Origin of the sequence: Secundilactobacillus pentosiphilus (genome assembly GCF_002217985.1) — a bacterium.
Classification (GTDB): Bacteria; Bacillota; Bacilli; order Lactobacillales; family Lactobacillaceae; genus Secundilactobacillus; species Secundilactobacillus pentosiphilus.
Genome location: NZ_BCMI01000003.1, coordinates 74,504 through 166,639, shown reverse-complemented (window position 1 = coordinate 166,639; position 92,136 = coordinate 74,504). Strand labels below are relative to the sequence as shown.

The 92,136-nt window shown below is 47.5% G+C and carries 82 protein-coding genes and 1 tRNA gene; 19 read left to right on the top strand and 64 right to left on the bottom strand.

The window, feature by feature from the left end; all coding sequences use genetic code 11:
- Window positions 1-62 precede the first annotated feature (62 nt).
- Both CES81_RS02725 and CES81_RS02720 read right to left on the bottom strand, forming a co-directional pair.
- Window positions 63-539, bottom strand: coding sequence for a YtxH domain-containing protein (locus CES81_RS02725; RefSeq protein ID WP_089120568.1), 477 nt, complete (start codon window positions 537-539; stop codon window positions 63-65).
- Between the two features lie 23 nt (window positions 540-562).
- A complete protein-coding gene (locus tag CES81_RS02720; RefSeq protein ID WP_089088710.1) occupies window positions 563-967 on the bottom strand; it encodes a DUF948 domain-containing protein in 405 nt (134 codons plus the stop codon).
- Window positions 968-1,110: 143 nt separating this feature from the next.
- Here CES81_RS02720 and CES81_RS02715 point away from each other — a divergent pair, with 143 nt between their 5' ends.
- Window positions 1,111-1,965 carry a mechanosensitive ion channel family protein gene (locus CES81_RS02715; RefSeq protein WP_089120567.1) on the top strand — a complete coding sequence of 285 codons (855 nt, stop codon included), beginning with the start codon at window positions 1,111-1,113 and terminating at the stop codon, window positions 1,963-1,965.
- A 270-nt stretch (window positions 1,966-2,235) separates the two neighbouring features.
- Here the strand turns inward: CES81_RS02715 and cbpB are convergent, their stop codons facing one another.
- From cbpB to racE, 4 genes are read right to left on the bottom strand one after another with little or no spacing between them, the layout of a single operon-like run.
- Complete coding sequence (gene cbpB / locus CES81_RS02710; protein ID WP_089120566.1) at window positions 2,236-2,730, bottom strand: cyclic-di-AMP-binding protein CbpB; 495 nt, start codon at window positions 2,728-2,730, stop codon at window positions 2,236-2,238.
- Between the two features lie 20 nt (window positions 2,731-2,750).
- Window positions 2,751-3,269 carry a metallophosphoesterase gene (locus CES81_RS02705; RefSeq protein ID WP_089088713.1) on the bottom strand — a complete coding sequence of 173 codons (519 nt, stop codon included), beginning with the start codon at window positions 3,267-3,269 and terminating at the stop codon, window positions 2,751-2,753.
- Between the two features lies 1 nt (window position 3,270).
- Complete coding sequence (locus CES81_RS02700) at window positions 3,271-3,873, bottom strand: XTP/dITP diphosphatase (RefSeq protein WP_089120565.1); 603 nt, start codon at window positions 3,871-3,873, stop codon at window positions 3,271-3,273.
- Entirely contained in the window at window positions 3,863-4,717 is an 855-nt protein-coding gene (gene racE, locus CES81_RS02695) for a glutamate racemase (RefSeq protein WP_439951268.1), read from the bottom strand. The genes CES81_RS02700 and racE overlap by 11 nt, the downstream gene beginning before the upstream one ends.
- 169 nt (window positions 4,718-4,886) lie before the next feature.
- On the opposite strand from racE, the gene CES81_RS02690 reads away from it, so the two are divergent.
- Complete coding sequence (locus CES81_RS02690) at window positions 4,887-5,372, top strand: DUF2507 domain-containing protein (RefSeq protein ID WP_089120563.1); 486 nt, start codon at window positions 4,887-4,889, stop codon at window positions 5,370-5,372.
- A gap of 110 nt (window positions 5,373-5,482) precedes the next feature.
- Here CES81_RS02690 and trxA read toward each other — a convergent pair whose 3' ends face one another.
- From trxA to ykzS, 20 genes are all read right to left on the bottom strand, one after another.
- Window positions 5,483-5,800 (bottom strand): thioredoxin, encoded by a 318-nt coding sequence (trxA, locus tag CES81_RS02685; protein ID WP_089088717.1) that lies wholly within the window; start codon window positions 5,798-5,800, stop codon window positions 5,483-5,485.
- A gap of 75 nt (window positions 5,801-5,875) precedes the next feature.
- The gene (locus tag CES81_RS02680) at window positions 5,876-8,233 is read right to left on the bottom strand and encodes an endonuclease MutS2 (protein WP_089120562.1); all 2,358 of its coding nucleotides are present in this window, start codon (window positions 8,231-8,233) and stop codon (window positions 5,876-5,878) included.
- 70 nt (window positions 8,234-8,303) lie between these two features.
- Window positions 8,304-8,591 carry a cell division protein ZapA gene (zapA, locus tag CES81_RS02675; RefSeq protein WP_225356327.1) on the bottom strand — a complete coding sequence of 96 codons (288 nt, stop codon included), beginning with the start codon at window positions 8,589-8,591 and terminating at the stop codon, window positions 8,304-8,306.
- 121 nt (window positions 8,592-8,712) lie between these two features.
- Window positions 8,713-9,045, bottom strand: a complete 333-nt coding sequence (locus CES81_RS02670) for a DUF1292 domain-containing protein (protein ID WP_089088720.1) — start codon at window positions 9,043-9,045, stop codon at window positions 8,713-8,715.
- An 11-nt stretch (window positions 9,046-9,056) separates the two neighbouring features.
- Entirely contained in the window at window positions 9,057-9,494 is a 438-nt protein-coding gene (gene ruvX / locus CES81_RS02665) for a Holliday junction resolvase RuvX (RefSeq protein WP_089088792.1), read from the bottom strand.
- Window positions 9,494-9,763: an IreB family regulatory phosphoprotein gene (locus CES81_RS02660; protein ID WP_089088721.1), complete on the bottom strand. Its 270-nt coding sequence runs from the start codon at window positions 9,761-9,763 to the stop codon at window positions 9,494-9,496. Before CES81_RS02660 ends, ruvX begins: the two co-directional genes overlap by 1 nt.
- Window positions 9,764-9,906: 143 nt before the next feature.
- Window positions 9,907-12,552 (bottom strand): alanine--tRNA ligase, encoded by a 2,646-nt coding sequence (alaS, locus tag CES81_RS02655; protein ID WP_089120561.1) that lies wholly within the window; start codon window positions 12,550-12,552, stop codon window positions 9,907-9,909.
- A gap of 305 nt (window positions 12,553-12,857) precedes the next feature.
- A complete protein-coding gene (locus CES81_RS02650; RefSeq protein ID WP_089088723.1) occupies window positions 12,858-14,219 on the bottom strand; it encodes a DEAD/DEAH box helicase in 1,362 nt (453 codons plus the stop codon).
- Window position 14,220: 1 nt separating this feature from the next.
- Window positions 14,221-15,183: a DHH family phosphoesterase gene (locus tag CES81_RS02645; protein WP_089120560.1), complete on the bottom strand. Its 963-nt coding sequence runs from the start codon at window positions 15,181-15,183 to the stop codon at window positions 14,221-14,223.
- Between the two features lie 133 nt (window positions 15,184-15,316).
- Window positions 15,317-16,453, bottom strand: coding sequence for a DNA polymerase IV (dinB, locus tag CES81_RS02640; protein ID WP_263849964.1), 1,137 nt, complete (start codon window positions 16,451-16,453; stop codon window positions 15,317-15,319).
- Window positions 16,454-16,501: 48 nt separating this feature from the next.
- A complete protein-coding gene (yajC, locus tag CES81_RS02635) occupies window positions 16,502-16,882 on the bottom strand; it encodes a preprotein translocase subunit YajC (protein WP_089120574.1) in 381 nt (126 codons plus the stop codon).
- Window positions 16,883-16,989: 107 nt separating this feature from the next.
- A complete protein-coding gene (gene tgt, locus CES81_RS02630; protein WP_089120558.1) occupies window positions 16,990-18,132 on the bottom strand; it encodes a tRNA guanosine(34) transglycosylase Tgt in 1,143 nt (380 codons plus the stop codon).
- A 68-nt stretch (window positions 18,133-18,200) separates the two neighbouring features.
- On the bottom strand, window positions 18,201-19,235 hold the full coding sequence (gene queA / locus CES81_RS02625; protein WP_089120557.1) for a tRNA preQ1(34) S-adenosylmethionine ribosyltransferase-isomerase QueA: 1,035 nt from the start codon (window positions 19,233-19,235) through the stop codon (window positions 18,201-18,203).
- Window positions 19,236-19,249: 14 nt separating this feature from the next.
- Complete coding sequence (gene ruvB / locus CES81_RS02620; RefSeq protein ID WP_089120556.1) at window positions 19,250-20,263, bottom strand: Holliday junction branch migration DNA helicase RuvB; 1,014 nt, start codon at window positions 20,261-20,263, stop codon at window positions 19,250-19,252.
- Between the two features lie 26 nt (window positions 20,264-20,289).
- Entirely contained in the window at window positions 20,290-20,889 is a 600-nt protein-coding gene (gene ruvA / locus CES81_RS02615; protein WP_089120555.1) for a Holliday junction branch migration protein RuvA, read from the bottom strand.
- A 178-nt stretch (window positions 20,890-21,067) separates the two neighbouring features.
- Window positions 21,068-22,093 (bottom strand): lysylphosphatidylglycerol synthase transmembrane domain-containing protein, encoded by a 1,026-nt coding sequence (locus CES81_RS02610; RefSeq protein WP_089088731.1) that lies wholly within the window; start codon window positions 22,091-22,093, stop codon window positions 21,068-21,070.
- A gap of 5 nt (window positions 22,094-22,098) precedes the next feature.
- A complete protein-coding gene (locus tag CES81_RS02605; protein ID WP_089120554.1) occupies window positions 22,099-23,118 on the bottom strand; it encodes a glycosyltransferase family 4 protein in 1,020 nt (339 codons plus the stop codon).
- Window positions 23,119-23,136: 18 nt separating this feature from the next.
- Complete coding sequence (locus CES81_RS02600; RefSeq protein ID WP_089120553.1) at window positions 23,137-24,318, bottom strand: glycosyltransferase family 4 protein; 1,182 nt, start codon at window positions 24,316-24,318, stop codon at window positions 23,137-23,139.
- A 344-nt stretch (window positions 24,319-24,662) separates the two neighbouring features.
- Window positions 24,663-24,929, bottom strand: coding sequence for a phosphocarrier protein HPr (locus tag CES81_RS02595; RefSeq protein WP_089120552.1), 267 nt, complete (start codon window positions 24,927-24,929; stop codon window positions 24,663-24,665).
- Between the two features lie 172 nt (window positions 24,930-25,101).
- On the bottom strand, window positions 25,102-25,293 hold the full coding sequence (ykzS, locus tag CES81_RS02590) for a protein YkzS (RefSeq protein ID WP_103143224.1): 192 nt from the start codon (window positions 25,291-25,293) through the stop codon (window positions 25,102-25,104).
- 330 nt (window positions 25,294-25,623) lie between these two features.
- Here ykzS and CES81_RS02585 point away from each other — a divergent pair, with 330 nt between their 5' ends.
- Both CES81_RS02585 and CES81_RS02580 read left to right on the top strand, forming a co-directional pair.
- Window positions 25,624-27,879, top strand: coding sequence for an ATP-dependent Clp protease ATP-binding subunit (locus CES81_RS02585; protein ID WP_089088735.1), 2,256 nt, complete (start codon window positions 25,624-25,626; stop codon window positions 27,877-27,879).
- A 141-nt stretch (window positions 27,880-28,020) separates the two neighbouring features.
- On the top strand, window positions 28,021-29,118 hold the full coding sequence (locus CES81_RS02580; RefSeq protein ID WP_180949698.1) for a MucBP domain-containing protein: 1,098 nt from the start codon (window positions 28,021-28,023) through the stop codon (window positions 29,116-29,118).
- Between the two features lie 72 nt (window positions 29,119-29,190).
- On the opposite strand, the gene CES81_RS02575 is transcribed toward CES81_RS02580, so the two are convergent.
- The 9 genes from CES81_RS02575 to recX form a co-directional block, all read right to left on the bottom strand.
- A complete protein-coding gene (locus CES81_RS02575; RefSeq protein WP_225356329.1) occupies window positions 29,191-31,830 on the bottom strand; it encodes a cation-translocating P-type ATPase in 2,640 nt (879 codons plus the stop codon).
- Window positions 31,831-32,008: 178 nt separating this feature from the next.
- Window positions 32,009-33,430, bottom strand: a complete 1,422-nt coding sequence (locus CES81_RS02570; protein WP_089120549.1) for a C69 family dipeptidase — start codon at window positions 33,428-33,430, stop codon at window positions 32,009-32,011.
- Window positions 33,431-33,609: 179 nt separating this feature from the next.
- Window positions 33,610-35,178 (bottom strand): peptide chain release factor 3, encoded by a 1,569-nt coding sequence (locus tag CES81_RS02565; protein WP_089120548.1) that lies wholly within the window; start codon window positions 35,176-35,178, stop codon window positions 33,610-33,612.
- A 26-nt stretch (window positions 35,179-35,204) separates the two neighbouring features.
- Complete coding sequence (locus CES81_RS02560; RefSeq protein WP_089120547.1) at window positions 35,205-37,229, bottom strand: CDP-glycerol glycerophosphotransferase family protein; 2,025 nt, start codon at window positions 37,227-37,229, stop codon at window positions 35,205-35,207.
- 15 nt (window positions 37,230-37,244) lie between these two features.
- Entirely contained in the window at window positions 37,245-38,081 is an 837-nt protein-coding gene (locus CES81_RS02555) for a hypothetical protein (protein WP_089120546.1), read from the bottom strand.
- Window positions 38,082-38,160: 79 nt separating this feature from the next.
- Window positions 38,161-38,571: a glycerol-3-phosphate cytidylyltransferase gene (gene tagD / locus CES81_RS02550; RefSeq protein WP_089088742.1), complete on the bottom strand. Its 411-nt coding sequence runs from the start codon at window positions 38,569-38,571 to the stop codon at window positions 38,161-38,163.
- 124 nt (window positions 38,572-38,695) lie between these two features.
- Entirely contained in the window at window positions 38,696-39,841 is a 1,146-nt protein-coding gene (locus CES81_RS02545) for an AI-2E family transporter (RefSeq protein ID WP_089088743.1), read from the bottom strand.
- Between the two features lie 115 nt (window positions 39,842-39,956).
- Window positions 39,957-40,505, bottom strand: coding sequence for a nucleoside tri-diphosphate phosphatase (gene ntdP / locus CES81_RS02540; RefSeq protein ID WP_089088744.1), 549 nt, complete (start codon window positions 40,503-40,505; stop codon window positions 39,957-39,959).
- 94 nt (window positions 40,506-40,599) lie between these two features.
- Window positions 40,600-41,424 carry a recombination regulator RecX gene (recX, locus tag CES81_RS02535; protein ID WP_089120545.1) on the bottom strand — a complete coding sequence of 275 codons (825 nt, stop codon included), beginning with the start codon at window positions 41,422-41,424 and terminating at the stop codon, window positions 40,600-40,602.
- Between the two features lie 70 nt (window positions 41,425-41,494).
- On the opposite strand from recX, the gene CES81_RS02530 reads away from it, so the two are divergent.
- Window positions 41,495-41,941: a flavodoxin gene (locus CES81_RS02530; protein ID WP_089120544.1), complete on the top strand. Its 447-nt coding sequence runs from the start codon at window positions 41,495-41,497 to the stop codon at window positions 41,939-41,941.
- On the opposite strand, the gene CES81_RS02525 is transcribed toward CES81_RS02530, so the two are convergent.
- Window positions 41,942-42,886, bottom strand: a complete 945-nt coding sequence (locus tag CES81_RS02525; protein ID WP_089120543.1) for a YihY/virulence factor BrkB family protein — start codon at window positions 42,884-42,886, stop codon at window positions 41,942-41,944.
- A gap of 9 nt (window positions 42,887-42,895) precedes the next feature.
- The gene (gene wecB / locus CES81_RS02520) at window positions 42,896-44,017 is read right to left on the bottom strand and encodes a non-hydrolyzing UDP-N-acetylglucosamine 2-epimerase (RefSeq protein ID WP_089120542.1); all 1,122 of its coding nucleotides are present in this window, start codon (window positions 44,015-44,017) and stop codon (window positions 42,896-42,898) included.
- 218 nt (window positions 44,018-44,235) lie between these two features.
- On the opposite strand from wecB, the gene CES81_RS02515 reads away from it, so the two are divergent.
- Window positions 44,236-45,177 carry a glycosyltransferase family 2 protein gene (locus tag CES81_RS02515; RefSeq protein ID WP_089120541.1) on the top strand — a complete coding sequence of 314 codons (942 nt, stop codon included), beginning with the start codon at window positions 44,236-44,238 and terminating at the stop codon, window positions 45,175-45,177.
- 15 nt (window positions 45,178-45,192) lie between these two features.
- On the top strand, window positions 45,193-45,597 hold the full coding sequence (locus tag CES81_RS02510; protein ID WP_089088750.1) for a GtrA family protein: 405 nt from the start codon (window positions 45,193-45,195) through the stop codon (window positions 45,595-45,597).
- A gap of 230 nt (window positions 45,598-45,827) precedes the next feature.
- Here CES81_RS02510 and CES81_RS02505 read toward each other — a convergent pair whose 3' ends face one another.
- Window positions 45,828-46,301: a hypothetical protein gene (locus tag CES81_RS02505; RefSeq protein ID WP_089088751.1), complete on the bottom strand. Its 474-nt coding sequence runs from the start codon at window positions 46,299-46,301 to the stop codon at window positions 45,828-45,830.
- 214 nt (window positions 46,302-46,515) lie between these two features.
- On the opposite strand from CES81_RS02505, the gene CES81_RS02500 reads away from it, so the two are divergent.
- On the top strand, window positions 46,516-46,968 hold the full coding sequence (locus tag CES81_RS02500) for a universal stress protein (protein WP_089088752.1): 453 nt from the start codon (window positions 46,516-46,518) through the stop codon (window positions 46,966-46,968).
- A gap of 64 nt (window positions 46,969-47,032) precedes the next feature.
- Window positions 47,033-47,105, top strand: a tRNA-Arg gene (locus tag CES81_RS02495).
- Window positions 47,106-47,298: 193 nt separating this feature from the next.
- On the opposite strand, the gene CES81_RS02490 is transcribed toward CES81_RS02495, so the two are convergent.
- From CES81_RS02490 to CES81_RS02480, 3 genes are all read right to left on the bottom strand, one after another.
- Window positions 47,299-48,141: a GRP family sugar transporter gene (locus CES81_RS02490; protein ID WP_089120540.1), complete on the bottom strand. Its 843-nt coding sequence runs from the start codon at window positions 48,139-48,141 to the stop codon at window positions 47,299-47,301.
- 331 nt (window positions 48,142-48,472) lie between these two features.
- A complete protein-coding gene (locus tag CES81_RS02485) occupies window positions 48,473-49,801 on the bottom strand; it encodes a DEAD/DEAH box helicase (RefSeq protein ID WP_089120539.1) in 1,329 nt (442 codons plus the stop codon).
- 22 nt (window positions 49,802-49,823) lie between these two features.
- On the bottom strand, window positions 49,824-50,828 hold the full coding sequence (locus CES81_RS02480) for a Gfo/Idh/MocA family protein (protein ID WP_089120538.1): 1,005 nt from the start codon (window positions 50,826-50,828) through the stop codon (window positions 49,824-49,826).
- A gap of 159 nt (window positions 50,829-50,987) precedes the next feature.
- Between CES81_RS02480 and CES81_RS02475 the strand changes: the two genes are divergently transcribed.
- Window positions 50,988-51,356, top strand: coding sequence for a DUF4828 domain-containing protein (locus CES81_RS02475; protein WP_089088756.1), 369 nt, complete (start codon window positions 50,988-50,990; stop codon window positions 51,354-51,356).
- Window positions 51,357-51,434: 78 nt separating this feature from the next.
- On the opposite strand, the gene CES81_RS02470 is transcribed toward CES81_RS02475, so the two are convergent.
- Both CES81_RS02470 and CES81_RS02465 read right to left on the bottom strand, forming a co-directional pair.
- Complete coding sequence (locus CES81_RS02470; RefSeq protein WP_089120537.1) at window positions 51,435-52,202, bottom strand: GH25 family lysozyme; 768 nt, start codon at window positions 52,200-52,202, stop codon at window positions 51,435-51,437.
- A 77-nt stretch (window positions 52,203-52,279) separates the two neighbouring features.
- Entirely contained in the window at window positions 52,280-53,128 is an 849-nt protein-coding gene (locus CES81_RS02465) for a MurR/RpiR family transcriptional regulator (RefSeq protein WP_225356326.1), read from the bottom strand.
- Window positions 53,129-53,497: 369 nt separating this feature from the next.
- Between CES81_RS02465 and gntK the strand changes: the two genes are divergently transcribed.
- The 3 genes from gntK to CES81_RS02450 all read left to right on the top strand — a co-directional run bounded on the left by gntK (window position 53,498) and on the right by CES81_RS02450 (window position 57,301).
- Entirely contained in the window at window positions 53,498-55,060 is a 1,563-nt protein-coding gene (gene gntK, locus CES81_RS02460) for a gluconokinase (protein WP_089120536.1), read from the top strand.
- Between the two features lie 111 nt (window positions 55,061-55,171).
- Entirely contained in the window at window positions 55,172-56,530 is a 1,359-nt protein-coding gene (locus CES81_RS02455; protein WP_089088759.1) for a gluconate:H+ symporter, read from the top strand.
- Window positions 56,531-56,707: 177 nt separating this feature from the next.
- Window positions 56,708-57,301 (top strand): sugar O-acetyltransferase, encoded by a 594-nt coding sequence (locus CES81_RS02450; protein WP_089120535.1) that lies wholly within the window; start codon window positions 56,708-56,710, stop codon window positions 57,299-57,301.
- A gap of 280 nt (window positions 57,302-57,581) precedes the next feature.
- Here the strand turns inward: CES81_RS02450 and CES81_RS02445 are convergent, their stop codons facing one another.
- From CES81_RS02445 to CES81_RS02385, 13 genes are all read right to left on the bottom strand, one after another.
- Window positions 57,582-59,120 carry a gamma-glutamylcysteine synthetase gene (locus tag CES81_RS02445; RefSeq protein ID WP_089120534.1) on the bottom strand — a complete coding sequence of 513 codons (1,539 nt, stop codon included), beginning with the start codon at window positions 59,118-59,120 and terminating at the stop codon, window positions 57,582-57,584.
- Window positions 59,121-59,257: 137 nt separating this feature from the next.
- On the bottom strand, window positions 59,258-60,631 hold the full coding sequence (gene rlmD, locus CES81_RS02440; protein WP_089120533.1) for a 23S rRNA (uracil(1939)-C(5))-methyltransferase RlmD: 1,374 nt from the start codon (window positions 60,629-60,631) through the stop codon (window positions 59,258-59,260).
- 92 nt (window positions 60,632-60,723) lie between these two features.
- Window positions 60,724-61,737 (bottom strand): diacylglycerol kinase, encoded by a 1,014-nt coding sequence (locus CES81_RS02435; protein ID WP_089120532.1) that lies wholly within the window; start codon window positions 61,735-61,737, stop codon window positions 60,724-60,726.
- A gap of 30 nt (window positions 61,738-61,767) precedes the next feature.
- A complete protein-coding gene (gene gatB, locus CES81_RS02430) occupies window positions 61,768-63,189 on the bottom strand; it encodes an Asp-tRNA(Asn)/Glu-tRNA(Gln) amidotransferase subunit GatB (RefSeq protein WP_089120531.1) in 1,422 nt (473 codons plus the stop codon).
- Window positions 63,189-64,658, bottom strand: coding sequence for an Asp-tRNA(Asn)/Glu-tRNA(Gln) amidotransferase subunit GatA (gatA, locus tag CES81_RS02425; protein ID WP_089120530.1), 1,470 nt, complete (start codon window positions 64,656-64,658; stop codon window positions 63,189-63,191). The genes gatB and gatA overlap by 1 nt, the downstream gene beginning before the upstream one ends.
- 5 nt (window positions 64,659-64,663) lie before the next feature.
- A complete protein-coding gene (gatC, locus tag CES81_RS02420; RefSeq protein ID WP_089088766.1) occupies window positions 64,664-64,972 on the bottom strand; it encodes an Asp-tRNA(Asn)/Glu-tRNA(Gln) amidotransferase subunit GatC in 309 nt (102 codons plus the stop codon).
- A gap of 132 nt (window positions 64,973-65,104) precedes the next feature.
- On the bottom strand, window positions 65,105-66,250 hold the full coding sequence (locus tag CES81_RS02415; RefSeq protein ID WP_089120529.1) for a CamS family sex pheromone protein: 1,146 nt from the start codon (window positions 66,248-66,250) through the stop codon (window positions 65,105-65,107).
- The gene (ligA, locus tag CES81_RS02410) at window positions 66,250-68,292 is read right to left on the bottom strand and encodes an NAD-dependent DNA ligase LigA (RefSeq protein ID WP_089120528.1); all 2,043 of its coding nucleotides are present in this window, start codon (window positions 68,290-68,292) and stop codon (window positions 66,250-66,252) included. Before ligA ends, CES81_RS02415 begins: the two co-directional genes overlap by 1 nt.
- Window positions 68,293-68,305: 13 nt before the next feature.
- A complete protein-coding gene (gene pcrA, locus CES81_RS02405) occupies window positions 68,306-70,558 on the bottom strand; it encodes a DNA helicase PcrA (RefSeq protein ID WP_089120527.1) in 2,253 nt (750 codons plus the stop codon).
- Window positions 70,559-70,740: 182 nt separating this feature from the next.
- Window positions 70,741-71,898: an ATP-grasp domain-containing protein gene (locus CES81_RS02400; protein WP_089120526.1), complete on the bottom strand. Its 1,158-nt coding sequence runs from the start codon at window positions 71,896-71,898 to the stop codon at window positions 70,741-70,743.
- Window positions 71,899-72,012: 114 nt separating this feature from the next.
- Window positions 72,013-72,540: a DUF2179 domain-containing protein gene (locus CES81_RS02395; RefSeq protein ID WP_089120525.1), complete on the bottom strand. Its 528-nt coding sequence runs from the start codon at window positions 72,538-72,540 to the stop codon at window positions 72,013-72,015.
- A 51-nt stretch (window positions 72,541-72,591) separates the two neighbouring features.
- Window positions 72,592-73,176 (bottom strand): xanthine phosphoribosyltransferase, encoded by a 585-nt coding sequence (locus CES81_RS02390; RefSeq protein WP_089088772.1) that lies wholly within the window; start codon window positions 73,174-73,176, stop codon window positions 72,592-72,594.
- 93 nt (window positions 73,177-73,269) lie between these two features.
- On the bottom strand, window positions 73,270-74,181 hold the full coding sequence (locus CES81_RS02385) for a 1,4-dihydroxy-2-naphthoate polyprenyltransferase (RefSeq protein WP_089120524.1): 912 nt from the start codon (window positions 74,179-74,181) through the stop codon (window positions 73,270-73,272).
- Between the two features lie 90 nt (window positions 74,182-74,271).
- Here CES81_RS02385 and CES81_RS02380 point away from each other — a divergent pair, with 90 nt between their 5' ends.
- Window positions 74,272-75,204 carry a polyprenyl synthetase family protein gene (locus CES81_RS02380; protein WP_089120523.1) on the top strand — a complete coding sequence of 311 codons (933 nt, stop codon included), beginning with the start codon at window positions 74,272-74,274 and terminating at the stop codon, window positions 75,202-75,204.
- A gap of 200 nt (window positions 75,205-75,404) precedes the next feature.
- On the opposite strand, the gene cydC is transcribed toward CES81_RS02380, so the two are convergent.
- The 4 genes from cydC to CES81_RS02360 form a co-directional block, all read right to left on the bottom strand.
- Window positions 75,405-77,156, bottom strand: a complete 1,752-nt coding sequence (cydC, locus tag CES81_RS02375) for a thiol reductant ABC exporter subunit CydC (protein ID WP_089120522.1) — start codon at window positions 77,154-77,156, stop codon at window positions 75,405-75,407.
- Window positions 77,143-78,879: a thiol reductant ABC exporter subunit CydD gene (cydD, locus tag CES81_RS02370; RefSeq protein ID WP_089120521.1), complete on the bottom strand. Its 1,737-nt coding sequence runs from the start codon at window positions 78,877-78,879 to the stop codon at window positions 77,143-77,145. The genes cydC and cydD overlap by 14 nt, the downstream gene beginning before the upstream one ends.
- A gap of 159 nt (window positions 78,880-79,038) precedes the next feature.
- Entirely contained in the window at window positions 79,039-80,046 is a 1,008-nt protein-coding gene (gene cydB / locus CES81_RS02365; protein WP_089120520.1) for a cytochrome d ubiquinol oxidase subunit II, read from the bottom strand.
- Window positions 80,039-81,499, bottom strand: a complete 1,461-nt coding sequence (locus CES81_RS02360; protein WP_089088778.1) for a cytochrome ubiquinol oxidase subunit I — start codon at window positions 81,497-81,499, stop codon at window positions 80,039-80,041. Before CES81_RS02360 ends, cydB begins: the two co-directional genes overlap by 8 nt.
- Before the next feature lie 277 nt (window positions 81,500-81,776).
- Here CES81_RS02360 and CES81_RS02355 point away from each other — a divergent pair, with 277 nt between their 5' ends.
- Together CES81_RS02355 and CES81_RS02350 are read left to right on the top strand one after the other, a co-directional pair.
- Window positions 81,777-81,995: a DUF2187 family protein gene (locus tag CES81_RS02355; RefSeq protein ID WP_089088779.1), complete on the top strand. Its 219-nt coding sequence runs from the start codon at window positions 81,777-81,779 to the stop codon at window positions 81,993-81,995.
- A 175-nt stretch (window positions 81,996-82,170) separates the two neighbouring features.
- Window positions 82,171-83,346 carry a GGDEF domain-containing protein gene (locus CES81_RS02350; RefSeq protein ID WP_180949697.1) on the top strand — a complete coding sequence of 392 codons (1,176 nt, stop codon included), beginning with the start codon at window positions 82,171-82,173 and terminating at the stop codon, window positions 83,344-83,346.
- A 36-nt stretch (window positions 83,347-83,382) separates the two neighbouring features.
- Here CES81_RS02350 and CES81_RS02345 read toward each other — a convergent pair whose 3' ends face one another.
- Both CES81_RS02345 and CES81_RS02340 read right to left on the bottom strand, forming a co-directional pair.
- Window positions 83,383-84,435: a D-alanine--D-alanine ligase family protein gene (locus CES81_RS02345; protein ID WP_089120518.1), complete on the bottom strand. Its 1,053-nt coding sequence runs from the start codon at window positions 84,433-84,435 to the stop codon at window positions 83,383-83,385.
- A 90-nt stretch (window positions 84,436-84,525) separates the two neighbouring features.
- On the bottom strand, window positions 84,526-85,059 hold the full coding sequence (locus tag CES81_RS02340) for an ECF transporter S component (protein ID WP_439951270.1): 534 nt from the start codon (window positions 85,057-85,059) through the stop codon (window positions 84,526-84,528).
- Window positions 85,060-85,365: 306 nt separating this feature from the next.
- Here CES81_RS02340 and CES81_RS02335 point away from each other — a divergent pair, with 306 nt between their 5' ends.
- From CES81_RS02335 to nadC, 3 genes are all read left to right on the top strand, one after another.
- Window positions 85,366-86,118 carry an NUDIX domain-containing protein gene (locus CES81_RS02335; protein ID WP_089120517.1) on the top strand — a complete coding sequence of 251 codons (753 nt, stop codon included), beginning with the start codon at window positions 85,366-85,368 and terminating at the stop codon, window positions 86,116-86,118.
- Between the two features lie 189 nt (window positions 86,119-86,307).
- Window positions 86,308-87,486, top strand: coding sequence for an MFS transporter (locus tag CES81_RS02330; protein WP_089120516.1), 1,179 nt, complete (start codon window positions 86,308-86,310; stop codon window positions 87,484-87,486).
- A 1-nt stretch (window position 87,487) separates the two neighbouring features.
- Window positions 87,488-88,321, top strand: coding sequence for a carboxylating nicotinate-nucleotide diphosphorylase (gene nadC, locus CES81_RS02325; RefSeq protein ID WP_225356324.1), 834 nt, complete (start codon window positions 87,488-87,490; stop codon window positions 88,319-88,321).
- 136 nt (window positions 88,322-88,457) lie between these two features.
- On the opposite strand, the gene CES81_RS02320 is transcribed toward nadC, so the two are convergent.
- Window positions 88,458-91,424, bottom strand: a complete 2,967-nt coding sequence (locus CES81_RS02320; RefSeq protein WP_089120515.1) for a KxYKxGKxW signal peptide domain-containing protein — start codon at window positions 91,422-91,424, stop codon at window positions 88,458-88,460.
- 311 nt (window positions 91,425-91,735) lie between these two features.
- The coding region (locus tag CES81_RS13445; protein ID WP_180949696.1) for an LPXTG cell wall anchor domain-containing protein at window positions 91,736-92,136 on the bottom strand (401 nt) is incomplete at its 5' end.

The following is a 92,136-nucleotide window of genomic DNA, read 5'->3' as shown; positions in this document are numbered from 1 at the left end:
TGATATTAGTCGATTTTCATCGATTAATATCAGAACTAATCTTAGATTGTTTTGTTTGTGCTTTAATCTTTTTTAGTATCGTCAGTCGGTTCGTTATCAGTGTGATCTGCATCCTGCTGATCGTCCTCAGAGGAGGCGGCTTCATCCGCTACGTCAGCCCCACCAAAGGTATCTTCACTGTTTAACACGATATCATCTGAGTCATCGTCAGCAGAAGTGGAAACATCGGCTAACTCCGAACGCAGTGAGTCGTCATCATCAGTCGCTGGTTTTAACCGCGCATCGCCAAACTGACTGGCAGCGTCCTTGACCTTCTTGCTGACGGTTTGAGATTGATCAGAGAGATTTTCCTTAAAGTCGTCCCAAGCGTCACTCGCATAGAAGGCATAGTCAACAGCCCGGTCCTTAGCAACGTCCATTTTCTCTTGCAGGTCTGCCTTAAGTTCCGCCTTGTCCTCGTCGCTTAAACGCCGATAGGCAACGTGAGCTGCAGCGGCCCCAGCAGCTAATCCGACCAAAAAGCCTAACTTCTTTCCCATAAGTCAAAAACTCCTTTCAATCATCAATCCTTATTCTTACGACCACGATAAGCGTTAAAAGCCGTCTCGCCTAGCTTAGCAAACAAACTCGTTGTGGCCGTTTTCTTCGCCGTTGATTTAACCTTACCCGTTAAATCGTGAGTAGCTGCATTCAGTTCGGAAACACTGGTTCCCAAATCAGCAGCTGCTTTAAAAACGGGATCGATCGTTGCTACTTTATGGTTGACGTCATCTAATAACGTGTTGGCATTAGCCAAAATATCTTCAGCGTGCTTACTGATCACGTCCATGTCTTCCGTCATCGTTTTCACGCTCTTGTTAACCTCGCTAAGGGTTCGCACCATCTTCATTAAGAAGGCGCCGATGAAGAATACTAAAATTAAAAATGCGATGGCCGCAATTAAACCTGCCACTTGTCCTGCTGTCACTGTACCCCTCCTTACTTTTTACTGTTAGGTTAAGAATAGCATTGCGACTACTCAGACGCAATATAAAACCATTCGCAACACCTGCTTTTTTAGTGCTTAATCTGTTACACTAATTGGTGAATCTATTTCAAGGAGCGAGGCATATGATATTGAGCAGCAACCTTACCCGGTTCATTCAGCACTTTGACTGGCAGCACATTGGCGAACAGATTGCCACAACGGTTTTCCAGCTCTTACTGGTCACCGTTGGCTTGCTCCTCATTGACTGGATCGGCAAAAAAATCATTCGGCATTTCTTTAAGCGTTATAAAAAAAATAAGTTCATCGAGGGTTCAGCGAATCGGCTTGATACGATTTTTACCTTAGTAATGAACCTCTTTCAGTATACGATCATTTTTTTCTGGATCTACGCTTTTCTTTCGTTCATGGGCGTACCGGTTGGCACGTTAATTGCCGGTGCCGGAATCTTCAGTCTAGCACTTGGCCTTGGCGCGCAGGGCTTTGTTTCGGATATCGTGACGGGTGCTTTTCTGTTAATGGAAGATCAAATCAACGTTGGCGATGCCGTGATGATCGACAAAGTCGAGGGAACGGTCTCCGCTGTCGGCATCCGAACCACTCAAGTGATCAGCGCTGACGGCACCCTAAACTTTATTCCTAATCGCAACATTACCATTGTCAGCAATAAATCCCGCCACGAAATGCGGGCAATGGTGCAAATCCCGATTTTTCCCGATTCACCCATTGATCAAATTAACGCCATTATTGAATCCGTCAATCAAACCGTACCCGCACAATTTCCTACGATCACCCAGGCGCCTACCAATCTGGGCACCGTGCCGCTGGAAAACGGCCAAGTGGTCATTCAAGTGGTCACCTTCACCCAGCCGGGCGAGCAATTTACCGTCCAGCACAAGTTACTGTCTGCCTACTTAAAAGCCATTAATGATGCTAATATCGAGTTACCAACGATTTATCATAATAACTCCCAAAATTAGGGAAGGTGTGACAAAACTCGGTAGATTCCAGAATATAATGCCAAAAGGCACCATCCCAATGGTTTTTATTGGGATGGTGCCTTTTGGTATTATATGGCCGGAATCTGAGTTGTGGAGCAGGCTAAGGCTATCTTCCAGTATTGAACCAGCGTACATTTTAAGCTGTGCTTTAGTCAAGAAATCAACTGGAATCCTTATCGATATAGGCTTAAGTCACAGGCCCTCTTATTTTAATTTAAGTTCATAACGGCCGCGTTATCATACGCCTAGTCAGCAATTACCGTTGCTTTTCACCGAGTTCAAGCGAGGTGAAACATCGTATTGCGCCGAAAAATTATGGGCTAAATAATTGACCCGTTTTAAAAGCTCGCGGCGTGTGATAATCCCCATAAACGTCTTCTCATCCGACACGACTGGTACAAAGTTATCGTTAATCAGTAAGTGCATGATCTCCTCCAGATCAGTTGGATCTTCAATTGAACGAAAATCAGTCTGCATCACGTCGGCTACCGTTAGCCGCCGCAAGTTTTCTGACGCCACGTGATCCGTATCCAGCATGTATTCAGTGATCATGGACAGTGAAACCAAGCCGCAAAGATGCTGATCATTATCCAGTACTGGCACCTTAGAATAGCCGACCTTTGTCAGCACCAAAAAAGCGTGGTAGCAATCGTTTTTCACCATGACGTTAGCGACGAGGTTCGCTGGGATAATCAGGTCATCGTGATCGGCCATAATCATTTTTTTAATGGGTTCATCAATCATCCGTCAAATTCAGTCCCTTTCTAACGTTGAAACTGCTGGTGAAGCTGGTCAACTTTTTGTAACTGACGATCATAAAAATCAACCGTCATTTGCGCGGGCTGCACGTCAATGATGGCAAAGGTCCCGCCAATTGACGCGAACTCTCCTCTTGGCAGCGAAATACTGCCTGGGTTAACGTACAACCGCCCTTGAGAGGTTTCGGCTGCTAACTGGTGCGTATGCCCAAATAAAACGACCAACGCCCCAATCTCACGGGCTTTGAGGTCCAACCTGGTTAGGCTCATGCCGACATCGTACAGGTGACCATGCGTCATAAAAATTTTAGTGCCGCCAATGACCCGTTGCAGTTCATTAGGAAAGTCAGTGCCAAAGTCGTTGTTGCCTTTGACTACCTGGACACCCTTGAAAAGCGGATCGTCACGCGTCATTTCCGAATCACCGCAATGGAAAATTGCGTCAACCTGATCACCATACGCTGCAAAAATGGTTTGCAGGATTTGACGATCACCGTGGTTATCGCTGACAGCTAAAATTTTCATGCTAGGCCTCCCACCAATCGTCAAACTGCGTCATCATTTTCCGGGTTGCCCGGCCGCGATGACTGATCGAATTCTTCTCAGCATCGCTCATTTCTGCCATGGTCTTCCCTTTTGAAGGGATATAAAATAGCGGATCATAGCCAAAGCCGTTTGCACCCCGGGGCGCAGTTAAGATTTGACCATGGACTTCACCATCAACCACTAACTTTAAGCCGCTAGGCTTAAGTAAAACTAAAGTGGTGTGAAAAACGGCCTGCCGCTGCTCTGCCGGCACGTTCTTTAACTTACCAAGCAGTTTGGCGTTGTTAGCAGCATCATCATGATCCCCGGCGTAACGGGCAGAATAAATCCCCGGTTCGCCATTTAAAGCCGCAACTTCTAGCCCTGAATCATCCGCTAAAACGGGTAACTGCGTATGATCTGCAATAGCTTGAGCCTTTAACGTAGCGTTTTCCTCAAACGTCGTACCCGTTTCGGAAATCGCACCAACTTCGGGGTAGTCCGCTAACGTTTTGATGGTGATGCCCTTGGGTGCAAGCATTTCCGAAAATTCCCTAGCCTTACCCTGGTTACGGGTGGCAATTACTAATGTACTAGGCTTCATAACTGGACTCCTTCGGCTTTAAATCACCGTATTCCGTCAACTGTTCAACCGGTACGTGTTGAACGTTCAACTCAGTCATCTGCAGCCAGTCCTGTGCAATGGTGGTGAAACTGTCAACGTCACCCGTCGTATAGAACTGGGGCTGTTTCACCGCGCCGTCAGTGTTCAACAGCTGCTCATCGGCTAAAAGCTGCTTAATCACACTCACCGTCTCAACGCCAGAATCAACTAACGTGACGCTAGGTCCCATCGCTTTGCGAATTGAGTCCACTAACAGTGGAAAATGGGTACACCCTAAGATAAGGGTATCTACGGGGTGCGTTTTGAAGTAACGCAACTGGTCATCAACCAGCTGATCCGTCTGAGGGGCATGATACTTTCCCGCCTCCACGACGGTCACAAACTCGGGACAAGCGAGACCCTCAATCGAAGCGTTTGGAGATAAGTTACTAATCGCCCGCTGGTAGGCGTGGCTCTTGATCGTTCCTTCAGTAGCAATCACACCGATTCGCTGGCCAGTTGAGACTTTTACTGCAGTCTGACTGCCAGAATCAATGACGCCCACTACGGGAATCGGTAGCTTTGCTTGTAAAATGGGTAGGGCTGCTGCCGTTGCCGTATTACAGGCGAGCACCAGAGCTTTGATGTGCTGGTCCAATAAAAAGCCCGCAATTTGCTGTACAAAGTGGGCTACTTCTTCGGTTGGACGCGGTCCATAAGGTAGACGCGCCTGGTCGCCTAAGAAGACAATTGATTCGTTTGGAAGTTGTTTGAGCGCTTCTTTAACAACGGTTAGACCGCCAACACCGGAATCTAAAAAACCAATCGGTTGAGATGTCATCACAATCTCCCTTTCAAATATATCTTGAAACTATATTATTATCCTTTTTAACACTGGAAGCAAGAAATCATGGTTTTTTTAAGTTCCTTTTTAAGTTCCGTTAATTATCTTGCAATTCGAGCACGATCCATTGTAATCTTAGTGTAATAGAAAAGTGAATGGAGAACCCCTCATGAATAATCAGATTTACGCACATTATCTTTCAGATTCCGAAAGTGCCCCACTATTTGGCAAAGCACTCTTCCGAGACGTTGTTTTAAACGATTTGCTGGGTACCGATGCAGGCAGCATTGCTTATTGGGAAGGCAAACAGCTAGCAAGACGATTCACTTTGGGCAGTATCCAAGACCTCGTCAGTTTTTTCCAGCAAGCTGAGTTGGGTGACCTTATGCTGCAAAAACAGTCCGCTAAACAATGGCAATTTACGCTCAGCGGCAAACCGGTAACCAGCCGACTATCATTGCAGCCTGACGCAACCTTTTCCTTGGAAGCCGGCTTTCTAGCTCAAAGTGCACAACAAATGGTCGGGGTCGTAGCGGAAACGGAAATGGGCGAAAAGCCTAAGCATGCAGACGGTATTAGTCTCGTTGTTCATCTCGACCCTCGAGATGCCGTCTCAGATCCGCAGGAGTTAAACCCAATGCCCATCATCAAGTAATTGCGATCCTGCACTTATAAATTTAAGTTAAATAAAAGGTCTAACCATCAGTCGGCATGCGATTGATGATTAGACCTTTTGTCGTTCTTAAACCACGCTGTAACAATCAGTTAGCCCTCAACGTATTGGGACAATAACTGCTTTAATTGATCCTTTGTGTGATAACCCACGATCGTATCCACTACCTGACCGTCCTTTTTGACAAGGAGGGTTGGGATACTCATGATACCGAATTTTTGCGGTGTATCTGGATTGGCATCAACATCCATTTTATTGAATGTCACCTCATCCATTTCGCTGGATAATTGTTCAACTACTGGTGATTGCATGCGGCAAGGGCCACACCAAGTTGCCCAAAAATCAGTCAGTGTAACACCCTTCGATGTATCGTTTTCAAAAGTTTTATCTGTCGTTTCTGCAACAGTCATAAAACGATCCCTCCTTTATTTGTTTACCTTTAGTAAGTGTATCAGATTTTCCGAAAAGAACAAGTAATTAGCAATTTACAGTTTAACAATGGTTGAACCGTCGCCACCCGCATTCGCTGGTGAAAAGCCAAACGACTTGATCCGGGGATTAGACTGCAGGTATTCAGTCACACCCTTTCGCAGCGCACCAGTCCCCTTGCCGTGAATAATGGTGACGGATGGATAGCCCGCTAAGAGCGCCGAATCAATAAACCGGTCAACCTCGGCCATGGCTTCCTCGTAACGGTGACCACGCAAGTCCAAAGTCGGCGAAACCCCGTTGGAACGGGTCCGCTGAACCGTTGCCCGTGGCTTGGGCGCTTCTTTTTCCGGTTTAGCCCGTTCCAAATCAGTGTCTTCGATCTTCATCTTCAAAATCCCCATTTGAACTTCGAAATGACGGTCGTCGATCTTATCCATGATCACACCGCGCTGACCGTAAGACCGCACAACGACCTCGTCGCCGATCTTAAAGTGATGGCGCTTCTTCTCACGGTTCAATACCCGATTTTTCTTCAAGCGCTGATCCTGCTGCAAGGCATTGATCTGCCCCTTGGCGTCAATCAGCTGATCCTCCTTGATCACTGTCTTGCCCGCTTTAAGCTGTTTCTTACGGATATCCTTAATAATCTCATCCGCCCGTAACCGGGTTTTTTCAACCAGCTTGTTGGCGTCGTCTTTGGCCTGCTCCATGAGCTGGTCTCTTTGTTTCAGGTAACCGTCATACTTGTCTTTCAGGTCCTTTTCCAACTGCTCAGCTTCAGCCAGTGTTTTGGCAGCCGCTTGGGCATCCAGATCGGCCTGCCGCTTTTGAGCGGTCAGGTCGGCAATCATATTATTCAGGTCCTGACTATCATCGTCGGTTAAACTGCGGGCTTCATCAATAATGGAAGATTTAAGTCCCAGCCGAGTGGCAATCTCCAGCGCGTTACTGCGCCCTGGAATTCCCATCAACAGCCGGTACGTCGGCTTCAGTGTCTCATTGTCAAACTCCATGCTGGCATTAATGGTTTCCGGTCGGTTATACCCGTAAGCTTTCAGTTCCGGGTAGTGGGTCGTTGCAATGACTTCACTGCCCATCGCGCCGATTTCATCTAAGATCGCCATCGCCAGTGCCGCACCTTCTTGCGGATCAGTTCCAGCTCCCAATTCGTCCACGAGGATCAGGCTGTGATCACTAGCGGCACCTAAAATCGAGACAATGTTTTCAATGTGTGAGGAGAAGGTACTTAAGTTTTGCTCGATCGATTGTTCATCACCGATATCGGCAAACACCTCATCAAACAAACCGACTTGAGAATGCTCATCCGCAGCAATGAAAAGTCCCGACTGTGCCATCAACTGGGTCAGACCGACCGTTTTCAGGGTAATGGTTTTCCCACCGGTGTTAGGCCCAGTAACGATAATTGCTTTGTAATCTTTACCTAACGCAATATCATTGGCGACCACCTTTTTCGGGTCGATCAGCGGGTGTCGTGCTTGGCGCAAGACAATCTGGTCTTCTTTGGACAAGACGGGTTCCGTTGCCTTGATATCATGGGCATAACGGGCCTTGGCATTAACAAAGTCCAAGTGTCCTAAAATCGTGGCGTTATCATGAATGTCTTCTTGATAGGGCCGTAATAGATTGGACAAATCAAGCAGAATACGCCGTTCTTCTTGGCGTTCAGCAATTTGGGCTTCACGCAGCTGATTATTTTTACCCACGACGGATTCCGGCTCAATATACAGTGTTTGACCACTGGCACTTTGGTCGTGGACAATACCGCCAAAGTGCTGCTTATACTCAGCCTTTACTGGCAAAACGTACCGCTCGTCACGAATTGTCACCAAGGTATCGCTGAGGTACTTGGCGTTCTTACCACGGGTATACCCCGTCATCTGCTGGCGAATAGTGCCCTCAAAATTGTTGATTTGGCGGCGAATCCGACGTAGCTCCGGTGACGCTTCATCCGTTAAACGGCCATCGTCTTCCAGTGAAACACTGAGACGTTTACTGACGTCTGGTAAATGAACCAGTCGACCAACTACGTCGTATAAACGACGCAGTTCAACGGGACGTTGCTCTAAGTCGTCAAAAAAACTGATCACGGACTGGACCGTTTTTAACACCTGGCTAATTTGGGCCAGTTCGGTACCGCTTAACGTACCGTCAATTGAAAGCCGTTTTAAATGCGGGCTCACGTCCGCTAATTTAGGGATCGGAATACCGCTTTCCAGCCGGTAAATGTCTGCCCCGTCTTTGGTTTCGTCGATTTGTTCTTGAACCCAGTCAAAATCACTGCTGGGTGCTAATTTTTTTAACTCGGCATCACCCGCAGCAGAAACCAGGTACTGTCTTAACTGCTGCTTGATCTGGTCATAGGCCATGGTTTTATAAATTTTGTTATTCATCTCTAACTCCCATAACTCAAATGCTGTTGTGAATCTTGACGCTTACCGCAGGCTTTACTGCAGTTTAAAACTAAGACTCAGTAGAACTCGTTTCGTTGTCGTCCTGCTTTTTTAACTGATCATAGGCTTCAGTCTTCTCTAGTTGATCAGATATGGCGTTAAAAGCTAATAGGATCGAAGCTTCTTCCTTACTCATATCGGGCGCCAATTTTTTAAGCTGAGCAAGCTGCTTATTCATCAGCTCTGTAACAGCCTGCATATGTGCTTGTGAGTGGTTGCCGACGATCGTGTAGCTCTGACCGTCAATAACCGCTTTAAAGCGTCTGCGAGCTGGTTGCGGTTCCTTAGCGTTATCCAAATGGTTCACCTCCAGAGTGCCGATTAAACTCATTTAGCCGCTGACCCAAACGGACCAGCGGCTAAATGAAAGAGCCTGACAGCAGTACTTACGGACTGCTGTCCATCTCAATAATCATCATTTATTTAGGATCTGGTACGCCCCAGTCTTGATCGGAAGCATCAGTGCCGCCGCCGTTTAAAAAGGTGTTCAGCATTGATTCGACCATATCCCATTCATCGTCATTTTCAATTGGCAACAGATCGCCGCCTTGTGGATCAGCAGGATCATCGCTATCTGCCAGTTGGTAGGCTTGAATATCAACTTCTTCATCATCTGCTTTACCTGCTGGGTAAAGTAAGATATAAGATTTGTTGTAGTCTGGTGACTTAAAAGTAAACAGAACGTTATACAGTTCTTCGTTACCGTCTTCGTCCACCATCGTAATTTGTTGCTGTTCGTTATTTTCACTCATGTTAGTCCGCCTCACTTTTCTTTTGTTAAAGGGCCTTTGCGATCCAAATAGTTCTGAAGAATCAAGCTGGCTGCCAGTTTGTCAATGACTTTTTTGCGCTTTTTACGCGAAGTATCGGCTTCTTCAACTAGCATCCGTTCAGCCTCAACGGTGGTTAGCCGTTCATCCTCAAAATCAACTGGTAAATCAAATGTCTGTTTCAGTAATTCTCCGTAATCTTGAGAAGCCTGGGCACGAGGTCCCAGCGTATTATTCATATTCTTCGGTAGTCCTAAGACGAAACCGGTAGCATCGTACTGCTTAACCAGCTCCTTCACCCGGTCAATGCCGAACTGCTTTTCATCTTCATTGATTCGAATGATCTCAACGCCCTGCGCAGTCCACCCGAGCATATCACTCACCGCAACTCCGACAGTTCTAGAGCCTACATCTAATCCCATTAATCTTATCACTTAGTAGCCGTCCCATTCTCATTTAGGTAGAAGCGAACCAATTCTTCAATGATTTCGTCGCGTTCATGTTTACGAATTAAATTCCGAGCATCATTGATCCGAGGAATGTAAGCTGGATCACCGGATAACAGGTACCCCACGATTTGGTTAATTGGGTTATACCCCTTTTCCTCTAACGCTTGATACACTGTCACCAATGTCTCATGAACATCTTTCGGCTTTTTATCACCGAAATCAAAATACATGGTTTTATCTAACGTACTCATGATCACACCTCCACCAATGCTATTTGTTCTTATTCTACCTAATATAGTTAAGAACGACAATGGTTGTGGAGCGTTGTAATTGGAATGAAATATATTGACAGCAATTGAGCGCTTTTTCAACCTAGTAGTTAAAGTCTAACACGTTAGTTTAAATTTGACAGCCATTTTGATGCTTCGGTCATGGCATCCTGCAAGCCAGCGGGATTCTTACCACCAGCCTGTGCCAGGTTAGGCCGGCCGCCACCGCCACCATTGATCTTTGGTGAAATGGCTTTGATCAGATCGCCAGCCTTAACGCCGGCTTTAATCGTATCGTCGCTAACAGCTACGATCAGATTAGCCTTTTCGCCCACTTCAGCACCCAACACCAGCACATCGGACAGGTTCTTTTGACGCCAAGTATCAGCCAGCTGACGCAGCTGGTCCATTGAAGATACCTGAACCACACCGGTGATCAGCTTTTTACCGTTCACGTCCTGCACATTATCAAAGATGGCACCGGCCTGTTGACTGGCCAGTTTAGCTTCTAAGCTCGCAGCTTTGTTAGTCAAGGCCTTAACAGTTTCTTGCAGCTGATCGATCTTATCGGGAACTTCCGTCACCTGCTGTGATTTTAGCTTAAGCGCGGCATTGGTCAAAATTTGGCTGTGCTTTTCGAGGTATTCATAAGCGTCACCAGCTGTCACGGCTTCGATCCGGCGAGTACCGGCACCGATCCCAGTTTCAGAAGTGATCTTAAACAAGCCCAATTCATTAGTGTTCTTCACGTGAGTCCCACCGCAAAATTCGATGGCGTAATCGCCGACTGAAACGACCCGGACCTTATCGCCGTACTTATCGGAGAACAGTGCGATCGCACCCATCTTCTTACCAGTTGCTTGATCGGTGATCGTAGTGGTGACGGGAATTTCTTCAAAGATTTTTTGGTTAACGATGGCTTCGACCTTTGCCAAGTCCGCTTCAGTGACTTGACCAAAGTGGGTAAAGTCAAACCGCAAGTAATTCGGTTCAACCAGTGAACCGGCTTGCTGCGTATGCTCGCCAAACACGTCTCTGAGTGCTTGATCCAGCAAGTGGGTCGCCGTATGGTTTTTCTTGACCTTGCTGTGGAAGTGAGCGTCCACTTTAAGGGTCATCTGGTCGCCGACTTTAATCCCGCGATGCAGCTTTAAGGTGTGCAGGTTCTGCCCGTTTGGTGCGTGCTGAACATCTTCAACGGTAGCAATCAAATTACCGTTTTCATCCAGTACGTCCCCCTTATCAGCCACTTGACCACCCATTTCAGCGTAGAACGGTGTCTTGTCGAAAATCACCTGGGCCACTTCGCCCTCCGTAGCATCGGTCAATTTACCGTCAGCTACGATATCAGTGACCTTGGCGTTCTTAACTGCCAGTTGGGTGTAGCCAACGTATTCGCTTGGTGTTTTAACACCAACTAGCACGTCAGACTGAACACCCATTGAATTATCGGCGTTACGGGCCTTACGTGCACGGTCACGCTGCTTTTTCATCTCGGCTTTAAAACCGTCCTCGTCCACCGTAATATGGTCGTCAAAGGCGTATTCGCGGGTCAGCTCAACGGGGAAGCCGTACGTGTCATACAGTTTAAAGGCTTCAGCCCCATCAATTTTAGACTTGCCGCTCTTCTTCGTTTCTTCAATTAAGCTGTTTAACAGATTGAGACCGTCTGCCAAGGTCGCGTTGAAGCGGTCCTCTTCAGACTTCACCACTTGGGCAATGTAGTCGGCGTTTTGCAAAACTTCTGGATAGTAAGCCTTCATGACCTCACCAACCACTGGCACCAGCTTGTAAAGAAAGGCACCCTTGATCCCCAGCTTCTGGCCGTTAACCACAGCCCGGCGGATCAGGCGGCGAATAACGTAGCCGCGGCCTTCGTTGGATGGCAATGCGCCGTCACCGATGGCAAACGTTACTGCTCGTGAATGATCAGCAATCACTTTAAAGGAAATGTCTTGTTTGGGATCTTGACCGTATTGCTTACCGTCACTGTATGATTCCGTGGCGTGGATCATTGGCAAGAAGAGGTCGGTCTCAAAGTTAGTCTTAGCGTTTTGGAAGACGGAAACCACCCGTTCCAGCCCCATCCCGGTATCAATGTTTTTCCGTGGCAAAGGCTTGTATGAGCCGTCTGGTTCATGGTTGAACTGTGAGAACACAATGTTCCAGATCTCAAGGTAGCGTTCGTTTTCACCGCCAGGATAGTTTTCTGGATCGTCCTCAGCCAGATTGTTGAACGACTGGCCGCGATCATAGAAAATTTCACTGTCGGGACCCGAAGGACCCTCACCAATATCCCAAAAGTTATCTTCCTGTTCGACGATGTGGTCAGGTGAAACGCCGACTTCTTCCCAGCGCTTCTTAGCAGCATCATCTTTAGGATAAACGGTAACGTACAGCTTAGCTGGATCCCAGCCGAACCATTTATCAGACGTTAGTAATTCCCAGGCCCAAGCAATGGCATCATCTTTGAAGTAGTCACCAACGGAGAAGTTCCCCAGCATTTCAAATAAGGTATGGTGCCGTGCGGTTCGGCCAACGTTTTCAATATCATTGGTTCGGATACTCTTTTGTGAACTGGTCATCCGCGGATTTTTAGGCACAATGGTCCCGTTAAAGTAGTTCTTCATCGTGGCAACACCTGAGTTGATCCAAAGTAACGTTGGGTCGTCAACGGGCACTAATGAAGCACTGGGCATAATTGCGTGCCCCTTACTTTTAAAGAAATCCAGGTACATCTGCCGAATTTCACTGCTGCTTAAGTTTTTCATTCTCTTTCTCCTTTTTAAAATAATAAAACACCGCTGCTAGTAAAGACGCCATAGACGCGGTACCACTTTACTTGCAACGATGTTTAATCGTTTACCTCTTAAAGCTCAATACGCTGAGCAACGATTATTCAATTCTTCATACATAAGGGAGCACTCAGCATGGGAATCGTTTTTTTCATCAGCCAAAACGTTTCTTAAAAACCGGCCGCTGAGCATATCCTTACGATTTAATACGCATATTAGTATACATTTTTTACAAAATTCATGCAACTTGCCCGTCCGTAAGTATCCGGCAAGTAGGCAGCCTACTTGTAACGCTGCGAGGAAGCCTTCTTGTTCTTTTTGGCCTTACGGTGATTTTGCCGCTGTTGAATCCGGTTTTCAAACCACTGTTCCTTAGAAATGGCCTTCTTGATTTTCTTCTTGTAACCCGGTTTAACGGTTCGCTTCTGCTTTTGAATCTTGCCGGCCATCGTTCCAGAAATTTTCGGTGCCCGTGGGCCCCGCTTCTTCCGGCGATTACGGTCAAAGGAATCGATTACTTCACCATTCTTGATCTGTTTCGGCTTAAACACGATCCCCATGTTTTCAAGTTCTTGGATCTTGTCTTCTTCGTCAGGTGTGTAGAACGTAATTGCCGTTCCTGGCAATCCCTTACGGCCAGTCCGGCCAACCCGGTGAATGAAGTAGTCCAAGTCATCCGGAATACCATCGTTGATCACGTGGGAAACACCGTCAATATCAATCCCACGGGCAGCTAAATCGGTGGCTACCACAAATTGGAAATCCAGGTTTTGAATTTCACGCATCACCCGTTTACGCTGCCGGGCAGGCACGTCGCCGTGAATCACGGCGACTTTAAGCCCTTGCGCTTTAAGGTAGTCGGCAATTTCAACTACCCGTTGCTTGGTATTGGCAAAAACCAGTGCCAAATAAGGCTCACCCATCGTTAACAATTGATAGATCAACTCGTTTTTAGAATGCCCCTTAGTGGGTAACAGCCAGTTATCAATCGTTGGACTGATAACTGATTTTACCGGGATCTCTTCAACCACCGGATTTTCCATGTACTTCTTCAAAAATGGCCGCAACTTGGCCGGAATCGTTGCTGAAAAGACCATCATTTGTAAGTGTTCCGGCATTCGCGCAGCAATTTGATCCACGTCAGCTAAGAAACCTAAATCAAGGGTCATATCCGCTTCATCCACGACGAATTGACCGGCGGTATGCACGTCTAAAGCCCCGTTTTTGATCAAATCACGAATTCGGCCAGGGGTCCCGATGACTAATTCAGGTTGTTCACGTTCCAACTTTTCAATCTGACGTTTTTTATCCGTTCCACCTACGTAGTTACCGATCCGAATCGGTTTTGGACTATGCTTAGCCAGTTGCTTAGCATCCCCATAAATTTGGTAGGCCAACTCACGGCTAGGTGTCGTAATGACTGCCTGAACCTCATGGGTCTCTGGGTCCAGTGCATCAAAAATCGGCAGTAAAAAGGCGTGGGTCTTCCCACTCCCAGTTTCTGACTGTCCAACCACACTCTTGCCTGCACGGATCACGGGAATTAATTTTTCTTGAATGCCCGTTGGTTCTGTAAAACCGAGTTCCTTTACGGCCTCATTTAGATAAGACTTTAAACCGAACTCTTCAAAGGTTTGACTCATATTATTCTCCTTGTTGTTTTGAACATAGGGTGTCTAGTTCTTTGATGACTTGCTTGATCTCGTCATCGTCATGAGCAACGGCACCACTGGCTAAGGCGTGTCCGCCACCGCCGTGTTGCTTAGCTAATTCATTGATTGCGGGGCCCTTTGACCGTAACCGTATCCGGAAGGTATGGTCCTTGGACTCCACAAAAATGGCCCAGGCACTGACTTCCTTTAGACGCCCCGGTAACGGCACCACCGAACTGGTAGATTCATCGCCGAGTTTAAAGGGCTCTAAGACTTCATCGCTGAGTTTGATGTAGGCAGCACCACTAGGCAAGATCGTCAGGTGCTCGTAAACGTAGGCTGACAGCCGCGCTAACGGAATCGAAATCTCGTCTTCTTTCTGGTTGACGTCACTGGCAGAAAAATCAAACTGCATCATCTCGCCTGCCACTTTCATGGTGTGCGTTGAAGTAGCCGGATACATAAAGCGGCCAGTATCCCCAACGATACCTGCGTAAAGCACTCTGGCTGCCTCAGCCGTGCAGGCCAGCGCCGGCTTCATTGCCGTATAAAAATCAAAAATCAGCTCCGAGGTACTTGAAGCCTCTGGTGACACCCACATCGGGTCGCCAAATTGGTCGTCATTTGGATGGTGATCGATTTTGATCAACTGGTCGCCTTTACTGTAACGGTCGTCATCAATTCGCGGCTGATTGGCCGTGTCTAAGACCATGACTAACGCGTCCTTATAGGCATCGTCTTCAATTGCATCAGTTTTGCCTAACCAGTCGAAACCAGGGTACTGTTTGCCAACTGCATAGATCTTTTTATCCGGAAAACTGGCTTTTAAAATCTCTTTCAATCCCATTTGAGAACCAATGGCGTCCGGATCAGGCCGTTGATGTCTATGTATAATAATGGTTTTGTGTTGTTTAATTGCATTTAAAATTTTAGTTTGTGTTTCCTTTAATGTCATACTGAGTATCACCTTTCAACTCGCATAGTCGTCTTTACAGTATAAGTTGTCTTGTCCTTGAAAGCAAGAAGACCTACAAAAGCCTTAAAAATTATTTATCCGTCAAGCATAACGCTAATTGGTTTCTATCATGTTAATCACCATGAAACTGACGTCGCTGTTCGCCTTCAAACAGATCCAACGCAATGTTTTCAAACGTGATTGGCGCAAGTCCCGTCAGCGTGATGCCCAGCAACCGAATGCCCTCGGAATTAGCCGGCAAAGTATTCATGATCTCCTTGGCTGTTTGTGCATAAAGCTGCGGCTCATTCTCCAAAAAGTCGGGCTGAGTCACTCGCTTAGTTTTGGTTTTAAAGTCACCGTAACGCACTTTCAAGACCAGTGTACGCCCGTGCATCTGCTGTTTTTTAACTGCCTGAGCTAGTATTGAAGCCAGCTTATCTAACTGGGTGTCAACCGCACTGCGAGTCGTTAAGAACGGCCAGTACGTGGTTTCGTTTCCAATCGACTTACGTTCCCGCTGGTATTCAACCGGCCGGTCATCCGCACCGCGAACACGCTGGTACAAGATCTCGCCAAACCGGCCAAACTTATTGATCAGGTCCAACTCATCCCAAGCAAGCAGATCCTGTCCCGTTTGAATATTTAAGTCGTGCATTTTGGGAACGGTTTTCTTACCCACCCCCCGAAAGCGTTCAATTGGCAGCTGCATCAAAAAGTCGTGAGCATCCTCAGCGTGAATGATCGTGATGCCAACTGGTTTACGGTAATCGGAAGCTTCCTTGGCAAGAAACTTACTGTAGGAGATCCCAATGGAACTGGTTAAATGCGTCTGATCCCATATCTCAGCTTGGAGACGAACCGCCAATTCAACCGGATCTTGAAGGTCAAGTTTATTTTTAGTGACGTCTAAGTAGGCCTCGTCAAATGCAACGGTTTCAATGATGTCTGTATATTCGTGAAAGATTTGGTGAATCCGATCCGAAACAGCCCGGTAGTGATGAAAATTAGGCGTCACAAATACGGCCTTGGGGCACAGCTTTAACGCTTGTTGAGCCGGCATCGCCGAATGGACACCAAACTTTCTGGCGACGTAATTGGCTGTGGTAACCACTCCCCGTCCCCCCGTTTTTCGCGGATCACGAGAGATCACGAGGGGCATTTTTTGATAGGCAGGTGTATCTCGTTGTTCAATGGAAGCATAAAAAGCGTCCATATCAACGTGTAAAATCCGCCGGCTATCATCAATATGCACTGGATTATCCAAAATAACACCCCCAAAAATAAAAAAATCTCCCCTTCACAAGGGAGATTAAAACTACTTGTCAGCTTTTGTATCATCTGTCGATTCATCAGCTGCTGCGTCTGAAGGTGTTGCTTCAGTCGTATCAGGCTTTTCATCTTCAGCTGGTTTTTGTTCAGTTGCCGCAGCACTAGTGACTTCACTAGCGGCTGAACGTTGGGTCACTTTTGCAATGGCATTCAGGTCAAAGACCAAATAGATCCCATCGCAATCAAGTGTCACTGTCTTAGCTTCCATGTTGATCTCATCGATCACACCGTGAAGTCGACCGATCGTAACAACGTGATCGCCCTTTTTCAGTTGGTTCAACGTATCTTGGTGCTTCTTTTGCTGCTTACGTTGTGGCCGGATCATTAAAAAGTACATGGCAACGATCATCACCACAATCAGCAACATGCTGGAGTAACCCCCAGCGTTTGAGCTTGCTAAAACGTTCAAATTCTTTCACCCACCTTTATCTATTGTATAATTTAACAAAAATTTGGCAATCAGTCTATCAAATATCAGAAATTCTTCGGATTTGGTTGATTATAACCATATTCTTCGAAGAAATTAGCCCGGAAATCCAGTAAATTATCGGCCATGATGGCTTCCCGAACTTTTTTCATGAGGTGCAGCAAAAAGTATAAATTATGGTAACTGGTCAAGCGCAAGCCAAAACTTTCATCAGCCTTAAACAGGTGACGAATGTATGCCCGCGTGTAGTTGCGGCAGGTATAGCAATCACATTGATCATCGATAGGTGAAAAGTCACGGGCGTACTTAGCGTTTTTAACCGTCAGCCGGCCATGGCTGGTCATGCAGGTCCCGCGACGAGCGATCCGGGTCGGCAGCACGCAGTCAAACATGTCGATGCCGCGCATCACGCCATCGATCAAAGAGTCAGGCGACCCCACGCCCATTAAATAACGGGGTTTGTTGGTGGGCAGCATCGGTGCGGTAAAGCCCAGCACGCGATTCATTTCAGCCTTGGATTCACCTACAGATAGGCCACCAATGGAATAGCCGGGAAAATCCATGCTGACAAGATCATGGGCGGACTGACGGCGCAAGTCTTCATACCCTGCACCTTGAACGATACCGAACAGACCTTGCCAATCAGGATTAGCGTGGGCTTTTAAGCCCCGCTCAGCCCACCGGGAAGTCCGTTCAACGGAGTGCTTAATGTACTCATAACTCTCAAAGAATGGCGGGCATTCGTCTAAGCTCATCATGATGTCTGGACCAAGATCATTTTCAATTTGCATCGCTTTTTCCGGCGATAAAAATAATTGGTCGCCGTTAGAAGGGTTGCGGAAATGGACCCCTTCTTCGGTAATGTTACGATTCTCCGCTAAAGAAAAGACTTGGAAACCGCCAGAATCAGTCAGGATTGGTTTGTGCCAGTTCATGAACTGATGCAAACCGCCAGCTTCCTTAACCAAGTCTTCACCCGGCTGAAGCCAAAGGTGATACGTGTTGGCTAATATGACGCCCGCACCCATTTCATCCAGTTCCTCAGGGGCCAGCGACTTAACGGTCGCCTGCGTCCCTACCGGCATAAACATGGGGGTCGGAAAAGTGCCGTGCGGCGTGATCAGCTCACCCAATCGGGCACCCGTGTGCTTTTCAGTTTTAATAAGGCGATATTTAATCGCTGGTTCCATAATTTTCCTCCGTATTTAACTAACAACGGCCCCTTGCTGCAATCAGCAAAAGGTCGTTGATCGATCATTTATTTAATAAACATGGCGTCACCGAAACTAAAGAATCGGTAGCGTTCGTCAATGGCATGCTGGTACGCGTTGAGAATGTTGTCACGGCCGGTAAAAGCGGCCACTAACATGACCAAGGTTGACTTCGGCAAATGGAAGTTAGTGATAAAGGCATCAACTACCTGCCATTGGTAACCCGGTTTAATGAAAATATCGGTCCAGCCAGAATCGGCTTTGATCTCGCCATTAAACTTTGTCCCAATGGTTTCCAACGTCCGAATCGAAGTAGTCCCCGTTGCGATGATTCGGCCGCCATTGGCCCGGACCTCGTTTAGTGTTTGGGCTGAGGCTTCAGACAGCTGGTAAAATTCTGAGTGCATTTTATGGTCTTCGATATTCTTTTCGTCAACCGGTCGGAAAGTTCCCAGACCCACGTGCAAGGTCAGGTAAACTAACTTAACCCCTTTATCCTGAACTTTTTGCAGCAGTTCCTTCGTCCAGTGGAGACCGGCCGTTGGGGCTGCTGCTGAACCGGGTGTCTTTGCATAAACGGTCTGATACCGTTCAGGGTCATCCAGCTTTTCTTTAATGTATGGCGGTAACGGCATCTCGCCGAGTTTATCGAGAATTTCCATAAAAATACCATCGTAGTGAAATTCAATCATCCGGCCACCGTGATCTAATTCCTCAGTCACGGTTGCTGTTAACAGACCATCCCCGAAACTAAGGGTGGCGCCAACCTTCATTTTCTTAGCTGGCTTCATGAGTGTTTCCCATTCATCACCCTTGGTATTGTGCAAGAGTAAGGTTTCAACGTGACCGCCAGTCTCCGGCTTAATGCCGTAGATTCTGGCTGGCATCACCCGAGAATTATTCATCACTACGGCATCTCCAGGATTCAAGTAATCCAGGATATCATAAAAGTGCTTATCAGCCAGTGCCCCGGTTTTATGGTCTAAAACAAGTAACCGTGAGGCATCACGCTTTTCAATGGGTGTCTGAGCAATGAGTTCGTGCGGTAAATCATAATCGAAGTCTTCAGTCGTTAGTGTCATTATGAAGGGTCCTTTCACTTTTTGTCAGAAGTTATACCAAGGTGTTTGTAAGCCAATGGCGTTACCATTCGACCACGAGCCGTTCGCTTAATAAAGCCCTTTTGCAATAAGAATGGTTCATACATTTCCGCTACAGTATCGGTTTCTTCACCAATATTAGCTGCTAATGTGTTTAATCCCACTGGACCGCCATTGTAAAAACGAATCATGGTTTTCAGTAATTTGATGTCGGTCTGATCTAAACCTTCATTATCAACCTGCAGCATTTCCAGCGCTTGCTGAACGATGGTGCGGTCAATCGAATCGTGGTGGGTTGAAACCTCCGCAAAATCACGAATCCGTTTGAGCAGCCGGTTAGCGATCCGCGGCGTTCCCCGTGAACGACGGGCAATCTCGTGGGCACCCTCTTCTTGAATGGGTGAATTCAGAATTTTAGCTGACCGTTTAACGATCTGTTCCAATTCAGCCGGACTATAATACGCCATATGGCCAACGATTCCAAACCGATCCCGCAATGGTGCCGACAAGAGTCCGGCACGTGTTGTGGCGCCGATCAGAGTAAACGGCGGCAACGGGAAATGAATTGGGTGAGCGGTCGGTCCCTGCCCCACCACAATATCAATGAAGAAGTCCTCCATTGCGGAATACAGCATTTCTTCCACCACTTTTGGCAGTCGGTGAATTTCGTCGATAAATAACACATCCCCCGGTTGCAGTTCATTGAGTAATGCAACGAGGTCACCGGTCTTTTCGATTGCAGGTCCGCTGGTAGTCTTGATCCCCACCTGCATTTCTTTTGCGATAATCATCGCTAACGTGGTTTTTCCTAATCCGGGAGGGCCATACAAAAGAACGTGATCCAGTGCTTCTTCACGTTTTTTGGCAGCGCGAATATAGACACTAAGCTCACGTTTCAGTGCCGTTTGACCGATGTAAGTCGATAAACTGCTTGGCCGCAAAGACTGCTCGATCGACGTCTCCGCGTCATCTTGTTTATCACCGGTAACTATTCGGTTATCCTCGGTCATCTGCTCGCCCCCTTATTAATGATGATTTACTTGGTTAATAGTTTTAATGCTGCACTTAAATAGGCATCCGTGGTCTGCTCCGGTTCACCCTGAAAAGCTTTTTCCGCTTTTTTAAGGTCGCGCTCTTTGTACCCCAGTGCTGTTAAGGCTGCCAGTGCGTCTGCTAAGGCCGCATTGTCAGTTGAAGCGATCGCCGTACTGGTTGGTTCAAACAAACTGTTGGTTGTGAAATCATCCAGTTTGTCTTTAAGATCTAACACAATCTGCTGTGCCGTTTTCTTGCCAACACCAGGAAACTTAGTTAAGTAAGTCACGTCGTCTTGACTAATGGCTTTTACAATTGCCCGCTGATCGCCATTAGCTAAAATGGCTAAGGCACTTTTGGCACCAATGCCAGAGACCGCCAGCAGCTTTTCGAAGAGCTGCTTTTCTTTTAGTGAACTGAATCCATACAACGTTTGAGCCGTGTCGCTGATAGTTTGATGAATATAAATTTTGGTAAGGTCGTTACCGACTTCAAACCGAAAGGGGTTAGCTACCCGGATCAGATAGCCTACCCCATTGACGTCTAACACAATGTAAGCGGGCTGAATATCGACAACTTGACCGTTTAAATACTCATACATCTCGATGATTGCTCCAGTTCTTTAATTTAAGTAAACGTATGTTTGCTTATGAGATTGTAACATGAACAACAGCTCACAGGCAAGGTCTCAAAACTGACGGCTCAGCAACCAAAAATAGCCTCACCGGCCGTCTTCTTACTAACTGTCGATCAGGTTATTTGCGTTTCTTTTACTGAGTTTACACGCCGGATTTTAAGGTAATTTTATCCGGTTTGACTGCCAGCGCAACCATGCCGACCAGTATGCCCAAGTAGTAGGTGAGCAGCCGCCAAAGCAGCATGGCTAGTACCAGCTTACTTGAATTAGTAATGTAGCTGCTGAACAATACCGTAAACGCGTACTCGGCACCGCCAGACCCGCCGGGAATCGGAAAGATTGAAATGACCATCACGATCAAAACGTGCAGGCAGGTGATCATCACGATATTAGCGTGGGTGTAGCCCAGTGACAGCATAATGAAATAAGGCACCAGGTAGTAGCACATCAACTGGAAGAAAGTGATCACGATCACCTTTAACAACAGTCGCCACTGACCGATCAGCTGGACACTTTCCTGGTAAAATAAATCGATCTTAGTATCCAGCTTAGTGATCCAGTCTTTGACCTTTTCAGTTTTTGTAAACCAGCGCACCGGGATCATCACGATCCGCATGGCCCGTTTGGTAAATTGGGGCCAAAACATCACTAAAAATAACCCGATAATGACCGCAAAGTGAACCATAAACCCAAACACCACAAATAGGGATAAGTAGCTCATTTTACTGACCATGTAATGAAAGCCAATGATCAAAGCAACCAAAAAGTTAATGACGATCATGCCCTGATAAACGATAAACTTCATCAACAGAATTGAACTCGCCCGACCGCCATCGATCCCGCTTTGCAGCATGGCGATCAACTGGGCCGGCTGCCCCCCTGATGAAAAGGGGGTTATCCCGTTAAATAACTGTTCGATCAACGGGATCCGCAGCGCGCTTTTAAACGAATAGCGGCCAAGCCGTTCATCCACGAAAGTTTTAACGACTAGCCCCTCTAACGCAAAGTAAATTAGCATACATAAAATAGCAACGGTTAGCCATTGTAAGTTGATTGTCGTAAAGTCACGAATTAAAATGTTGAGCTTAACGTCCCGTAACGAATAACCGAAAATTGAAACACCCAGTAAGATGATCAGGAACAATGCAATTTTATTACGTCTCGACATACTTTTTAACCTCTTCTTGCCTGTTCAGTATAGAATTGCAGCCAGATCTTGGCCAATCGTTCCTCTGAGTAGTAGTCGGCAGCTTGTTTTGCCTTCTCCTGAAGCGAAAGTAGTGCCTTAGGATCTGAGCTCAAATCCGATATGATCCGGTCCATTTCGTCCACGTCCTTCGCAGCAGCATAATCACCCTTGATAATAGCATGGTATAAATCCAGGTCACGCAGCAAAACCGGTGTATGCGTACTAAACGCTTCTAAAACCGACATGGGAAAAAGCTCATTGTACGACGGCAGCAAAAACAAATCCGCCATGTTGTAGTAAGCCACCAATTTATCCCGGTCAATGATCCCCGGAAAACTTAGGTTAGCAGGCGGATTATCAACTACCTGTTTTAACTTTTCATAACCATCCGTGATACGGCCGAACGAAAAGCCGCCGGTCCAAATAAACTGCATTTCCGGGTGTCGTTTTGCCAGTTCAATAAAGTCAAAAACGCCCTTACGAACCTGCACCTGACCAGAACCGAGAATCGTAAACTTATCGGGATACTGATACTGCTTCCGCAAGGCGCGTTTGCTTTCTTCGTCAGCCGGATGAAACATTTCCGCACTGACAAAGTTAGGAATATAAGTGACTTTATCCCGACTAATGCCATAAGCTTCCAGTTTAGGAATAAAGGACGGATTGACCACCACTAACTGGTCCATCCGTTTGTAAAAAGCAATCACGTAACGATAGAAAACGGCTTTGGCAATCTTGGGTAACTTTAAACTGCCTTCCAGCGTTTCCGGCAAAAAATGAACGAAACCAACCTTACGGCCGCGTCCTGGCATGAAAGTAGACAGGTAAAACGGAAAGTTAACCGTATGATAATGACTGATGTCACTGCGGCCGTACTTATTGATCTTAAGCGCAATCTGATCTGATTCACGGGTTTTTAATAGCCGAACCAGCTCTAAGTAGACACTGCCGACCCCTTGACCCTTAACTGAATCTGCCGCTGAAAACATCGTGATTTTTATCATACTTGGCTCCGTTTCTAATTATTGATTACCTGCATCTGCTGAATTTTCATGAACTTCTTCGTAGTTTTCCTGTGCATCGTGATAGAAATCCACGATGCGTTCACCGAAAGTTTCACTTGAAACCTGCTTTAACGTCTGGTTTAAAACGGTGTGATCCGTTATCTTATCATGCTTCAAATAATAAATCATCTTTTCAATCATTTCATCGTGGGTTTTAAACGTTGCCCCTAACTGCGGATCTTGAAGCAACTCATCCGTATAGGGACTGCTTTTAACGACGATCTTTCGGTCTGAAGCTAACGATTCAATGTACGTCAATCCCTGTGACTCTGAATCTGAAGCAGAAACAAACAGGTTAGTCGCGTGATAGAAGGCTGAGACTTCGTTATTATTGATTTCACCAGTAAAAATAACGTGTTCATCGATGCCCAGATCACGCGCTTGCTGCTCTAGATCTTCTTTGGCAGGACCATCACCGACGATCATTAAGTAAGCCGTCGGAAGCTGTTTTAAAATCGTTTTAAAGCCATCAATAACTTCCTTGATATTCTTCTCGTAAGCTACCCGGCTTAAAGACAACATCATGGGCGCATCTGCTGGAATATGATATTTTTCACGAACGTTGAGTTCATCTTCGTGCGGCTCATACTGTTCCAGATCAATCCCGGTAGGAATAACCCGAATCGGTGCTTTAACGCCGTACCCGGATAATTTATCGATAACCCGTTCACTAGGGGCAACAACACCGTCTAAATGACTGCAAAAAGCCAGCGTCATCTGCTTAACGTGGACCGGTTTTAAAATCTTCCCGTTAGCGACATAGTGCAGATAATCCTCATACATCGTGTGGTAAGTATGAATACAGGGAATCTTCATTGCGCGGGCGACAAACTTACCGATTAATCCCATGGAAAACTCAGTCTGGGTATGCACAATGTCCAAGTTGAGTTCCTTTGCTAGCTGGTAAGCGTGCAACAGGCCCCGAAAGGCAATCCGTCGATCGGTAAATGAAACGAACGGGACACTCGGAAAGCGAAAGATGTTCCGCTCATAAACGTCCTTTTCAATGTGCGGGTCAGTCGTGGTAAAGATGTACACTTGGTGACCCTGTTTTTCCAACTCATGGCGCAGTGTTTTAATCGAAGTTGCGACACCGCTCACTTGAGGGAAATATGTGTCAGTAAATAAACCAATGTTCACGACGATCCCCCCGTATTCTTAATTCCGTCTTCTTATTGATAATAATTATATTGGTTAGAAGTGCTTAATGCAAGAATAGAAAGCGACTTCTGACTCATGGTGATCCACCGCTCTTACCTGGCGATTTAACCCACTAACAATAACTTATGACTTTCAACGGTTCAAGCCCCTTTGCGCTTTCTTAAATTTAAAATAAAAAACGGTTTACCAGAAATCTAGTGATTTCTGGTAAACCGTTAACTTTGTGAATAGTTTAGCCAACTATGCCAACTATTATTTACTGTAAATTTATCAAAAGCTGATTTAACCCAGTTTTTTAACAGCTAGTATCATTGCAGACCTGCTTAACGAATAAGGCCTTCAGCCTTCATTGTCTTAGCGACTTCTTCCATGGCTTCAGTCTCGTCATCGCCATCAGCAGAGATGGTAACGTCGGTGTTTTGACCAACACCTAAAGACATGACACCCATGATCGACTTCAAGTTAATGGACTTGCCATCGTACTCCAAGTTAATGTCTGAGTTAAACTTGCTGGCTGCTTGTACTAACAACGTTGCTGGACGAGCATGAATACCTGCTTCTGCAGTAATCCGAAAGTTGCGTTTTTCCATAATATATCAATCTCCTTTATCAACTAAAAACAAATTGGGCTACTTTCTCATTAGTTTCATAAGTACAGCTTTTATGAAATAAATAGAAAAACACCTTTAGTCTTAGAATATCAATTTATTCAGTAAAATACAAGCAGTAGAGGGAAAATAATCAACCGCTTTCATTGTATATTTACTGTGTCTGATCATGATCATAGTGATAAATAATTTTACCATTCTTCTCAGCCTTGCCCACGATGCGCTTGCGGGATTCAAACTGCATGTACGCCGTCTGAAAAGCCATAAAGTCCGCTGGTTCGACGGTAAACTCATCTAAATCTCCTGATTTTAACTGTGCCATCAGCTTGGCATAATCTTCTGCCAATCGCGTCACCTCCGCAGCAGTGAAATTTTCCATCAGTTCATTTTACCATAATATATACGGTCATGTCAGTCACCCGTCCTCTCGGCAGCATTTGCAACTAAACCTGTGAAAACGCCGATTATTTAATCAAACTGCTTGCAACATTTTCCAAAATGAAGTACAACATAACTTGAGTTAGCACTCGAATGGTTGTCGTGCTAATTTGAGCTTAAAAGTGCGAGCAAATCACTTGCGAAAACACTGGAATATTGTATAATATGTTTAAAGGTCAATATTGGTCAAACATTTGATCAGTGATTGGCTTGACTACTTAAAGAGAGGAGTCAAGATATGCTGTGTCAGAATTGTCATCAACGTGAAGCGACGATTCATTTGTACCTGAACGTGAATGGTCAGCGACAGCAAGTTGATCTTTGTCAAAATTGTTATCAACTTCTAAAAAATCAGCAGAACAACTCTAATCCTGGAAATGGAGGTGCACAAATGGCACAAGATCCATTTGGCTTTGGTAACCTGGATGATATTTTCCGTGCTATGCAAGGCGGTAACCCTAATGGCAATCCTCAAGGCTATCAACAGCAAGTACCACCTACCCAGCCGAGCGGCCCCCGTAATGGAGGAGGCGGCCAGAACGGCAACGGTAATGGTGGTCTATTAGGTCAATATGGTATCGATCTTACCGCGCTTGCTAGTCAAGGTAAGATCGACCCAGTGATTGGCCGTGACCGTGAAATTTCTAGAGTCATCGAAATTTTGAACCGGCGGACCAAGAACAACCCCGTTTTAATCGGTGAAGCCGGTGTTGGTAAGACGGCGGTCGTTGAAGGTTTGGCTCAAAAGATCGTCTCTGGCGATGTTCCGCAAAAATTAATGAATAAAAAGATTATTCGCTTAGACGTGGTTTCCCTTGTTCAAGGGACTGGTATCCGTGGTCAATTTGAACAGCGGATGCAGCAGTTAATGAAGGAAGTCACGGATAATCCGAACATCATCTTGTTCATTGACGAAATCCACGAAATTGTGGGTGCTGGTAACGCTGAAGGCGGCATGGATGCCGGCAACGTGTTAAAACCAGCGCTTGCCCGTGGCGAGTTCCAACTGGTCGGTGCAACGACTTTAAATGAATACCGTGATATTGAAAAGGATCAAGCACTGGCACGTCGTTTGCAGCCCGTTACCGTAAACGAACCGTCTCCTGAGGAAGCCGTTAAGATTTTAAAGGGTATCCAAAAGAAGTATGAAGATTACCACCACGTCCACTATACGGACGCTGCCTTAGAAGCAGCGGTCAAACTATCGGACCGTTACATCCAAGACCGGTTCTTACCTGACAAGGCCATCGATTTACTTGATGAATCAGGCTCCAAAAAGAACTTGACCATTAACGTCGTTGATCCCAAGACGATCGATGATAAGATCAAATCCGCTGAGGAACAAAAACAAGCGGCTTTGAAACAGGAAGACTACGAAAAAGCAGCCTACTACCGTGATCAAGTCAATAAACTTGAAGACGCAAAGAAGTCACAGACCAGTACCCCATCTTCCGATGATGAACCGCAAGTCACCGAAGAAGATATGCAAAAGATCGTTGAAGAAAAGACGGGTATCCCAGTTGGTGAACTTCAAAACAAGGAACAGCAGCAGCTGCGGGATCTAAACGATTCATTAAAGACTCACGTTATCGGCCAAAACGAAGCCGTTGACAAAGTTTCGCGGGCAATTCGCCGTAACCGGATCGGACTAAACGGTACTGGCCGGCCAATCGGCTCGTTCCTATTTGTCGGTCCTACCGGGGTTGGTAAAACGGAACTGGCTAAACAGCTTGCCCGTGAACTCTTTGGGTCCAAAGAGGCCATGATCCGGTTTGACATGTCTGAGTACATGGAGCCGCACTCAGTGGCTAAGCTGATTGGTTCACCGCCTGGCTACGTTGGGTATGAAGAAGCGGGTCAGCTGACCGAACAAGTTCGTCGTCACCCATACAGCTTGATCCTGCTGGATGAAGTTGAAAAAGCCCACCCAGATGTCATGCATATGTTCCTACAGATTTTGGATGATGGCCGTTTGACCGATTCACAAGGACGGACGGTTTCCTTCAAAGATACGATCATTATCATGACTTCTAACGCGGGTACCGGTGATGCAGAAGCGAGTGTCGGTTTCGGTGCCGAAGCCTCTGGCAAGACCCACTCAGTTCTTGATCAATTAACCAACTACTTCAAGCCAGAATTTTTAAACCGGTTTGATGACATCGTTGAATTCAACTCCCTCACTAAGGACAACTTAATGAAGATCGTTGATTTGATGATCGATGATGTTAACGTGATGCTGGCCAACCAAGGTCTGCACGTTCACGTCACTGAACCAGTTGAAGCAAAATTAGTGGCGTTAGGTTATGATCCCGCAATGGGTGCTCGGCCGCTTCGCCGGGTCATTCAAGAACAAATTGAAGATCGCATTGCCGATTTCTACCTGGAACACAATAACGTTAAAAACTTAGTTGCTAAAATTGAAAACGGTGAAATTACCTTGGCTGAAGAAACGTCCGCTGCACCTGCAGCAAACGAAAACGACGCTAAGAAGTAATTGTCCCATTTCTAAAGCCCGAACATCAGTCCTTGATGTTCGGGCTTTTTGATAAGTCAGTAAGATTCAGCTGAAAAGTTCTCAGCAACTATCAAGTTGGGGTATACTAGAGGTATTAAATATATGAGGGGGAAAACTCGGATGACTTTTTTGGATCAGCTGCTCAAATTAATGACTAAGAACCAGTCCCAATCCCCCTCCCGCAGCAAAAAAACAGCCCCGACTGACGGTTCCGCTTTAAAAGCAAAACAGCCACCGCTAAAGTCCGCCGAACCACTGCCGGACTCACCGGTCGCTGAAGACGGCTCGTCTCAAACTGAGGCTGTCAGTCAGCACGCACCTTCAAAACTGGCTGAGTCCCAAGCCGCATCAGCTGTGATGCTGGTACTCTATATGGATGACCAAAACCATTCGCTGGCAAAACCGCAGTGGTTAACCGGGCGGCTGGGCGAAAAGATCCACTTTGCCCCGCGTAAAATCGATCACTACTTGTTATTCCACGTCATTGGTTTTACCACCGTATTCGCGAGTCCCTATCGCATCATGACCCTTCAATATACTAGGAAACTGGGGCACCCTGTCATCATGTATGCCGTGGATTACGATACCCGTGAAATGGTGGCTTCGCCGGTTATCCAAACCGGGGCCGTCAACCAGCCCTTCGCCTTCAGCAAAGCAGCCATCGACGGCTACCATTTAATCAAAGCCAGCCGACCGTTAACCGGTCACTTCACTGATCAAGCACAAACCATCGTCGTCCTGCTGCGTCGTGACACCTGGACATCGGTTCAGCAGATCAACATCTTTGTCAGATTACTCGACAGTACCCCAGTATTAAATCAACCGGATGGTCAACCCCACCGTTATGAATTCCCCAAGGATTCGGTTTGGCGAGCCTTTGTGCGGGTGAATACGAAAAACGGCGAAACGTGGTTTAATCTGGGCGGACCGCAGTGGATCAACGGTAAAGACGTCACTGAAACTAACCGGCCAGTAAACCTGCAGATCACTCAACGTCAGCCGGTAAAGTTCAAGCCAATGGATCAGGCCGCCGTCATTGATTTCGTTGCCGGCCGCTCACTGCATACTTACGACCGGCCAAACGGGCAAGCCATCAAGTTAATTGCGGATGGTACGCCGATTCAACTTACCGGCGAATACACTGACGAAAACCAGCTCAGGTGGTATCGGCTGGCTGATGACGCGGTTATTCGCGCGCAATACGTTAAAATACAATAAGAAATGAACACAAATTAAGGCCTGTCCCAGAAAGCTCAGTTGGGACAGGCCTTTTTAAATTGTCATCATCAGTTATTCTTCATCCAGCACCATTGGCTGTTTAAAGCGAACGCGTTTCAATCGCTTATTGATTTCAAGCACACAGCTAGGGATGAAGATGGCAATGAGGATCACCAGCCAATGCGTTGCTGATAAGGCGGTCAGCTGAAATGCATCTCGTAACCAGGGAATCACGGCAGTACTGGCAACCAATCCAGCAGCCAGCACAACACCCGCATTTAACGCTTGATTATTGCGAAGTCCTTGCCAGGATAAAGGTGCACGCTGCTTGATCGGATAGATATCAATCATCGATCCTAACGCCAGTGTAAAGAACAGCATGGTCATGCCAATTGACGGATCATTACTGGCAAGTCCGAACCGGCCCAAACTGTAGATACCTAACGTTAAAACAATGAAGGTCGTTGTTCGAACCGCTACCCGCTGACCTAAACCATCCGCAAAAATACTGGTCTTGCGACTGATCGGCGGCCGCTTCATATTCTGCGGTTCCGCTGGTTCACGACTGAGATAGAAGCCCGGGATACCATCCGCTAACACGTTGATCAGCAACAGCTGTTCAGCAATCAGCGGTGCTCCCCAGCCAATACCAACCGCGAAGATCATCAAAAATATTTGGGCAAAATTGACTCCGATCAGAAATTCCACGGCCTTCAAAATATTTTGGTAAACTGCCCGGCCAGTTGAAACCGCGGCAACGATGGTTTCAAAATTATCATCCGTTAAAATCATGTCACTGGCATTTTTAGAGACTTCCGTTCCGGTGATCCCCATAGCGACCCCAACATCGGCTGCTTTCAGCGCTGGCGCATCGTTGACGCCATCCCCGGTCATCGCCACCGTAGCACCCTGTTCTTGCCAAGCGTTAACGATGCGGATCTTATCTTCCGGTGAAACCCGGGCGTACACACTGATACTTTCGATCTGATCAGCCAGTTGCTGATCACTTAACTGTCGTAACGCGGCACCCGTCACCACCTGGTCGCCCGGGCGCAAAATACCAATTTGTTTGGCGATTGCCTTAGCGGTTTCAAGGTGGTCTCCGGTAATCATCACGGTGCGAATGCCCGCTTCGGCTGCTTGTGAAACTGCCGCAATTGCCGTTTCCCTTGGCGGATCGATCATGCCAATGAGACCAGCGAAGACTAAGTCGTGCTGCAAGTCTTCAATTGGCGTTTCCGGCATAGTATCAAAGTATTTGTAACCCACAGCAAGCACCCGTAGCGCATCGTGGGCAAACTGATCATGCACCCGTTTGGTTTTCGCCTGCTCCGTCACTGACAGTTCGACCGGCAGGTGGTCGATGGCGCCCTTCACGATCAGCAGTGCCCGGCCATCCGGCAGTTGATGCAGTGTCGCCATGGTCTTTTTTGTGGAATTGAACGGATCTTCTGCCACACGGGGAGCCTGTTTTTCAAAGTCTGCCCTGGTCAGTTTGTCCGCCGCTAACCAGCGAACGATTGCCAATTCGGTGGAGTCGCCAATTTCGGCCCATTCATCATTTACCCGTTCACGGGTCGCGTTAGTCGCCAGTCCCATTAACTGCATTAACGTTTTGGTCTGCTCCTGCAGCGGCTCAGCACCCACCAACGTTGGTTCTGAATCAAACACTGACCAAACCTGGGTGACCGTCATCTGATTTTGAGTCAGCGTTCCCGTTTTATCCGAAGCAATCACGTTCACGCCGCCAATGGTTTCAACCGCGTCCACCCGGCGCATAATAGCATGCTGTTTAGCCATAACGCCAACGCCGTGAGATAAACTGATGGTGACGATAATCGGCAAGGTTTCCGGTACCGCAGCTACCGCAAGGGAAACACCGATCATTAACGCATCCGTTAGGGGTTCGCCCTGGAAAAAGAGCCCCAGAATTGTAATGATGAGCCCGCCGACCACCGCTACGGCTGTTAACCGGCCGGATAGTTGATTCAGCCGCTTCTGCAGCGGCGTAGTACGCGCTTTGGTTCGGTTTAACATCCCAGCAATACTGCCGATGGCCGTATCCATTCCGATGGCCGTCACCACCATTTGCCCAGTCCCCTGCGTCACGCCCGTTCCTGAAAACACCTCGTTGATCCGGTCACCGATTTCATCGGCTTCTGCCACCGGTTCAGCGATTTTTTTGACCGGTTCACTTTCACCAGTGAGCACTGCTTCATCGATCCGCAAATCAGCTGCTTCAACCAGCCGTCCGTCAGCTGGGATTTGGTTCCCACCTGACAATGACACCACGTCACCGACCACCAAATCAGCGGCGTCGATTACTTGAGACTGACCGTCCCGAATGACGGTGACTTCGTGAACGTTCATCTTTTTTAACGCCGCCAGCGATTTCTCAGCACTGTGTTCCTGATACATGCCAATCAAGACGTTGATGACTAATATGCTGCCGATCACAATGGTCTTGGTCCAGCCGCCATCAGCCGCAATCGCCAGGTAGGTCGATAAGGCCACTGCAAATAACAGGACTAAGGAAGCGACATCGGACAAGTGCCGCCATACTTTTTGAAAAATAGTCGGCGGCTTCTCCTCTTGCAGCACGTTGCGGCCTGCGCTTTGCCGCCGTTTAGCTTCCGTTGCAGTAAGGCCGCTAGTTAGATTGGTATTGAACGCATTTTCTAGTTGCCGGTGGTCCCTCTCAGAATTTTTCATTGTCATAATCAGCAATCCTTTCCGTAGGCGCTAGCCGGTTAATCTCTACTCTTAGTGTATCGAAAGCACTTCACAGATGCCATGAATTAATTATGATTAGTATTAGAACTTTTTGTGAGTTTATCAATTAAAATAGCGCCGCTTCTTAGATTATCCAAGAAGCGGCGCTATTTTTAATTTACAAATTAACATCCATATTAAAAGTCAATTTTGAGAGTCCTAAGCCTTGCTCAAACAAATTGTTCATCAGCTTGGTTGTTCTGGACTTCATCTCCGAGACGATCAGGTAGTTTTGCTGAGTCAGGTAAGTCGTCAGTTCTTCACCGGAAAGCTGACGGGCAACTTCATCGGTTTTAGCAACGTGCTGCATGAAGATTTCCCAACTAGCCGTTAAATAATCGCGGTCATCCTGTACAAATTCAGCGTAATGCGATTCAACCAGCACCGACAGTTTGCGGTACATCCAGTAGGCACTCTCCTGGTCCGCGTGAACCGGGGTGTTAACGTAGGACGGATCAGTATCGTTGGCGTTAGCAAAGAACGGCACGTACGGACTGAACGCCGGCACGCCAAAGCAGAGCCACATCATTGCCGACTGTGCTTCGGGCACGTTGTTTCTCAGCTGCAGAACGTGTGAGTTCTGAGTCCGGTTCATGGAAATTGGCCGGAACTTCGTTTTCAGTTCTGCCGGCCCATTGCCTAACGGATCATAGTCGGTCTCGTTGTAGTGTGACCCGAGAATAAAACTAATATCGGCCACGCTGATTTTCCGGTTAGCGTGACAAATAAACGGCAGCTCTGACGAAGTTGGCGACTGCTCAACTTCAGGCATCAAGTAATGCTGGCCGTACCAGACCCGCGGTGTGTTGTAATGCCGGTCTTTTTCGGTGCTGGTGCCAAAGATATGACGGAAGTTCCAGCCGGATTGATCGGGGTTCAACCGGTGTTCAGTCACAAATTTTTGAATGCCATCGGAATACATAAAGTTATCCGGGTCGTCAAAGTCAACTGACTGAATGGCCACTTGATTGGCGGTGATCACAAACGCATCGTCTGGAATCCGCTGCGCCACCCAGTGGTGTCCCGTCACGATTTCCATATACCAGGCTTCATCTTTATCGGCAAACAAAACGCCGTTGCCTTCGGGTGAACCGTACTTTTTAACCAAGTCGCCTAGCACTTTTACACCGTTCCGGGCACTAGTGATCACCGGCAGCACCATGGTCTGCATCGTGTCTTCAGCCATACCATCCGCAACTAACGGGTCAAATGCCAGTGCGTTGGGATTGCCATAAACACTTTCAGTCGCACTCATGGCAACGTTGCGCGCGTTGATGCCGCTTTCCTCGTAAAGGCCCACTTTATCGACTTCTACGTTAGGCGTTGCCTGATAAGAAACAGCGTTTTCCGGCAGCGGTGCTTCAAAACCGTTTTGGGTAGACTGTAAAATTTTGCCCGCGTTTTCTGCTGGTTGATGCATGTAAAAACGTTGCGGTGTTAATGGCAGAAACGTATCGTCATTCCGGGCAATCATCACCGAACCATCGATTGAGGCGTTTTTACCAACTAAGACTGAAGTACAGGCTGAAAGATGTGTCATTTTATTGCTCCTTTAAATTTTATTCCTTCTTAGTATAGCGCAATTCATTTACTCACGAAACAGGACCTTCTGCACGTCCTCAAAGAAAGTGTGCCTGCTGACCTAAAGTCAAAAATTCTGATCACCAGCCAATAACTGATGATCAGAATTTTTAAAATAGTCATTGAACTCAAATTTCTTTACAGCTTTGCGGTTAACTTCACGTCAGGATACTTGTCGGTAAACCAGCGTTCCGCAAATTGATTTTCAAATAAGAATAACGGCTCGCCGGCTAAATCTTTCACCAGCAGGTTTCTGCTGGACGACATCCGTTCATCAAGCTGCTCCGGGTCGATCCAACGGGCAATCTTGTGGCCCATGGGTTCCATCACAACGTCAGAATTATATTCGTTTTTCATACGGAACTGGAATACTTCAAATTGAAGTTGACCAACGGCCCCGAGGATGTAGTCACCCGTCGAATACGAAGTATACAGCTGGATGGCACCTTCTTGAACCAGTTGCTGGATCCCTTTATGGAACGATTTTTGCTTCATCACGTTCTTAGCAGTGACCCGCACAAAGAGTTCAGGGGTAAATTGCGGCAGTTTTTCGAACTGCAGCTTTTGCTTACCGGTATAAATGGTGTCGCCGATTTGGTAGTTTCCCGTATCATAAAGGCCGATGATATCACCAGCCACCGCGGTTTCCACGTTTTCCCTGGTATCAGCCATAAACTCGGTCACGTTGGACAGCCGCATCGTTTGACCGGTTCGACCCAAAGTGACGTCCATCCCGCGCTGAAACAAGCCCGAACAGATCCGCACAAAGGCGATTCGATCACGGTGCTTAGGGTTCATGTTCGCTTGAATCTTAAACACAAATCCGGAAAACTCACTATCGGTTGGTTCCACGTCCTGGTTGCTTTCAGTTCGATGAGCAGCCGGTTGCGGCGCAAACTTCAAGTACGTTTCCAAAAAGGTTTTAACACCAAAGTTGGCTAAGGCTGAGCCAAAGAACACGGGGGTCTGATCCCCGCTGGCAATCTTGGCTTCGTCAAATTGGTTACCAGCGTCTTCGATCAGTTCCATGTTCTCCCTGGCATCTTCATACCAGGAGTTGGTTTTCAGCGGTTCAGCATCATCAATGTCGCCGTTTTCGTCTAGCGGCAAATAAGTGGTGCCGTCCTCTTTCGGGTGGAATAACGCCACCCGGTTATCAAACCGGTCATAAAGGCCCTTCAACTCTTTACCCATACCGATCGGCCAGTTCATTGGGTAGCCTTCGATACCGAGGACTTCTTCTAGTTCGGAGATCAAGTCCATGGGGTCGCGAGAATCACGGTCTAACTTATTCATGAAAGTAAAAATCGGGATCCCCCGCATTTTACAAATCTTAAACAGTTTTTTAGTTTGCGGTTCGATCCCCTTTGCGGAGTCGATGACCATGACAGCGGAGTCAACCGCCATTAAGGTCCGGTAAGTATCTTCAGAGAAGTCTTCGTGTCCAGGGGTGTCCAGGATATTGATCCGTTTCCCCTCGTAATCAAACTGCATCACGGAACTCGTAACGGAAATACCACGTTTTTGTTCAATTTCCATCCAGTCGGATTTAGCGAAGTTGCCGCTCTTCTTAGCTTTAACCGTCCCCGCTTGACGCACAACACCACCAAACAGTAACAGCTGTTCGGTAATGGTCGTCTTACCCGCATCAGGGTGAGAGATGATGGCAAACGTGCGTCGTTTTGCCACGTCTTGTGATAATGTCATAGCACTATTCCTTTCCAGAATTGACATTAACCGTTCTTTTCAATCTGATGAACGACGTAGTTCACTACTTTGAGTGAACTCAGGCCGTCATCGATGGAACAAAACCGGTTATAGAATTTCATAAACTTCGTGTCTTCACTCATATCAGGGTGTTTAAGACAATCGGCAATGCCTAAAAGCAGCTGGCTTTCACTATTGGCAATTTGTCCTGGAAGGTCTTTTTCGTAATCAAGGTAGAACCCACGCAGTTCGTCTTTATACAAATGATAATCGTATGGATAAAAGAGGATTGGCCGCTTCAAGTAAGCATAGTCGAAGAAAACGGACGAGTAATCCGTGACCAGCATATCCGATACCAAGTACAGGTCAGAAATATTCGGGTAACTTGAGAAATCGTAAACGAAGTCCGTGTAGTCACTAATATCCATGGCGTTGGCAATCAAATAGTGCATCCGCAAAATCAGGACGGTGTCCTCCCCGAACTGTTTTCTGAAATCATCCAGACTAAACGGCAGCTCGAAGGTGTACTTCCCCTTTTCAGCAAACTGATTATCACGGTACGTTGGTGCGTATAGCACCACCTTTTTGTCCAGTGGGATCCCCATTTGTTCCTTCAGTGTCTTAATGTCTTCGGGTGCCGTGTTGATCAATTCATCGTTTCGCGGATACCCGACCTTTAAGATTTGATTATTAAACCCGAAGGCTGAACGGAAGATCTGAGTGGAGTAGTCGTTAGGTGAAACCAAGGCGTCCCAACGGTTAGCTTCCTTCACGAAGTTGTCGTGATACTTCGTGGTCGTGGTGCCTGGCATGGCCACGTTTTCAATGTCCAGGCCCAGTTTCTTCAGCGGCGTACCGTGCCAAGTCTGGATATAAGTCACGTAAGACGGCTTTTTGACCCAAGCCGGGAAGCGGGCATTACTGATCCAATAAGAACTCTTCTCCAGGGTCCGGACCCATTTTGAAGTCCGACGAACCACGTAGGGAATCTGATTTTGTTTACAGAACTTCTTTAGTGAACGGTCAATTGACCAGACAAACGTAAAGCCCGGGTACAGTTCAGTAAATAAGCGGTAAATCGCGTACGGACTGTCACTGACTTGCCGGCCGCCAAAACTTTCAAACACGATCGTCGGCTGTTCATATGGCCGGTGTCCCGATTTAAAGAGCCAGCGCATTCTTTGTAAGTTAAGCTTATCTTGAATCGTCCGACCCAAGTCCACCACGCCCTGCAGTTTTTGCGGCAAAGCAGCCACCTTTTCACCCAGGGAAGGCGCTGGGAACTCTTTGATGACGATGCCATTATTGATATTTTTTTCAATTAAGACCATTCGGCTGCCCGGCAGGATGGTTTGCGTCATTTGGCCTTCTAGCGAACGTGTCAAAATGATACGCTGTTCGATTTCCCGTGTCCCGACCGTATACTGAATGTACAAGTCTTCAACGGAATCAGACGGCAGATCCGTTAGCGGAATATTTGCGGTAAACAACGTTTTCAAAGTCCCCGCTGAAGTCGGGTAAGCCAACTTGCCCCCCGATTCCTGAGTCTTTAAAATGATTTTTTGATCCTTGATAGCTTGGCCGTTGATTCGGTTATAGCCGGTAATACTCAGTGCATCATCCGTTAAGTTAACGGAGTTGATGGTAAACTGGTCTTCCGGCTGCTGCGTATGAATATTAAAGACAGCCATGCCATCAGCATCCGAATTGACCTGATAATAACTGGTCAGCGATAACTGGTGACGGTCGCTCAAATACTCAGACTCCACCTGTAAGATCACCTGTTCATCGGCGGTATTAAACGCTAAAAACAGCTGCCAGGCAAATTCGCTTTGACCAAACGCCTCAAACTGCAGTTGGTCGGGATCAATTTGAATGCGGATCAAATTGTTGTCAAAGACCCGTTGAACTGGCACCGTCACCGAAGCTAACGTGCTCGTTTCCAAAAACATCACTCTCAGATTATCAAAGGAGCCGGGAACGTCGATAAGTTCAAATTCTAATTCTTGTTTTTTCTTTTTTTGGTGTAACCCAGATAATATTGCACGCAAAACTAGCGACACTCCTTAGTAATTAAAGATCAACTGTTGCGGTAAGTACGGCGTCAATTTCGGATTGTCATTCAGATCGATAAATAAACCAGAATCAGCACCAGCCACCTTTTCCAACAAACTGGCGTAAAATGAATAAACGCTGTCAAACCGGTCATAATCTTGATAGCTGACAACTTCGTAATAGGATCGAACTTCTGAATCCTGATAAATCACGTGCTGCCCCTTATCGGTTTCTGAGACCAACTCCGTAAACGCCAACTTGGAAGTCCGACCCATGGTGTAAACGTAGCTCACGGGCTTAGTATGGCGGATAAACCGGGTCACTAGCTGACCTTGCCGGTTTAAGAGCAATGCTTGTGCCAGTTCACCTTCTTGATAGCTGATAATGCCAAACTGCTTGCCAGCTGCGTAGACGGCAGACTGCACGGGCTGATGATTGTTAAACCGCGTTTTTAACAGCGGATTTTGGTTAAGATCTTCACTGACTTCCGCGGTAATTTCGCCACCTTTAATATAGCGCACAATTGTCTGCTGCGTGTCATCAACAGCATCAAACCGGTGCGACGGTAACGCTTCAAAATCCGTTTTAAACTGTTCTTCACTGGCAACTTCAATGCCTGGCGCATCGGCCATTAAATCAGCAAGCGAAACAATATTGAGCTGCAGCAGCTGGCTTCTTTGAAACTGTGCTTCAATCAGATGACGCGCTACTTCATAATGATTAAACCGGATCATCGCCAAAATGATGGTTACTTGAACTTGATCATTCATCAACGATTTCACCTTTTGTTTAAAGGTCAGCTTCCTTAATCCAGCCAAAGACGTGACCCAAAAAATTGCTTGTTTCATGACGACATTAACCTCACTTTAAATTGCAATAAAATATCCCTAGTCGCAACTGGGGATATTTGTCGTTACATTCAACTGATTATTCTTTCCAGTCAAGGCCGGCTTTAAGACCCAAATCTTCCTTGATCTTAGTGGTTGAAATCCCCTCTGTCCGAGGTAAGTAGATGACTTGGCAGTAATCCTTCAAGAAATCAAACTTGCCCTTCCAATCGTCGCCCATCACAAAGATATCGATGTTGTTTTCCTGAACATCGTGAATCTTTTGGTCCCAATTCTTTTCGGGAATAACTTCGTCCACGTAGCGGATAGCTTCCAGAATATACTTCCGGTCTTCATATGACGTATATGCTTTTTTGCCCTTAATCGCATTGAATTCGTCTGACGATAAACAAACGGTCAGATGATCACCAAGCGCGCGTGCCCGCTTTAAGAGTCGTACATGTCCTTTATGCAATAAATCAAAGGTTCCATACGTAATTACTTTTTTCATTTAAATCTCCTGCTTAACTATGAATTTAAATCGTCTTTCCTAACTCGACTATAATATCATAAATTTTAACACAAACAAACTGCCCATCAAGTAATTATCGGCTGATTTACGGAATCATTTAGGTTTAAGATGGCGGATGCACCTTGCCCCCGTTTCGATGCTCGCTTTGCAGCCGCCAGATATGGTAGATGTTTTCGACAATGACTTTGACCACTGCGTAAAGCGGCACCCCTAAAATCATGCCCATCAAGCCAGCAATGTTACCCGCCACCATCAAGATCACAATGATCGTCAGCGGATGAATTTTGAGTGTCCGGCCGATGACGTTAGGATAAACAAAATTACCGTCAATTTGCTGAACGACCACCGTGACGATCAGAACTGAAATCACCTCCGGCAAGCCGCTGCTAATGGCCACAATGACTGCGGGCAAAACCCCAATATACGGCCCAACGTAGGGAATAATATTACACATCCCAGCAAAGATTCCCAGCAGCAACCCGTACTTCAAGCCGACCAGCGTAAACCCGATCGACGTAAACGTCATGACGAACAGGCACTCGATCACTTGTCCACCGATATAGTGCGACAGCGTCTGGCTCATTTGAGACAAAATATTCATGGTTTGATCAGCCTGTTTTTCGGGCAGCAGCCGTCGCAAAGCCGGCATTAATTTCTGGCCGTCCTTCAACATGTAAAACAGCATCACCGGGACGGTAATCGCTACGATCGTCACGCTGGTTGCCATACCGATCACCGTACCAACGCTGTTCGTTAACCCCGTCATGAAAGTCTTAGCATAGTTGGACAGGCCGTGTTCCAACTGGGACGCATAGGACTGAAAATCCACGTTTTTTAACCAGTCGTACTGACTTAAGCGGCGGTTCAAATGATTCAGCGTTCCCTGGATGATGCGAACAATGTGGGGTACGTTATCAACCAGCGTAGCCACTTGCTGGATCAACCTCGGCACCAGCCAGAATAAGCCACCGGCTAAGATACCAAACAGTGCCAAAAACAAAACTGCTACTGACCAAGTCCGGTTTAAACGGAAGCGGCCAATTCTTACTTTTTGCAGCAGTTTGACGATTGGATTGAACATGTAGTATAAAATGCCGGCCAACAGGATCGGCATGAATACCGTTCGAAAGAAGGTACCGATCGGCGCAAAGAGAAAGCCTAACTTGGTACAGACCCAAATTAATGTGGCCACCACCAGAATTTCCAGTGACCAAAACAACAGCTTTGACCGCTGCAACTGATTAAACATCCCAATGCCCCCTTCGAACGACGTGAATTGTTATCATTCTATCATATCTAAAGACACACAAAAAGCGGGGTCGGCTTGTTTGGCCAACCCCGCTTTTATTTACAACGCAACTCCATTACTTGTGACGAGAGAGCTCGAGATAGCGTGAGTACCATAAATCAACGTATTCTTTCGAAAACGGTCCCTTCCGGTTATTGATCCAATCAACCAAAATCAGGACGTTTGCTTTCAAAATCTTGTCAATTTCAGGCGGATACTGCCAACGACGACTAAACACCTCATACTCGTCAATATCCAGCAACCGTTTTTCACCGTCAGGGAAAACCTTCACGTCCAAATCATAATCTATATACTTTAATGCTTCTTTATCCAAAACATAGGGGGTTGCCAGGTTACAGTAGTAAGAAACCCCATTATCCCGAATCATCGCAACAACATTAAACCAATAGTGTTTATGAAAATAAACAATTGCCGGTTCACGAGTGACCCATCGCCGCCCATCATCTTCAATCACCAGGGTATGGTCATTGCAGCCGATGAGGGCATTTTCGCTTGTTTTAAGTACCATTGTATCGCGCCAAGTTCGATGCAAACTTCCGTCGTGCTTGTAGCTTTTGATCGTAATGAAGTCGCCTTCCTTAGGTCCTCTAGCTTCGCGCGCCATATTTAAACCCTACTTTCCAAAGTGTCGGGTATGATTAATTAAATTCGCCCCCTATTATAGCAAACCCAATTCACCAACACAATGGTTAACCCTGTTAAGACTCTTCTTCGGCCTTCTGCTCAAGCCATCGGGAAATCAAGTCGCCACTAAAACCCTTGCGGTACAAGGACTGACGAATTTTCAGCTGCCGTTCGCGCTCCGGCTTGGCATGATAACGGCGCCAAAGCTTCTCGGCTTGTGAAGATAGCAGCGCCAGTTCAGTTTCACTGTCCATTTCGAAGCTGGTCTCAGCCAGTGCTTGGCCAACCAAATCGAAGGAAAAGCCTTTTTCGACCAGCCGCTGCTGAACTTTCTGCCGCTGGATTTTGGGGGTCAGTTTTTGGTACTGGCGCTTTAACTTTTTAACCAGCTCAGAGAGGCGCTCCAGCTGTTCGTTTGGCTGATAATCCTCAGCTAACGCGTTATCAATGAGTTCATCCTTGACCCCGCGCTGCTTCAGCTGACGGCGAATCACACTAGGCCCCTTATCACTGGTCCGTTTCATGGTTCGTACATAGCTGTGTGCGTAATGTTCGTCGTCCAGCAGCTTATCGTCGATCAAGCGGGCCATTACCGGTGCAACCGTGGTTTCCGGCACCTCTTTTTTGACGAGGTAATCACTGAGTTCCTTTTCGGTACGCTGCTGATAGGACAGGTAGTTCAGTGCCAACTCATAGGCCTTAGACTGATCATCTGCTGATTCCAGCGTCTTGATCATATCCGCCGTCAGTTCAGTGCCCTTCAGCAAGCGGTAGCGAATCAAGACGTCTTCGCTGACGGGAAAAGCGTAATGTCCGTTCACGTACACGTTATAACGGCCCGCCCGCTTTTGAGCCTCGATTTTGGTAATTTCCAATTTTGTTGACGAATCCCCTGCCATGTCATTTCACACTCCCTTGCTAGTTTGATATACTGAAGGTAATTCATACTTAAGAATAGGGGCGACTTCAATGGCAACTGCACACGTTGTGTTTGCAACCATCACCGGTAATAACGAAGATATTGCCGATATTATTACTGAAAAATTAGAACAATTAGGTGTCGACGTCACGGAATCCGAAATTTCTCAAACTGACGCCGACTCTTTCGAAGACGTCGATATCTGCGTGGTTTGTCCGTACACTTACGACGAAGGCGAACTGCCTGAAGAGGGCATGGACTTCTACGATGACCTGGAAGACGTTGATTTATCCGGCAAAGTCTACGGCGTTGCCGGATCTGGTGACACCTTCTACGGCGACGACTTCTGTGTCGCGGTAGACGCCTACGGCAAAAAGCTCAAGGCTGCCGGTGCAACACAGGGTGCTGACAACGTCAAAATCAACTTGGAGCCCGAAGACGCCGACATCAAAACCTTAGATGACTTCGCCCAAAAGTTAGTCGATCAAGCTAAATAATCACTTGTTTTTACCAGAAGGCCGCTTCTTTTTTCCGTTAGAAGCCGACCTTCTTTTTGTTTGCCGTTTATGATGGGTCACCCTGGCCTGATCAACAATGTTTTGCATAATATCCAATTCTTCGATTTCACCCTGCCGCCACTCTTGGACCGTGGCGTTAATGACGCCCCCGGCTAGCAGAATAATACCGGAAATATTCATCCAAATCAGTAAAATAATGAACGTTCCAAGGGTTTGATACCCCGTAATGTTACGCGCAAAGTAACGGATATAAATCGAGAAGCCTTGCGCCAGGATCAACCAGCCGATAGTGGTTATAAAGGCGCCGATCCAGACGTAGCGCAGTTTAACTTTGGCGGAAGGAACGACCATGTATAAAAGGCCGCTGAGCAAAAAAATGACCAAAAACGAAATGGGCCACCTTAAACTGCCGATGAAATCCGTCAAATGATTCGAGATATTCAGCCACGGCTTGAGATACCTGCCTAACCACTCGCTTAAACTAAAGAGAACGCCGATCGCCATAATCGAGATAATGACTAAAATAATCAAGATAAAGGAAAAGAAACGGCTAATAATCGCGTTAGGCTGCTCAATGCCATAAGCTAAATTAATACTGCGCTGAAAGGCGGCCACGGCACGCCCTGCCGACCAGATGGTCACAATAATACCTAACGACAGGGTCCCGGTACTGCCCTGCTCCAGAAACGAACGAATAATTGGGGCAAGTGTTTGGTAGACCGGGTCCGGCAACACCGGCTCAATATACCGCAGCACGTTGTTCGTATTAAAATGTAAAAACGAAATTAAGTTTCCAGCAATCAACATGATTGGGAAGATCGACAGCAGCATATAGTATGACAGGACCGCCGCTGAATCATTGATATTGGCTTGCGCGAAGCGGCGGATAAGCTGCTTGATGAATTCTTTAAAACCTGTTTGCATGATTTAACCTCACAGTTGCTGCTGGTGGTCTTGAATTGCCTTTAAGATACGTTCTGAAGCGTGCCCGTCACCGTACGGATTCTTGGCGTCAGCCATTTGACGGTAAGCCCGCTTATCCGTCAGTAAGGTCTCCATGGCCTCTGTTACAACTTGGGGGTCAGTTCCGACTAACTTTAAGGTCCCCGCCTTGACACCCTCCGGCCGCTCTGTTTCGTCCCTTAAGACCAGCACGGGCTTGCCCAGAGATGGTGCTTCTTCCTGCACGCCGCCGGAATCAGTCATGATCAGGTAGCTGCGGGCAGCCAGATTATGAAAGTCGACGACGTCTAACGGCTCAATTAAATGAATTCGATCGGTATTACCCAGCTCAGCTTTAGCCACTTTCTGTACAGCTGGACTGAGGTGTACCGGATAAACCAGTTCAACATCGGGGTGTTCGGCAATCACTTGGCGAATCGCCCGGAAGACCCGCTTCATAGGCTCTCCCTGATTTTCCCGCCGGTGCATCGTCAGTAAGATGATCCGGTGCTGGTCGTCAATTTGGTCTAACACAGCGTGATGGTAATCTTCGTCAACCGTTTGCTGCAGCGCGTCAATGGCGGTATTACCGGTGATAAAGATCCGGTCGTCAGGATGATTTTGCTTCAGCAGGTTTTCCCGGCTCAACGACGTTGGTGCAAAGTAGTAATCGCTTAAAATATCGGTCAGCTGGCGGTTCATTTCCTCCGGATAAGGCGAGTACTTGTCCCACGTCCGTAACCCCGCTTCAACGTGGCCGAGCGGTACCTGGTGATAAAACGCACTGACACTGGCCGCGAAAGTGGTCGTGGTATCGCCGTGGACCAAAATGATGTCCGGTTTAACGTCATCAATCACGCTGTCCAGGTGAACTAAGACTCGGCTAGTGATCTGTGCCAGTGTCTGATTAGGTTTCATAATGTTGAGATCATAATCCGGTTTAATTTTAAAAATGTCTAAAACTTGGTCTAACATTTCCCGGTGTTGGGCGGTCACAACCGTAATCGGTGTAAAATGGTCTCTATCACGTTGCATTCTTAACACAATCGGTGCCATTTTAATGGCTTCTGGCCGGGTACCGAAAACTGTCATTACTTTAATTGGTTTAGTCATTTTAAATTCTCCCAAGTGATGAATTGCCGTTTTTATACAACGAAGCTTCGTGAATCAACGCCTATAATTGTACCAGAACCCTTGTTTCAGAGATACAATTCTGACCGAATTTTCACTTTTACCCCAGTGTTTAAAAATACTTAACCATTTTTAACTATTTTATCAATACTTTTTGACCTATTATAGAACTTAGCTTAAGAAGGGAAGGTTGGATATCTATGCGTACCCTTAGCCTGATCGTACCTTGTTACAACGAGGAGGAATCGATCAACATTTTTTATAATGCAGTTGCTAAAGTATTTGCTTCAATTAACGAAAAGACTGAACGCTATCAGCCGGAATACCTGTTTGTGAACGACGGCTCTGACGATAAAACATTACCAATCTTAAAAGACTTACAAAAACAACACCCTAAAACCGTGCACTACTTATCTTTTTCCCGTAACTTCGGGAAGGAATCCGCGCTCGCCTGCGGGCTGGACGCCGCCACGGGTGACTTGGTTGCCGTCATGGACGTCGATCTGCAAGACCCGCCTGAATTACTGCCCAAAATGATCGATTTAATCGAAAACGAGGGCTACGACTGTGTCGGTACGATTCAAAAAGAACGCCGCGGACAGGGTAAACTTCGGGCCTTTTTGTCCGCCCGCTTCTATAACGTGATCGACGCGGTTTCACAGGTTAGAATCGAGCCCAACGCCCGTGATTACCGGTTAATGACCCGCGAAATGGTCGATACGATTACGTCGTTACCCGAATATAACCGCTTTTCAAAGGGAATTTTTGCCTGGGTCGGGTATAAAACAACTTACCTTAAATACGAAAGTCAGCCCCGGGCAGCTGGTAAATCTCATTGGTCATTCATGCAGCTGGTGAACTACGCCATTGACGGCATTGTCGACTTTTCGGATGCCCCGCTAAAAATTGCAACCTGGATCGGCGGTCTGTCGTGTGCCGTGGCAATTCTCGGTTTTATCTTCGTTATCGTCCGCGCCTTAACCGTTGGCCACGCCGTTGCCGGTTGGGCTTCCATCGTTTCGATCATCCTCTTTTTGGGCGGGATCCAACTATTCAGCTTGGGTATTTTAGGTGAATATATTGGTAAGATCTACCTTGAAACCAAGCACCGGCCAAAATACATTGTCAAAGAAAAAAAGTAAAGTAAGGACTTTAATATGCAGACCCTATGGCACTTATTTAAAAAATATCAAGCCGTCATCAGTTACTTATTTTTTGGCGGTTTAACCACTCTGATCAATATCGGCGTTTTTGGCTGGCTAAATCTGCACATGAATTACCAGATTGCCAACGTACTGGCGTGGCTGGCCTCAGTGATTTTTGCTTTTATTACCAATAAGCTTTGGGTTTTTAACTCAAAATCCATGGCGTGGCGGACCTTCCTTTGGGAGACCCTGACGTTCTTTTTCTTCCGCTTGCTCTCGTTAGCGGTGGATCAGTTGATCATGTTCGTGGGGATCTCGCTGCTTTCTGGCAATCCGCTGATCGTCAAAATCATTGATAACGTCATCGTCGTGGTCCTCAACTATTTCTTTTCCAAGTGGATCATCTTTAAAAAATAAACTGACAAAGCAGCCGGCTTAAGTCTCTATCGATAAGGATACCAGTTAATTTCTTGACTAAAACACAACGTAAGATTTACTTTTGTTCACGACTTCTAGCCTTAACCCGCTCCATAACTCAGATTCCGGCCATTTAACACCCAAAAGCGCTCTCCCGATCAAGACCATCGGAAGAACGCTTTTGGGTGTTAAATTCTGGAATCTATCGAGTTATGTCACGGCTTTTACCACTAATGACTATGCTTCAAATCCTGTAAAAACGCCGCAATCAAGCTTAACTGGTCTGGTGTGTACCGATCAACCAGTTCTTCGTGCTGCTTATCAAGTAGTTCAGCCAGCTGATTTTGCACGGCCACTACCCTGTTGCCGAGCTTAGTCGACTGATAAACGGCCTTTCGCTGTTCTGGTGCCGATTTAGTTACGAAGCCTAACCGTGACAGTTTATTCATGGTTTTGGCAATGACCCCAAAGCTGAGGTCCATGGCTTCCACTAATTGATCCTCGGATACCGGTCCTAACAAAACGACCTGCTGCAGCAGTTTTAAACTCAGTGTCGATAACTGGGAAATAGCATACTGCAGATCCCGATTAGGAATGTGCAGCTGCAGCCACTGCCGTTCAAAATTATTATCCTGAGCCCGGGTATTCATGATATCAATCAGTGAATTTTCAATGTGGTGTTTATAAAAGTCTAATTTATCCAAAGCTGATCCCTCATTTTCTGTCACTAAAACTATACCATAACTAACGAAGCTGAGAAAGCCGTTTAGTGCTGACAGCGATTAATATCATCCTGATTTACCCAGCTAAAATAACCCCTCTTTCAATTAAAAAAGGTGCTTTAAAAAACTTGAAACCACTTTTAAAATGCCGCACAATGGTGGTAAGTTCATAATTAAATGGAAGAGAGTTGATAATATGTATAATCATATTGTTGTTCCACTTGATGGCAGTCATAATTCTAAGTTAGCGCTTTCTGAAGCGCTGAAGCTGGTTAAACAGTTTCATGCCGAACTCACGATCGTTCACGTCGCTGATGATAAGCGGCTGATTTACACGGTTACTGGGACGGGTATCGCTAATACTGGCGGCTACTACAAGGAACTAAACGAACGCGCAACTTCAATCTTAGCAGAAGGCCAAAAGATGGCTGGCGATGCTGGGGTAACTGCTAAAACAGAAATTCTTCACGGCAGTCCCAAACAAGTTATTGCCGTTGAATATCCTGAAAACCATAACGTTGATCTCATCGTGATGGGCAAATCAGGAACTGATGCCATTGACCGTCTGCTAGTGGGTTCCACCACTGCAGCTGTGGTTCGTAACGCTCTAACAAACGTGTTAGTCATTGCCGAACCAACTAACGGTTAACCTTAATCAATAACTGTCCTTTACAACGCCGTAAATCCATGAGAAAATATTCATTGTGCCTTTTGGCCCCATAGCACAACTGGATAGGGCACCCGCCTCCTAAGCGGCTGATCCCGGTTCGAGTCCGGGTGGGGTCATCATCCTAGTTCAACTTAGGCACACTTAAACGATTCAAAAAGTACCGCTATCAATCAAAACGCTGATTGATAGCGGTACTTTTTTACCCTGAATTTTTAAATCACAGCATTGAAGCCCGTGTTTTCAGTAATTCTCTGCAAAAAATCAGCTGCTAACATGGATTCCAGTAAATGACACTATTTTTTAACCTCGCTAAATGCTGACCATCAAGAACACCCCAAAAATTAAAATGACCAACCCTGTTAGCGTTGAAATGATTTGATTTTTGGGTTTTTCTTTCAGAATTACCGTTGCAACCATTGTTGCAATCACGACATTTAGCTGCGATAAAGCAAAAGCATTTACTAAGCCATTTAAACTCAATGACAACAAGTAAGTAGACGCTGCACCACCAAATACAATCCCAGAAATGATATTTTTTATTCCAAATGGATCGCTGCCTTTTATCTTGTTGTGCCCAACAAAGTAAATGACGGATGACCCAACGAGCATCCCCAAGGACTGCGGGAAAAAGCCAGCTAATCCGCTAGTATGACAATAATGTGGGAAACCAGAATATCCCCAAAAACCGATCGTTGTCACAAGTAAAATCAAATAAATCATGATGTCTTTACGCTCAATTTTTACCAAACCATCAGAAACGAAAACACCTAATAGAATGATGATCAGCGCAACTAGACCTAATAAATTATCAGATATACCAACCCATTCGCTGAATAGCCACCCGCCGATCAGTGAATTTCCAATGGTTTGAAATGCCGTCGTTACGGGCATTATTTTACTGACACCCGCTTCTTTAAAGCACCAAACTTCACCTGTCTGTCCGATACTCCAAAATAAGCCCGAAGTGAAATATAACATAAAGTCATTTACAGAAATTTGGTATTTAAAGCCTACTTGAACAATGCTTGCACATATGAATATACCGGCACTTGTTCCAAATAACTGTTGAAAGTAATTGCCGCCCATCTTTGTTAAAAAAATTGGATATAATCCCCAGCATAGAGCAGGAATTAAGCCTATTAGTATGTTCAAGAGACATCCCCTTCAATCAAAGACCAAAAAATCTTGCTCATTCACCTTAATGCCTATCAAGTAAAAATGATAGCGCTTTATATTATAAATATCATATGTAACTGGTAGAAATTATAGTATGGACGTTATGGCAGTGTCAAGGACAGTTATATTTAGATTATCGTCCACTTATCAATACGGTAACTTGTGAGGCAGTCTTTGACAATTTCCTCCTTGCAGTTCGAAACCGGTTTTAGTATGCCCCAAAATCCCGCCGCCTGAGTGCCACTCTCACTTTATCAAAAAAGCGATGTCATCATCTCCGCCGAGATTGGTGACATCACTCATGTGATTATTTTTCATGTGCTTGTTCTTCGCGTTTATGTCGCATTCCTTTACGCTTAGAATGCTTATTGTGCCCCTTCTTTTTCTTCGTGGGCTGCGGCAACGATGCTTTAACCTTGGGTTTCCGGCTTGCCGGCTGCATCGCCGTAGGATCCGCACGAACTTCACCAGCAACCTTAGCTTCCGGTTGGTAGGTTTGGTCCGCATCAATGGGCTGCTGGCCAGGCAGTTGAGGCCGCCTAGTGCTTAACTGATGGTCTTGATAATAAATGGGCACTAAGTCGTAATTAGTATCTTTCAGCAACCGTTTCAAGTCCCTTAAATCATGGTCATCGCCAAAGTTGACCACTTGCCCCGGTTCACCCATTCGACCCGTTCGGCCAACCCGGTGGGTATAGCTGATGGCACTTTCGGGGAGGTCAAAGTTGACCACTGCGGGCAGCTTCGCAATATCCAGTCCACGGGCTGCAACGTCAGTCGATAACAGTAACTTAACCCGGCCTAACCGAAAGTCGGTTAGGGCCTTTTCTCTTTCCGTTTGCCGCTGGTTGGCGGATAACGTGGCTACCGGCACGTGGTGGTGTGCAAGCCAGCTCTTAGTCTGCTGCAGAGGCCCCACGTGGTTGAAGAACACCAAAGCTTTAAACTGCTTGACGGAAGTTAGCTTACCCAGCATTCCCGCCTTCTTCAAGTTGGAAACTTCTAAGAGCCCGTGGCGAACGTCACCTTGCGTGTGATCAATATCGCGGACATCCACGCGGGTAACGGGTGTACCAAACCACTTTTGCAGTTCGGTCAGAATCGGCGTTTCCGTCGCAGAGAAGAACCCGAGCTGCACTTCAGAAGGAACGCTTTGCAATATTGTGCGCACCGTGTCAAAAGTTTCGCCTTCAAGCAGATCATCCGCTTCATCGACGATCACCGTCTGAACATCGTGGGTCTTAAGCTTGCGGTCCTCGATCAAATTCAAAATCCGGCCGGGCGTCCCGATCACGATCTCGGGATGTTTTTTCAACTGTTCCAGCTGCCGCTTGACGTTAGCACCGCCGGTAATCGAAGTCACCTTCATGTCGACTAGGGTCGCAAAACTGCGTGTCACGTGGGTCAGCTGCATTGCTAATTCCTGTGACGGTGCGATGATAATGGCTTGGATGCCCTGTCCCGCTGCCAGTCGTTCTAGTACCGGCACTACAAAGCCCAGCGTCTTGCCAGAACCAGTCGGCGCCAGTCCCAGCACGCTGTCACCGTTCTTCAGCGGCTCATAGACCGCCGCCTGAATCGGCGATAATTCATCGAAGCCTAATTTTTCGAAGCGATTTTTAAATTGTGGAATCATAATAGGATCCCCTCATTTCTCGTTAGTTGTCACGTTCATCGTAAAAAACAATCTTACCAGACTGACGCAAATTAAACAGCATTTTATTGACTTGAACACTTAAATTCAACCAGCGCAGATAGTCCGTTTGATTTTGAATGTTGCCCGGTTCGTTGAGAACCCGCGCAAAATCGCGAACTTCCGGCAACATGACGTTTTCAGTCACGGGTTGGCTGAGCTTTGTCTTTTGACCTTCTGAATCAAAGTAGTTTACTTCGGCCAGTTCACCCGCATCGTCGATTTCAATGGTATCTTTCAAGCCGTATATCTCAGATGACATATAAGAATTGGTCGTTTTACCGAAGTTCAACGTCACGTTAAACTCACCGTATTGAAGAATGGCGACCCCTTTACCATCAACTCCCGTTTGGATAAATTCTGGGAAATAATTGAATTCATCAGGCATCCCAAACAGCGCAATGGCGTCGTATAGCGGATAAACGCCTAAATCCTGCAACGCACCACCAGCAAATTTCAGTGAGAAAACGTTGGGTTCCTGACCTTGAAGCACTTGATCATAACGTGAACTGTACTTCATATAAGTAAAATTAGCTCCCTGAACCACCGGCATCTGCTTAAGCTGTTTTTCAATAGCATGAAAGTTAGGCGTGTGAATGTTGCGGGCTGCTTCAAAATAATGCAGCTCCGGATGCTGCTTAAGCAACTCTTGAATGCGTTCCATCTGACCCTGGTTTTCAAAGGCCGGCTTTTCAACAATTATATTTTTACCTGCTTGAATGGCTTTTTGAGCCTGTTCAAAGTGCAAGCTGTTCGGTGACGCAATGTAGACCGTAGCAAACTGACCCTTGCTAAAGAAGGTGTCAAGGTCGGTGTAGGTTTGCGCACCACCGTTTTTCTGGCTGAACTTCGCGGCAGTATCCTGGTGTCTTGAATAGACTCCGGTCAGCTGGTACAATCCGGAAGTTTGGGCAGCCTCCACGAATTGCTGAGTAATCCAGTTAGTCCCGATAATCCCAAAGTTTATCATTAAAAACGCCTCTCTTTCTGCTTTTAACTCTATGATAGCAGTTCCGGCCCCAAATGATAATTAGAACTCCGTTTTATTTTTAAAATTAAGTTAAAGACTAAGGATTTAACTTATAGACATGTTAAAATTAGGACAAAATAAATTTGAGGAGGCCACAATATGAGTGCAAAAGACTTTTTTCAAACAAGCCGAACAAAATTGCAAAAATTGATGCGGTCTTCTCAACGGTTATCAAAGCATTCAACCAACGATGCTGACTACTCCCCGATGATCTTCATCGGCTCGTGGAAGCTGCGTCATTCTGAAACCGACCGGACCCATTCGCTGGTGATCGGCCCCGACCTTACGATCAATATCGACCACCACACGATTCCGTGCAAGGTCGTTTCGTTGACGGCCGATACACTGGTGTTACTGGATCACTACGGGTATCACATCACCATTACCGCAAACGACAACACCCCCGTTAAGTTGTTCGATGAAGCTGATGACGTCATTTATTACATCATTTCAAATACTAACCGGTAAACAAAAGCAGCCCCATCAATAGCTATCTCACGTAGATGACTATTGATGAGGCTGTTGTTAATTTTACGGCAAATAATCTTACTGCGTGATCCACGAACGCCACTGGCGCTTTGAACCGTTAAATACGACAGCACCTACCGTCTGGGACTGCCCGTTTAATTTAATCGTCGCGTTTGCATTGTAGCCAATAAAGGCAAACCGTTGATTCTGATGACTTAGATTGGCGGTTTGTACCCAAGTACGGTAACGCCCTAAAGATGACCGATCCAGCGATTGCCAGATTGACGGCGTACACCAAATGATCAGACGCTTATCATAGTGCTGCCGCAGCAGCGACATGAACTGCTGCAGTCGTTTTTGCGGCGCTGCCTGTCTGAGATAACGCGCGTCATAATCGCCATACGTGGTCACCTGAACCGCAATCGGCAGCTGACCGTGACGTTGGCCCACTTCTTCTTCGAAGTTTTTTAGCTGCGCTTGAGGAGAAGTCGTGTAACTGTAGACGTGATAAACACCAATGGCTAAGTGGCTACCCTGTGAACGGTCATAACTGCTTTGGAATTGATCATCCGTATAGGTGGCTCCCGAAGTCGCCCGCAAATAGGCAAATTGAACCCCCTTCTGGGCCAGCTGCTGAAAGTCGACAAACCCGTTTGACTGGCTCAGCGCAACCCCTTTGACCGGATAATGGCTCAGCTGCTGATCCCGGTAGTGCCGGTAGCCAAACCAGCCGCCAAAAATAACCGCCAAAATCAACAAAATTGAAAAGAAGCGCAATCGTCGAGAACGGTTACGCAGCTGTTTGTAAGTATTCGTATAAATAGGTTCAATCCGTCGTCGTTTCACACCTGCTCATCCCTTGTCCCTAGTTCACACTCATTTTAACATGCTTTTTAAGAACCGCTGACTTAATCAGCAGCCGCTTAAGTTCTGGTTTGGTCAATTGCTTCCTTAACGCGGTTCATAACGGCTTCTGTCTTGTTGGACAGTTTAACGGCCACGATGGTAAATAAACTGTCGATCATGGCTAATTGCGCTATCAGCGTATACATACTGTCAGAGGTTGTCGACATCTGATCAGCCAGCGACAGCAACACCATATCCGCTCGCTGCGCCAATGATGAACGCCCAAAACTCGTAATGGCGATCACCGGCACGTGGTTGTTGTGCAGCTGTTTTAAAACGGTCAGTGTCTGCTGATTTTCTCCAGAATGCGAAATCATGATGGCACAGTCATTTTCGTCCATTTTAGCGGCTTGCATCAGCTGCACGTCAAAGTCCGGGTAGTACTCACTGTTAATGGAAGTTCTTAAAAACTTATGGTAGCCGTCTAACGCTGCCACTGAGGAACCCCCCAACCCAAAGAAAGCCAGTTGGCGGCACTTTAAAATGTGGTTTGACATTTTTTCTAATTCATCATTATGCAGCAGTGACTGCGTTGAAATCAGTGCATCGATCATGGCCTGAAAAGTTTTTTCGGCCATTTCTTTGGGTGTATCATCGGGCTTTACTTTTTTAAACATACTGCTGCGATTAACCCCTGATGGCACGTTGGCTAGATCCAAGCTGAATTCACGAAAACTGGAATAGCCCACAGCCTTGGCAAAACGGGAAATCGAAGCGGTTGAAACACCAACTTTTTCAGCCAATTCATTGATGGTGAGCTCACCTGCCATTTGCGGCTGCGCAAAAATATAATCCGCAATTTTTTGGTGCAGCTTGCTTAGATTGGGATAATAGGACCTGATACTGCTAATTGCTGATTGTGCCAAATTGAAGCCCCCCTACGTTAAAACTGCTTAACCTTAATTATACTCTATCGTCGAAATAACGCCATTTAACCCTAATATGTTTTAATTTTTTACCCATTGGTGATTCAAAATAGGCAGCTACCCAGAATCCAGGATTGCCACGGGGTTGTCTATAGCGTGTATACCGAATATTCTAAACATTGCTTACAAGTTTGTAAATAATTTTCTTATAAATGCTTGAATTATGAAATATCTTTTCATATAATAATTAGGTCACAGGGCTAAAAGCTGCTTTTAAAATGTGATTTCTTGTAAACGCTTTAAAAGTCCTTTACACTCACAATATAAGTTCCAATCACAAGTTTTAGATCAGAAAGGGAGTCGTTGAAAATGGACTATATGATCGGTATTGATATCGGAACGACAAGTGTCAAAACGGTGTTGTTCGACAATGTCGGTAAGGTACAGGGCTACTCCAATAATTTGTATCCGCTTTATCAAGACGTTCCTGATATGGCAGAAGAAGATCCGGACGAAATCTTCTCTTCAATCGTCGATGGTCTGACGACCGTTTTACGTAAGGCCAACTTAAGTGCCGGCGAATTAAAGGGCGTCTCCTTCTCGGCTGCCATGCACAGTCTGATCCTCCTGGATGAAAACCATAAGCCCCTGACTCGGGCAATCACTTGGGCCGATAATCGGGCCGTTAAGTACGCCGATCAACTCCGTGAAAACGGGATCGGTAAGCAGATTTACGAGAAAACGGGTACCCCGATCCACCCGATGACGCCGTTAACAAAGTTGATTTGGCTGCGTAACGACCACCAGGATTTATTTAATCAAGCCCGTTGGTTTGTCGGCATCAAAGAATACGTCATTTATAAACTCTTTGGCGTTTTGAAAGAGGACTATTCCATTGCTAACGCTACCGGGATGTTTAACATCTTTAAGATGGACTGGGATGATCAGGCTCTCGAACTAGCTGGTGTCGACCGGGACCAACTGCCAGAACTAGTGGATACCACGGATACGGTCTCCGGCATGAACCCCGACTACGCTAAGGTGATTGGGATCGACCCAGACACCCCGTTTGTCATGGGTGCATCCGATGGTCCGCTGGCTAACCTTGGGGTTAACGCAATCGATCCCAGCGTCGTGGCGGTTACCATTGGGACTTCGGGCGCCGTGCGGGTCGTTACCGACAAGCCTAAAATCGATCCTAAGGGCCGGGTCTTTTGCTACTACCTGGCACCCAATAAGTGGGTCGTCGGCGGTCCCGTCAACAACGGCGGGATCGTCTTCCGCTGGGTCAGAGATCAGCTGTTCGCACCGGAAAAGCTGACCGCGGAGCAGATGAAGATCGACAGCTACGACCTGCTCACCGAAATCGCATCTAAGATACCGGCTGGCTCTGACGGGCTGATCTTCCACCCGTTCCTTGGCGGCGAACGTGCCCCAATCTGGGATGCCAACGCCCGCGGTTCGTTCTTTGGCTTGACCCGTAACCATACCCGCGCTCACATGGTCCGCGCAGCCCTGGAAGGCATCGTCTATAACCTCTATACGGTCCTGATCGCACTGGAAGAAGTCGTTGGTAAACCAACCAGTATTCAAGCAACCGGCGGCTTTGCCCGTTCCGCGCTGTGGCGTCAAATGTTAGCCGACATCTTTGAACAAGACGTTACAATCCCTGAAAGTGTTGAGGGTACGGCCTTGGGGGCTGCCGTCCTAGGCATGTACAGCCTAGGCCTGATCGATGATCTCAGCGAAGTCAAGAACTTCGTCGGGGTTACCAACGTTCATCACCCTAATCCAGAAACTTACGAAGCCTACCGGGCACTTGTACCAATCTACATCCGCTTGAGCCGGCAGTTACAAACTGAATACAAGGCAATTGCTGACTTTCAACGCAGTCAGGATGCTAAGAAAAAAGCGTCCAATCACGATCTTTAATTCATTATGGGTATCATCTTTTAAACATAAAAAGGATTTCAGTTGTTCATCACTGAGAAACGCCTTGAATAAGACGTTTCTTGAATTGATTTCTGAAAGGATTTTCTAACTATGGAAATATTAGCACTAGTTATCGGGATTCTATTCCTATTAGTTTTGATTATTCAATTCAAAATGAATACTTTCGTCTCCCTGATACTAACTTCTGTTTTAACTGCCATTTTACTTGGGATGAACCTCACCAAAATTGCCGCGACCATTGAAGAAGGTATCGGTAGTCAATTAGGTGAGCTGTCACTGGTCTTTGGTTTTGGTGCCATGCTGGGTCGGTTAGTTGCCGACGCCGGCGGGGCTCACAAAATTGCCACAACTTTAATCGACAAATTCGGTCGAAAACGACTTCAGTTAGCTATTATGCTTGCGTCATTCATTATTGGTATTGCCCTCTTCTTCGAAGTTGGGATGGTCCTGTTAGTCCCTATTGTCTTTGCCATTGCCGTTGAAGCTGAAGTTCCCATCCTTTACCTGGGAATCCCAATGGCCGCCGCTTTGTCAGTTACCCACGGCTTTTTGCCGCCTCACCCTGCACCAACTGCCATTGCCGCAGCTTTGGGTGCCAGTGACGGTAAAGTCCTGCTCTTCGGTATTATCGTGGCGATTCCAGCTGCTTACGTTGCCGGTCCGCTGTTCACCAAGTTAGCCGAAAAATTTGCGCCTTCTGCTTTCAAGCAAAAGGGTAACTTAAGTTCACTGGGTGAAGTTAAGGAAATGGCACCCGAAGACGAACCCAGCTTTGGCCTCTCCGTTGTCACTTCACTGTTCCCAGTTATCCTGATGGCCATTACGACGATCTACAAAATGACCGTTGATGGCGGTACCACGCCGACTAAGAACGCCACCATGCTGGACCAAATCGTGGCCTTCATCGGTGATCCCGCCATTGCCATGCTGATTTCATTGCTGTTTGCAATGTGGTCAATGGGCTGGGCGCGTGGCCGTGCTACTAAAGACATAATGGAAACGGTTGAAAACGCCGTTAAATCCATCGCCATGCTGCTGTTAGTTATTGGTGGTGGCGGTGCCTTCAAGCAAGTTCTGATCAGTGGCGGTGTTGGTGACGAAGTTGCCAAGATCTTCACGCACTCCAGCATCAGTCCGCTGATCCTCGGCTGGTTAGTGGCCGTTGTTTTACGGATTGCTTTAGGTTCTGCTACCGTTGCTGCTTTAACGGCTGCCGGAATCGTTGCCCCATTGATGTCAGCCGCTGGTGTTGACCCCGCCCTAATGGTGCTTGCCATTGGTGCCGGTTCACTGGCAGCTTCACACGTTAACGATGCCGGGTTCTGGATGTTCCGAGAATACTTTGATTTAACGGTCAAACAAACCCTCTCCATCTGGACGGTGCTTGAAACGGTGATCTCGGTCGTCGGGATCTGTATGGTCATGATTCTAAATATGTTTTTCCACTAATCATTAATATCACGTTTTGAAATCCTTCCCCGGTGGTTCATGCACCGGGGTTTTTGTTACTCTATTAACGGTGCTAACTTATCCGATCACGGTTTACTTGAACTTGAGAGCAACGATTCCCAATGCTAAAATGAAAGCGGTTTAGACAGTTTACACACAAAGGCAGATGCATTGATAATGACAACGGAACTCGAAAAGCAGCAAAACGGCGACTTGTACGATGCCCATGACCCGATTTTCAAACAGTACAAAGATGAGGCCAACCACTTCTTAATGGCCTACAATCAAACCCCGTATGATCAAGCAGACAAGCGGCGGCAGCTGCTGGAACAGTCACTTGGCAGCATCGGTGAAAACGTCACCGTGGGAACCCCTTTCCTGTGTGATTTCGCCCGCAACATCCACTTGGGCAGTAAGATCTCAATCAACATGAATTGTTCCTTTATGGATTCAGGTGAAATCCGCATCGATGGTGAGACCATGGTCGCGCCAAACGTTCAAATCTATACCGGCACTCACCCAGTCCCCCTCTCAGAACGCCTTAATGCCCAGTGGGCTGAACATCCAAAACAGCACTTTGTCAGGACCCAATCTCTGCCGGTCCACATTAAGCACGGCTGCTGGATCGGCGGCGGTGTCATTATTTTACCTGGCGTCACGATCGGTGAGGGTACCGTCATTGGTGCCGGCAGCGTAGTCACTAAGGATATCCCTGATCACGTCGTTGCCGTGGGTAATCCGTGTCACGTCCTGCGTAAAATTAATGAATAAGCTTTGAATGAGAGTGTGACGCAACTCGGTAGATTCCAGAATTTAACGCAAAAAAGCGTATTCCGTCGAACTTTGTCGGAATACGCTTTTTTGTGTTAAATGGCCGGAATCTGAGTTGTGGCGCAGGTTAGACTAGATTAAAGTATTGAGCAAAAGCAAACTTTAAATTGTTTTTAAGTCAAGAAACCAAATGAAATTTTTATCAATATAGACTTATGGCACACTCTCATTTTGACTTTAAATTTCATCACGTTACATCGTACTAACGGTCCAATACCCGCTAGTTAACCTCATTATTACCCGTTTCCGGTAACGGCAAGTCCGGAAACATGCGCTTCAAATACTCCGTTGCAGGTTCATCCGTGACGTGATCAGCCTCAATCACCTGGGTGATGGAATTAAACGTCAGCATCAACATGATCGCCCCGTTTTCATCCCGAACCGGATAGTACCTGATTCCCAGTTGAACGGCTCGAAAAATCAAGTTCTGGGCGTTTGCCGACAGCCGTGACATTCTGGGCAAAAGCTGCTCAGTGCCGACCCGTTTGGCCTTCCATACCGTGGCTTTTAACTGACCAAACGTCATCAGACTGTCGTTTTCGTCCAAGTGGCTTTTCAGCATGGCAGACGGCGTCAGCTCAGGGTGGGTGATCACTTCGGCAAAGTCGTCGATCGCGTTGATCAGCTCAGTATGAGCATTCAGCTTGACTGCCAGTTCGTGCAGCTGCTGGAATACCCGCTTGCCTTCAGCCACCTTAAACGTTGCGTGAGAAGGTTCCTCAAGTGCGACTTGTTCATTATCAGCCTCCGCCTGCTTCAATTGATCTGCTATCTGACTTTCATCCACGGGGGTTACCAATGCGTAAACAAACAGTAACTTCATGAAGTAAAGTGCGTGACGGCTAATGCCGTTCGAATGGAATGGCGTGGTGTCCAAACACCGAACTTCAAGGTAACGGACACCCTTGGTTGACAAGTCATGGAGTTGGTTCACCCCGCGTAAACGAACCGGACCATAAAATTCAGCTTGACTGTATAATTTTTGACTGTCGACCAAGTCCGTTAAGTGCTGAATAAAGTACGGCAGCGATTGGTAAATCGTGGCATCAACGCCATCTCCGGGTAAATTAGCGTACCCGAAATGACTGTTACGAATACTTCTTACTGGATGTGACAAACTTGCCGGGCGCTGATTGAAGAAACCGTCTTCAGCAACGGGTGAAGCCCCGAACAAATACGTCAGTAACCACTCGTTTAACACCAGATTTTGTGCCATCCGAAAATAAAGTGCGTTGCGAAAATCGACAACCTGATCAAACTCATCTTCATAATGAGTATAAAGCCGGTTGATAACGGGATCTGGGATACTGTAGTTCAAATGAGCCCCCGTCATCACTTTGGAAGCCACCCCGTACTTTTGGGTGAGGTAATTCCGATAGTCAGCGTAAGCCGGGCGTTCAAAGTGTGCTTTGATGAAGTCAGTGTCTGCTGCAGTGATCCTTGGCGGCATACTCAGCGGCCAAATTTGGTCACCAGCCTGCAAAGACCGGTAAAAAATCGTCTGCAACGTATCTAACTGATCCAGCGCGCCACCAATATTAGGATTAGGATCAGTAATCACCTCAGCCTGCGCTTCGGCGAAATCCGTCTGTAAATATGGATGAAAGGTCCTCGAACCCAGCATCCTCGGGTGCGGTTCACGACTCAGCTGGCCCTTTTTATTGACCCGATTCTCTTCGATTTCCAGTCCGACCAATCCATGATACAGCTGTTCACTAACGCCTTCTGATTTAATGACGCTCAATAGATTATCTAACATCCGAGATCCCCCGTTTTGTGTTGTAACGTTGAATAGATTATAGATTAAAACGTGGTGAGTAATCAAGGTCTCTAACTAACTTCCCCCAATAAAAAAGAACCGCCAAGACCTCTCAGCAGTTCTCTTTTATTGAAGTTTTAGTCTTTTTCCAGTAACGTGACGGATTCGATGTGCGGTGTCTGTGGAAATTGATCAACTGGCTGAATGGGTTCAGTCACGTGGTAGCCCTCTTCGCCAAAGCGTTGAATATCCCGAATCAACGTGGATGGATTACAACTGACATAAACGATCTTCTGAGGTTGCATCTCCGCTGCACTGTGAACCAGCGTTTCGTCCAACCCTTTACGTGGTGGATCAACCACAATAACATCGGGCTTCAAGCCTTGTTTTTGCCATTCAGCCATTTGGTATTCGGCCTTATTGGTTTCAAAATGCAAATTAGTTAAGCCGTTAAGCTTAGCATTCTTCTTGGCATCTTCTACGGCGGTTGAAACGACTTCAACCCCGTAAACTTCTTTAGCATGGCGTGCCATCGCTAAGGAAATCGTCCCAATACCGCAATAAGCGTCGATCACCGTTTCGTCGCCAGTCAAGCCAGCACGGTCGATGGCTAGCTGGTAGAGCTTCTCGGTTTGAACCGGGTTGACCTGATAGAATGACTGCGCAGAAATTTCAAAACGGTTGCCTAACAGTGAATCATGGATAACGGGTTCACCGTATAACACGTTGGTGATGGGTCCCATGATCACGTTAGTTGGCCGATTATTGACGTTTTGAATAATGCTGGTCACTTCCGGCAGTTCTTCTGTGATCTGCGCCACGATTTCCTTTGAGCGCGGTAAGGTATGGCTGTTAGTGATCAAACCGATCATCATTTCTTTTTCGTAATAGCTCTGGCGAACCATGACGTTTCTAATGATTCCCTTATGGGTCCGTTCATCATAAGCGGGAATTCCTTCGCCACGCAAAATATCGCGTACGATCACGATTGCCTTGTCGATTCTAGGATCCTGAATGTAGAAATCAGTTAGTGGGACTAAGTCGTGGGAGTGCTGGCGGTAAAAGCCCGTCTCCAACTGACCCTTTACCATCCGAACTGGGATTTGCGCCTTATTACGGTAATGGTAAGGGGTTTCCATACCAAGCGTATCAGAAACACGCAGGTCAAGTTTATTCTTGGCCAGCAACGATTGAATCTGACGCTGTTTAAAACGAAGCTGGGCCGGATAGATCATATGCTGCAAGGGTGCGATTCCCGCTTGGGCAAGTTTCCGATCCTTCGCATCGATCTCGGCCCGATCTGGTGAAGTCGTGATGTGTTCCAAAACCCGGCCAAAGCCAAAGCTCTTGCCAACTTTTGTCACCACAAACTTGATTTCTTCACCTGGTAAAGCGTTGGCGATAAACAATGAATAGTTGTCAATCTTGACAACGCCATTACCTTCATAGGTCAGGTCCATAACGGTCCCTGTATACGTTTCGTTTTTTGTTACTGGTGCTTGTATTTTCATTAAAATCTCCTTGTTCCTTGTTTTAACCAAAAGAAAGGTTTTGCTGCCTTACGTATCATACAGCAAAACCTTCTCAATTCATACCTAAAATACTATTTCTTTGCTTCACTTGGCGTTGGCAGTTTCGAAACGCCAGCCAAGAATTTACGCTCAGCTTCAAGAACTTCAGGGGTTTCTGCTTCCACAGCTGCATCTGGAATATCATCCAGATTAGCGTAGGTTTCAATGTGCTGCTTCAAGTTAACGAAGGTCATTGGTGCATCACCGCCATATTCCCCATCTAAGTTGATCATGATCTTGGAGTCGCCCTTGGGTTTAGCTTCAACTTTACGCACTTTACGATAAATAATCCGCGGATCGTTAATGTGCTTACCCCCGTTTAACACAAGTGTCAGCAGGTGTAAAATCTCAGCTAAATTACTGGTCTTAACAATGATCATGGTGAACTTACCGTCGTTTAACGACGCATCGGGAACAATCTGTTCAAAGCCGCCAACCGAATTGGTCAACGCGAGGAAGAACATGGATGCTTTACCATCGTATTCTTCACCATCATACTTGAGATCGACTTTAAATGGCCGGATCCGTGGCAGCAGTTCGGCACCCTTAACTAGGTAAGCTAAGTAGCCAAACAGTGTCTTAAGGTTAGATGGTACCTCGTAGGTCAACTCGGTCAATCGACCGCCGCCAGCGATGTTGACAAAGTATTTTTTACCTGCCATGCCAATATCCATTTTAATTGTCTGGTCCTTCAAAACAACCTTTGCAGCGGCTAATGGATCCTCACGCGGAATACGCAGCGCACGGGCGTAATCGTTCGTGGTTCCGGCTGGAATGATGGCCATTTTAGGTCGCTTCTTCAAGCCGGCGATCCCGTTGACGACTTCATTAATCGTGCCGTCGCCACCGGCTGCCACAACTAAATCAAAGCCTTCGCGACTCACCCGTTCGGCTTCGTCACGTGCCGAATTAGGAGCCGGTGTCGTGGCAAACGCACTGGTTTCGTAACCCGCCTGCTCAAAGACTCCTAGTATATCGATCATATCCTTCTTCAAGGCCTCCCGGCCGGAAGATGGATTATATATCACTCGCGCACGTTTCCGCATAAGTGTTTCCCTCCATTATTAAACAACTGTTTACTTTTTAAGTGAAGCAATCAGCAGCTTGTTAACCACTTGCGGGTTAGCTTTACCGTGAGTCTGCTTCATGATTTGACCAACTAAGTAACCAACGGCACGGTCTTTACCATTGTTATAGTCATCGATTGACTGCTGGTTATCTGCCAGTACGCCATCAATGATTGGCTGCAGCTTAGCCGGGTCAGATAACTGAACCAAGCCCTTTTCTTCAACGAAGGCCTTGGGTTCCTTACCTTGGGTGATTGCTTTGAAGACCTTTTTGGCCATCTTAGATGAAATCGTCCCGTCGGTGATCAAATTGATCATCCCAGCCAAGTTAGCAGGGGTCAATTTAGTATCCTGTAAATCAGCATGCTGTTCGTTCAAGAAGGCGTTAACGTCACCTTGAAGGTAGTTAGCAGCGGACTTGGGATCAGCACCAAGTTTGACGGTTTCATCGAAGAAATCGGCCATTTCCTTGGTTTGAGTAACCACCATGGCATCGTAGTCCGTTAAGCCAAGTTCTTTAACGTAACGCTGACGACGGCTGCCTGGCATTTCGGGCATTTCAGCACCGATCTCATTGACCCATTCATCACTGATGTTCAGGGCTGGCAAATCGGGTTCTGGGAAGTAACGGTAGTCATCGGAACCTTCCTTGACACGCATCAGCACGGTTTCACCGGTGTTTTCGTCAAAGCGGCGGGTCTCTTGTTGAATCTGGCCGCCAGACATCAGCACACGCTGCTGACGCTGTTCCTCAAAGGCCAAACCCTTACGGACATAGTTGAAGGAGTTCAAGTTCTTCAGCTCAGTCTTGGTCCCAAATTCCTTTTGGCCTTCTGGACGAATCGAGATGTTGACATCGACACGCATGGAACCTTCTTCCATCTTCACATCGGAGATCCCAGTAAATTGAATCCGTTGACGCAAAGCTTCCAAATAAGCATAGGCTTCATCAGGAGAAGCGATTTCTGGTTTCGACACGATTTCAATCAGCGGTGTGCCTTGACGGTTTAAATCGACATACGAATAGTCGCGTTCGTGGGTGTTCTTACCGGCATCTTCTTCAATATGCATTTCGGCAATCCCGACGCGCTTCTTTTCGCCGTCAACGTCGATTTCGATCCAGCCATCATGGGCAATCGGCTTATCAGATTGAGTAATTTGGTAAGCCTTAGGGTTATCAGGATAAAAGTAGTTCTTCCGGTCAAAATGAGTGTGCGGTTCAACTTGCGCATGAAGTGCTAAAGCCGCCATGATACCGCTCTTGACAACACCCTTGTTGGTGGTTGGCAAAACCCCAGGATAACCCCAATCAATAACGTTGGTGTTAGCGTTAGGGTCGTCCCCAAACTCAACGGGAGATGGGCTAAAGATTTTGGAATTGGTTTTTAATTCAACGTGGACTTCAAGTCCGATAGTTGTTTTAAAATTCATTAGTTATTGCCCCCTTGCTTCGGTGTTTGTTTATGGAAATCGGTGGCTTGTTCAAAGGCGTAACCTGCTTTGTAAAGCGTCGTTTCGTCAAATGGCCGACCGATCAGCTGCATGCCCACTGGCATACCCTTGGCAAAGCCGGCAGGAATGGACATACCTGGCAAGCCAGCAAGGTTAACGGGGATGGTTAAAACATCGTTCATGTACATGGTCATTGGGTTAGAAATCTCTTCACCAATCTTAAAAGCTGGTGTTGGCGTAACCGGACCCATGATAAAGTCGTGATCCTTTAAGACGGCCTGGAAATCGTTAATAATCAACGTCCGGACCTGAGCGGCCTTCTTAAAGTAAGCATCGTAGAAGCCGGCTGACAATGAGAATGTCCCCAGCATGATCCGACGCTTAACTTCGTCGCCAAAACCTTCGGTACGGGAGTTCACGTAAACGTCTTCCAGATTCTTAACGTTGTCGGAACGGTGGCCGTAACGAATCCCATCAAACCGTTGCAGGTTAGATGAAGCTTCGGAACTGGCAATGATGTAGTAGGCAGCGACCCCGTACTTGTTATGAGGCAACGAAACTTCGTCAACCGTTGCACCGAGTTCACGGTACTTATCGGCTGCGGCCAAGATTGCGTCTTTCACGTCTTGATCGACACCTTCACCCAAGTATTCCTTCGGTAAACCGATCTTCATACCCTTAACGCTGGTCTGATCGTTCAATTCAGCGGCAAAATTCGGCACTTCTTTAGTCGAAGTCGTCAGATCATGATCATCATGACCGGCAACGGCGGATAGCAAAATGGCGTTATCCTTAACTGTCCGGGTCATAGGGCCAATTTCATCCAGGCTGGAAGCAAAGGCAATCAAGCCCCACCGTGAAATACGGCCGTAAGTTGGCTTCATCCCAACGATCCCGTTAAAGGCTGATGGCTGACGAATCGAGCCACCAGTATCGGAACCAAAGGCGGCAATCACTTCACCAGAGGCCACAGCAGCTGCGGAACCACCTGATGAACCACCGGGTACGCGGGTGTAGTCCCACGCGTTTTTAGTCGTCTTAAAAGCGGAGTTTTCAGTTGAACCACCCATGGCAAATTCATCCAGGTTGGTTTTACCAACGTTGATCATGCCCTTCTTATTCAAGGTGCTGATAACCGTTGCGTCATAAATCGGCACAAAGTTCTCCAGCATCTTAGAAGCGGCCGTAGTGGTCAGCCCCTTAGTCACAATGTTGTCTTTAATGGCTAGTGGAATACCAGCCAGAACGTTATCTGCATCAACGCCCTTTTCATCCATTTCAGCAGCCTTTTTCAAAGCTGCGTCCTTGTTAAGCGTCAAAAAGGCGTTCAAGTCAGGGTCAGTAGCTGCAATGTTGTCAAAAGTAGCCTTTACCAAATCAGTAACACTGATTTTTTTGGCCACCAAATCATCATGCAGCGATGTGAGATCTTTTTCGAAATAGTTCATCGTTTCTACTCATCCTCACTTTCATCAATAATAGTTGGTACTCTGATATAACCTTTTTCGGATTCTGGTGCGTTGGCCAGCAAGCCTTCGCTTTGGCCCCAGTTATCAGCAACATCATCTCTCATGACGTTGATCTGATCACTGACACTTGAAGTTGGTTCAATCCCTTCAGTGTCGACTTCGTTTAAAGTTTCAAATAACCCAATAATTTCGTCTAATTGGGTGGTAAAGTACTTCAGCTGATCGTCGTTCAGACTTAACTTCGCTAACGAGGCAACGTGTTGTACTTGGTCTTGATCAATTCGACTTGCCATCAAGTTTCCCTCTTTCACAAGTATTCTGCGTAAATTACGCTACACATCAAATATACTACCACATTCTAACAAAAAATAGCACCGGTTTCTAAGTCCGAACCGGTGCTATTTTTAAGTTAAGACAAGTTTTTATCAATAACTGTTAAAGACGTGAGACGTAAACTTCTTTTGCCCGTTATCACGGCTCAGGAAACTTTGAACGCCTTCCGTTGAACTGACAGTAATGTCAATTGGTGCGTTAGAAGGCAAGTACTTTTGAGCAGCTTGCTGCAGGTACTGGGTAAAACTAATGATCTCAGTTTGACTGTAGAACTGCGTGGTAATGTTAACGTTCATCCCCGTCAGCTGTTTGTTGGTGTAGTGTGCCTGAGCAGTCACCCCACTCAAATTAGGGAAGTAGTTTTGAATCTGGTTCTTAAAGTTTTCAAAGGAAGCTTCGTCGTTTGAGTTACCCGTGGCTGACTTGGCTGTCGTCGTTGGGTAAACGTAGTTTTTTTCGCTGATCGGCTTCCAAGAACTTACTTTAGTGGCACCGCCCTTATTGTTTGAATAAGAGAAGAAACTGCCGCCAACCAGACTGTCATTTGGCGCCTGCCGGTAAAGCGCGATGGTGATCGGCACGTTCTTCAAAGCGGGCTTTTCACGTAAACGCTGCAACACTTGATTGGCAATCAGTTCGCCTTCACGTCTCGATTCAGCTTTACTGATCTTCGTCTGGAAGGTTGAGCCAAACTTCTTCTTTTGATAATAATCAACGGAATTCATGCCCAGTCCAACGGTTACGCCGGACAAGGTCAGCTTCTTGCCGCTCTGCTTCATGAAGTCCTGTTCTTCCATCTGCTGCAGGTAAACTGGGGTCCGGGTATTCGGATCGGTCTTCCCGTTATCTGCGGGGTTTAAACCATCCGGGTTAGCCTTGGTTTTACGTCCCAGCCATTTTTGAACGGTACTGGTATTTAAGTACTGCCCTTCTTCAAAAATGTACTTGCTTGGTGAATAAACCTTTTTCGAAACGGTTAACAGACCGTTTTCAAAGCTCTTCAAGTTGTACTGATTATCGTTTTGGGAAACGTTGACACCGCGAGACTTGCTCGTGACGTACCGGCCGTTTCTAATCACACTTTGATAATCACCCGACGAAGCCTGGCCGGTAAGCTGTGTTCCCCTGTTAGAGTTACTGCCACCAGCACTGGCACCGCTGGAACTGCCTAAATTGCCGCAAGCGCTCAAGAAGAGGCCGCAAACTGCCATTACAAATAAGGCTTTAAATCGTTTCATTACTTCTTTCCTCCATCTTCAGTCTGAGACGCCATCTCGGCTGCAAACCGTTCCTCATTCCAGACTGGTACGTCGAGAGCTTCTGCCTTGGTTAACTTACTGCCGGCATCCGTTCCCGCGATTACAAGATCCGTCTTCTTCGACACGCTGCTGGTCACGTCCGCGCCCTGTGCTTCAAGCCAATCACCGGCTTCACCGCGAGTCATGCTGGTGAGTTTACCAGTCAGGACTACCCGCTTACCGTTAAAAAAGCTGTCCGTTGCTGCGGATTGTTCGGCGCCAGACGTATAAGTCATGTTGACACCGCGTTCTTCTAGTTCGTGGATCAGCTGACGTGCACCATCATTGCTAAAGTAGGTCACCAAACTGTCCGCAATCGTATCACCGACTGAATCGATCTGGGCGATTTCTTCCTGAGTGGCAGCCATAACGTTAGTCATGGTGTTAAAGTGAGCAGCAATCAATCGGGCTGCTTTATTGCCCACGTGACGAATCCCTAATCCAAATAATAAGCGTTCTAGCGAATTATTGCGACTGTTATCGAGTGCATTTAATAAATTATTAGCAGATTTCTCACCAAATTTGTCTAATGTTACTAATTGATCGAACGTCAGGTCGTATAAATCGGCAACATCCGAAACGTATTGCTTCTCAAATAACTGACCAATGATCCGTGGGCCGAGGCCGTCAATGTCCATGGCGTTCCGTGATGCGAAGTGGGTCATCTGTTCCGTTAGCTGTTTAGGGCAGCGCGGGTTGATGCAGCGCAACGCCACTTCATCGTCCAAGTGAACCAAAGTAGCGCCGCAGGATGGACAGTGGGTTGGAATCACGTACGGCTGGCTGTCAGCCGGCCGCTTATCTGGCAGGTAGTTGGAAATTTCCGGAATGATATCCCCGGCTTTGTGCAGCAGCACGGTGTCACCGATGCGGATCCCCTTCTCATTCAAATAATCGGGGTTATGCAGGGTGGCCCGGGCAACGGTGGTCCCGGCTAACTGCACCGGATCCATGATGGCCGTTGGTGTGACAACACCCGTTCGGCCAACCGTCCATTCAATGTCGTGCACAACGGTCTGTGCTTCTTCCGGCGGGAACTTGTAGGCAATCGCCCAGCGCGGCACCTTGACCGTAGCTCCCATCGACCGTTGAACCGGCAGTGCGTTCACTTTAACAACGATACCGTCGATGCCGTATGATAAATCATCACGCTGCTGCGTATATTCATCAATGTAGGCGCTGATTTCGTCCATGTTATGGGCAACGCGGTAGTTGGCGTTAGTGGTAAAGCCCAGCTCAGCCAGCTCGTCGATCAACCCGCTTTGAGTCCGCGTGTTCAACGGTTCGTAATCCGCCACGTTATACATAAACGTGCTCAGTTTCCGTTCGGCGGTCACCTTAGTATTCAGCTGCCGCAAACTGCCGGCAGCCGCGTTGCGGGGATTGGCAAAGACCGACTTGCCTTCCGCGTCCCGCCGCTTATTGAGTTCAATAAACGAGGCTTTTGGCATGTAGCATTCACCGCGGACTTCAATGGTCAGCGGCCGGGTAAGGTGGGTCGGGATCGACGGAATGGTTTTCAGGTTGGCCGTAATGTCTTCACCGATCTGCCCGTTGCCACGAGTAGAGCCCTGAATCAACTCACCGTCAACGTAGCGCAGTGAAATGGCCAGACCATCGATTTTGAGCTCACAGTTATACGTCCCGGCTTCGTTTTCCGTGATATGCGACACAAAGTCCGCCAGCTCTTCTTTGGAAAAAACGTCCCCCAAAGACAGCATCGGGATCTCGTGGGTCACCTTGGAAAAATCGGACGAAATGTCGCCGCCCACGTTTTGCGTCGGCGAATCCGGCGTGATTAAGTCCGGGTATTTTTTTTCAATCGCAACTAATTGCGCATATTTTTGATCGTAAACCGAGTCCTCAACGGTTGGGGCATCCTCACTATAGTAAGCCTCTCCCCAAGCCCGCAATTGCGGCCGCAGTTCCGCCGCTAAGGCCTGCGCTTCTGCTTTTGTTAGAGAATCAAGTGATGGTTCCATTTCCACACCCCTGTTATTCTTCTACCTTTGTAATCGGTGCAAAGGCAGCTAGTAGTCTTTTGACGCCTTCTTGCGGGAAGGCGATATCCAGTTCCATATCTTCACCAGTGCCGTTGATCTTGACAACGGTACCAACGCCCCACTTCTTGTGGGTCACCTTGTCACCGGTCCGCCAAGCTTGTTTATCAGCACCCGTCCCGCTGTTAACGGAAACCGCGCTGGAACTCTTCTGGTGATACGTGGTGGCCGTGGCCGACGCTGTCCGCCGGTCAAACGGCGTCCGCAAAGAAGTTGCGCCATTCTCACCCGGATTAGAGCGGTTGTCCATTTGCAGCAGCTCCGGTTCAATTTCTTCAATAAAGCGGGACTGCGGGTTTCGTTGCGGCCGACCATAGAGCATCCGTGAAAAGGCGTTGGTCAAAAACAGCCGCTTCTTCGCGCGGGTGATCCCCACGTAAGCTAACCGCCGTTCTTCTTCCAGCTGGTCGTGATCTTCCATGGCCCGGCTTAACGGGAAGATCCCCTCTTCCATGCCGATAAGAAAGACCACTGGAAATTCCAGCCCCTTAGCCGCGTGCAGCGTCATCAACGTTACTTGTGCCGGTTCTTCCTCCACGTCGTCCTGGTCGGAAACCAGAGCTAATTCAGCAAGGAAATCCACGATGCGGTCGCCGGAATCACTGGCATCAGCATCGTATGATTCATCGAACTTCTGGGTCACGGACAGAAATTCCTGAATGTTTTCCAGGCGAGTCTCAGCCTCCAGACTTCTTGAAGCCTGCAATGCTGCTTTGTACCCGGTAGTATCCAGAATCTGTTCCGTCAACTCGGTAACTGTACTGTCTTTAACGATGGCCTGCAGCTTTTGGATCGTCATGGCAAAGCCGCCAATGGCTCCCCGTGCACGGCTGGAAATATCGTTAGCCACGTCAACGTTCATGGCTGCTTCCAGTTCCGACCAGCCGTTCTCCTGAGCGAAGGTCCGTAACTTGGTTAACGACCCATTCCCAATACCGCGTTTTGGTTCGTTGATCACCCGTTCCAAACTCAAGGTATCGGCGCCGTTAGCAACCAGCGTCAAATAAGCCAGCATATCTTTAATTTCCTTACGGTCGTAAAACTTGTGCCCACCGACAATGGTGTACGGCACGTTTGCTTTGACCAGCGTTTCTTCCATTACCCGTGACTGCGCGTTAGTCCGGTATAAAACGGCAAAGTCGCCGTACTGGTAATGCTGCTCCTTCATCAGATCCTGAATTTGGGCAACCACGTACCGGGCTTCATCGTTTTCACTTTGGCCGCGGTAATAGTGGATCTTTTCCCCCTGGTCGTTTTCCGTCCAGAGGTTCTTGTCCTTCCGGTAACCGTTGTTTTTGATGACCTGGTTAGCAGCGTCCAAAATCGTTTTGGTCGACCGGTAATTTTGCTCCAGCATGGTCACGTGCGCGTCCGGGTAATCCTTTTCAAAGTTCATGATGTTTTCAATGTTGGCGCCGCGCCAGCCGTAAATACTTTGGTCGGAATCACCCACCACGCAGAGGTTATGGTGTTCGCGGGCCAGCATATTGACTAGCGTGTATTGCGCGTCGTTAGTATCTTGGTATTCATCCACGTGAATGTACTGAAACTTCTTCTGGTATTCTGCCAGCACATCCTTGTTTTCATTAAATAACTGAATCGTCAGCATGATCAGGTCATCGAAATCCATTGCCTGATTACGCTGCAGACCGTTTTGGTAAGCGTCGTAGGCCCGTGCCGTCACCTCATCCATGGGGTTACCGGCTTCTTTAGCAAGCTGCTTTGGTGTCTTCAGTTCGTTTTTCGCGTTTGAAATTTTCCCTAAAATGGCCCGCGGATCAAACTGCTTGGTGTCCACGTTCATGTCGGCTAAAACCCGCTTCATTAACGTCCGCTGGTCACTGGTATCAGCAATGGAAAACGCCCGGCTGTACCCTAATTTATCAGCGTGCCGGCGCAGGATCCGCACACACAGCGCATGGAACGTTGAAGCCCAGACATCGTTACCTTCTGGCCCCAACAGGGTCACGATCCGTTCGCGCATTTCCTTAGCCGCCTTATTGGTAAAGGTAATGGCCAAGACGTGCCACGGCATGACGCCCTTTTCAATCAGGTAGGCGATCCGGTGAGTCAATACTCGCGTTTTACCGCTCCCGGCTCCGGCCATGATCAAAAGCGGCCCCTCAGTATGTTCAACAGCTTCTCGTTGTTCCTTATTCAGTTTTGCTAACAATGCAGATTCAGCCACGTTATTATTCCTCTCTTGTTTGTACAGTTACTACTGCGCTGACGGTTCAGCCACCAGCGTGAACTTTATTAAAATCACTATTAAAATTGTCGCTTATCTTGAATCATAAAGCAATACTTTTATCGTAAAAGATAAACATACGTTCCCAATAAAAAAGGTACCCCTGTGAGAGTACCTATTGATTATTCAGTTTGAGAATCAGTTGGACCCTGCGACCAGATATCCGTGTCTTCCAGCTGTTCCAGCAACTTATTGACGTCATCGCCCTGAACCAAAATGTGACCCGCCAGTTTTTGACTATCCACATCTTGGTGCCCCTGGCGATAGAAGTAAAAGTGCCAGTTGGGTTTCAGTGTCCATTGCGTCCGCATGGCGCTGGCTTGATTCTGTGTAAAGGCAGCCATAACGGTGGGCTTCAAAACCTGCACGTCGCTGAGCGGCATCCCCGCAATCGCGCGAATGTGCTGTTCAAATTGACTTACAGTCGTAGCCCGGTCAAAGATCCGGCCGCCTTCGCCAAAGGTTGGAATGATCTGCTTGACGTAGATCGACCCGTTGTCGTTGATCATAAAGTCAACTTCAAACACCCCGACGTACTTCACGTTGGCCACGATTTCGTGACAGATACGATCCATTTCAGCCTGCACGTCTGAATCGATCGATACCGGTAAGTAAGCCCAGGTCAATAACCCGTTTTGCCGTTTGATTTCAACCGGCGGGAACAAGCTGGCTTCACCGGAAGCGGCGCGTACCACCGACACGGTAAATTCCCGTGAATAGTCCACGGTGGACTCCAGGATGTAAGTCCCCCAGTCCATCAAGCCGGCGGCCTGCGCAATATCGGTCTGCGTGCGAATCGTCATTTCCTGACCGTGAGGCAGATCCTTTTGAATCGGCTTCAGCACGCTGGGATACCCGATCGAGTTGATCGATTGATAAACGTCGTCAAGACTGACGATGGTGGCGTACGGCGGTATATTCACGTTCAATTGTTCGTAAAAAGCGCGTTCCAATAACCGGTCCTGCATCATCATCTGAAAATCCGAGCCCTGCGGCAATGACGTGGACTCTTCGATAACGGATAGAACATCCGGACTAAGATGTTGAGAATCGTAAGTTACCAAATCGCACCGTTCAGCGAAATCTGTCAAACGGTCGTGGTCAGACAGTTCACCGACGATCTTAAAATCAGCTAATTGCAGCATTTCACTGGTTTCATCGGGGCCGTACGCGCCCACTTTGAAACCAGCTTGACGAGCTGCAGACACGATCATGGGTCCGTCTGTACTGTCGCCGATTACCCCAATGGTGCCTCCTGGATACAAAACATGATTGTCCAAATTTGTTCACTACCTTCTTATCTCGATGTAAAGATCATCTTTTAATTTCATTATAACTTTACTTACAAATTGTACTAGCAATTTGTTCAATCTTTAAACATTTTTAGTTCTCAGCTACTGCCGAAAACGGCGCCGAACCCGTTTGACCCAGAAACCGCCGGAAATAAATTTCGGCTCGTAGGTGATGATAAAGGCCTTCGGTTCGCGCTCAGTGATCATTCCGTACAAGCGGCGTTCCTGGTTCCGGGGGGTTAAAATATCTAACACCAAGCGGTCGCCTTCCAAACCTTCCGCGTGGCTTTGAGTAACCCCAAATCCGTTTGAACGCAGGAGTTTCGGCAGCTCACTGTCGGTGCTGGGCAAGATCACCGTGGCCATGATATAGCCTAGTGCCAGCTTATCTTCAATCACGATCCCGACCCTGACACCCACACCATAACCCAGGGCGTAAGCGATGATATTCCAAACGTTATCCAACCGGTTCAAAACCATGGCCAGACCCACAACGTAGACGATGATCTCCAGCACACTCAAGACCGGTGCTAAGTTTCGGTAACCCTTCATGGTCAGCATAAAACGGAGCGTGTTGAGCGTAATATAAACGAAACTGATGGCAAAAATGATAATCAAAGTCCAAATCATGGTCTCGCCTCCAATCGAACAGTGCCGGTCGATAATTCTCAGTTAAAATGGTTAGTCGGCGTCTGGATCCGCAAAAGTGACCTGGTTGTCAGCTAGCGAAGCAATGCTGGCCAGTGCTTCTAGGTGAATGCCTTGATCTAAAACCATCTTATGGCCCTTTTGGAACCGTTTTTCGATCACTACCCCAACGCCGGCAACGTCCACTTGAGCCGCTTGGCAAATTTCCAGCATCCCTTGGACGGCCTGGCCGTTAGCTAAGAAGTCATCGATGATCAAGATCTTATCCTGCGGGTCAATAAACCGTTTATCAATGCTGATATCGTTGTTGACCTGCTTGGTATACGAATAAACCGTTGCGGTGTACAAGTCATCAGTCAGTGTCAATGACCGGTGTTTGCGGGCAAAGACCACTGGCACGTTCATCTGCAGCCCCGCCATTAACGCGGGTGCAATGCCGGATGATTCAACGGTTAAGATCCGTGTGACCCCTTCGTTTGCAAATAATCGCTTAAATTCCGCACCAATTTCGTACATTAATTGGGGATCAACTTGATGGTTCAAAAAGTTGTCCACTTTTAACACTTCACCAGGTAAAACCGTGCCGTCGCGTTTAATTCGATCTTCCAGTAACTTCATCGCTGACTTCCTCCTAAATGACGTCCAGTACGACGTAATGACTTATATTTAGTGTACCCGATAAATCACGCTTTTGCCAATTTGAAAGCACCTTTACCAGCCTAAAATCGTGCCTAGGCCGATACAAATGATGCAAAACAAGGCCATGATCAAAGCGTTTTTAACGGCATACTTAAAGGTTTCTTTTTTCACCTGCTTGACCAAGAAAGCCTGTGTGTTGCGGTATACCAAGGGAACGCTGAAAAGGACTAATAGGCTCATCACCGGCAAATACCCCAGGATCACACTGGCGATCAAGCAGAGGTACCCGGCAACGTACTCCCCGACGAAAGCCTTCAGCATCGCCGGTTTGCCAAAGTAATACACGATGGTTTTACGGTTTAGGGTTTTATCTTCCTCAGCATCACACAAGTTATTGGCCAGCATGATATTGGCAATGGCAAATACCGCGATGCCGGAAGTCAGCAAAACTTTAAAGAACAGCGACCAGGTCAGCGGCTGAACCGGATACGTGTTGATGTAGACTGAGATCAGCGTGATCACAAAGCCCATGGTCAAACCGGAAAAGGCTTCGCCAAAGGGCGTGGTGGAAATTGGCCGGGGGCCGGCTGAATAACAGTAACCGACCAGAAAACAGAACACGCCCATCACCAGCAGCGGCCAGCTGGTTTCAATGACCAGCAGGATTCCCAGGATCGTGGCACTGCCCGCCATTAAAATGATTAAATTGCGAATCAGTTTAACGGACAGATGGTGCACACCAATGATGTTCGTTTTCTGCTTCCACTCGGCAGCCTCAGCCGTAGCGCCGCGGTAATCCGAATAGTTATCGTGGGCATCCACCGCCATGTTGAACAGCAGCATCGCCACGAAAAAGGTCACGGCTAACGGCCAGTTGACCTGACCAAAGACGTAGTACGAAAAGAACAGTCCCATGAAAAACGGCCAAACCGAAGCAATCTTGGCTTTAGCCTCCACGAGTTCCAAAAAAACATTTACAGACATTTTCAACCTCCAAGAAATAGTGATGCTAGAATTGACATTGTTGCGTGAGCTTTGTATCTTAAATATAACGCTTTGTAAAGGAGTACACCGATGAATCGATCATTTTGGGCAGCAATCCCACAGACCCAGCACCAGCTTCAGCGGCTACAAGACTACCTGCTGAAAACCATTGACCTGCCTGATCAGCCCATACATATTAAAATACTAAAACTTCTGCAGTCAGGTGGCAAGTTTCTGCGACCCGGCACGTTTTTCCTGTTTGCCGGTTTGGGTCCCAACCAGGATACCAGTCAGCTGTTGGCCGGTGCCAGTGCGCAGGAGTGGCTGCACCTGGCCGTTCGGTTTCACGATGACGTGTCAGACGACAAGCTGACGATCCCCCATTTAGGACAGGACCGTCAGCAGCGCAACGACATTTATGCCGGCGATTACTTGTTTACCCGCTACTTTGAAGAGATTTTGAAAACCGCTCCTTCGCCAGCGGATTTTACCGAACACCTCAACGTAGTGCAGCGGACTCTATCCGGGCACTTTGACCAGCTACAGCACCGCTTTGATTTAACACAGACCGTCCCCGATTACTTGACTGAAATCAAGCAGCGGACTGGTGAAGCTTTTCGCTTTAGCGCCCAGTGCGGTGCCAAAATTGCCGGTGCTGATGCCGAAGTGGTCAGTCTCAGTGCCAAATTAGGTGCCGCCATGGGCAACGCCTATCAAGTCGCCCAGGATATTCAGCTGACCTTTAACGACGCTAAGGGGTTATTAGCCCGCCTGCAAAACGGACAATACCCGCTGCCAGTCATTCTGGCGTTAAATCAAGCTTCGATTCAACGGTTACTTATGAAACAGCAAAAACTGACACTCGGTGATATTAAGTCGCTTCAAGCCCAATTAGATGCCACCGCGGCACAAGAGCAATTGCAGCGTCTAACCGCGCACACACACGAGTTGCTGAACCAATTGCCTGCTGGCGACCCACGAAACGACATTCAGCGTTTTATTGATCAGTTAGTTAAAATTTAACGTCATACATCTACTGATAAAAATTTCATCTGGTTTCTTGACTGAAAGACAACTTAAAATTTGCATTTGTACAATACTTTAAGCTAGCCTAAACCTGTGCCACAACTCAGATTCCGGCCATGTAACGTAAACAAGCCACTCCGACAAAAAAACGTCGAAATGGCTTGTTTACGTTACATTCTGGAATCTACCGAGTTGTGTCACACTCTCTCGTTTTTACCCGTATCAAGTTCATACAGTTTTCTAAACCGTGGTTCATCACGGTACAGTGCCTGGGGTGTCCCCTGCATGTCAAAGACGCCATCTTCTAGGAAGCGAACCTGATCCACGTGGTCGATGCCGGCCAGATGGTGGGTGACCCAGATGATCGTCTTATCGTGAAGCACTTTGAACACCGTATCCAGCAGCTGCCGTTCGGTAATTGGATCTAGGCTAACCGTGGGTTCATCCAGCACGATGATCGGCGCGTCCTGCAACAGAATCCGAGCCAGCGACAGCCGCTGCCGCTCACCACCGGAAAACCGTGTACCGGACTCCTGTACTTCCGTGTCGTAGCCATCCGGCAGCGATTCGATCAGCGGTTTCAGTTCAACGGCTTCAACCGCCGCTTTCACCTGCTCATCTGTTGCCTTTAAGTTGCCAAGACGAATGTTATTCATCACTGACGTATCAAACAGGTACGGCTGCTGGTCCAGTACGCCGAAAAGCTGGGCGCGCTGTTGCTGCAGTTCACTGACGGGCGTGCCGTTAATGGTGACTGACCCCACAGTGGGCGTTTGGTCCCCTAACAGCAGCTTCAGCAGCGTGCTCTTCCCGGTGCCGCTGGGTCCCAGCAACGCGATCTTCTCGCCTCGTTTGATGTTCAGTGAAACGTCTTTCAAAATGACCTTATCGTCATCCGGATACTTAAAGGTCACGTGATTCACGCTGATTTCACTGACGGGTGCCGTTAATGTTGATTGCGGCGTTAACTTCGGCTGGTCGTTAGACAACTGGTTGACCCGTTCAATGGACTGGCGGTAAATCGGCCACTCGCTGGCGCCCTGACTGACCTCCAAAAACGGTTCTACGATGGGGAACAGGGTTAGCGCAAAGGCCGCGATCCAGTTTGCCATACCCTTGCTGGCGGTAAAAGTTGCCCCTGACCAGATCAGTAGGGTCAGCACTGCCAGCAGGAAGAAGAACTGAACGCCAAAGCCGCGCCACCACTGGAAAAAGTGGTCCTTGCGCCGCAGTGCTGCAATGTCTTTGATGGGCTTTTTCTGCAGCGTCATAAAGTCTTGATAACGACCGGAAATCACCCAGTCCGTTAAGCCCATGACTTCATCGGTTAAATGGGTATAAGAACTGGACTGAATCTGTTTCTGCTTAAATTCACGGGCACCGTTAACAGCGACGGACAGCAGCGGAATGACCAGAACAATCATTCCCAGCAGCAGTACCATCAGCAAGGCTACCGGCCAGCTGAAGACGCCCACGCCAACGATAATAAATAGGTATAACAACCAGCCCACTACAATTGGAAACACCGTTCGCAGGTAGAGGTTTTCGATGTGGTCAATATCATCGGCTAAGATACTTAATATATCACCGGTTTGGTGGGTTTGTTTGATAGCTGAAGCTTTCACTTCAACGGCTTGGTACAGTTTCTTACGAAAGTCAGAAACGATCCGCAACACCCAGTTGTGCGACGTTAACCGTTCAGAATAACGGAAAACGGGGCGAGCAATCCCGAACGCCCGAGCCAATACCACCGGGACGTAAATGTAGATGATGTTGCCGGGGCGACGGGCCGCCTCACTGATCAGATAACCAGAGTTAAACATCAAAGCCGCAGCGGACAGAAAGGTCATCATTCCCAGGAACAAGACGAGTACCAGCAGCCACTTATATTTGCGCAGATACGGCATGACCCAGGTATCGTGAGCAAAAGTCTGTTTAATCGAGTGCATGTAATCCCCCCATTTCTGCGCGTAATTTGGTGTATGGCCCATCGTGCTGCGCCAGTTGGGCGGGTGTCCCCTGCTCAACCAGTCGGCCGTGATCCATGACTAAGACATAGTCCATTTGATTGATCCAGTGCAGTCGGTGGGTAGCGAAAAATACCAGCCGGTTGTCCAGCAACGGCAGCATATCTTCCTTTAAGGCCGCTTCGGTTTCAATATCCAAATGTGCTGTGGGTTCATCGAACAGCAATACTTTCCGGCTGTCGTCCAGAAACGCCCGGGCCAGCGCGATTCGTTGCGCCTGACCGCCGCTGACCCCGCGGGAACCTTCGCCGATCATGGTATCCAGCCCCACTGGCAGTTCGGCGATCCAGTCCGTCAGTCCCGCCTTATCGCAGGCTGCCTTGATCGTGGCATCAGCCGCGTTGGGCTGATAAAAGCTGACATTTTCCCGCAAGGTCGCGTGGAACAGATACGGTGATTGGGGAATGTAAATACTGTTATGCTGCCACACTTCTTGGCTGAGGTGCGGCAATTTTTGACCGTTGATACTGACGTGTCCCGGTTCATCCGGCGTCAAGAAACCGCCAATCAAGTTGATCAGTGTGGATTTACCAGAACCGGACGCACCAATAATCCCCACTTTTTGAAACCCGTGGACGTCAAAGGCAATGTGACTCAGCGTTGGCGTGTCTACGTCGCCGTAAGTTAACGAAACGTCGTCGAACTTAAGTGCTGAATCGCCGTGCCAGGTCAGCTGTTTCAGTTCATCACGGTCCTTAGTTTCCGGTGTCTCTAAAACATCCAGCACCGCCTGCAGCGCGTTCTTGCCGTTTAGGGTCGCGTGGTAATCGTTGGCAAAGTTGCGCACGGGCAAAAAGTAGTCGGGTGCCAAGGTTAAAATGGTCAGCGCCGGCAGCAGCATGATTTTGCCATCCATTAAGTCGAACCCTAAGAAGACCGCTACCACAGCAACTGAAAGCGTGGTAAAGAAGTCCAGCGCAAAGGTTGAGGTCATGGCGATTCGTAACGTTGCCATGGTTTCCTTACGGTAATCTTCACTGACACTATAAACGTTACCGGCATACCGTTTGGACAACCCCAACTGTTTTAAGGTGCCTAACCCGCGCAAGGTATCCACGAAGTTGTTGGATAACCGCTGATACCCGGCGTACTGCCGGTCGGCTTTACTCTTAGCCGCCAAGCCGAGAATGATCATAAATAAAATAATAACCGGATAAATGATCAGCAAAAAGACGGCTTCTTTCCACTGCATAAAGGCAATGTAGAGCAAAATGACCCACGGCGTGATGCCCATGTCCATGATTTTAATGACGATCAGCATCAGGTACGTCTGAACCTTGTCGATCCCCTCCAGGGCCATGGTGACCATGTTCCCGGTACCGGTCTTCTCAACCAGGCTGGGACCCAGCCGAAATAATTTAGTCATTAACTGTTCGCGCATCTTGCCGGTAGTCTTCTCCACGAAGGGGTAAAACGAGCGGTTCTGCGCTACAGTCAGCAGATGCCGGCACAGAAAACTCAGTATGAAAACAATGGTGGGCGTCACGATCGTCGCTAACGGTTTTAAGTTCCACAACTGCACCACGGCAATCGACAGCGCCCGCGCTTGGATCACGATCATAACGGCTTGGCTCAGGGTTAAGATTGCAATCATCACGATCCGGGGCGCAATCCCCGGAATTTTAAATAAACGCCTGTCTATCAAGTTACTCCCTCCAATATCTTACAAGTTACAGTTTAGCATTAACCGCTTTCAGGTACTATAACTTGCGGGTGAATTAATTGTATAAGAGCGATTTTGGCTAGAAATAAAATCCCCTAGATCTCATCGACCTCGGGGATTTTAAATTCATTCGCATAAACCTTAAGCTGCCTTAGGGCTCTTAAGCCGCTTGTAGAAGACCCAATAACTCCAAATGAAGTAAACCAGTACAATTGGCAGAACCGAGAAAGCAACGATGGTCATAATGTGCAACGTATATGGCGAACTCGAAGCATCTTTAATCAAAATTGAGTGAGCCGGATCAGTGGCGATCATGACCCGTGGGAATAACCCGTTGAAGATCAAAACCACGATGCTGATCAGCGATAATCCGCTAGCAATAAAGGCGGTCCAATTGTGGGCTTTCAGTACGCCCCACCAGGCAATCAGGGTCAATAAGACTAACACGATCAAAATTGACCAGGTGGAAGCGGACTTCTTAGCGAAGAAATCAGTTGAGATGTACAGCAGGACCACGAACAAAACTTCACCCACGATCAAAACGGGGTATAACACCTTGTTCCACGCCTGTGCCCGGTCACGCAACGTGCCTAAAGTCTTGAGCTGTAAAAAGTTCAGCCCGTGAATCAGACACATCAAGGTAACGGCGACACCGCCGACCAGTGAGAACCAGTTAACGTAGGTGGTAAAGGAACCAAAAATGTTGCCCTTGGCATCCATCGGCACGCCTTCGATCATGCTGGTAAACATCATGCCGAATAAGAAAGCGGCGCAGAAACTGCCGATGGTAGCCGCCCATTCCCAGAAGTTCCGCCAAGTCTCGGTCTTCATGTTGGCGCGGAATTCAAACGACACGCCACGGAAGATCAAAGCGACTAAGATCAAGAACAGAACTAGATAATAACCTGAGAATAAGGAAGCATACCACATCGGAAATGACGCGAACATGGCACCGCCGGCTGTAATCAGCCAGACTTCATTGCCGTCCCAGTGCGGGCCGATCGTTTGAATAATGGTATCGCGTTCAGCGGTGTTGCGGCCAAAGAACCGCACTGCCATCCCGATCCCGAAGTCAAAACCTTCCAGGAAGAAGAACCCGCTAAACAACACACCAATCAGTAAAAACCAGAGAATTTGTGCACTAGTCATGGTTAAACGCCTCCGTTCCGTAAGGATCTTCGGTCTTGCCGTCGGTATCTTCAGACGAGTAGCCGTTCATTTGAACCGCATCCGGCCCGGCTTTCAGAACCCGGTGAGACAGTACGATCATGACAAGTCCCAATCCCGCAAAGAGTAAGAAGTAAACGATATTCGTAAACAGCAGCGAGCCCACGGTAGACGTTGGCGAAACAGCGTCCGCGATGGTCAGCAAGCCATAAACGACCCATGGATAGCGCCCAAATTCAGTGACGAACCAGCCGGCCGTGTTAACGATGAACGGCAGCCACAGCATGAGCCCCATAATGTACAGGAACCACCGCTGCTTTAAAATAGCCTGCGACTTCTTGCGGTTGAAGAACAGTCCGACAATGGCAATTAAGGCAAATAACCCGCCCGAAACCGCCATGATCCGGAAGCTCCAGAACAGCGTCTTAGTTGGCACGTAGTAGTTCATATCCTTACCGAACTTCTTATCGTAAGTGGCGTGCAGTTCTTTATTAACTGTGTTTTGCCCCTTAACCGTACCGGATAATTTATGATAGCTTAAAATATTTAAAACGTACGGGACATCTAATGATGACGTTGTCTTATGCTGCTTGGTATTGAAGCTGCTGTAGATCGCCCAGTTCCCTTTATTGGTTGAATCCTTGTACAGCCCTTCCATGGCAGCAAACTTCATTGGCTGTTCTTTGATCAAGTAACGGGTCTGAACATCACCGGATGCAAGGGAACCCAAACTGGCGATCAAACCAATGACTAAGGCCACGTTCAACGACTTCCGGTAGAAGGAAACGTGGTCCTTTTTTAACAGACGCCATGCTGAACACCCGGCAACGACGAACGAAGCGGTGATGCCTGCCCCCATCAAAACGTGAGGTAATTCCAGCCACAGCTGCGGGTTTTTCACCACGGCACTGAAGCTAGTCATGACGACCCGGCCGGTGGATTTGTTGATGGCAAAGCCCACCGGATTTTGCATGAAACTGTTAGCGGCTAAGATCCAGACCGCAGACAGCGATGAACCAATGGCCACTAACCAAATAAACAGCGCGTGAATCCCCGGCTTAAAGCGTTCCCAGGTGAACATCCACAAGCCGATAAAGGTTGACTCCAAGAAGAAAGCCGCCAACGCTTCAATAGCTAGAGGTGCACCGAAGATATCACCCATAAACCGTGAGTATTCAGACCAGTTCATCCCGAATTGGAATTCTTGGATGATCCCAGTCACAACACCAACTGCGAAACTATACAGGAACATTTTGCCCCAAAACTGGGCCATCTTCTTGTAAGCCTCGTCTTTTTTGGCCACGTACATCGTTTCCATGACGGCGACAACGAATGCTAAACCAATCGAAAATGGCACGAAGAAAAAGTGAAACACAGTCGTCATAGCAAACTGAAACCGCGATAGGCCTAAAACGGTTAAACCAGCATTTAACATAATACCCCCCCTGACATTAATGGCTAGACTCGTTCGAAAATGCACAAAAGCAAACGGCCTAGCGTCAGTTACCGCAAAAACACCCCGCGGTAACTTAAAAAACAATTATCCTATGCTACAAATTTCATTATATCGAGTGATAAGTCAATCTTCAACCGTAAGCCCTTACAAAAAGTAATAAATTTGAACTTTTCGGTTAAACCCCACTGATTTCATTGACAAATCATGAAATTTCGAGTATCTTATACCAATGTTTTAATTTTGGGAGATGAGTTCAATGAAAATTGGCGATCAAGTGAGTTTTAAGCTGGAAGGCCAAGACTTTACCGGGTTCATTGATAAAGCATACCAAAACTCCTTTATGATTACTTTTAAAAGTGATGATACGGAGATTTTGGACAAGTATCATGATCGTGTTGTGATCAATAAGAAAAAATTGAAATTAATCAAGGCTGCACCGGAAACGGATCCTGAATCCGATAACGATGAGGTTTAATTAGCTTTTATTTTAAGGGTTCCCAACACTGGGGATCCTTATTTTAGCTTAAAAACTTGTCTTTTTAACGGTTATTTCTACAATATTCTTGTGTGATAATGTGCTGTTTAAAAGCGCGTATAATTCTGGTATTATTGAAGTGAAATGATTGATTATGATCAAAGGAGCGTTAATCATGGGGGCAACAGACATTTGGGCATCCTTTATCCTTTCATTACTGACAAACGTGATCATCCTGAGCGGTTCGATTTCGTTTATCATCTGGTTAGAAGAACTTTCTAACTCCTGGATCAAGCGCTTTCGGCCAGCCTTGGAAGTGATTCTTTGCTCACTTTACTTTACTTATTTATGGGGTGAATCTTGGCTAAACTCGGCGGTTGCACCAGAAGCCTTTGGACTGCACTGGGCATTCTTGAACATGCTCATTGTGAGCAGCTTTTTAGTGAACGTCTACCTCAAGCTTTGGTTGGAAGCCTTTTTTGAATCTGCGCTGATGTTAACCTACGTTTCAGTTTATTCAACGCATTTCAGTTTTTTAACGATGATGTTTAGCTTAGGTTTCATCGGCGTCATCTTCGTCAGCTACCACTGGGGAGCCGATTTTTTTAAACGTCCCTGGTTAATGTATTTGGGAATGGACGCGATGGCGTTCGTTTCCATTGGGCTTATCGCCACGATGTTCAAAACACCATTTGACCCGTACTTCTGGCTGCGGCAAATTACCGCGCTGGTGATTCTTAGTATCGTCGGCATCGAATACACCTTAGCGACTACCCGGGTGCTTCAAAAGAACCAGCAAACCGCGGAACTGGCAGACTTAGACGGCCTGACACTGTTAAAAAATTTCACTAAATTTGATGAAGACTTAACCGCGGCTTACGATCATTATCAATCCAATCAGGAACCCTACGCCGTTTTTGAGTTTGACATCGATCTTTTTAAACAGGTCAATGATTCTTACGGGCATCTGGTCGGCAACACCGTTCTGAAAGCCGTTGCCCAGGAAACTGCCCACTTTGCAGCCAGTACCCCCTTCCAAACAACGGCTTACCGGATCGGCGGGGAAGAGTTCTGCTTAATTCTCAAAGCTGACTGTTCAGACCAAGTTCTAGCAGCTAGCTTAGCTAACCAGATTCGGCGGCGAATCAGTCACCTCTCGTTTAACGTTGATGACTCGACCATCAGCGTCACCGTTTCGGTGGGTCAAGCCAATAGCCGGCCCGATCAATATAACGCACATGATATTTATAAACTGGCTGACCGCAGCCTTTATATGTCTAAGGAACGTGGCCGCAACCGGGTCACGTTGGAGGGGCAAACCATTACCCCCACCAACCAAAAAATCAGCTGATAGTTTTAGCTATCAGCTGATTTTTAATTTTATTTTTTATTCGTTCAACCCTAACGCCTTAACTTGTCCTTGGACGATCTCATCACACAGATCATCGTAGCGCAGACCATCGGCTTCAGCTTCTTGCGGCATCAGCGAAAGCGGCGTCATCCCTGGTAACGAGTTGGCTTCAATGACGTATAAGCCATTCTCGTTCCAGAAGAAGTCGATCCGGCCGTAGTTGCTAAGGCCCAGTACTTTAAAGGTCTTCAGCGCGATCTGCTTCATCTCGTCGTGTACGTCGTCGGGAATATCCGGCGGCGTCACAAACTTAGTGGTGTTGCCGGTAACAAACTTGTGTTCAAAGTCATACCAGCCATCCGTTACAATGATTTCAATGGCCGCTAAGGCTTTCCCGTTGACCACGGCCATGGAGAACTCCCGGCCCTTAATATACTCTTCAACCAGGATCTCACTATCGAATTCAAAGGCTTCCTTTAAGTCTTTCTTAAACTCCACGTCGTTTTTAGCAATGTACATCCCGACACTGGAACCACCGTTAGCCGGCTTGATCACGACTGGAAAACCGAACGGCAAGACAACCGTACCGGAGTCTTCCTTGCGGATATTCACAAACTTCGCCGTTTGAATATCGTTATAAATCATGATTTCCTTAGAAACACTCTTATCCATGGTGATACCAGAAGCTAACGCACCGCTGCCAGTATAGGGAATGTTGTTGAGATCAAGCACCGCTTGAACCTTACCGTTCTCACCATCGCCACCATGCAGACCGATCCAAACAATGTCTGCCATGGCCAAAATCTTTAAAACGTTCGGACCAAATAGCTGAGTGGACCCATCCGGACGCAGGGCATTGATGACGTCATCTGTCATGATCTCATCAGAAATGTTAAGGTCAATGTCCTGCTGTTCACCCGTAAATAAGGCTGCCATGGACTGCTCGTCCGCGTCTGGCAAGCCCAGGAACAAATCGACCAAGGCCACCTCGTAACCCTTACGACGTAGTGCGTTTGCTACCTTCGCACTAGACGACAGGGACACGTTGCGTTCCGTTGAACGACCGCCCGCTAATACTACGATCTTCATAATTTTTTCCTCCGCTTCTTTCTTAGAAACTTCAGTATAGCAGAAATCCATTATCGGAGCTAGAATTTAGCGAACGGTCTAATTAAATTTTTACTTTACGTAACGCAGCAGCGGTTTGCTGATGAGCGGAACCAGCACCCCTGACATGATGGCTTCAGGAATCCCGTTAGTCGCCATGATGCCTAACAGCCACGGCATAAAGGCCTTGACGTTGAGCTTATCTAACGGCAGCCAGCCCAAATAGTACATCCCTGCCATAAAGCCTAATACCAGCACCGTGTTGATCAACGAGCCGATGATCCCGGTCAATGACAGCTGCCAAACTTTGGCGTCATGGACGTTGCGCACCATTTTTAACAGGGCCCAGCCGCTGATCAAGCCGACTAATAACCGCGGTAACACGGACACCAGCGGATTAACTAAAACGTAGATTGCCATTGGACTGGTAGGCCAGACAAACGCCCGGATCCAGTTAATGAACCCCCAGGTAAAACCGACCCAGGCACCGTCTTTGGGGCCTAATAGCACGGCAGCGATTACGACGGTCACCTGAATGATCACAATACTGAACGGTCCCACCGGAATATAACCTAAAAATGGCACGACACTTTGAACAAAAACAATGGCAATAAATAAGGCTAAAATCGAAATTCGGTAAGCACGACTCTGTGTTGTTTTGATAATGTTCCCCTCCTCATATCACTTGTCAGGTTTGCCTATCTTTAGACGGTTTTTATTCTACCGCGATTACTTGCTTTTCACAAACAATTAATCATCATCTGCACATCATTCATCATTAATAAAAAGCGACCGCCTCACCGGCAGCACCGCACCAGTTGCAAAAATTCTGCTTTCACGGGCTTTAATACTGTATTTTCAACGTTTTTACAGTAGAATAAAAGTATCGCAACAACTTGGAAGGGGATCAAAATGGCAGAACAGTTTAAGATCAACATCACGAATATCATTTGGAGTTTTGACCGTGAAAATCACCAAGTTAACTTGCTGCTTGTGCAACGTGCGGAGAAACCTTTCGCGCATTTTTGGGGACTGCCGGAAACCGTCATGCGGACTGACGAAAGTGCCGACGAAGCGGCTTTACGATTGGTGCGGGAAAAAATCGGCTTAAAACTAGCCAGCTTTCACACCGAACAGCTCGCCACGTTCACCCACCCCGAACGCACACCGGGCCAGCGAACCCTTTCTTTGGCCTACATGACCTTCTTACCCGAAATGCCGGCCTTAACACCGGGCTACGGCGCCACTGACGCCGAGTGGTTCAGTATGGCTTCAGCAAACGAGCGCAACACCTTTACCAACGGCAAGCTCACGTTTGAAACGACGCCGGTCGACAACCAGACCAACTACTACGTGGGCCTGCCGGAACGCACGCCGGATCCGCAGACGACCCTGGCTTTTGATCACGACTGGATCCTCAAAATCGCCTGTGACCGGATCGCCAATAAATTGGATTACCAGCCCAACGTCCTGTTGATTTTGGGATCAAGCTTCACGCTGAAACAAGCCCGGCAGGTGTTCGCCGTTTTCAAACACCTGAAACTAGACGACATTGATAATTCCAACTTTAAAAAGAACCACCGCCACATTTTCGAAGCCGTGGGGACGGCGGCTCAGACGCATCCGGGCCGTCCGGCAAAGGTCTTTCGGCTGCGTTACCTTTAATTTTATAGCATAACGACCAACTGAGGTGCTACTCACCCCAGTTTTTTTACGCCTATTTTTCTGCGCTCACTTGCTTGACTCTCTCCAGTATTTCAAGTATAGTTGCCCTGATATAAAAGTGATACTTACTTTTATTGTTAACTGCTTTAGGTATTTTATACTTTTTCATTCTGTAGGGAGGATAATTTCATGCAATTTAAGCAGTACAAGCTTCTTGGTATCGTGGGAACAGCCTGGTTGTTCGACGCCATGGATGTTGCCATGCTGTCGTTTATCATGACTTACCTGAAGACCGAATGGCACCTGACACCTGGTGTTTTGGGCATTGTCAGTGCCGCGACTTCAGTCGGGATGGTGTTTGGCGCACTGATCTGCGGTTACTTAGCGGATCGTTTCGGCCGCAAGCGGGTATTGATGACTACCCTGATCATCTTTTCGCTGGGTGACGTGCTATTAAGTATTTCCCCCAACGTTCAGATGTTCATCGTGATCCGTTTTCTGACCGGAGTCGGCCTTGGCGGTGAGCTGCCAGTAGCCGCTACCCTGATTGCGGACCACTACAAGGGGACGCAGCAGTCGCGGATGCTGGTCTTAGCTGACAGCTTCTGGGCCATCGGCTGGATCGTCGCATCACTACTCGCTTTCTGGGTCATGCCGCTCACCGGCTGGCGCTGGACGGTCCTGATCACCGGTGCCACGGTGATCTACGTGCTGCTGCTCCGGCGGCATTTACCTGAAGACGATCCTGCTAAACCGATGAAGAAAACTTCCTACCGGGTGCTTTGGCAGCCGGAATACCGCGGCAAAACAGCCCTGTTGAGTGCGTTATGGTTCATCGTGATGCTGACTTACTACGGCATGTTTCTCTGGCTGCCGAGTGTCCTGCTGATGCGCGGGTTCCCCATCGTCACCAGCTTCAGTTACACCCTGCTGATCAGTTTGGCACAGCTTCCCGGCTATTATTTAGCCGCTTACTTAATGGGTAAAATGCACCGCAAAACCGTGCTCACCATGTATTTGATTGGGACGGTCGCCAGCGCGATTGCCTTCAGTGCGGCCAGCAGTAACCTCGCCATCCTGGTCAGCGGCGCTTGGCTGTCGTTCTTTGACCTCGGTGCCTGGGGCACACTGATCGCCTTCACGCCCAGTCAGTTCCCCAAAGCCATTCGCGGTACCGGGATGGGAATGGCCCAGTCTATCGGCCGGGTCGGCGCCACTATCGGCCCCTACATGGTGGGTCTCATGCTGCAGTTTAACTTCGGCGTCTCGGCCGTTTGGAGCGTCTTCATCGCGATCCTATTAGTGGGAATCGCTCTGTTAGTCTTCGGCGTCCACGATTACGCGGCAAACTCCAAGGAGGCGGCTTAGATTGAAGCTGGATTTTAAATTAGTTGCGCCGCAGCTGCGGCAATTTCTGGATGAAGACCTCAAAAGTGGTGACCTGACCGCCGTGGTGATCCCCAAAGCCCGGGTAGACGGCCACTTTATCCTCAAGCAGTCAGCCGTGGTCAGCGGTGTGGATCTGCCGGCCATGTTCTACCGATTGCTGGGCGACCAGGTGACTTACACGCCGCTGGTCACCGACGGCACCACCGCTGAGGCCGGTACCATCCTGGGCCGTGTCAGCGGCAACGCCCGTGATCTGCTGGCGGCCGAACGGGTCACTTTAAACTTGATGCAGCGGATGTGCGGCATCGCGTCGGCCACCGCTCAAGCAGTCAGCGCGGTCAATAATCCTCACGTTGGTATTCTAGATACCCGAAAAACCGCACCGGGGTTACGCCTCTTTGATAAATACGCAGTCACGTGCGGTGGCGGTGTCAACCACCGCTTAGGCCTCTACGATGCCGCCATGCTCAAGGATAATCATTGGCAGCTGATGGGCAGTCTTAAGGCGGCCGTTGCCACCATCCGGCAAACGGCCGGACCCACCAAAATCATCGAAGTCGAAGTTGAAAACGAAACCGAACTGAAAGCGGCGATTGAAAGCAACGTCGATATGATCTTGATCGATAACCAGTCGCCAGCCACCGTCAAAGCTTGGCGGCAGCAGATTCCCAAGCAAATCGTCGTGGAAGCGTCTGGCGGGATCCACCTGAAAAACTTAGCCGACTACGGTCAAACCGGGGTCGATTTCATTTCACTCGGTTACCTGACGAACAGCGTGCAGGCGAAGGACATTTCGTTTGAATTGGACGCTTAAACACTAATTTTATATTCAATAGAAAAACGACTTATCGCAACCCTCCTAAATGGGTGCCGATAAGTCGTTTTATTGTTAGCCATGATAAATCTAGAACTTCTTTGACATTGTACACTTCTTATTTCACTTCAAAATGCTAATCACGTTTCCGCTTCTTCAACCCCAGTGCACTCATTAATAAACTTAATCCGAGTACACCCAGCGCAGCTGAAGCCTTTTCATCCGTCTCGTTTGTTTGCGGTAACTGACTCTGAGCAGCCGTTCCCGCTTGCGGCTTAGTACCAGTTTGAACACCCGCTGCCTGACTCTTGGTTGCAGTGCCGCCGCTGATAGTTTGCGACTGACCACCGGCTTGGCTGGCCGAAACTGCCTGACCAGTTGCCCTCGTTTGACGATCAGTTCCCGTGGTACTGGTGTCGCCGCCAACGTCCGTGCTTGTACTGGTATCGTCAGCTGGCTGAGTGTCATTCCCACCTTCTGGTACATTGGTAGCTTCTTCACCAGCCGGTGTCACAACGTCACTAGGACCAGGATTAGGTACCGCTGGCATGGTGCTTGGCGCTGTGTCAGGCACTTGTTCCCGGGTGCCGACTTGAATGCCTGGCGCTAATTTGGCTTCCCGGTAGGCCACCGTTTGAACCTGAGCGGCCAGTTTCGAGTCTAGCTCAGCTTGCCCCTTACCGCTTATTGGTTGAAGTGAGATTGGGCCACCGTTAAACGTTAAAAGATCCGGTATAAACGACAGCGTACCTGCAGTGTTATGAATCATCGCTGGCGTGGCAAGCGCTTGGGTACTGCTTTGATCAGGGGTTGCCGTCCAGTCGCCGTTGACTTGGTCGGTCTTCACCGTCCAGGTAATGGTTTGCGTGTTTTGACCTGGCAGCTTAACTTGCTGGCCGGTGCTGGTCAGCAGTGCGTAGTTAGTCGTATAGGTCTGGTCAACGGAGGTGGTAACCCATTCGTGAATCAGGTGAATGGTTACAGTTTGCTCACTGTTAGAATTGCCCGCTGTAACGGTACCGGAAACCGCTTGATCTTTTGCCAGTTCATAGCCTGCCGGAATTTGTGCCGTCCAGGTCAGCTCATCGCCATCTTGGCCACGAAGCGTTTGTAAGTCGTTTTTGACTGGTGCAGCACCATTATCGTCGTCAACATAGTTCAAATGCACAAGAACGTTGACTTGTCCTAACGTCACCGCTTGTGGTGTCGTGACCGTATCCTCGATTGTTTGCATATATGTCACTTGCGGTTTAACCAAGTCATAGTTGCCGTTAATGGTCAGCAGCGAGTTAAGCACCGTCTCATAATCATTAGTGATTACCGATGACTGCTGCATCAACGCTGTAATGTCATTCGCCAAAGTCGTGGCCGCGTTGAAGACCACCGCGTGATCTTTAATAAATTCCGGAGAGTAGACGGTGTTGCCCGCCGAATCCTTTGTGGCATTCTTATCAGCACTTGCCATATCAAACTTCATGAGTGGCGACATGGACATGCCAAAGGTATCCATCGTGTGGTAAAGGTCTTTCCAGATCTGATTGATCGTTTGCGTAAAGCCGCTGGCAGCATCACCAGTTGAATAGGCAATCGTTAGGAAATGATCGGATGCCGGTAAGTTTTTAAGTGCTGCCATACCATCGGTAACCTGTTGTTCGGCCTTATTAATAGCCGTCTGCAATGTGGCCGTTAGCGTATTGGTTTTAACGCCCGCTGACGGCGAAGTCGCCCACAGCTCATCACCAGAAGCATCAGCTGCTTGGAAGGCCGCCAGCAAGTTATTGGCTAATTTTAACAGCTCATTGGTCTGGGCCTGGTAAATGAGGATGGCTTGATCTTTCAGGTTTTGGTCAAATGAGGCCGTAAACCCGGCTTCGTCAAATGAATTGCCAGTACTGGTATAAATATTTTCGACCGTCGTTTCCATTTGAGATCTCATACTCTCAATACTGTTTAACAGCTGGGTCGCATAAGTCGAGCCAAAGCCTGAAGCCAGCGGCGATCCATTATGCATTAGCTGATAGGAAGTATCGTTGGCCTGCGCCGAGTTGATCCGGCCAACACTGCCGTCTTCAGACTGGTAAGGCAGCGCCGTATCGGCCACCTGTTTCATGTAGCTAAACAGCGCCACGACTTCCGCATACGACCCCGTCAAGTCGGTCTCATTTTGAGCAACCTTATCGGTATCCGCCTTTAAATCAGCAAGAACGACCGGTAAAACGTCATCTTCATACGTGATCTGATTGTCGCCGTTCCGATCGGTATACGTCTCCCCGTACAAGTCTGCAGTGACCTTGCCAGTCGCATCAGTTGCTGAAGGGATCAGCACTTTGAAAGCCGTTGCCTTACTGGACACACTGTTGACCGTGTTAACTATGCCGCTTGCTTGGGCTTTCACCGCGGCAGCGTATGCATCCGCGGTTGACCCAGTCACCAGTTGCTGAGCTTTGCCCTTGGTCGTTTGGTTATACTGTTCAATCGTCGCCCCAGCATTTTTAATGTTGTCCGGCAAAGCGTTGTACAGCGCATCCAACTGATCCTGAGCCTGCTTAGCCGCAGCGTTAGCCTCATCAATTTTACTGTTTGTGTTATCTTTTAAGGTATTTAAATGATCGTAATCCGTTTTAACTTGCTGATACTCGCCATTCAGTGAATCCTGAGTCGCACGGTCAGTGGTTTGATAATTTGGTGCTTGAGTATTAACGTCCGTTTGATAATCATTGAGCTTGTTTTGATAAGTATCCTTGTTGTCTTGATACGTCTGCTTAGCCGCGTCCACGCCGGTTTTAGCTGTCTCGTAATCGTGCGTAGCTGTGGCATAGCCGCCATCTTTATAGGCATTATAATCTGTCAGTGACTGCGGTTGGGCATCGGCTTGTCCCTGCGTGTTCGACGCGGGTGTATCGGCATCACCATTCGCCGCACTGCCTGTTGTCGTCCCTGCCTGAGCTTCAGCAGTCGCAGCAGTCGTTGCCGCGTGTACCACCGTACCGCCACCAACTAACAGTGCCCCTGACATCATGACAAAGCCCACCCCTGCAAATAGCCAGTGTTTCTTAGCCTTATACATTTTATAACGCATTACTTTTTCTGCACCGTGTAACATGTAGATCCCCCCTAGCTATGCCTGTAAACATCTTCTAATATCAATCTAATAATGTCATGATTACTTGATAATGTCAATCCTTAAGTGCGGTCATTTAGTAGCCTGTTTTCAAGCACTTGTAAACGCTTTTAACAACCAGCTTTTCTACCTATTTCAGGCCCGTTAAGGCTTCATTTTGAGACAAAAAAGCTCCCAAATAAATAATATGGGAGCTTTTTAACTCATTTTAAAATCTGTTTTAAATGATCTGTCTCTTTAAACTTATTATTGGTTAACACTTAAAGCTTATTTACTGGACTCACGTATGCCAACTATGACTTCCGCTTCTTCCAAACATGACCGATTATTGCCAGTAAACTGGCGATACCTGCTGCAAGCACACCAGATGCTTGGTTTCTGCTTTCATCAGTTTGAGGTAATTTTTCGACCTTGTTTTGTTTAGCAGCTGACACCGTCCGCTTAGAGACCGCCCGACTGTCATCCGGTGTCGACGTAGATACCCTTACCTGCTTCGGTGTTCTCCCCGGTGTACTTGGTTGGCTGGGTTGCTTCGGCGGTACCGCTGTAGCTGGTTCGGATGGCTGGGTCGGTTGCGTTGGTTGACTCGGCTGCGTTGGCTGTGTTGGTTGCGTCGGCTGACTCGGTTGACTCGGCTGCGTTGGTTGCGTCGGTTGACTTGGCTGATTTGGCGTTGTCGGTTGTGTTGGTTGAG

Bases quoted from the DNA above. Each gene is read 5' to 3' on its own strand.
- CES81_RS02725 (WP_089120568.1), bottom strand. From the start codon at position 539: ATGGGAAAGAAGTTAGGCTTTTTGGTCGGATTAGCTGCTGGGGCCGCT.
- CES81_RS02715 (WP_089120567.1), top strand. From the start codon at position 1,111: ATGATATTGAGCAGCAACCTTACCCGGTTCATTCAGCACTTTGACTGG.
- cbpB (WP_089120566.1), bottom strand. From the start codon at position 2,730: ATGATTGATGAACCCATTAAAAAAATGATTATGGCCGATCACGATGAC.
- CES81_RS02705 (WP_089088713.1), bottom strand. From the start codon at position 3,269: ATGAAAATTTTAGCTGTCAGCGATAACCACGGTGATCGTCAAATCCTG.
- CES81_RS02700 (WP_089120565.1), bottom strand. From the start codon at position 3,873: ATGAAGCCTAGTACATTAGTAATTGCCACCCGTAACCAGGGTAAGGCT.
- CES81_RS02690 (WP_089120563.1), top strand. From the start codon at position 4,887: ATGAATAATCAGATTTACGCACATTATCTTTCAGATTCCGAAAGTGCC.
- trxA (WP_089088717.1), bottom strand. From the start codon at position 5,800: ATGACTGTTGCAGAAACGACAGATAAAACTTTTGAAAACGATACATCG.
- CES81_RS02680 (WP_089120562.1), bottom strand. From the start codon at position 8,233: ATGAATAACAAAATTTATAAAACCATGGCCTATGACCAGATCAAGCAG.
- CES81_RS02670 (WP_089088720.1), bottom strand. From the start codon at position 9,045: ATGAGTGAAAATAACGAACAGCAACAAATTACGATGGTGGACGAAGAC.
- CES81_RS02660 (WP_089088721.1), bottom strand. From the start codon at position 9,763: ATGAGTACGTTAGATAAAACCATGTATTTTGATTTCGGTGATAAAAAG.
- alaS (WP_089120561.1), bottom strand. From the start codon at position 12,552: ATGAAAAACTTAAGCAGCAGTGAAATTCGGCAGATGTACCTGGATTTC.
- CES81_RS02650 (WP_089088723.1), bottom strand. From the start codon at position 14,219: ATGAGTCAAACCTTTGAAGAGTTCGGTTTAAAGTCTTATCTAAATGAG.
- CES81_RS02645 (WP_089120560.1), bottom strand. From the start codon at position 15,183: ATGACATTAAAGGAAACACAAACTAAAATTTTAAATGCAATTAAACAA.
- yajC (WP_089120574.1), bottom strand. From the start codon at position 16,882: ATGTTGCTGATTGTGGTGATGATCGTTGCCATGTACTTTTTAATGATC.
- tgt (WP_089120558.1), bottom strand. From the start codon at position 18,132: ATGGAACCAGCGATTAAATATCGCCTTATTAAAACTGAAAAGCACACG.
- queA (WP_089120557.1), bottom strand. From the start codon at position 19,235: ATGACACTAACGACTGAAGACTTCGATTATGATTTACCGCACGAACTC.
- ruvB (WP_089120556.1), bottom strand. From the start codon at position 20,263: ATGACCGAGGATAACCGAATAGTTACCGGTGATAAACAAGATGACGCG.
- ruvA (WP_089120555.1), bottom strand. From the start codon at position 20,889: ATGTATGAGTATTTAAACGGTCAAGTTGTCGATATTCAGCCCGCTTAC.
- CES81_RS02610 (WP_089088731.1), bottom strand. From the start codon at position 22,093: ATGTCGAGACGTAATAAAATTGCATTGTTCCTGATCATCTTACTGGGT.
- CES81_RS02605 (WP_089120554.1), bottom strand. From the start codon at position 23,118: ATGATAAAAATCACGATGTTTTCAGCGGCAGATTCAGTTAAGGGTCAA.
- CES81_RS02595 (WP_089120552.1), bottom strand. From the start codon at position 24,929: ATGGAAAAACGCAACTTTCGGATTACTGCAGAAGCAGGTATTCATGCT.
- CES81_RS02585 (WP_089088735.1), top strand. From the start codon at position 25,624: ATGCTGTGTCAGAATTGTCATCAACGTGAAGCGACGATTCATTTGTAC.
- CES81_RS02580 (WP_180949698.1), top strand. From the start codon at position 28,021: ATGACTTTTTTGGATCAGCTGCTCAAATTAATGACTAAGAACCAGTCC.
- CES81_RS02575 (WP_225356329.1), bottom strand. From the start codon at position 31,830: ATGAAAAATTCTGAGAGGGACCACCGGCAACTAGAAAATGCGTTCAAT.
- CES81_RS02570 (WP_089120549.1), bottom strand. From the start codon at position 33,430: ATGACACATCTTTCAGCCTGTACTTCAGTCTTAGTTGGTAAAAACGCC.
- CES81_RS02565 (WP_089120548.1), bottom strand. From the start codon at position 35,178: ATGACATTATCACAAGACGTGGCAAAACGACGCACGTTTGCCATCATC.
- CES81_RS02555 (WP_089120546.1), bottom strand. From the start codon at position 38,081: ATGAAACAAGCAATTTTTTGGGTCACGTCTTTGGCTGGATTAAGGAAG.
- tagD (WP_089088742.1), bottom strand. From the start codon at position 38,571: ATGAAAAAAGTAATTACGTATGGAACCTTTGATTTATTGCATAAAGGA.
- CES81_RS02545 (WP_089088743.1), bottom strand. From the start codon at position 39,841: ATGTTTAATCAGTTGCAGCGGTCAAAGCTGTTGTTTTGGTCACTGGAA.
- ntdP (WP_089088744.1), bottom strand. From the start codon at position 40,505: ATGGCGCGCGAAGCTAGAGGACCTAAGGAAGGCGACTTCATTACGATC.
- recX (WP_089120545.1), bottom strand. From the start codon at position 41,424: ATGGCAGGGGATTCGTCAACAAAATTGGAAATTACCAAAATCGAGGCT.
- CES81_RS02530 (WP_089120544.1), top strand. From the start codon at position 41,495: ATGGCAACTGCACACGTTGTGTTTGCAACCATCACCGGTAATAACGAA.
- CES81_RS02525 (WP_089120543.1), bottom strand. From the start codon at position 42,886: ATGCAAACAGGTTTTAAAGAATTCATCAAGCAGCTTATCCGCCGCTTC.
- wecB (WP_089120542.1), bottom strand. From the start codon at position 44,017: ATGACTAAACCAATTAAAGTAATGACAGTTTTCGGTACCCGGCCAGAA.
- CES81_RS02515 (WP_089120541.1), top strand. From the start codon at position 44,236: ATGCGTACCCTTAGCCTGATCGTACCTTGTTACAACGAGGAGGAATCG.
- CES81_RS02510 (WP_089088750.1), top strand. From the start codon at position 45,193: ATGCAGACCCTATGGCACTTATTTAAAAAATATCAAGCCGTCATCAGT.
- CES81_RS02500 (WP_089088752.1), top strand. From the start codon at position 46,516: ATGTATAATCATATTGTTGTTCCACTTGATGGCAGTCATAATTCTAAG.
- CES81_RS02485 (WP_089120539.1), bottom strand. From the start codon at position 49,801: ATGATTCCACAATTTAAAAATCGCTTCGAAAAATTAGGCTTCGATGAA.
- CES81_RS02480 (WP_089120538.1), bottom strand. From the start codon at position 50,828: ATGATAAACTTTGGGATTATCGGGACTAACTGGATTACTCAGCAATTC.
- CES81_RS02475 (WP_089088756.1), top strand. From the start codon at position 50,988: ATGAGTGCAAAAGACTTTTTTCAAACAAGCCGAACAAAATTGCAAAAA.
- gntK (WP_089120536.1), top strand. From the start codon at position 53,498: ATGGACTATATGATCGGTATTGATATCGGAACGACAAGTGTCAAAACG.
- CES81_RS02455 (WP_089088759.1), top strand. From the start codon at position 55,172: ATGGAAATATTAGCACTAGTTATCGGGATTCTATTCCTATTAGTTTTG.
- CES81_RS02450 (WP_089120535.1), top strand. From the start codon at position 56,708: ATGACAACGGAACTCGAAAAGCAGCAAAACGGCGACTTGTACGATGCC.
- CES81_RS02445 (WP_089120534.1), bottom strand. From the start codon at position 59,120: ATGTTAGATAATCTATTGAGCGTCATTAAATCAGAAGGCGTTAGTGAA.
- rlmD (WP_089120533.1), bottom strand. From the start codon at position 60,631: ATGAAAATACAAGCACCAGTAACAAAAAACGAAACGTATACAGGGACC.
- CES81_RS02435 (WP_089120532.1), bottom strand. From the start codon at position 61,737: ATGCGGAAACGTGCGCGAGTGATATATAATCCATCTTCCGGCCGGGAG.
- gatB (WP_089120531.1), bottom strand. From the start codon at position 63,189: ATGAATTTTAAAACAACTATCGGACTTGAAGTCCACGTTGAATTAAAA.
- gatA (WP_089120530.1), bottom strand. From the start codon at position 64,658: ATGAACTATTTCGAAAAAGATCTCACATCGCTGCATGATGATTTGGTG.
- gatC (WP_089088766.1), bottom strand. From the start codon at position 64,972: ATGGCAAGTCGAATTGATCAAGACCAAGTACAACACGTTGCCTCGTTA.
- CES81_RS02415 (WP_089120529.1), bottom strand. From the start codon at position 66,250: ATGAAACGATTTAAAGCCTTATTTGTAATGGCAGTTTGCGGCCTCTTC.
- ligA (WP_089120528.1), bottom strand. From the start codon at position 68,292: ATGGAACCATCACTTGATTCTCTAACAAAAGCAGAAGCGCAGGCCTTA.
- CES81_RS02395 (WP_089120525.1), bottom strand. From the start codon at position 72,540: ATGATTTGGACTTTGATTATCATTTTTGCCATCAGTTTCGTTTATATT.
- CES81_RS02390 (WP_089088772.1), bottom strand. From the start codon at position 73,176: ATGAAGTTACTGGAAGATCGAATTAAACGCGACGGCACGGTTTTACCT.
- CES81_RS02385 (WP_089120524.1), bottom strand. From the start codon at position 74,181: ATGTCTGTAAATGTTTTTTTGGAACTCGTGGAGGCTAAAGCCAAGATT.
- CES81_RS02380 (WP_089120523.1), top strand. From the start codon at position 74,272: ATGAATCGATCATTTTGGGCAGCAATCCCACAGACCCAGCACCAGCTT.
- cydC (WP_089120522.1), bottom strand. From the start codon at position 77,156: ATGCACTCGATTAAACAGACTTTTGCTCACGATACCTGGGTCATGCCG.
- cydB (WP_089120520.1), bottom strand. From the start codon at position 80,046: ATGACTAGTGCACAAATTCTCTGGTTTTTACTGATTGGTGTGTTGTTT.
- CES81_RS02360 (WP_089088778.1), bottom strand. From the start codon at position 81,499: ATGTTAAATGCTGGTTTAACCGTTTTAGGCCTATCGCGGTTTCAGTTT.
- CES81_RS02355 (WP_089088779.1), top strand. From the start codon at position 81,777: ATGAAAATTGGCGATCAAGTGAGTTTTAAGCTGGAAGGCCAAGACTTT.
- CES81_RS02350 (WP_180949697.1), top strand. From the start codon at position 82,171: ATGGGGGCAACAGACATTTGGGCATCCTTTATCCTTTCATTACTGACA.
- CES81_RS02345 (WP_089120518.1), bottom strand. From the start codon at position 84,435: ATGAAGATCGTAGTATTAGCGGGCGGTCGTTCAACGGAACGCAACGTG.
- CES81_RS02335 (WP_089120517.1), top strand. From the start codon at position 85,366: ATGGCAGAACAGTTTAAGATCAACATCACGAATATCATTTGGAGTTTT.
- CES81_RS02330 (WP_089120516.1), top strand. From the start codon at position 86,308: ATGCAATTTAAGCAGTACAAGCTTCTTGGTATCGTGGGAACAGCCTGG.
- CES81_RS02320 (WP_089120515.1), bottom strand. From the start codon at position 91,424: ATGTTACACGGTGCAGAAAAAGTAATGCGTTATAAAATGTATAAGGCT.